Raw genomic sequence first — 115,343 nt, 5'->3', positions numbered from 1 at the left:
TTGTAAATGTTTTACAACCAGTTATAGCAGATGCAGGTGAGGATGTACTAATTTGTTTAAATGAAGTAACAACTTTAACTGCTACAGGTGGAGATGAATATATTTGGAGTACTGGTGAAACTACGCAGTCAATCGAAGTTTCACCTTCAGAAACTACAGATTATACGGTTACTGTTTTTAATGCTTTAGATTTTGCAGAAGCTTCGATACAAGTAGAAGTAGATACTAATTGTACAGATCAAGTAAATAATCCTTCTGGAATAGTTAAAGATTTTGATTTCAATGTTTATCCAAATCCAGCAACAGATATTATTAATGTGAAGTTTTCTGGAGTATTAGCTGTTTCTGATGTACATATATATGATGTAACCGGTAAGTTAATACAACGTACTCAAATATCTAATGAAAACGTAAGTACTAGCGCAACTATACAAATAGATATTAGTTTACTTCAGTCTGGTGTTTATTTTGTAAAGTTCATTGGTGAAGAAACTGATGTTACTAAAAAGATAATTGTTAACTAATAAATAGTTTTAAAATAAAAAAAGCACTAAAATCTTAAATTTTAGTGCTTTTTTTATTTTAAAACTTATTCAAAGCTTACTGACCAATCGAGGAGTATTCAAATCCAATTTTAGTCATTTCTTCTTTATTAAGTATATTTCTACCATCAAAAATAAAAGCTGGCTTTTTCATTTGATTATAGATTTTTTTCCAGTCATAAGTTTTAAATTCATCCCATTCTGTCATGATCGCCACAGCATGAGCATCATTTGTAACTTCATAAGGATCATTGAAAGACTGAACCAATTCCATGTTTTCTTCTTCAGTTCTAGTATTTAAATAATTAAGGTCAGCTTGCACTTTTTTACCATTTACTTTTGGATCGTAAACCGCAATATTTGCTTGTTCGTTTAATAAATGATCTGCAACATAAATAGCTGCTGACTCTCTTGTGTCATTAGTATCTTTCTTAAAAGCCCAACCTAACATCGCAATTTTCTTACCAGAGACCGTGTTGTATAATGTACTTATTAAATGATCAGAAAAACGTCTTTTTTGATGATCGTTTAATATGATTACTTGCTCCCAATAATCAGCTACAGCTTGAAGATTATAACTTCTAGCAATATAAACAAGATTCAATATATCTTTCTGAAAACATGAACCTCCAAAGCCAATAGATGCATTTAAGAATTTTGGTCCAATTCTAGAATCCATTCCGATAGCTTTGGCTACTTCGTTTACATTTGCTTCGGTATGTTCGCACAATTCAGAAATAGCATTAATTGAAGAAATACGTTGAGCTAAAAAAGCATTAGCAGTTAGCTTAGATAATTCTGATGACCAAACATTAGTTCTTAAAATTCTATCTTGAGAAACCCAACTACCATATACATTAGCTAAACTTTCTATTGCTTCTTCAGATTCACCTCCAATTAAAACACGATCTGGATTCAATAAATCTTGAACGGCAGTTCCTTCAGCTAAAAATTCCGGATTAGATAAAATACTAAAATTTACATCACTTCCTGTATTGTGTAAAATACTTTTGATAGCTTGTGCTGTTCTTACAGGTAATGTAGATTTTTCTACAACAATCTTATCTGTAGTGGCTACTTCAGCAATATTTCTAGCACATAATTCAACGTATTTTAAATCGGCTGCCATTCCCTTACCTTTTCCGTAAGTTTTAGTTGGTGTATTTACCGAAATAAAAATCATCTCAGATTCTTTAATAGTTTCATCTATCTCAGTAGAAAAGAATAAATTTTTCCCTCGAGTTTCTTCAACTATTTCTGCTAAGCCAGGTTCGTAAATTGGCAATTTAGATAGGTCTTTGTCATTCCATGCAGCAATACGTTCTGCATTTATATCTACAATTGTAACTTTTATGTGTGGATTCTTTTTTGCAATTACAGCCATTGTAGGTCCACCTACATAACCTGCACCAATACAACAGATTTTTGTTATTTTCATTTTTAAATTTATTTAGATTTGAGTCAAATATTATAAATGATCACAAATTTGATAGTATTAATTTTATTTAGGCAATATATTATACCAATAACCTTTTTTTACGATAAATATCAATTTAACCACAAAAATAGGAACTTTCGTTCAAAATCTATTTAATTATAATAGTTTTTAAACCAATCTATGAAAGATTTTACTCCTTGCTTTATTGAGGTATTAGGTCTATAATCATAATCTTTAATTAACTCGTCTACATCTGCCCAAGTTCGTTCTACGTCTCCTGGTTGCATTTCCATCATATTCTTAGTTGAAACCTTATCTAAGTTAACTTCTATTTCTTTTATAAAGTCTAATAGTTTTACAGAATTATTATTACCAATATTATAAACCTTATATAGGTTATTAGATTCAATTCTCTGTGTTGCTGGTTTTTCAATAATTCTAACAACACCTTCTACAATATCATCTATATAAGTAAAGTCGCGCTCCATGTTACCATGGTTAAATACTTTTATTGGTCTGTTATTTACAATAGCATCTGTAAATAGAAACATTGCCATATCTGGTCTTCCCCATGGTCCATAAACAGTAAAGAACCTTAATCCAGTAGTCGGTATTTTAAATAAATGGCTATAAGTATGTGCCATAAGTTCGTTACTCTTTTTGGTAGCAGCATATAAACTAATAGGATGATCTACATTATCATCTGTAGAAAATGGTATTTTCTTATTCATTCCATAAACACTTGAGCTACTGGCATAAACCAAATGTTTAATATCGTTGTTTCTACAGCATTCTAATATGTTTAAAAATCCAACTAAATTAGAATCTACATAAGTTTCAGGGTTCTCTAAGCTGTATCGTACACCTGCTTGGGCTGCAAGGTTACAAACTATATCAAATTTTTCTGTCTTAAATAATTCTGGAAGTGCTTGTCGATCTTCAAGATTCATTCTTATAAAAGTAAAATCTTCAGACTTACTTTTACAAAGACTATTGAACTTAGAAGCTTCAGTTTTATCAATACCCAATTCGTTAAGTCTATCAAATTTTAAATTTACATCATAGTAATCATTAATATTATCTAATCCAACCACTACATGACCTTTGGATAATAATACTTTTGAGACATAAAATCCAATAAATCCTGCTGCTCCAGTTACTAATACTTTCATAATAATTTAATTTTACTTTTTTTGAAGTGAGTTCAAATATTAAAATTTAGATTGAAACTTCTAAATTATACTCTAAACAATTTCAATATATTAGATGTTTGTATATTTAATATCGAGGAGTGTCGCTACAGATTCACAATTTTTAATCTTTAGTTCCATATCTCGCTCTTTATAGCTATTTTCTATATAATAAATTTTACATGAGTCTTTGTGTGTTTCACTTTTAGAAAAATCAACACTTCCATATTTTACCAAATTAACTATAGTACTCGAATCTATTGTGTGTTCTGAAAGAAATAATGCTGCCGCATTAGAATATTCAATAGGTTTAGAGCTGATGTTTTTAGTGGTTCTAGCATTTGGGCCATAATCACAGGAAGCATCTTTTCCATTTAAAAAAAACATAAGAAGTATTAAACCAATACCAAAACCACCTAAATAGTAGCCTAAACGTTGCGTAAATTTCATATTTATTTCCCACTAAAGCAGGAATTTATTTTTAGTTAAACTTTATTGAATAATTAGAGACTAAAACAAGTTCTGTATTAGAAAATTAACAAATTGGCATCACTATAATCTAAACCAAACCATTCGGCAACAGATTTGTTAGTTAAAATACCGTGGTAAAAATACAACCCATTTTTTAAACCTCTATCAAAACGAAGGGCATTTTCTATTCCTCCGTATTCTCCAATTTCTAATAGGTAAGGAGTAAAGATATTACTAATGGAAACTGATGCTGTTCTTGAGTAGCGTGCCGGAATATTAGGGACGCAATAATGAATAACTCCATTATATTCAAAAGTAGGCTTATCGTGCGTTGTAACTTCACTAGTTTCAAAGCAGCCACCCATATCTATACTAACATCAATGACTACAGAACCTGATTTCATATTATTTAACATGCTTTCTGTAACAACAATTGGAGCACGATAAGTTCCTCTTACCGCTCCAATAGCTACATCACATCGCTTTAGTGCTTTTAATAGATTTTTGGGTTGCATGGTAGACGTATATATAGTTCTACCTAAATTGTTTTGAAGTCTTCTTAATTTGGTGATAGAACTATCAAAAACTTTAACATTAGCTCCCAAGCCAATTGCAGAACGTGCGGCAAATTCTCCAACGGTACCTGCTCCCAAAATAACAACTTCTGTTGGTGGTACTCCGTTAATATTGCCCATCATTAGACCATTTCCACCATTGACGTTAGATAATAACTCTGATGCTATTAATATGGACGCTGTACCTGCTATTTCACTGAGAGAACTTACTGCAGGATATGCGCCATCATCATCTTTAATATACTCAAAGGCTAATGCAGTGATACGTTTTTTGGCTAAAGCTTCAAAATAAGATTTGCTTTGTGTTTTTATCTGAAGAGCAGAAATAAGAAGGGTTTGTGGATTAATAAGCTTAATCTCATCTAAAGAAGGTGGCTCAACTTTAAGAATAATAGGGCAGGAGTACACTTTTGCTGTATCCTTTGTAACTTCTGCACCAGCTTCACTATAATCTTTATCTTTAAAATTGGCTCCATTGCCAGCACCAGATTCAAATAAAACACGATGTCCATTGGCTGTTAATGCTGATACAGCATCAGGCGTAAGACAAACTCTTCGTTCTTGAAAATGAGCTTCTTTTGGAATTCCAATAAAGAGTTCCCCTTTCTGCTTTAAAATTTCTAAGGTTTCTTCTTGAGGTAATAATTGGGCTTTGGTAAATGGAGATAGAGATAGACTCATTGAAGTTATTGACTTTAGTTTACCCTTGCAATATAACGATTATGGCTATATTAATATAACTTCAATTTACTAATAAATATTAAATGTTTGAATAGAATATTAAAAATACTGCTTTATTCTTCCCCAAACACCTTTAGGTTTAATCATAAACTCTGCTTCAAGTTCTTCAAGGCTTTTATCAGAAGTATTAATTTTGTTAAACATTTTAGCTCTGATTAAATAGATTGATGGAACAATAACAACCAAAATGGGAAGTAATACAACAAATGTTCCTTCATCAATTTTTCCTGCCTCTGCATTCCAAGTAATAACAGCTTGAAACGCAAACATTATAATAGGAACTAAAATTGCGTGATACCACCAGTGTTTGCATGTGAAAAACCAAATGATTAATAATATTAAGGGAATGATTTTACTGGTATAAACCCACATAGCAAATTGTGCTTCTTCCCAAGCGCCACTTTCATAGGTAAACAAAAAAGTGTTCCACACTTTAACGGTTGGAACACTTTCATGTAAAGAATATAAAAGAGGAGTAGATACTATTATAGTGGCAATTATAGAGCCAACTATAGCGCTTCTACTTAATCTTTTATTAGCCGTTTTTGATAAGCTTTCTTTTCTTAACTTCAATTTTGTTTGTAGTTTGTCCATCTAAGTCAATAATGTTAGTAGCCTGTACAGTAAATAACATTCCTCCGAAGATAGCAATTGCTAGTACTAGATTTTTTTTGTTTTTCATAATTTAAGGGATTTAATTAATTAATTACATCAAAAGTAAGGTCATTATCAAATGCTTACAAATAAGAAGTAGTTAAAATCCGATAAATTTAGAAGATTCTATTACGGTTTTTCCGCAATACTATCATAATCTTGTAGGAATATTAATAAAATTTTTTACAAAATTTTACAGTTTCATGGCTGTATTTTTGGTTAAATGTTTGGTGTTTATAGTTAATTTGAGGGATCTTTTATTGTCTTCTAGGTCTGTAATGGTAATGGCTTGATGATTTTCGGGAATCAAGTCTTCTATCCGTTCTGGCCATTCCATAAATAACCAATGGTTGTTGTTCAGGTAATCTTCTATTCCAAAGTTGTAAGCTTCATCAATAGATTCTATTCTATAAAAATCAAAATGATACACTTTATCATTTGGTATATTATACTCATTTACAATAGAGAATGTTGGGCTTGTGGCTGTATCATCACTTTGCATGGCATTTAGTAATGCGTTAATGAAGGTTGTTTTACCTGCACCCATGCTGCCATTAAACAGAATGGTTTTAGAGACTAAATGTTCTAATACACTGGCGGCTGTAGCTTCAATATCTTTTAAATGGTATGTAAACTCTATAGTTTTCACTCTAGTTTTAGTAAATTAATGCTACAATAATATGAAATACATTTCAGATATCCTAGGAAATAACGTATTTCATCGGTTATTTTTGCATTTAAAAGAGTTTTTGATTTTTGTCTTATACGATATTTTAGATATCTAATTAAATATAAACTAACCTATAAAACGCTTATTAAAACAGTATTACAGAGATAACTACTGTTTCTGAGAACAGAATTATTTAAATGGTAGCTTTGTCTTTATAAACTATTTAGGATCCATTACCACAAAAGGAATAATCATTTCCTCCAAGGACACACCACCATGTTGATACGTATTTCTATAATAGCTCACATAATGATTGAAGTTATTTGGGTAAGCTAAAAATAGATCTCCTTTTGCAAAAATAAATGAGCTACTCATAGTCAGTGACGGTAAATGAATAGATTTAGGGTTTTTAACAGCTAATACATCTTTGTCTTGGTAAGTTAAACTTCTACCTGTTTTATAACGTAAATTTAAACTTGTATCTCTATCTCCAATTACTTTAGACGGAGCTTTTACATTTATAGTACCATGATCTGTAGTTAAGATTAATTTAAAACCTAATTGTTGAGATAATTGAATCATTTCTAACAAAGGAGAATTCTTAAACCAACTAACAGTAAGTGAGCGATAAGCCTTATCGTTAGAAGCTAATTCTTTAACGACTTCCATTTCTGTTTTAGAATGCGAGAGCATATCTACAAAATTATAAACAATAACATTGAGGTCGTTATCTTTTAATGACCTAAAGTTTTCAACGAGTTTTTTACCTGCTTTTAAATTCGTGATTTTATGATATTCATGTTTTAAATTCCCTAAGCCTAAACGTTTTAATTGTTCTCTTAAAAAATCATCTTCATGCATATTTTTTCCTCCTTCATCTGTATCATTTTTCCAATATTGAGGAAATAAACTTTCCATATCAGCAGGCATTAATCCAGAGAAAATAGCATTTCTGGCATATTGTGTAGCAGTAGGTAAGATGCTATAAAAAGCCAATTCTGAAGCTTTTTTATAATAATTGTTTACAATAGGCTCAAAAGCTTTCCATTGATCGTAACGTAAATTATCTATTACGATTAAAACTGTTGGCTGTTTATCACTCAATTCTGGAACAACTTTATCTTTAAACAATGTATGTGACATTACTGGAGCATCTGTATTAGGTTGAAACCAGTCTTCATAATTTTTCTCTATAAACTTACCAAATTGCATATTGGCTTCGGTTTTTTGAGATTCTAAAATATCCGTCATTCCTACATCTTCAATACCCTCAAGCTGTAATTCCCAATAAATCAATTTCTGGTATAATTCTACCCATTCTTCATAAGAATTAACCATAGACAAATCCATAGCTATCTTTCTGAATTCTTGTTGATAATTAGAAGTTGTTTTTTCAGAAACTAAACGCGAATGATCCAAATTCTTTTTTAAACTCAATAAAATCTGATTTGGATTTACGGGTTTTATTAAATAATCAGCAATTTTATTACCAATAGCTTCTTCCATAATATATTCCTCTTCACTTTTTGTAATCATTACCACAGGTAAGTTAGCACGTCGTTCTTTAATTTCATTTAAAGTTTCTAAACCTGTTAATCCTGGCATATTCTCATCTAAAAAGACGATATCGAAATTTGTATCATTGATAATTTCTAAAGCTTCAGTACCACTTTGACATTTAGTAACTGTGTATCCTTTTTGTTCTAAAAAGATAATATGTGGCTTTAATAAATCGATTTCATCGTCAACCCAAAGAATATTTATCATGTTATGGTATATTTGTTTATTAATTTTTGAAATTTTATATTTTGCCTACAAACAATAAGCTTAAAATATTTAACGACCCAATTTACGGATTTATTACTATTCCGAATTCTTTAATTTTTGATATTATTCAGCATAAATACTTTCAAAGATTACGTCGTATTAGTCAAATGGGATTATCCTATTTGGTTTATCCAGGTGCACATCACACACGTTTTCATCATGCCTTAGGCTGTATGCATTTAATGCAAAAAGCTATTAATGTGCTTCGTTTTAAGGGAGTTATGATTTCTGATGATGAAGAAAATGGATTATTAGTAGCCATTCTTTTGCATGATATTGGTCATGGACCGTTTTCTCATGCTATGGAGCACAGTATTGTAAATGATGTTTCTCACGAAGAAATTTCGTTGCGTTTTATGGAAGAACTCAATACAGAGTTTAACGGAAGTTTAACGTTAGCCATCTCTATTTTTAAAGGTGAGTATCCTAGACAATTTATGTGCGAGCTTATTTCTAGTCAATTAGATATGGATAGAGCCGATTATCTTAAACGAGATAGTTTTTATACAGGAGTGGCAGAGGGCAATATTAATAGTGAGCGATTAATCACAATGCTTAATGTTATAGATGACCAATTAGTTGTAGAAGAAAAAGGCATTTTAAGCGTAGAGAAATTTTTAATTGCAAGACGTTTTATGTATTGGCAAGTTTATATGCATAAAACAGGTGTGGTTGCTGAGCAATTACTTATGGGAACTTTAAGACGAGCAAAAGAATTAGTTCAGCAAGGAGTAAAGCTTAATTGTAGTGATGCCTTATTCTATTTTTTATTTTCAGAAATAAATGCTGAAAATTTTAATGTCGAAACATTAACAGTTTTTTCAAAATTAGATGATTATGATATCGTTGCTGCCTTAAAAGACTGGCAGAACCATGATGATTTTGTATTGAGTAATCTTTGTCAAATGATTTTAGACAGAAATTTATTAAAGATAAAATTAAAGAATAAACCTATAAAATCTTCAGACTTAAAAATGCATTCAGATGCATTAATTAAAAAACATAATATCACTAAGCATGAAGCGGATTATTTTGTGTTTAAAGGTGAACTAATTAACCAAGCTTATCAGAATAAAACACAGAAGATCAGTATCTTATTTAAGTCTGGAAAAATCAAAGATATCGTTAAAGCATCAGATCAATTAAATCTAAAAGCACTCATTAAACCAATCACTAAATATTATATGTGCTATCCTAAAAAGAAAATGTAATCCTTTTTTTCTATTTTTGCGGAAAGCAACATGACTTTAAAATAAAATTATTGAAATTTACAGCAGAACAAATAGCAGGTATTTTAGACGGAACAGTTGTTGGTGATCCTAACGTTGAAGTTTCTAAGCTCTCTAAAATTGAAGAGGGAACTCACGGTTCATTAACTTTTTTATCTAATCTAAAGTATACACCTTATATATACACAACTGAGGCATCCATAACGATAGTTAATGATAATTTCGAACCTGAAAAACCAATTTTAACAACACTCATTAAAGTAGAAGATGCTTATGAAGGTTTTTCTAAATTGCTAGAATATTACGATCGTATAAAGTCTAATAAATCTGGAATTGAACAACCGTCTTTTATTGCAGAAACCACTAAATTACCAGAGAATATATATGTTGGCGCCTTTGCCTACATTGGTAATAATGTACAAATTGGCGAAAACGTTAAGGTTTATCCAAGCGCTTACATTGGCGATAACGTACAAATAGGAGATAATACAACTATTTTCCCTGGAGGAAAAATTTACTCAGATTGTATAATTGGTAAAAATTGCGTAATAAACTCAGGGGTTATTATTGGAGCAGATGGTTTTGGTTTCGCACCGACCAAAGATGGTGGTTATTCTAAAATCCCTCAAATAGGAAATGTTATTTTAGAAGATTATGTAGATATTGGTGCAGGCACAACCATCGATCGCGCAACAATGGGTTCTACTGTTATAAGATCTGGTGTTAAACTAGATAATCAAATACAAATAGCTCACAATGTAGAAATCGGTAAAAATACGGTGATTGCTGCGCAAACAGGAGTAGCTGGTTCAACAAAAATTGGTGAACATTGCCAAATTGGAGGACAAGTAGGTATTGCTGGTCATTTAGTCATTGGAAATAATGTAAAAGTACAAGCCCAATCCGGAATAGGACGAAATGTTAAAGATAATGAAGTCTTGCAAGGCTCACCTTCTTTTGGATATTCTGATTGGAATAAATCTTATGTTTATTTTAAAAATTTACCTAAGCTTGCAAAAACTATTAACGAATTAGAAAAAAAAGTAGATGGCAATAATTAAAACAGAAATCAAACAAAAAACCATTGAAAAGGAAGTTACACTAACAGGCGTAGGACTTCATACTGGTGCAGATGTTAAATTAGTTTTTAAACCAGGCGCCGAGAATTCTGGATTTGTTTTTCAACGTAAAGATTTAGAAGGCTGTCCTAAAATTGAAGCCGATGCAAATTACGTTACTAGTACACAACGAGGTACATGTATGGAGAAGAATGGAGTTACCATTCAAACTTGCGAGCATGTTTTAGCAGCATTAGTTGGTTTAGATATTGATAATGCAATCATAGAATTAGATGCATCTGAGCCACCAATTATGGATGGATCATCTAAATTCTTTGTAGAAGCCATTGAAAAAGCAGGTATTATAGAACAAGAGGCTTTTAGAGAAGAATATGAAGTAACCCAAGTGGTATCTTATGCAGATGAAGAAACAGGAAGTGAGATAATCTTAATGCCATCAAGCTCATACCAAGTTACTACAATGGTAGATTTTGGTACTAAAGTTTTAGGGACACAAAATGCTACGTTAAATTCTATTTCAGATTTTAAAACGGATATCTCAGGAGCTAGAACCTTTAGTTTTCTTCATGAAATTGAAATGTTACTTGAACACGGTTTAATTAAAGGTGGAGACTTAAATAATGCAATTGTTTATGTAGATAAAGAATTGTCTCCTAAAACAATGGAGAAATTAAGGGTTGCATTTAATAAAGAAAATATAGCAGTAAAACCTAATGGTATTTTGGATAACCTTACGTTACACTATCCTAATGAAGCTGCAAGACATAAATTATTAGATGTTATTGGTGATTTAGCATTGATAGGCACTCGTATTAGAGGTAAAGTTATTGCTAATAAACCTGGACATTTTGTGAATACCCAATTCGCAAAAAAAATGTCTAAATTAATTAAGAATGAAAGACGCAATAATGTTCCTCAAATCGATTTGAATTCAGAACCATTAATGGATGTGAATCAAATAATGGACATGTTGCCACATAGACAACCTTTCTTATTAATAGATAAGGTTTATGAACTGACTGATAACCATGTTATTGGTATGAAGAATGTGACCATGAATGAAGAATTCTTTAAAGGTCATTTTCCAGGAGCACCAGTAATGCCTGGTGTTTTAATAGTTGAAGCTATGGCACAAACAGGTGGTATTTTGGTATTGAGTACTGTACCAGATCCTGAAAATTACTTAACGTTTTTCATGAAAATGGATAAAGTAAAGTTCAAACAAAAAGTAGTTCCTGGAGATACATTAATATTTAAATGTTCTTTAATTACACCAATAAGAAGAGGTATATGCCACATGCAAGGTTATGCCTATACAAATGGTAAATTATGTGCAGAAGCTGAATTAATGGCACAAATATCAAAAGTTAAGTAATATATTTGAATAGACTTCAAGCTATTTATAAAATAGTAAAGTATTCATTTTATACTTTATCAAAATAAAAACAAGAATAATGAACCAACCGTTAGCATACGTACATCCTGGTGCAAAAATTGCAAAGAATGTAGTAATAGAACCTTTCACAACTATTCATAATAATGTAAAGATTGGAGAAGGCACTTGGATTGGAAGTAATGTTACTATTATGGAAGGTGCTCGCATTGGAAAAAATTGTAATATTTTTCCAGGTGCAGTAATTTCAGCTGTACCACAAGATTTAAAATACAATGATGAAGATACCACTGTAGAAATTGGTGATAATGTTACCATTCGTGAGTGTGTTACCATTAATAGAGGTACAACGGACAGAATGAAAACTGTTGTTGGAGACAATTGTCTTATTATGGCTTACTGTCATATTGCACACGATTGTATAGTGGGAAATAATTGTATTTTTTCTAATAACAGTACACTTGCTGGTCATATTACTGTAGGTGACTACGTAATATTAGCTGGTATGACAGCTGTACATCAGTTCTGTGCAATTGGAAATCACGCTTTTGTAACCGGAGGATCTTTAGTACGTAAAGATGTACCACCTTTTGTAAAAGCAGGTAGAGAACCTTTATCTTATGTAGGAATTAATTCAGTAGGATTAAGGCGAAGAGGTTATAGTACAGAAAAAATTAGAGAGATTCAGAACATTTACAGAATGTTATATCAAAAAAATTATAACAATACTCAGGCTTCAGATTTAATTGAAGCTGAAATGGAAGCCACTCCAGAGCGTGATGAGATTCTTCAATTCATTAAGAATTCGCATCGAGGAATTATGAAAGGCTATTTCAAATCGAATTGATTTCGAGACATTAAAATAAGCTGAAGGATAAAAACTCAGCAAACAATAACTAAATAACAAAACAACAATATAACTTATGGCAAGTACTTCAGATATTAGAAACGGATTATGTATAAGGTACAATAACGACATTTATAAAATCATAGAATTTCTTCATGTAAAACCAGGCAAAGGTCCAGCTTTTGTTAGAACAAAAATGAAAAGTGTTACAAGTGGTAAGGTTTTAGATAATACGTTTTCTGCTGGTCACAAAATAGAAGATGTACGTGTGGAAACACACAAATTTCAATATTTATATAATGATGGTGAATTTTATCATTTTATGAATGAAGCAGATTATACGCAAATAAGATTGTTAGAATCTGCTATAGATAGAACAGATTTAATGAAAGAAGGAGAGGTAGTGACTATTCAAATTAACACTGAAGATAACATGCCACTTTCAGTAGATTTACCAGCTTCTGTTATATTAGAAGTTACAGCTACAGAACCAGGAATAAAAGGAAATACAGCAACTAACGCTACTAAACCAGCGACTGTGGAGTCAGGAGCAGAAGTTAATGTACCTTTATTTATAAATGAAGGTGATAAAATTAAAGTTGAAACAGATAAGGGGACTTATAAAGAACGAGTTAAAGAATAAATAAGTGCTAGTCTTAAGTTGGCGTTGCTTACTATAGACTGAAAACTGTCAACTTAAAACAATAACATGAAATTTCCTAAGCCACACACTTTAAAGCAAATTGCAACATTAATAGATTGTGAATTTAAAGGATCTGACGATTTTGAAATTCTAGGTATTAATGAAATTCATGTGGTAGAACCAGGTGATATTGTTTTTGTAGATCATCCTAAATATTACGATAAAGCATTAGAATCAGCAGCAACTATTGTTCTTATTAATAAGAATGTAGAATGCCCTGAAGGTAAAGCACTATTGATTTCAGATGATCCATTTAGGGATTTTAATAAACTCACTTCACATTTTAAGCCATTTAAGTCGGCGAGTTCTGCTATTGCAAGCGATGCTCTTATTGGAGAAGGTACAATAATACAACCAAATTGTTTTATTGGTAATAATGTTTCTATAGGTGAAAATTGTATCATTCATGCCAATGTTAGTATTTATGATGATGCTATAATAGGTGATCATGTAACTATTCATTCTGGTAGTGTATTAGGCGCAAGTGCGTTTTATTACAAAAACCGACCTGAAGGTTATGACCAATTAAAATCTGGTGGTCGTGTTATTATTAAAGACCATGTAGATATTGGTGCTCTTTGCACCATTGACAGGGGAGTTACAGGAGACACTACTATTGGTGAAGGTTCTAAATTAGATAATCACATTCAAATTGGTCATGATACTGTTTTGGGTAAAAAATGTCTAATTGCATCACATACTGCGATTGCTGGTTGTGTTGTAGTTGAAGACAATGTCACACTTTGGGGTCAGGTTGGTGTTAAAAGTGGAATTACAATAGCAAAAGGCACAGTAATATATGCACAGTCTGGATTAGGACAAACAACAGAGGAAGGCAAAACATATTTTGGTTCACCAGCGATTGAAGCAAGAGCGTTTTTCAAAGAAAGAGCCTACGCTAAAAAAATACCTGAAATACTTCAAAAATTAAAAAACTTGTAATGTCAGCAAAAGAAGTTGTAAAAGCATTTTATGAATCAGACATGGCTAATGATGCTAATGTTGTTTCTGAGTTTTTTCATAAAGATTGTGAATTACATTGGACAAGTAGTCAAGGATTTGTTTTGCTTAATTATAAAGAAATTAAAGATTTTTTTAAAGGTACACGTCAATCTTATAACAGTCTGCGTTTTGAGTTTACGCATTTAATAGAATCCAATGAATTCGTAACTACAAGACATACCTTATTTGGTAAAACCATTGAAAATCCAGAATCAGAAGTGATTTTAGCCCATTTTTCTGCCATATGGGAAGTTAAAGATGGCAAATTATATCGTGGTTTTGAAATCAGCTTGCCAGCAGATGAAAACGATTTTGAAAGTCTGGCATCTTACGCAGAAAGAAAAATATAAAAGAGGTCGCTTTTGTTTTTTAAATCTCTTATTTTTGTGCAACAAAATTATAAAACTTAAAATCAACAATATCAAATGAGCGTTTTAGTTAATAAGAATTCTAATATTATAGTTCAAGGTTTTACAGGTAGTGAAGGTACTTTTCACGCTGAGCAAATGATTGAATATGGTACTAATGTTGTAGGAGGAGTAACTCCTGGTAAAGGTGGTCAAACACATTTAAATAAGCCCGTATTTAATACAGTTTCTGAAGCTGTTGAGAAAGTAGGCGCTGATACAACCATTATTTTTGTTCCACCTGCTTTTGCTGCTGATGCTATTATGGAAGCTGCAGATGCTGGTATCAAAGTAATTATTACAATTACAGAAGGTATTCCAGTTGCAGATATGATTAAAGCTTCAAATTATATTAAAAATAAAGACTGTCGTTTAATTGGTCCTAACTGTCCTGGTGTTATAACTCCTGGTGAAGCTAAAGTTGGTATTATGCCAGGTTTTGTATTCAAAAAAGGTACTGTTGGTATCGTTTCTAAATCAGGTACATTAACATACGAAGCTGCTGACCAAGTCGTAAAACAAGGTTTAGGTATTACAACAGCAATTGGTATTGGTGGTGATCCAATTATTGGAACAACGACTAAAGAAGCTGTAGAATTATTAATTAATGACCCAGAAACAGAAGCTGTGGTTATGATTGGTGAAATTGGTGGTCAATTAGAAGCAGATGCTGCACATTGGTATAAAGAAAGTGGAAGTAAAAAACCAGTTATTGGTTTTATCGCTGGTGAAACTGCTCCTGCAGGTCGTACAATGGGACATGCTGGTGCTATTGTAGGTGGAAGTGATGATACTGCTCAAGCCAAAAAGAAAATTATGAGAGCATGTGGAATCCACGTTGTAGATTCTCCTGCTGAAATAGGAAAGAAAGTCAAAGAGGTTTTAGGCTAAATTTCTGTTAAAATATAATCAAATAACATACGTTATTAATCCATTAGCTATATTTAGCTAATGGATTTTTTTATGCATTAAACTTATCAATTAAATCAACTAAATCAAAAAATGAAGAACATCAAAACACTATTACTGCTTTTTATGATTGCAGTGGTTTTTGGTTGTAAGACTGAAAACAATGACAAAAAAATGGCTTATGCCATTGAAACAAATCAAGATGCAAATGGTTTTAATTACGAAACTGTAGCAAATGACCCAACAGGTTTACGCCTTTACACCTTAGACAATGGTCTTAAAGTCTATTTAGGCAAAAATGATGAAGAACCAAAAATACAAACACTTATAGCTGTTAGAGCGGGTTCTACTTATGATCCTGCAGATAACACAGGTTTGGCTCATTACCTAGAGCATATGGTTTTTAAAGGAACCGATAAAATTGGTACTACAAATTATGAAGAAGAGTCTAAACTCATTCAGCATATTTCAGATTTATATGAAGAACATAAAAAAGAACAAGATCCAGAAAAGAAAAAGGCTATTTATAAAAAAATAGATGAGATTTCTTTAGAAGCTTCTAAATTATCGATAGCTAATGAGTATGATAAAATGCTAAGTTCACTAGGTGCTGAAGGTACAAATGCTTTTACATCTAATGAACAAACCGTTTATGTTAACAAAATCCCATCTAATGAAGTAGATAAGTGGTTAAAAATAGAAAGCGAACGTTTTAGCAAATTGGTGTTACGTTTATTTCATACTGAATTAGAAGCCGTTTATGAGGAATTTAATAGAGGACAAGATAGTGATGGTCGTAAGCAGTATTTTGCTACACTTGAAGGATTATTTCCAACACACCCTTACGGAACGCAATCTACAATTGGTATATCTGAGCATTTAAAAAATCCATCTATGGAAGCTATTAATGCTTATTTTGATAAGTATTATGTACCTAATAATATGGCCGTAATAATGGTTGGTGATTTAGATTTCGATGCTACTATTAAAAAAGTAAATGATGCTTTTGGTAGTTATGAGAAAAAAGAGGTGACTCATCCAACTTTTCCAGAATTAGAACCAATAACAACACCAGTTAAAAAAGAAGTTTTAGGACCAACTTCAGAATCTATTTATGTTGCTTTTAGAGGTAAAGGAAAAGGTTCTGACCAAGAAGTGATGTTAAATTTAGTAGATTATATGCTTGCAAATTCTCAAGCTGGATTAATTGATTTAAATCTTAACCAAAAACAATTGGTTCAAAATGCATCATCGTTTACAAATTTTGATAACGATTATGGTTTTCATTTACTTTACGGTTCGCCAAAAGCAAATCAATCTTTAGATGAAGTAAGAGATCTTTTATTAGCACAAATAGACAAAATTAAAAAAGGTGAATTTGAAGATTGGTTATTAGATGCTGTTATTAATGATATGCGTTTATCTCAAATTAGACAATACGAAAATGGATCTGCAACAGCTTACGCTTATTTAGATGCTTTTATTGGCGAGCAAGAATGGAACAATCGTTTAAAAATGCTTGATGAAATGAAAAAAATCACTAAGCAAGAAGTTGTTGACTTTGCTAATTCTTTTTATGGTAACAACTATGTAGAGGTGCATAAACTTAAAGGAGAAGACAAATCAATTGTAAAAGTTGAGAATCCAGGAATTACTCCAATTGAATTAAATAGAGGTAAAGAATCTGGGTTTTTAAAGTCTTTAAATGAAATGACTTCACCAGATTTAAAACCACAATTTGTTGATTACAAAACGGCTATAAAGGAAACTAGCACAGATAATGGGCTAAAAGTATCTTATGTAGAGAACCCTAACAATGATATCTTTAATTTGAATATCATTTTTGATATGGGACAAGATAACGACAGAATGGTATCTCTTGCTGCGGGTTATTTAGATTATTTAGGAACTGAAAAATACACACCAGAGCAATTAAAACAAGAATTTTATAAAATAGGAATTAACTACAATGTATCATCATCAAATGATAAAACATACATTGGTATTTCTGGATTAAAAGAAAACCTAGATGCTGGTTTAACACTTTTAGAACATTTATGGAATAATGCTGAGCCAAATCAAGAAACTTACGATAAATACGTTGAAAGTATTTTAAAAGAAAGAGAAGATGGTAAAACTCAAAAAGGTAATATTTTCTGGAATGGATTAATGAATTATGGACAATATGGTGAAAATTCTAGATTGAGAAATATTTACTCAGAGGTACAATTAAAAGCCATTAGTCCTACGGAATTAGTAAACAAGATCAAAGAGATGCGTGCATATAAACAACGCGTTTTCTATTACGGAAATGCTGTTGATGAAGCAAAAGTAGCACTTAATAAGCACCATAACATTCCTGAAACTTTATTAGACTATCCTGAAAAAGTTGAATACACAAACTTAGAAACAGGAGGTAATGTTTACTTTGTAGATTACGATATGGTACAAAGTGAAATCTTATTATTAGCAAAAGGAGAAGAATTCAATCCAGAAAAAATGGCAGCGTCACAATTGTTTAATACTTATTTTGGAAGTGGATTATCTTCAATAGTTTTTCAAGAAATTAGAGAATCTAAATCTTTAGCTTATTCTGCTTTTTCAAGCTATAATAATGCAAGAGAAGCAGGTCAACCAAATTATACGATGGCTTATGTTGGTACACAAGCTAATAAGTTAGAACAAGCGGTTAGTGCTATGATGGAATTAATGACTAATATGCCACAAGCAGAAGATCAATTCAATCAAGCTAAAGAAGCGACTTTAAAGAAAATTGCTTCAGAACGTATTACAAAATCAAATATTTTTTGGACTTATGAAGGATTAAAAAAACGTGGTATTGATAATGACAACCGTAAAGAAATTTATGATGCCATTAATAACATGACCATGGAAGACCTTAAATCATTTTTTAACACTAATATAAAAGGTGAAAAGTATAATGTTATGGTTATTGGAAATAAGAAAGATATGGATTTTGAAGCTTTAAGCAAGTTAGGAGCCATTAAAGAATTAGATATAGATTATCTTTTTAATTATAATCAACCTGAAGAGTTAAAGCAATAGCACTTCAATTACTTAATAGATTAAACCTCATATTTATGTTAAAATATGAGGTTTTTTTTATTTCATACTCATAGTAATTGGTATATTTGAAACTGTTCAAAGACTCTTAAAATGTAGGTCTGGTGATTTTTAATGATTTGAAAGTTAAAAATGGAATCGGAATCGCTTTTTAGGTAAACCACAAGATGAACACTAACTTGTAAATAAACTAACCAAACATATTAAATTATGAAACTTTTAGAAGGAAAAACAGCCATAATCACAGGCGCAAGTAGAGGTATAGGAAAGGGAATTGCAGAAGTATTTGCAGACCATGGAGCAAATGTTGCATTTACTTATAGCTCATCGGTTGAGGCGGCTAATGAACTAGAAAAAGAATTAAATTCTAAAGGAATAAAAGCTAAAGGTTACCAAAGTAACGCTGCAGATTTTAATGAATCTCAAAAGCTAGCTGAAGATGTTCTAGCTGATTTTGGAGCCATAGATATTTTAGTAAACAATGCAGGTATCACAAAAGATAACCTCTTAATGAGAATGGGAGAAGAGGATTTTGATAAAGTTATTGAAGTGAATCTTAAATCTGTTTTTAACATGACTAAAGCCGTACAGCGAACTATGTTAAAACAACGTAAAGGCTCAATCATTAATATGAGCTCTGTCGTTGGTGTTAAAGGAAACGCAGGACAAACTAACTACGCAGCATCTAAAGCCGGAATAATAGGTTTTTCTAAATCAGTGGCATTAGAATTAGGTTCTCGTAATATTAGAAGCAATGTCATTGCACCAGGTTTTATTGAAACTGAAATGACAGCAAAATTAGATGAAGAAACTGTAAAAGGTTGGAGAAGTGCTATTCCTTTGAAAAGAGGTGGTACACCAGAAGATATTGCAAACGCTTGTGTATTTTTAGCAAGTGACTTAAGTGCTTATGTTACAGGGCAAACACTAAATGTTGATGGTGGAATGTTAACCTAAATTGATTATGGCAGTAAAGTCAATAATCTAATATTTATATTAAATTTTAATGAGTTCTGAAACTCTGTTATATATTATTTTAGCTGGAATAACAGCGCTTTCATTAGCGCTGTTTCAGTATTTATATAAATCGAAATTAAAAAGTAACCTAAAATACGTGCTCACAACATTGCGAGCAATTTCTATTTTTGGCATATTACTTTTACTAATAAATCCAAAATTTGAATCCTTTACTTATTTTGATGAAAAGCCAACGTTAGTTGTTGCTGTAGACAATTCTGAATCTATTTTGTATTTAAAACAAGATGAGAAGGCTAGGGAAGTGCTAAATGCTTTAGAAAGCAATGCTGAAATCAATGAACGTTTTGATATTAAAGCTTATAGTTTTGGTAAATCGGTTGGAACATTAGATAGTTTAAATTTTAATGAGCGTCAATCTAATTTAACATTGGCATTAAAACAATTTGGAGAAGTATATGCTAACCAAACTGCACCAATTGTTGTTTTAACAGATGGAAATCAAACCTACGGATCAGATTATAGTTATATAGCAAATGGCATCAAACAACCAATTTATCCTCTGGTTTTAGGAGATTCAACATTACATTCAGATTTAAGTATTAAACAATTGAATGTAAATCGTTATGTGTATCTAAAGAATAAATTTCCTGTAGAAATTATTGCTAATTATAGTGGTAAAGCCACTATAAACACTGAACTTAAAATATGGTCTGGTAATACTGTGGTATTCAAAAAAACACTGCAGTTTAGTGCTTCTAAAACTTCAGAAATTATTTCAATGGCTATAATGGCGAATAGTGTAGGAGTAAAAACCTATCGTGTTGAATTGGTCCCTTTAGAAAACGAAAAGAATACCGTTAACAATATCAAGAATTTTGGTGTAGAAGTTATAGATCAAAAAACAAATATAGCTTTGGTTTATGATCGTATGCATCCAGACTTAGGCGCATTAAAAAAGTCTATTGAAAGCAATGAGCAGCGAAGCGTTTCAATTTTAAAATCTAAGGAACTATTAAATAAAATTAATGATTTTCAATTAGTTATATTGTATCAACCAAACAATAGCTTTAATTTAATATTAAAAGAAATTAAAGATCAAAAAATAAACACTTTTATTATTGCTGGTACAACAACAGATTATGAGTTGTTATATAATACCAATCTAAATTTACTTTGGACCATAACTAATCAAACAGAAAACTTTCAGCCAGAATTAAATAAAAATTACAACACTTTCATTATTGATAATCTAGATTTTAGTAATTATCCACCATTGCAATCAGAATTTGGCGGTTTTAAATCTTCAGCTCCATCTGATATTATCTTATATAAAACTGTAAATGGAATTAATACTGGTGATGCTATGTTAGCCACGTACGAGGTTGATAATATGAAACATGCACTTTTGTTAGGTGAAGGCATTTGGAGATGGCGAGCACAAAGCTATTTAGATACTGAAAGTTTTATGGATTTTGATAGTTTTATGGGAAAATTAGTTCAATATCTAAGCTCTAATAAAAAGCGAAACCGCATTAATGTAGATTACAAATCTTTCTATAATGGCAATGATGATGTAATTATTACAGCTCAGTATTTCAATAAAAATTTTGAATTTGACAATTCGGCATCATTAAGTATTGTACTAAAAAACAAAGAAAACAAAACAATAAAAGAAGTTCCGCTATTACTTAATAATGGCAATTACACTGTAGATTTAAGTGGTATTAAAGCTGGTTTATATGATTTTACCGTAAAGCATAATTCTGAATCTGTTGCTATTTCTGGTAGCTTCCAAGTTTTAGAATATAACGTAGAACAGCAATTCTTAAATGCTGATATTTCTAAACTTAAGACATTAGCAGATAACAGTAACGGAGAACTTTATTTTGCATCAGAATCTGAGTTATTAATTAACAATTTACTCAATGATAACCGTTATAAAACCATACAAAGAAGCACTAAAAATATCGTACCTTTGATAGATTGGAAATATCTACTTGGTTTAATAGTTTTAAGTCTATTTGTTGAGTGGTTTATTAGAAAATATAACGGATTAATTTAAAAATAAAGAAATGGAGAAATTACCTAAGATTGGATTACCGATATTAATCGGAGTAGTACTATTAATTATAATTTTAGCAAAATCTGCAGTCACCTTAGATTCAGGTCATGCAGGTGTTTTATACGAAACACTTAGTGGAGGTGTAGATCCAGACAAAGCGCCATTGGGTCCTGGTTTTCATGTCATAGCACCATGGAATAGAGTAATTGATTATGAAACACGCCAACAAGAAGTTGCAGAAAAAATGGCAGTATTATCATCTAATGGTTTAGATATTAAACTTGATGCTTCTATTTTGTATCAACCAGATGTAAAAAGTTTAGGAAAATTACATAACCAAAAAGGTGAAGATTATTTAAGTCGTGTACTTCAGCCAGCTATAAGAAGTGCAGCAAGAAGTGTTGTTGGTAGATATACACCAGAACAATTATACTCTAGTAAAAGAGATGCTATACAAGAAGAGATTTTTGAAGAGACCAAAAAAATTGTAGAGCCACAGTTTATTCAATTAAATGATATTTTAATTAGAGATGTTACTTTACCTTCTACTATTAAAGAAGCCATAGAGCGTAAATTAAAGCAAGAGCAAGAGTCGTTAGAATATGAATTTAGACTTGAAAGTGCTAGAAAAGAGGCTGAAAAAGTAATTATTGAAGCAAAGGGTAAAGCTGAATCAAATAGAATTCTAAGTGCATCTTTAACAGATAAGATTTTACAAGATAAAGGTATTGAGGCGACAGTTAAATTATCTGAATCACCAAACAGTAAAACGATTATAATCGGTTCTGGAGATAGCGGATTGCCTATTATTTTAGGAAATCAGTAATTAGGAAATAATATTTATAGTTTAAATAAAAGGTCTTTTGAGAAATCAAAAGACCTTTTTTAGTTAATTCGGTTATGCTTTATTAAATAAATTATAGTCTTCCATCATTAGAATTTGAAAATTATATGAATAGCGAAATACAGATTGTATATCATAATATTTGGTGTTAATCGGTAAAAATATGTATTTTGACCAACTTAACGCCTCAAAACCGACCTTATGAAATCTGTAAAACATACGTTTTTATTGTTTTTAGCTTGTATATGCTTTACAATAACTAGCGCTCAAAACCAATGTGGTTTTGACTACAAAAGACAAAAACAATTAGAAGACCCTAACTTTATTGAATTAGAAAGACTTGCAGAGCAAAAAATTAAGAATGCAACATTAAACTCTAATTTTTCAGCTAGGGCAACAGCAGGTACTGTTTTAACAATACCAGTGGTGGTTCATGTATTGCATTTAGGGGAATCAGTTGGGACAGGAACAAATATCTCTGATGCACAAATTCAAAGTAGTATAGATAATCTTAATGATTATTATAGAGGACAAATACCAACGAGTCCTGTAGATTTTGAAATAGAGTTTACGCTTGCTAAAAGAGATCCTATTTGTAATGCAACAACTGGTATAAACAGAATGGATGCCTCAACTCTTCCAGGTTATTCCAATTATGGTGTAAATGTTAATAATACTAATGGAGCAAGTTATGAAGATATTGTAGCATTAAGTAGTTGGCCAAAAAATGATTATTTCAACATCTGGATTGTAACTGAATTAGATGGAAATAATGGAGGATATGGCTTTCAAGGGTACGCATATTTTTACAACGACAATGCCCTCAATCATGGCTCTGTAATGATGTCTACTGTTTTTGGTTACGACCCAGGTAATACCAATGGTTGGGGACTTAATTCTAATGGTGATAACAGTACTGTAGTCCATGAGGTAGGTCATTTTTTTAACCTATTTCACACGTTTCAAGGTGATGGCACAGGTAACACTTGCCCGTTAGATGAAACAGTTGGAACTGATAGTGATGGCTGTGCAGATACAGTACCCCATAAAAGAGAAACAAGTACTTGTCCTTCAACAAACGATTGTACAGGTAGTCCTTGGGTAGATAATAATACCGTTAATAATATAATGAGCTATTATTATTGTTCAGATAGATTAACTAATGATCAGAAAACTAGAGCTAGAGTGTCTATGGAAGGTACCACAATTGTTAGTTCTATTGGATCAGTACCAATTGACACAAATTTTGTAGCTCCAATGTCAGTATGCAGCACTAATACTGCTGATGCTAATAATTATGCCGGCATAATGAGTGTTGAATTGAGCGGCATTTCAAATGCTTCTTCTACTAATGGTAATGATGGTGGTAATATTGATGGCATTGCAGGTTGCTCAAACACCTATGAAATTGATACATCTATATCTAATACTTTAAATGTTGAAGTAGGGCCTAATCTTAATCAACTAGGAGTTTGGATTGATTGGAATAATGATGGTGATTTCGATGATGATTCGGAACAACAATATCTAGTAAGTGGAGGGATTTTAGAAAACAGCATAACACCCATTGTTTTGGATTACCCAACAATTATTCCTTATGATAATTATGTAAGAATCAGAATTATTAATGATTTGGATAGTGTGTACGGAGGTGTAAGTGCAATTTCTGATGCTTGCTACAATTCATTAGTCTACGGTCAGTCTGAAGACTACACTATTTACGTTATGCCTGGTGGTGCAACTACATATACTTATAATAACGGTTGGTTACCTAATAGCCCAGTTGGTGCTTCAACATCAGCCGATACCATTATAATTGATGCTGGTACTGCAAATATTTCAGCTAGTACGGATTGTAATACTATAACCGTAAATCCTGGTGCAGCTTTAACAATAGATTCTGGTGTTACGCTAACTACAACCACTATTGATTTGAATTCAACTTCACAACTTTTTTCAAGTTTAATATCTGATGGAACAATCACCGGAGTTGTAAATTATAATAGGTATACCTCGCAAATAGGAACCAATGACTTAATTTCTGCTCCTGTTTCAGGACAACAGTTTACAGCCTTTGCTGCTTTAAATGCAAACTTGGCTGCTTCTGCAATTACAATAAGAGCTTTTGCTCCTTATAATACTGCCGCAGGAGCATATCAAAATTATGATTTAATTACTAATGCTTTAACCACTATAGATTCAGGAATTGGTTATAGAGCAGCAACAACAGATGGTAGTACACTAATGTTTACTGGTACAGTTAGAACCGATGATGTACTAGATATTCCAATTTCTGATGCAGCTGCAGGTTTTGCATGGAATTTAATTGGAAATCCTTATCCATCATATTTAGATTTCGATACTTTTTTTACTACTAATGCCAATGAATTTGATTCTGGAAGTGCATACCAAGCCATTTATGGTTATGATGGTAACGCTTCTAATGGTTGGACGGTTTGGAATTTAGCAACTATTGCAGACGGAACTGTAACTGAATTAATTGCACCAGGTCAGGCCTTTTTTGTAAAAGCAAAATCGGGTGGTGGTTTAGTTGATTTTACAACAGGGATGAGAACTACAGGTACTTCTGATGATTTTATCGCAGGTAGAAATAGCACAACCAATGTCGCGTTATGTAAATTGAATTTAATTAGTACCACTAATAATGCTTCAACACAAATATATTTTATTGAGGGTACAACAAGAGGTTTGGATATCGGTTACGATGCTGGTTCTTATTTAGGTAGTGCTGCTGATTATTCAATATATTCAAATCTTGTGGAAGATAATTTAGGCTTAGATATGGCTATACAATCTTTGCCTTATGACGATTTTAATTCTATAATCGTTCCTTTAGGTATAAAAGCACAGCCAAATGAAGCATTAACTATTTCTATAGATGATTTATCTTCATTACCGTCTAATACTTATGTGTATTTAGATGATACTGTAGAAAACACCTTGACTTTACTTAATACAAATGATTACACATTTATGCCAGTTTCAGAATTAAATGGAGTAGGCCGTTTTTATCTGCGTTTTTCATCTGATGCATTATCTACCATTAAAAATGAATTGAATGACTTACAGATTTATACAAATGCAATACCAAAAGAGATCGTAATCCAAGGTTTATTAACAAACAAAACAGAAGCTCATATATACGATATTCAAGGAGGATTGGTGATGCGTCAAGATTTAGATCTAACAAACACGTCAAATCGTATTAATGTGTCAAATTTATCTACAGGGATTTATATTGTAAAAGTTTCAAGCATTAATAATTTGGAAACTAAAAAGTTAATTATTAACTAATTATAAGATCATATTACAATAAATGACAGCCTTATACCTAATTTAAGGCTGTTTTTTTATGTTTTGATTAATGAGAAAGCTGTAAATCCTAAGTAATCAGCAAGATAGCCAAGAAACAAAAAAGCACTTTGTCGATTAAATATTACCTTTGTCGGAAAAAAAGCGATTTAAACGAAAATATTATTTTTTTTATCGATTAAATTAGCGTTTCAGCGGATAATTTTCCCCTTTTCATAAGTTTGTTAAACAGAATTACTAATCAAACTAAAACCCAATCTTATGAAAAACTTTACACCTATTTTATCCTCTTTATGTATGTTGTGTTTTTTCAATATATCAAAAGCGCAACAACAACCTGAAACTCAAATTCAAAATGAATTTCAAAATCAAATTAATTTAAACGAAGAAAAACCATTTAGTTTTAAGGACATTGAAAATGCTTTTAATTTACCTCAAATCGATTCAAATGAGAGTCAATCTTCCAATGCTAGAAGAAGTGAATTAGTATCTGTTACTTACACTTATGATAATGGATGGTTGCCTAGTGATCCTTTAATTTTTGCGACTTCTATTGACGATATTATTATTGAAGATGGTATTGCCAATATTTCAGCAAACATGATCTGTAATATTTTAACGATAAAGCCAGGTGCTTCTTTAACTATAGATCTTGGTGTTACACTAACCACTGCAGCAATTAACTTAGAATCTACATCACAACAATATTCAAGTTTAATATCGGATGGTACTATAATTGGTAATGTAACCTATAGCAGATATACAGCACAGATAGGTACAAATGATTTAATTTCGGCACCAATTTCTGGTCAATTATTTGATCCTTTTGCAACATTAAACACTCCTAACTTAGCATCTAGTGGATTTATAAGAGCTTTTGCACCTTATAATGCAATCATTGGTGCTTATGAAAACTATAATATTGTAACAAATGCAACTACTACAATTGAAGCAGGACAAGGTTTTAGAGCAGCAACTATAGATGGAAGTGCATTAATTTTTGCGGGTATTGTTAGAACAGATGATGTTTTAGACATACCAATATCTAATGATGGTTTAGGTAAATCTTGGAATTTAATAGGTAATCCATATCCTTCTTATTTAGATTTTGATGCTTTCTTTTCTTTAAATAAATCACAATTAGATGGTGGTCCAAACCAAGCAATTTATGGTTATGATGGAGATATGTCAAACGGATGGACAATATGGAATCAAGCCATTATAGATTCACCAGCAGAAACAGAATTAATTGCACCAGGACAAGCCTTTTTTGTAAAAGCAAAATCAGGTGGTGGTCTTATCGATTTTACAACAAGAATGCGTACTACAGGATCTTCTGACGATTTTATTTTAGGTAGAGCATCAACATCTGCTCATTATGGTTATTTAGCGTTAAATATACATTCTGGTGATTCTGATTTTAGTACAGATTTTTATTTTAATAGTAATGCAACACAAGGCTTTGATCCTGGTTATGATGCTGCGATGTACAATGAAAATGCTCCTGACTTTTCAATTTATTCTAATTTAGTTGAAAATAATACAGGTATGCCACTTGCTGTTCAAGCTTTCAGTCCTGATGCCATGAATACAGTTGTTGTGCCTTTAGGAGTAAATGCAGATCAAGGTGAAGTATTAACTTTTAGTATTCTTAATACTGATTTATCATCTGATATTAATGTGTATTTAGAGGATACACTTAATAATTCATTTACATTATTAAATACAACAGATTATTTGTTAACTGCCAATGCTGATCTTTCAGGTACAGGCCGTTTTTATCTTAGATTTGAAGGTGAAGGTTTAAGCACACTTAAATCAACCTTATCTGATATTAACATTTTTGCAAATAATAATGCTAAAACAATAGTAATAGAAGGGCAACTGCAAAATGATAACACGGCACAATTACATGATGTTAATGGTCGTTTAATATTAACTCATGCTTTAAATAACTCAACAAATAACCAAACTATAGACGTAAGTCACTTAAGTCCTGGAATTTATATATTAGAGTTAAATAATACTTCAAACGAAAAACGAATAGAAAAATTCATAATTAGATAATATTTGAAAATAAAATACATTAATAAAGCTGCCATAGTCAATGATTATAGCAGCTTTATTTATTGGTAATTGCAAGAAAGTTTATTCACCAGAAAGAACCATAGAAGGATCTCTCAATAAAATTATAATACGATCACTATCCTCACAATGTTTTCAAATTTTTGAATTTTAAACTATAAAAGTTAGCATTGCTTTTGGAATCTTATAGAATTTAGCGTTCTTGCCATTATGTTTGATAAACGCTATTATTATCTCATTAAAATACAATATTTAGGTTATCGTTTTCATGGTTGGCAAAAACAACCTGATGTAAAAACGGTACATCTAATGATAGATCGTACATTAAAGTATATTTTTCAAGATACAAGGTTTAAGACTTTAGGCGCAGGACGAACAGATGCAATGGTGTCTGCTAATGAAGCTGCTTTAGAATTATTTATCTATAACGAGCCAATTGAAGATTTTGATGCCTTTTTAGATGTATTTAATCATAATTTACCGCAAGATATTAGGGCTTTATCTATAGAAGAAGTGGATAAAACATTTAATATTATACAAGATTCTAAGTTAAAAGAGTATCATTATGTGTTTTCTGAAGGTCAAAAAAACCATCCTTTTTGCGCACCTATTTTAACTACAATTCTCGAACCGCTTGATGTTGATTTAATGAAACAAGGGGCCAAATTATTTGAAGGTTCTCATAATTTTAAAACCTATTGTTATCGTGCTACAGACAGAGGAGAATATAATAGAACAATAGTATCTTCAGAAATAGTAGACAACGATATTTATTTAGCGAATTTTTTTCCAGAGAAAACATATGTATTTAAAGTTGTCGGTAAAGGCTTTATGCGAAACCAAATCCGGCTGATGTTTGGTTGTCTAATAAAATTGGGTAGAGGAGAGGTCACTTTAGATTATATTAAAGACACCTTAAAAAAAGAAAGTACGGAGGTTATGGATTATATTGCTCCAGCTTCTGGTCTTATATTACATTCTGTAAATTTTGAATAAAAATTCTCAAATTATAAATTATAAAAAAAGGCATTAGATTAAAATCTAATGCCTTTTTTAATTTTGGTTGGTTATTATACTAATTAGTTATTCTTCTTTCTATTTAATAATAAGTTATATTATAAAATTTAAATACGATTTTAATCATTTTTGATTGAAAAATAAAATGCATTAATTTCTAGAAGAAATCAGTAAAGTTTACATTTAATCTGCTACATGAAGCTTTGGCTCTTTGTCCACAAATTTTCCGTTAACAGATTCACCTAATATCATCACTTCTTTAGAGCGTTCATACATTTTTATAGCTCGATGCATCTGTAATTTAGTTCCGCTATAAAGTTTTACACCTGATCTTGAGCCTTTATTTCTAATCTCAATATAAAAACCGTCCTTGAGTGCTGTTGGTCTTGTTGCTGGTCTACCCATAAATATAATGTGTGTTTTAAATATAGTGCATGATAGGGAAAAATCTTAAAACTCACAAGTTTATTGCATAACATTTATTAATGAAGTTATTCACCTTTTTAAATCTTATTAATTCTCAGTGTTTTATTAAATAAAAAAACGTTTTTATGATGCATAATGACATTAATTTAACACGATTATGGTGCTCTTTATAAGTAAATAATGATTGATTATTATCTCTTAAAGTTAAAAACACGTCAATTCTTTGAAATTGAATTGAAATTTTGAAGCCTAGTATTAGAGTCAAGACTTATGGTATAAGAGCAAAACATATGGTTTTATCATCACGATATTTGTATCAGACGCTTTTCAAGTATTAAATTCTAATACTTAAGATGTCATCAAACCTTAATAAAACACATTATGAAAGAACAATTTAATACAGCCTTAGGAAATCTAGTTGATAAATTAATTGGTTGGTTTAATGCGATTATTGAAAGCATTCCCAACTTAGTTTTAGCCATTTTGGTAATGGTAACAGCCTATTTTGCTGCCAAATATGTTAGCAGACTTGTTAATAAATTGGTAGATAAACGCGTGGAACAAAAATCTATAAAAAGTGCAATTTCTAGAGTTAGTGCAGTTATAGTAGTTGCTTTAGGGCTTTTTATGGCACTTGGAGTTCTAAATTTAGGAAAAGCCTTAACGTCATTATTAGCTGGTGCAGGTGTTGTTGGTTTGGCTATTGGTTTAGCATTACAAGGTACATTAGCTAATACTTTTGCCGGTTTAATTCTTTCTTTCAGAAAAAAAATACAGATAGGTCATTGGGTTGAAACTTCTGGCTATTCTGGAGAAGTTATGGATATTAATCTAAAAGATTTTACGCTAAAAGAAGCCGATAATAACGTAGTTATAATTCCGAATAAAACCATTTTAGATAATCCATTAAAAAACTATTCTTTAACTACAAAAATGAGAGTGTTTATAGAATGTGGAGTAGGTTATGAGTCCGATTTAGAAAAAGTAGAGCAGTTAACAAAAGAGGTTATTGCTAATACTTTTGACCAAGTGAAATCTGCTGAAGATGTAGAATTTTATTATACAGAATTTGGAGATAGCTCTATTAATTATTTATGTCGTTTTTGGATTGATGCCGAAAGCATGCTAGAAAAATTAAGGTCTAAAACCAAAGCTATTATCGAAATTAAAAAAGCATACGATAAAGAAGGTATTAATATTCCTTTCCCAATTAGAACTTTACAGTTTGATAATAAATTAAATATAAAAGCGCCAAACATGAATGAAGCTTTTGCTAATAATTAAAAGAAAGAGATGATTTTCTTTATAAGTTAAAATTCAAAGGAATAGAGCTAATGTAAAACGATAATGTTAGCGATATTTACATTAAATACTAATCACTAAAACCATAAAAGATGAAAAAATTAAGTTATTTATTTATAGCCTTATTTAGTTTAAGTTTAATGACAACCAGTTGCAGAGAACAAAAAACAACTGAAGATAAAATAGAAGGAGCCGTAGACGACGTTGGTGATGCAATTGATGATGCAGCAGACGATGTAGAAGATGCCGTTGACTAAACAATCTATAATTTTTTAAATAGTACATTTAAAAAGCCATCGTTAAGATGGCTTTTTATATTTTTATAAAATAAATGTAATTATCTTAACTAATAGCACTAATACCTAATGAGTCTTTCCATACCAAAAGAAGTATTTACCTTTTTTAATAAGCTAGAAAAAAATAACGATAGAGATTGGTTCAATGAACATAAACCAGAATTTAAAGCTATTGAAGCGAAGATGAAAAAGGCTTATAATTATTTAGGAGAAATGATGAGTGCCTACGACCAAATTGAAAAAATTAAGATCTTTAGAATTTATAGAGATGTTCGATTTTCTAAAAACAAACTGCCTTATAAAACACATTTTGGTGGTTCGTTTGCTAGAAAAAAACCAGAATTAAGAGGTGGATATTATTTACATATTCAACCTAATAATGAATCTTTTATTGCCACAGGATTTTGGGATCCTAGTAAAGAAGATATTTTACGAATAAGAAAAGAGTTTGAAATGGATGATAGTGAAATGCGCGCTATTTTAAACGACAAAACCTTTAGTGCTACTTGGGGCAATTTTACAGGTGATGAACTAAAAACAGCACCAAAAGGTTTTGATAAAGAGCATCCTGCAATTGATTTAATTAGAAGAAAGCAATTTATTTTCGTCAAAAAATATACAGACAAAGAAGTCCTATCAGATCATTTTTTAGATGATGTTAATGATGCCTTTAAAAATATTAAACCCTTTTTTAATTACATGAGTGATGTGTTAACCACTAATTTAAATGGTGAGTCCATTTTATAAAACCTCTTCAACCAAATAACTTTTTTCGTTAAACTTAAATTGGTCTCCTTTTTTACGATGTTTTAATAGCTGACCTAATGGTGAAGCCAATGAAATAATGTAATATTCAGCATCTTCAATTTCAACTTTACCAATACTTAAAGCGATAAAAAAAGTCATGCTATCTGTTTTTATCAGACTTCCTAACACAGCTACGTCAGAAACTAAATTAGGACGTACTAATTTTAATTGCTCACGCATTTTGTTAGCATCATGGAGGTATGTCATGTTTTTTTCTAAATCATCTAGTAATTTAGAATTGCCAGAATCATCTTCTTCATTACTTACTTTATCATTGTTTTCAATAGATTCTTTAATTAATTCTATTTCATTTTTGTACCCTAAAACGCGTTTGTCAGCATAACGTTGGCAGAGTTCTATAAGTTGAGTTTTTATTTTCATTAAATCCAGACTATAAAGTCTGTAGGGTTTTAGGTTGAACAAAAAGTTGAATACTATGAATTAGACGTTCTTTTACAATATTCATCATGCGTTTGTTTAAAGCTGAAGAATTGTGAAGATAAAGTTCATATTCATCAACTGTAAATTGCCCAATAATTATTCCTTTTAAAGAATTTCTAAATTTTATGTCTTTTTGAATCGCATTAGTGATATAAACAATCTTTTCCTCTAAAGACAAATCGAAGAAAACATTTTTATGCTTCACTATATAATTCTTAAAAACAGCAATAAATAAATCGTGTTGTAATTTTATTACAGGCCTTAAAGTTTTATTCTGAAATGCTTCTTCAGCACTTATACCATCGTAAACTTTGGCAGATAAAATTTGAGGTCTAATAGATAATAGGTTATTAAATCGAGAAGCCATAATCACATCATTAAGGTTTAATTCTGAATTAAAATTAAGGAAATAGTTAGTGCTTCAATTTGCTAAAAAAATATGTTGTTAACGCTCTTATTAACATTATACATTTAAATATTCATAAATCTAATGCATTTGTTACCCTTAAACTTGTAGGAAGTTTTATCTTTATGTTAAGATAATCACACAACATAAAAACGTAAAAAAAACATGAGATTTCATACCAGAAAATGGGTAAAACCCGAAGACTTAAATCCAAATGGTACATTATTTGGCGGACGACTTTTAGCTTGGATAGATGAAGAAGCTGCATTATATACAACCATTCAACTCGAAAATTCTAAAGTGGTCACTAAATATATGTCTGAAATTAATTTTATGTCATCTGCTCAACAAGGAGATATTGTAGAAATAGGCATTGGAGTTAAAAAATTTGGAAAGACATCTTTAACCATTCACAGTGAGGTAAGAAATAAAATGACTAGAGAAACCATATTAACTGTAGATAATATTGTTATGGTTAATTTAGGAGAAGATGGAAAACCTACACCACACGGAAAAACTAAAATAGAATTTGTAAAAGACAGATTGAGTAATGCTTAGTAATGTTATCGTTACTAAGCTTTATTTAATTAATATTAGGTAAGCTAATTAATGCTTACCTAAGGCTAATTCGTAAATTTCTAAATCAAAGTATTTCACGGCTGCCAATACGTGGTCAAAAATATCTCCTATAATAAATTCATAATTTTCCCATTTCTGATCCTTACTAAAAGCATAGATTTCCATAGGAATACCTTGAGGAGTAGGTTCTAATTGACGAACCATTAAGGTCATATCCTTATTAATCGCAGAATGATTCTCTATATAAGTCTGTAGATATTTTCTAAAAACACCAAAATTGGTAAGATTTACACCATTAATAAGAACAGATTTATCAGCACCATGTGCTTCGTTATACTTATTAATCTCTTTTGTTTTATGTTCTATATATTTAGAAACTAATTGAATTTTTTTAAGCTTTTCAATGTCTTCAGCTTCTAAAAATTTAATAGTAGATACTTTAATAATAACGGAACGCTTAATTCTTCTACCACCAGAAGATTGCATACCTCTCCAGTTTTTAAACGAATCTGAAATTAATGCATACGTAGGAATAGTGGTTATGGTCTTATCCCAGTTCTGAACTTTAACCGTTGCCAAGTTTATTTCTATTACATCACCATCAGCACCATATTTTTCAAACGTAATCCAATCTCCTATACGCACCATATCGTTAATAGAGACCTGAATACTAGCTACAAAACCAAGAATTGTATCCTTAAAAATTAAAATAATAATTGCGGATGCAGCACCTAAAGTCGTCGCAAATTTAAAGAATGATATACCTGTTAATATGGCAATTCCTGAAAATATTCCAATCAACCAAGCAAAAATCATAAATACCTGTATATAGCTATCTATGGGTTTGTCTCTATAGTGCGTAATTGTTTTTAGATAATCCTTTATAGACTTCAGAATACTACGTATAATACTAATGGTTAGTACAATACCAATAACTTTAAGTGTTTTTGCAATAATTGATTCTGCAAATTCAAAATCCGTGAATATTTGTGGTACAAACTCAATTAATATAATAAGCGGAACAATGTGGGCCACATTTCTAGGCAACCTATTGTCTATTAAAATATTATCAAAATTTGTTTTGGTACGTTTTGCGACAGCAGAAGAGAACCTCCATAAAAATCGTTTAGTCACGTAGTCTATGGCAAACACTACAATAATAACACCTAACAATAAGGCTATCATGTTTAAAAAACTAGCTGTTTCTTCTGATAATCCTTTGTCTATAAAAAAATCGAATAAAATGTGTTTTATGTTAAGCACGACTTGTTTTGTTTAAGTATTTTTTGTCAATGTAAAATGTGCCAAAAGGAAGAATTGAAGCTATTAATACAATCCAAAGCGTACGTGTAGACCATTTCATATATGCACTTATTAGTACTGCAATGACTACATAAGCCATAAATAAAATGCCATGTGGCATTCCTAATAATTTTACATACTGAGGATCTTCATAAAAGTATTTAATTGGTGTCGCAATAAATAATAATAAGATATAAGAAACACCTTCTAACAACGCTATAATCCTAAAAACAGGCACTAATTTTGACATACTAAATATTTTCTGCGAAAGTACTATAGAATTGAATAATACGAGCAGATTTTAACAGCTTTTAAGATTCTTTAAATGATGTAAACTCAAACATCATGAGAACTTCTTATTTTAAGAATAATAAACGATTCTTTAATACAACTAGCTCAAGAAGAAAAAGAATGTTGCCTGAATTTCATTCAAGATTGAATGTTTCAGTTTTTAGATGTAAATTGCATCATATATTTATTAAATACCATCAAAAAGATGGATGAATACAATTTTATTATTCTTAGACACAAAATATTATGAAAAAATTAGTTTTAATAGCTTTACTTTTTAGTCTTTCTGCAACCACTTTTGTAACTGCACAATCCAAGCAAACACAAAAAGAAGTCTTTGCAACGACTTATCATAATACCAAAGCTTTAATTAACTCACAACAATTTTTATATGTAGGTGAGATGGTTTATAATAATGAAACTAGGGAAGTGTTAAATGATGAAATTAATACACTAATTATTAATAAGTCTGAAGTTTCTGGAAAAGTTGTTTCAATAAAATCAGATAAAAAGACAGTCAATGTTACTGGTAAAATTGAAAATTACAATGTTTCATTTAATGACCAAAAACAAGAAGTTAATATTTCTTTTAATGTAAAAACCGGAAACAAAACAGCAACATTAAACATAGAAGTTAAGCCTAATGGTAATGCTTTTTTAACCGTTACTTCTGCTGGTGTTGAAAATATTTCTTGGACAGGAAAACTAAAAAACTTGAAATAAAAACATCTTAATTTAGGTTTGTAACGTACATAAAATGTTCATTGCTATTTTATTAGCAATAACAAACCAAATCTAACCTAAATTATATTTTTATGAACCTACTTAAATCTGCACTACTCGCAGCAGTTGTGAGTATTTCACATTTCTCTTATTCACAAAAGACTTCAAACCAAGATTCTAAATTCGCCGTAGGATTTTCAACAGGCCTTAATAGAGGATTAGCGTTTAATGTCAATTTCACAGCTTTACAACCTGTTGAAACCTTACCATTACACTTTAGGTTTGGAATAGGATATACAAAATTGGACCCAGGAAATTCTGCCGACGCAAGACGTGTTTTTATTAATAATGCAACAAATGGAGTACCAGAAGAAAAAGGAAAAGCTTTTGATTATCGCTTAGATTTTATGTGGAAAACCGAGTTATTAAACTTAGAAGAGTCTTATCTAGTCTTTGGACCACGTTATTCTAGTTTTACCGCTAATTTTAATTACATCGGTGGAAATGAGGATTTTGATGTCACGTCTAAGCAATTTGGACTAGGTATTGGTGCAGAAACGCAATTTAAAATTTCTGAACAATTTAATTTAGTGGCAGCAGTAGGCTTAGACTACTTTTTTAATAATACTTTAAAAGGTCACGATACGTCTTATAGTCCTGATAATGACAATGTCAATCCAAGAAATGATAACGAAAATAATGACACTCAGTTTACATTTAGCGATGCAAACAAGGCTATAAAACAACCAAGTCTTATGCCTAGAGTACTTTTAGGTGTTGTTTATAAGCTATAAAATTTATTATGTGGTATAGAAATTGTATCTTTGTAACTAGTTTATTGAAGATATACTACACAAATAACATTATCCTTAAAGTTATTGTACTAGATTTTAATACTATTCATTGTTAAGTTGATTAACTTGTTTGCATTATAAATATTTTCAAAAGCACTCACACATATTAATTTTTAAAACTACGAATGGCTAAATCACAACAAACTTTTAGTAAAAGTGAAAAAGAAAAAAAACGATTAAAAAAACGAGAAGACAAGCGCAAGAAAATGGAAGCGCGTAAACTCAATAAAGATGAAAATGGTTCTGAAGGAATTCCTATCGCATATGTAGATCATAATGGAAATCTAACAGATACTCCTCCAGATCCAACAATGAAAGTGAAGGTTAAAGCAGAGAACATTGTTCTTGGTGTACCTACAAAAGAAGAATCAGATGAAGAACCTTTTGATCCAATTAGAACTGGAAAAGTGTCATTTTATGATAACTCTAAAGGTTTCGGTTTCATTATAGATACTGAAACTAACGAAAAGCATTTTACACACGTTAGTGGTATTATTGACGAAATTGCAGAAAACGACAAAGTTACTTTCGAATTAGAGAAAGGACAACGTGGTATGAACGCTGTGAGAGTAAAACTAGTTAAATAGTATTTACTGATAAATCATTAAAAACCATCATAATTAATAATTATGGTGGTTTTTTTATACTTTTATTTTATGTCACCACAACTCATCACAATCCAAAGGAAAAAAGTAATCGGAATGAAAAGCTCCATGCATCATAATGAATTCGGAAATATTGCTGCTTTATGGAAACGTTTTATGCCAAGACAAAAAGAAATTGGTAATAGATCGAATAACGAATTAATAGCATTGCAAATTTATGATGATTTCAATGCCATGGAAAATCCTTTTAATATTTGGGCTTGTGTAGAAGTATCTAATATTAATACTGTTCCAGACGGAATGGCTTCGTTTACAATTCTTGAAGGTGATTATGCCGTATTTCTTCATAAAGGCATGAATGCCTCTAAAACCTACCAACAAATTATGACAGAATGGTTACCTACTTCTGGTTATGAAATTGACAATAGACCACATTTTCAAGTAATGGGAGCGAAGTATATAAATGGAAGCCCTAATTCTGAAGAAGATTTTTATGTGCCGATTAGATTAATTAAAAATTAACCCTATAATCACAACCACTCTTATAATTACTACAACCAAAAGCAGCTTTCCCTTTCAATAGTTTACCAGTTTTACATTTTGGACAAGTATCTCCAGCTGAAACGGTCACTTTTTTAGCAATCTTTTTAGGTTCAAATTTCAATTTATAAGCATCATCAAAGCGCAATAACCCTTCTAAAGTTTGTCCTTCAATTTTAAAGCCTTTTAAATTTACGGTAGAGCCTTTACTTAGTAATCTAATATATTGTTTTTCTGAAATTTTCTTTTCTCCAAAACTAAAAGGTAAAGTAAAATCACAAGATTTACCGTACAGATTACAGCCATAAGCCGATTTTCCTTTTAAAAGTGAACCCGATTTGCATTTAGGGCAAGAACTGCCGATAAGAGCTTCTGACTTCGATTTTGCCTTTGTTTTCGATTTTGGTTTTCCTGCTGGTTTATTATTTACAGCCGAAATTCGATTTTCTACTTTTTCACTTCGTACCTCGTAGACTAAAGCATCAACCATACGCTTCATACCTCTAATAAACGCGCTTGCAGTATAGTCTCCTTTTTCAATATCCTTTAATTGTTTTTCCCAAGAACCCGTGAGTTCTGCGGATTTTAAAAGTTCATTTTGTATGGTATCAATGAGTTGGATACCTGTAATGGTTGGGAGAATCTGCTTTTTATTTCGTTTTATGTATTTACGTCTAAATAATGTTTCAATAATATTGGCACGTGTAGACGGACGTCCAATACCATTCTCTTTCATTAAATCTCTTAATTCATCGTCTTCAACTTGCTTACCGGCAGTTTCCATAGCACGCAAAAGTGTGGCTTCCGTAAACTGATTTGGTGGCTTAGTTTGTTTTTCTAAAAACGAAGGTTCATGTGGTCCTTTTTCGCCTTTTACGAAAGTAGGTAGTAAGGCATCTTCTTTTTTATTCGTTTTTTCCGATTCAAAAACAATTCGCCAACCTTTAGATAGAATTTCTTTTCCAGTGGTTTTAAAATTAACATCTGCTGCTTTTCCTATTACTGTGGTGTTAGATACTTTACAATCGTCATAAAAAACAGCGATAAAACGTTTTACAATAATATCGTAAACTTGTTGCTCATTGTATTGCAAATGCGTTTGCATTCCGGTTGGAATGATGGCGTGGTGATCCGTTACTTTTTTATCATTAAAAACACGTGAAGACTTCTTTATCTTTTTGTTTAAAATAGCAGTTGTAAGACTTGAATAATCAGTTAGTTTAGATAAAATACCTTTTACTTTTGGGTAAACATCATTTGGTAAAAATGTAGTATCAACTCTTGGATAAGTAACTACCTTTTTCTCATATAATTTCTGAGCAATTTTAAGCGTATCATCTGCAGAAAATCCAAACTTTGTGTTACAATATACTTGTAATCCTGTTAGGTCAAATAACTTTGGTGCGTATTCTGTTCCTTTCTTTTTAGTTGTAGATACAATTTCAAACTCGTGTTCTTTTACTTTATTGGCAAGTATTTCTCCATCTTCCATTTTAAGAAAACGGCCTTCTTCATAACTAAAAAGAGTCTCTCTATAAAGTGTTTGTAATTCCCAATAAGGTTGTGGTATAAAGTTTTCAATTTCCTTAAAACGATTTACAAGCATCGCAAGGGTAGGGGTTTGAACGCGTCCAACAGATAATACCTGTTTATATCCTCCATGCTTTACAGTATAAAGTCGTGTTGCATTTATACCCAAAAGCCAATCACCAATAGAACGTGAAAAACCAGCATAATAAAGGTTATCGTAATTTTTTGAAGGTTTTAGATTTTTAAATCCTTCTTTTATAGCCTCAGTGGTTAAAGACGATATCCATAAACGTTGTACTTCTCCTTTATAGTTCGCTTTGTTTATAACCCAACGTTGAATTAACTCTCCTTCTTGGCCAGCATCACCACAATTAATCACCACATCCGCTTTATCAAATAAACTTTTAACGATGTTGAATTGCTTTTTAATCCCATCATTATTAGCTACTTTAACTTCAAATTTTTCAGGTAGCATGGGTAAGTTGTTTAAATCCCAACTTTTCCAGTACGGTTTATAATCAACAGGTTCAAATAAAGTACAAAGATGTCCAAAAGTATACGTAACGGCATAACCATTGCCTTCGTAGTAACCATCTCGTTTTGTGGTAGCACCTAATACAGACGCAATTTCTCTGGCAACACTTGGTTTTTCGGCAATACAGACTTTCAAATTAGATTCATTTATTTAGAAGGTGCAAAGTACTGAATTTTATAAATTCTAACTTCGTTTTAAAGTTCTAAAACTAATTTTTGACCAATTTTTAAAGGAGCGTTTTGTTTAATAGCATTAGTGTGGCACAATGCAGCTACAGACATATTATTACGACGCGATATGCCATAAAGCGTATCACCTTTTTTAACCACATAAAATTTAGGTTGCTTAGTTAAACTTAATAAAGCAGCTTCATCTGCAGATTTGATCACTTGCACTTTACTCGCTAGTTTAGAATTGTGAAACCTAGCATGCGTCCATTTTTGCGTCACCCAAACTTGCTTTTCTCTAATCTCATTTTTAGGTGAAAAGTCAAACAAATATTCAGGGTGAATAGATTCACCTTTATACGTTAATTCTAAATGTAAATGGCTTCCTCTCGAGTTTCCTGTATTTCCACCTTTACCTAAATATTGTCCTTTTTTAATGCTATCATTAGCTTTTACTCCAATATGTGATAAATGTGCATAGGTAGATTCTAAACCATTGTAATGCCTAACCACCACAGCATTTCCAAAGCCGTTAGTGTATTTTGCATAGCGTACAATACCTTCTAAAACGGAAACAACAGAATCTCCTGTAACTAAATCGATATCTATGCCTTTATGTGGTCGTCCTCTTCTCCAGCCATAGCGAGACGTTACTACTTTTATATGTGGCACAGGAGAAGCATAAGTGCTATCTGTAAAAGTTAATTCTAAAGGAAATTGTTGAAAAGTATTACGGTATGGATTATAAACGGTAGTGTCCCAATGGTCAGATTTTATATCAATTGCTGGTGCAATTTCGGTTATCGAAACTAAAGGAATTTCAATAGCTTCAATTAAAACACCTTTATTAAATTTAGCCGTTGGTAAGTCAATTTTTATAGAACTTGTAAGGGAATCTTCTTGTGCGAACGTTAATAAGGTACTGCAAAGAATAGCAATACAGAAAAAAATGTATTTCATAGAGGGGAAAAATAATCTAATAAGCATTTGAAACGTAAATATATAATAATTATTGTTTAATCATTAAATACGAAATTAAGATTGGTTCTATATGTTTAACATACTTATTTCTATATGAGTTATAATTACTTATATATGAGCCAAAAGACTCATGTAAATTCAACTAATTTTGTCTCAAAGCACTATAAAATAGTATGAAAAAGAAAAAGTATAGGCGTTAAGCTTATCGTTTTGGTTAGGTTGAAAAAGCATCAATTCATTTGATGCTTTTTTTGTGGGCCAAAGTGTTGTAAATTTGCAACTTCAAAAATATAATCCGAAACAAAATTTATGTCTCAAACAAAACAAGCTGTTCAAGAAAAAAAAACCGATAAAGAATTATATGACTACCAACAAGGTGCAATAAGCCAGATTTTTGAGAAGTTCGATACTGAACGTGAAGATTATCACTTATTATATCAGTTACCAACTGGTGGTGGAAAAACGGTAATCTTCTCTGAAATGGTGCGCCAATACCTTAAAAATCACAAAAAGAAGGTGTTAATTATGACGCACAGAGTGGAACTTTGTAACCAAACGTCTAAAATGTTGGATGGTTTTGGTGTGACAAATAAAGTAGTAAACAGTAAGGCAAATCTAGACGATCAAGCAGACTACTCTTGCTTTGTAGCTATGGTAGAAACCTTAAATAATAGACTAAATGATGACATGTTAGATATTTCTGATGTTGGTTTAGTCATTATTGATGAGGCGCACTATAACTCATTTACCAAACTATTTAAGTTTTTTGAAAAATCTTTTATTCTAGGAGTAACCGCAACACCTTTAAGTTCTAATAAAGAGTTGCCAATGAAAGATAATTACGATGAACTTATTACTGGTGAAACTATTGAGAATCTTATAGAAAATGAGTTTTTGGCACGAGCAGAAACGTATGCTTACGATATGGGATTAACGTCTTTAGAAGTTGGTTCTAATGGTGATTATACGGTAAAATCATCTGAAGATTTATATTCTAGTCCTGCGATGCTTCAAAAATTAGTAGATGCATATAAAAAACATTCACTAGGGAAGAAGACCTTAATATTTAATAATGGTATTAATACGTCTATTAGTGTGTATTATGCTTTTAAGGAAGCCGATCTTCCTATTATGCACTTGGATAATACGGCAACAAAGAAACAACGTAAGCAGATTTTACAGTGGTTTCATGAAACTCCAGATGCTATTTTAACATCAGTAAGTATCTTAACCACAGGTTTTGATGAACCAACTATTGATACTATTATATTAAACAGAGCAACCAAATCGTTAACCTTATATTACCAAATGATTGGTCGTGGTTCTCGTATATTGAATAATAAATCGAAATTTACAACTATAGATTTAGGTAACAACCTTTATAGATTTGGTCCTTGGGGAGCAGATTTAGATTGGCAATTAATATTTAAGTCTCCAAATTGGTATGCAGATCGTATTAAAGATGATGAAGTTATTGAGTCTACCTTTAAACATGATTTATCTGATGAAATTAAAGAAGAATTCTCTAAGTCTGAAGAAACCTATTTTGATATCAAACAAACATACAAAGATGCTGTAGATAGTGGAGAATCTTCAAAAGTAGTTTTAGAACGTTCTATTGAACAACACGCTAAAATTTGTATAGAGAATAGCGAAGATGTTTACGATGCTTTAGCCTTAGCTAAATTATTAAAAGACGATATCAATCAACGTATTGAAACCTATGCAAAATGCATTAGCCGAAGTACTTATAACTTCTTAAAATGGTTAAAAGATGATTATCAGAAAAAACTGAACTCGTATTTAAGAACTAATTTCGATGAAAAATTTGAGGAAATTCACGGGTTTCCGCCAGAAGATTAAGGTTTTTGCAAACGAAATTATTATAACAAAATAATTACACCTTCATCTTATAAAATAGCGTAATTTCGCGCCTCAAAATAAAACACTAGTAATGAAACGCATCAACCAGTACAAAAAGTTATTTTCTATAGAAGATTCAATAGATTTAAAGACTTTAAAAAAGACTTACAGAAACTTAGTAAAAGAATGGCATCCAGATAAATTTCAAGATGGAGATGCTGGACAAGAAGAGGCGGAATTAAAAAGTGTTGAAATCATTGATGGTTATCATTTTTTAGTAAGTATTGCACCAGAAACAAAGGCTGCAAACCTTGAAGAATACACTGCAACAATCACAGATTCTAGTATTGTAGATTTTCAGCACAAAGGTTTGTTATTAGAGATTACATTTTTAGACGGTTCAACTTATGAGTATTTCGGTGTTCCTAAAGGTGTATTTATCAAGTTTTTAAATTCTGATAAACAAATGCGATTTGCAAGACGTAGTATCTTTAATTCTTACACTTATAGAAAGTCTAAGAAAGAACTTCAAGAAGCATAAAATAACTTAGAAGTAGTCCTAAATTATAGTTATGAGTAACGATAAACCAGATAATATAGAAGAAATCTCAATCAATGAGATTGAAAAATGTATTTCTATTTTAGAACAATTAGTTACTGATACAGATCAAATCTTCGAAATTCCGAAACCACAACGTACAGCTTTAATTAAAGTCTCAGGACAATTATCGCGTCCTAGTAGAGAAGAATTTTCTAGAAGAAAAAAGGATGCTAAAAAAGCAGCCAAGCGAAAACAAGCTGCTAGAGATAAAAATGCGAGAAAAGTAACAGGAATACGTAGCGCAAGAGAAGCGCATATTTTTGTGGCTCCTAAATTATTGCCTGAAGCCGATTTAAAAGCTAAAGAACAATTAGAATTAGAGTCTCCAAGAAACTGCTACGTATGTAAAACATTATTCACCAAATTGCATCATTTTTATGATACCATGTGTGAAGAATGTGGCGATTTTAATTATGCCAAACGTTTTCAAACAGCCGATGTTAAAGGGCAAGTTGCTGTAATTACAGGATCGCGTTTAAAAATCGGATATCATATAACCTTAATGTTACTACGTGGTGGCGCTACAGTTATTGCAACCACACGTTTTCCTGTAGATTCTGCCTTGCGTTTTTCTCAAGAAGAAGACTTTACAGAATGGGGACATCGCTTAAAAATTCACGGCCTAGATTTAAGACACATTCCGAGTGTAGAAATCTTCTGTAATTTTATAGAACAACGTTACGAAAAGCTAGATATTCTTATTAATAATGCAGCACAGACTGTAAGACGACCAGCAGGTTTTTACAGTCATTTAATGCCAAACGAAGAACGACCAATAGAAGAGTTACCTAAGTTTGCACGCGATTTATTAAACGACCATACAGAATGTTTAATGGAGTTAAAAGAACTAACTTCTGGAGCATCACCAAGTAAAAACATGCCAGTGACATGGCATGGTCCAGAACCAGGAATTGGTTTAAGAGCGTCTGCTAAATTATCGCAGATTCCATATAGTTTTGATAATACTTTAGTAGCTCAAGAGGTCTTTCCAGAAGGAAAATTAGATGCCGATTTACAACAAGTGGATTTAAGAAAAACCAACAGTTGGAGATTAAAATTAGGTGAGATTGAAACTACAGAAATGATTGAAGTGCAACTTGTAAACTCTGTAGCCCCTTTTGTTTTGTGTAATCGTCTATCTGAAGTAATGAAGAAAGAGAACACAGGTAAGAAGCACATTATCAATGTTTCAGCAATGGAAGGAAAGTTTCATTCCTTTTTTAAAGAAGACCGTCATCCACATACCAATATGGCAAAAGCCGCTTTAAATATGTTAACACATACAGCAGCTGGTAGTTTAGCCAAAGAAGGTATTTATATGAATGCCGTGGATACCGGTTGGGTAACTGACGAGGATCCTGCTGAATTAGCAAAACGCAAACAAGACTTACACGATTTTCAACCACCTTTAGATATTGTTGATGGTGCAGCACGTGTTATGGATCCTTTATTTGATGGTATTAACACAGGTAAACATTGGTCTGGTAAATTCTTGAAGGATTATCGCCCTATTAGTTGGTAACTAACAATAGCTTAGTTCTTATATACATCAAAGAAAATTAGATTTACTCTTTTTTAAAACTCTGTTAATCCTGTTGTTATTTCAACCATTTGGCAGTATCTTAGACTACTATGACTAAAAAAGTAATTTACAAGAGACTAAGACTACTTTGTTGTTTGAGTGTTCTTATTACGCTATGGAATTGTAAATCCAAGGATATTACTGCTAGCGAAAAGTACGCTGATAACCTTACTACACTAAAAATATTGCAGGAAAAAGAAATCTACAATATAGAAATAGATGTAGCGTATCCTTTTGTGAAAGCAGCAACACAACAAGTAGCGAATACATTATTTTTGTCAAGAACAGGTAATACTGCCAATAGAATTGATGTAAGAGGTGATGGTTATTTTATAAATATAGTAAAGGACTCCGTAAAAGGGGATTTATCATTTATGGGAGAACGGCGTTTAAGCGGAGGTACATATGGTATGAATAGAGGAATAGCTTTTGAAGGAGTTCCAAAAAATTTAGAGAAGAGCATTGATAAAAAGAATAACAAACTTGAGATTAAATTCAGTATCAATCAAAATGGGGAACCATCTGAAAAATATGATGTGCGACTTCTAATATTCCCAAATAACAAAGCTGAAGTTGAGATTACCTCTACATTCAAAACTTTTATGCGTTATTCAGGAACGCTTCAGCTTGTTGATGAATTTCAATAATAAAAATAGTGCATTACTAATACTCTGATTACCACCATTCATATTTTACAATTAATTCTATTGTTTATTGCATGTACAAATTACCTTTGCACCACAATTAAATACTATGACAACATTTTCACAATTAGGAATACATAAGAATTACATAAAGGGTTTAAAAGAACTTAACATTGTAAATCCTACAGAGATACAAGAAACAGTGATTCCTATTTTATTAAAATCTAAAACGGATTTAATAGGATTAGCACAAACCGGAACGGGTAAAACAGCAGCTTTTGGCTTGCCTGTTTTACATGCTATCGATACTAATAACTCTGATGTGCAAGCCTTAATTATTGCACCAACACGCGAATTAGTGCAACAAATACAAAAGCAACTCTTTAGATTTACGAAGTATATAGATCAAAAGATTTTCTCAGAAGGTGTTTATGGTGGTGAAAAAATAGACAGACAAATTAAAAACTTAACTAGAACAACACATATTGTTGTGGCAACACCAGGCCGTTTACTAGATTTGATAGAACGTGGTGCTGTAGATATTTCAAATGTAAAAATCTTAGTTTTAGATGAAGCGGATGAAATGTTAAGCATGGGTTTTAAAGAAGACTTAACTAAAATTTTAGCATATAACACTAAGAAACGTAATACTTGGTTATTTTCTGCAACAATGCCAGAGGAAATTAAAAACATCGTTAAAACGTATATGTCTAAAGATGCTATTAGAGTTGAAGTAAATAAAAATGCTTTGGTAAACGAAAATATTTCGCATCATTTTGTTCACACAAGTATCAAAGATAAGTTGAATATAATTATTCGCATCTTAGAAAAACGCCAAGATGAAAGAGGTATCATTTTCTGTAAAACTAAAGCAGGAACACAAGCTTTGACACATCAATTACAACAAGAAGGTTTTGCTGTTGGTGCCTTAGAAGGAGACATGCAACAAAGAGATCGTGATAAAGTAATGCGTGCTTTTAAGAATGAAAGCTTACAAGTATTGATTTCTACAGATGTTTCGGCTAGAGGTATTGATGTTAATAATTTGGCTTTTATATTGCATCACCAATTACCAGAACACTTAGAATATTACACACACCGAAGTGGAAGAACGGCTAGAGCTGGTAAAACCGGACAATCTATTGCTTTAATTATTCCAGGTGAAATGCAAAAAATCTTAGATACACAGAAAGCTTTAGGGATTACATTTAAAGAAATTTCGATTTAATAAATTATTAATCGCTATTATTCAATTATATAGTGGATTTTTGCCTTCGCAGGAATAACAATCTCTAGTTTGTAAAGACTGAAGTACTTATCGATGTCACTTTGAGTGAAATTCCTTTTTTTGGAATTTTGTATCGAGAAACAGATATATACAAGAGGTTCTCGATACGATTTTTCATGCTTAAAAATCAATAGAACTGACGTTTTCGATTATAAATAGCTATTGAGACTTATTACATTTTGTAAAAGGGATGAGGAATCATTAAAATTGATAGAATTCTTCAAACCACGACATACGTCATTTTCATTTATTAGTATTATCTTGTGTCTCTATTTAATAAACACACAATTTTATACCAATGATATCATTCACAATTGAAGAAATTAACGCCTTTGTAAATGGCGAAGTTGTAGGTACAACTACACATAAAATTACAGGATTAGAGCAAATTCAAAAAGCAACCGAAAATCAGGCCACCTTTATTGGAAACCGAAAATTTGCAGCACTTTGGAAAGATTCTAAAGCAAGTTTGGCTATTGTAAATGATAATTTAGATTTAGAACCCGGTGAAAACCGCGTATTGATTAAAGTAAAGAATGCCGATTTAACAATGGCCAAATTACTAGAGTCTTTTACACCTACAACGCCTCATTTTGAAACTGAAATTCATCCTTCGGCAATTATTGATAAAACGGCTAAAATAGGAAAAGGTAGTAGAGTAGGTGCTGGTTCTTATATTGGTAAAGATGTGGTTTTAGGTGAAAACGTAACTATTTACCCTAATGTGACTATTTTAGATGAAACGACAATTGGTGATTATACCGTAGTTTGGTCTGGTACTGTTATTAGAGAACGCTCTGTAATTGGAAACCATTGTATTTTTCATAATAATGTGAGTATTGGAGCTGATGGTTTTGGCTATCGTCCAAGTGATGATGGTAGAGGACTAGTGAAGATTCCACATATTGGTAATGTAGTTATTGGAAATGGTGTTGAAATAGGAGCCAACTCTTGTGTAGATCGTGGTAAATTTAGTTCTACGATATTAGGAGATGGTTGTAAGATTGATAACCTCGTACAAATTGCGCATAACTGTGTGTTAGGTCGTTCTTGTATTATGGCAGGAAGCTCAGGGCTTGCAGGTTCTGTAACCTTAGGTGATGGTGTGATTATTGGAGGTTCTGCATCTATAAAAGATCATACGACGATACATTCTGGAGCAACTGTTGGAGCAGGCTCTGGTGTTATGAATGATGTTGCAGCTGGAAAAACAGTATTAGGATATCCTGCTGTAGACTCTAGAGAAATGTTGAAACAATGGGTTGCGCTAAGAAAATTAGCACGCTAAACCACATAACTTTATTAAAAGTAAACAATTACGTCAGTTCGAGTAAAATTCCTTTTTGGCAAATTCACTCGAACTAACGTTATTACTTCAAATTTAAATTAGGACTCTAATATTAAGCTGATTTCTGTTCTACATTTTGCTTTAAATGTAATAAGCCAGCTACCATACCATCTAATTCGTGTTCTAAGAAGTTAGCATTTCTTTTACTAAATCCTTTGATAGTGTTGGCATAGAGTTCAATTCCAGCATGTTTAATGCAAACGCTGTAGGTGTCGTTTTCTGCATCTAATTTTACTGATGTTCTGTAGTCACTAGAAATTAATAACCAGTAGCATAAACTATTAATCTGGTTAAACAAAGAGAATTTTGTTTCCATAATATTTAGATTTAATAGACTGAGGGAAATCCTCGGCTAAGGTATTGGCAATTGGGTTTTGTTTCAAATATTCATGATGTAGTTACTTCTTTTATCGACGACTTGTTTGTAATTCACTTAAAATCCGATAATTAACATGTGTTTTCACTTTGGCATCATATTTGAATACTACTAAGTAATTATTAAAAATTAAATATAATATTATTATGAGTACAGGAACAGTAAAATTCTTCAACGATGCAAAAGGCTTCGGATTTATTACAGAAGAAGGTTCAAACAAAGAACATTTTGTTCACATTTCTGGATTGGTTGACGAAATTCGTGAAGGCGATACCGTTGAATTCGATCTTACAGAAGGTAAAAAAGGATTAAACGCAGTAAACGTAAAAGTTATCTAATATATCACTTAACCTCAGTTATGAAAGCCCATCACCATGTGATGGGCTTTTTTGGCTATAATTACTTCTTCATCGTATTTAGTTACTCCTTTTTTAATTCCTAATTACTTCATTCTTATCCTTATTTTAATTCTTTCGCATTAATAGTTTTAGCAAACGAGATAATAGATCTGGCACTGAAGCGATATCTTACACCTTTCCGATATTGGATACAACACTACTAATAACATAAACACAAACGACATGATAAAACCAAGACAAAAAACACCAAACTTATCTATAAACTTAGTTAATGGTACCGAATGGACCTTAAGTAAACAGCATCCAGAAGCCTTTACATTACTTATAGTTTATAGAGGTCTTCACTGTCCGGTGTGCAAAAAGTACTTAGAAGAATTACAAACCAAATTATCTAAGTTCAATGATTTGGGTGTTAATGTAATTGCCATAAGCAGTGATACTGAAGCCAAAGCTAAGCAAACCTATAAAGATTGGGCTATTGCAGATATTCCTCTAGGTTATGAGTTTCCTATTGAAGAAGCACGTGAATGGGGTTTATTTATTTCAAAAGGTATAAAGCAAGAACCAGACACTTTTATAGAACCTGGATTATTTGTTATAAGACCTAATAAAGAATTGTATTGTGCTTCTCTACAAACGATGCCATTTGCAAGACCTGGATTAGATGATGTAATTAATGCCATCAAATTTATATTACACAAAGATTATCCTGCTAGAGGTGAGGCTTAATTGACCTTTGTACCAATCCTATTTTTTAAGCTAATTCTAATTATGAGTGATTCCAAAAACTTTAAAATTCAACATTTGCCACAGTTATTAGTAGCTGCTGCTAAATCGTGGTTTAATGGAGAACCTTTTCAGCGCAGTGCTATTGTGGCTTATTATGCTGTATTATCGTTACCTGCCTTAGTGATTATTATACTAAAAGTAGTGGGCAGTTTTTGGGGAGAAGACATTGTACAAGGGGAATTACTCAGTGAAATTTCTAAGGCCATTGGTCCAGATGCAGCTGATGCTATTAGAACTATGATAGAAAATCGTAGTGATGAACAAACCTCTGTATTTGCTACGGTTATTGGTATTGGAACGTTATTATACGGATCAACAGGTGTGTTTTTTCAATTACAATCTGCTTTAGATACCATTTGGGAACAAGAACCATCGTATCAAAATAATGTTGTCGCTACTTTAATGAGTCGGGTAAAGAGTTTTGGTTTTATACTTATCTTAGGTTTTCTATTACTGACAAGTTTTATTTTAACGTCTTTATTGAGTACGTTTAGTAAGCAATTAAACCGTTTTTTACCAGATAATCTCTTCGATTATTTGTTTGTGGTTGATTTTATTGTTTCTGTAAGCTTCATTTATTTACTGTTTGCAACTATGTTTAAGTACTTGCCATCTGCCAAAATCACTTGGAAATCTGTACGTACAGGTGCTGCATTAACTACCGTTATGTTTTTAATTGGTAAGTATTTATTGGCATTATATTTTAATACTATGGAACCAGGATCTACGTATGGTGCTGCAGGTTCTATTATATTAATTATGCTTTGGGTATCTTATTCTAGTTTAATATTATTGTATGGTGCACACTTTACCAAAAAGTATGCAGACCAATATGTGGAAGGAGATTATATCTCTTAGACTTTCTTTTTTATTGGTGTTATGACTGTCGATTATTAATTTCGATACAATTCAACATTATATTCAATTATTAACATTAAGAAAGCCTGTAAACATTACGTTTTACAGGCTTTCTAGCTACCAACCAACAAAAGGTTTATACTCAGATTCACGTCGTTATTTGACTAAGGTTTTGAAATTTTACTTGTATCTGCGTCTATAAATTCTAATACCTTAGAAGGGTTTGTTATTAGTTTTGCTTTATCCTTGGTAAACACAATCGCGCCTTTTAAAGCCGAAGGATTTTCTCTAAGTATGGTGATGCAATCTGAATCACTGAAGCTACTGACGTCTCCAGCAATTTCTTTTTCATTAATAAGATTACACAATTGGGTCTCTAAACGTTCTGCTAGTTCTGCCCATTGTGTTCCTGTAATTTGCTCGGTAGAGATATCTAAACTTAGCACACTTTTTTCTGAAGCCGTTATATAGGCCAGTGTTTGCTTGTCTGTATTATCTTTACTATTATAAACACAGGTTATTTGTCTGTTATCGTCGCTAAATACTCCCATAATTAATGTGATTTCATCATTTCTTTACGTCTTTTTAATTGCGACGTTAAGTCTCTAACTGTTTCTGTGACTGCATCTTGAAAATTGTAACTCGATGACTCTGCAAAGAGGCGAGGACCAGGAGCGCTTAAACGGATACCACATATTTTACCTGTTTTATCTGAAGATGTGTTTTCTGTTTTAAAGAATACATCTGCACGAATTACAAAATCGAATTTTGTAAATATGGTATTTAGTTTTTCTCTTGTAAAAGTTTCTAAAGCTTCACTTGCAGAAACGTCGTGGTACTCGAAAATAATATTTGTGTTTTCCATGTTGATTTTGTTTTAAAGGGTTTGATTATCTCAAAGTTAGAGAGATTACTACATACTCATTAACTCGTATGGTAATGATATTAACTATATCCTTTTTATTGCTAAGTGTGTTTTTTCTTAGTTTCTAAAAAGTTTGTATTTTAACGTCATGAAGCTGTTTAATAAACTTAGATTTAATATGATAGAAGGGAAGCGCTTAAAGAATTATCTCATTTATGCCATTGGTGAAATAGTTTTGGTGGTGTTAGGAATTCTCATTGCGTTATACCTTAATAATTGGAGCAACCAAAATCAGATTAAAAAAGCCAATGTAGCTTTACAGCAGAAGGTTTTAGTACAATTAGACAAGGATATTAAAGACATTGATGCTTTTAGAAAGGTATTAGATACCGTAAATCAGGTGTATTTAAAGACACTTGGACGCGATTATGATCGTAATAAAGTTGATGATAGAGGACTTGTATCTACCATATTATTTGATGTTAAGGATTTGGGACTTGATCAACAGAATATGAATTGGATTGATAACGCGTTATTAGACAATTCTAAAGCTTCTGAACATTTAGTGACTCTCAGTGGTACTTATAAATTGTATTTTAAGAATATTGATGATATTGAAAACATTATCTATAAAAAGTTCGCTTCAAATCTTGAATATCTAGAAGCTACACAACCATGGTATACTAAATTATTGACAGATTTTAGATGTGAGAATGATTGTATTAATTATTTGTTGCATGATGAAGGCCATAAAGCTCGAATTTCTTCTTTACGATTTTTATACGCTAATGGTTATGGTGATTTGGTTAAAGGTTTTTATTATGATTTGAGTAGAATGCGAAAGCAATTGGTGGCATCTATTGAAGCTTATAAATAGTCATTTGAAAAGGTAATGCGTTTGTTTCTTTTAATTCTATTTTACATAATATAAATTATAGGACAAATGCTATTGTTGGTTATTTACTAAGAACATACCATTAGTCAACTATAATGATATTATGTAAAATATCCCAGAAGCTTTAGTATTAATGGTTTTAATGTGCAGTACTTGGGCATTAAACTAGAAACGGTTTGCTTCGCAGCGTTAAAAAAGCATGTGTCCTATAATTTGCCGTTATGTCAAATGTCCGCTGCCAAGCGCTCGATTGTTTTGTTATATGTGAGTAAAATAAAATTCTATGCACTTGTTATATTTAGAATTCCAAATTGGCTTTTTTTAAGTTTCTAATATCTTTTGTCTTGAAACAAAAGAAACAAAAATTCAAGGCTGCATATAATTTTGGAAACAATTAACGGCTCATTCGCTATATTTTAGGAAACTTCTGAACTGATTAAGATTGTTTTGAAATCTCATTTAAGGTTTGACTTCTTTAATATATTGTATTAGTATCTCCCTAAAATATGTACGCTCATTTCACCTATTGTTTTAACCAAAATTTTATGAGGCCGAGCTAAACATTTAAATTCTATTTTACATAATATAGTTAACTGTTTTTTCTATTCTTATGAAATGTACTTATACGACCTGTTGGTTCTATATGCACAGTATAATAGTCTCCTTGAAAATAGATGCTTTGTTCTCCATATCTGCTATATCTCTTACCAGGGTTAAGTTTAAAAAACTCTTGAACTTCGTCATTGATCTGATTTATAACCTCTTGCATTACAAACGTCACATCTTTTTCATTCCATTGAAAGTTATCTTTATGTTCAAAATGCTTGTTTACTTGCATTTCTTCAACATGACGCATATATACATGTAAGTATCTCTCCACATCCAAATATATTGGAAATGAACCCATCACATTTAATTTAATATCCTTAAAGTGTTCAACTTTTATTAATAATTCAGCAGCTTGTTCAATATTATTGGCAATTAGTTTTTTTAAACTACTACCAGATTCATTTAAATATTTATTTAGAATAATCTTTGATTCCTCTTGTTTTTTTTTGAACATCAAAGCACATTTCTTTTTTTCTTCTTGTGATAATTCTTCTCTTTGATATTTTATTTTAAATAGCTCCCACTCTACTTCTTCTTTCATTATTAAATCACCATTTGGATAAATCTCTTGAACTTCTTCTTCAGATAAATTATCTGGTTCAAAATAGAATTTCATTGCTAAATAAAAACACCTACCCATTGGAGTTAGCCCAATTCCATCAGTTACAAGTTTTTTTTGGAATCCATAAATCCAATCATAATCCCCTCCCTTAGAAGATGTTCTTATTGGGATATTTAAAGACTTAACTGTTCGTTTATCTTTAGAATGAAATGTGTTCTTTGGGTCATGAACAAAATAATCTATAGTTGAAATATCACTAGAATTGATTCCCTCTAGTTCTAATTCTTGTATTTGTTTTTTAGACAAATTTCCAGCTAAATACTTCACTTTCAAATTTCCATGTTTGGAAAAAGGACTTTTTTTAACCAATTGATCAAGCTCTTCTCTTTCCTTTTGAGTATATAAAAAAACAACTGTTACAAATTGTCCAAAACGCTTTGATGAGTCACTATTATATTTAAAAGTTATACTAGCAGTTTTGTCCTTCTTGCCTACTATTGTGTATATTTCTTCATGTGTGTAATCCTTCATGCTTAAATTTTAAAGTTCATCATCCTGCAAGAGAAAACCTTTTCTTTTTAAATATTTATTATAAATCTTCCCTAACTTATTTATTGATTTCTGCTTTGATAACCATTCTAAAGGCTCCTCTTGTTCTTCTTCAGGAATCAAAGGATATATTTTAATTGCAACAGATCTTGAAAGACCTTTAGAAATAAGTAATAGTACAACTGCATTATAGGTTCCTAATTCTAGCATTGTAGGTATTGAAAGGCTTAATTTGTATTTTTCTTTTTCTTCATCATCTAAAAAAGTTTCCAAAATATCAGCTAATAACTTTAGATATTTGACTAAAACGAAACTAATGATTGATGAGTATACTTTAATTACTTCGTTAATTTTTTTGTTAATATCGCCTCTGTCATTTTTATCAATAAGTTTTCTAATATTGGCATAAAAATTTATTTCTTGATTTATTAACTCTTTCATACTTTTATTGTCAAGCCATTGTATTGCATAATAAACCATATGTGGAACAGTTCTAGAAATATTATGCTTAAAGTATGCTTCTGCATTAAAGTCAAAAATTTCATCTAATTTGAATAATATGTTTTCTAACTGTCCAAAAAAGTTGTTTTCAGAATGAGATCTTTTATGCCTTTCGATTTTCCCCCATCTACGATTAAAATTTTCGTTATCATGAAAAACCCACTTCTTCACTCCTTTCTTCTTTATTTTTATATATAATTCATTTTGTAATTCGGGATCGATACTTGGATTTAATCTTAATAATTCTGATGGTATTTTTAATTTATCTAGTCTTGTTGATAATGAGTCTAAAATTGCAATAATACTTTCTTCATTTAAGTTCTTCTTTTTTAAATAATTTTCTAGAACTTCCTCACCTTGTAAATATTTGTGCTTTAAAAAACAGGTAGCATAATCTAGGTTTCTAACATTATCATCTAATGGTTGTCTTATTGCCTCAATAATTTCATCTATAGGATGATTCAGAAGTTTATTAATCGCGGGAACAATTTCCATTTCAGGGTTATTGCTAAATTGTTCTTCTGCCCATTTTTCTTCCTCATTTTCCAAACATAACACGGTTCCGATCAATGAATCTTTAATTCTTCCTGCTCTGCCAACTATATTGCCTAATTCGAATGGATTTAACTTTATATTATCTTTTTTTGCATGAGCAATAAATACTTTTTCCGCAGGTAAGTTTATGCCTTCCATTAAAGTAGATGTACAAACAATGTTATCTAGTTTTCCACTAGAAAATAAATGTTCTAGTTCACCTCTAATTATTTCTGGCAACTTTCCATGATGAAATGCTGTTTTAGTTTTTAAACCATCAATTAGAAAATATTCTGGATGTACTTCTTCTTTGATTAAATCTATCAAATCATTAATATCTTCATCATTTTTTATTTTATCATCATTCAGTTGTTTGCTTATAGCAGCGGCTAAATCAATTGAAAACCCTTCAGCCCAATCAGGTCTAGGGAAATAAATTATGTTTTTGCTTTCACGACCAAAAAGCATTACAATCTTAACAAGTGCTTTTTTCTTGTTTGAAATAAGCTTCTTAAAATTAAAATCTACATCTATTTCTAATTCATTTATAAGCATTCCTTGAAAAAACAGCTTTACAATTATCAGCTTATTTTTTATTTCATCTGGGCGAAGACAAGCTTTTAATTGGAAAACAGGAGAAAATATGGTTTGCAAATTTTTACTTTCTTCACTAAAGATTAGTTTAAAAAGAATATGTGGCTTATCAAGGAAAGGTCCAGCAATTATTTTTCGAGATTGAGGCCATAAATTTTCGATTTCATTTAATAAGAATTCAAATAAAAAACCCCTACTATCCTCATTTTCTATATTTTGAACTTCATCAATAAATATAAGGTCAGGGTTTATTGGGTTATTATAAGACTCTTGAATTAGCTTTAAAGTTCTCTCTGGTGTAAGAATATACAATTCTTTAGATCTAAACTGAGTTATTTCTTTATCATCATTGTCTATATAAGCAGTATTAATTGATACATCATCACCTAATACATTTTTGAAGTCTTGAGAGACCTGTGCTATTAGCGCTCTTGTTGGTACAATATATACAGCAAAAAAGCTTTCTACTTTTGTAAATGTATCTAAAATATAATTTTGAATTATGAATGATTTACCCGCAGAAGTTGGCGCAGAAATTGCAATATTCTCATTAGTATTTATTAGAGAATCCCATAATTTTTTTTGGTAATCTGAACCTATAATTGAATCACCACCTACTACATCAATTTCATTTATAGATAGTTTAGCACCAATTTCATAATCTAAAGTTGTACCAAATCTTTCATTGAATTGTAAAAAATTAGAATCTTTAGCACTTTCAAAACTAATTAGTTTAGTGAAAAATTTAGATGATATTAAGTTACCCGAACGTGAAAGTATAATGAATGCTACTTTGTTATAATCTATATCGTCATATTCTAGAAATAATAAAATACCAAAAACAGAAGAAATATATTTATCATCTTCATTATTACTTGTTGCTATTATTGTTGCTAACCAAATTGCATGTTCAATTTCTTCTTCATCTATTCCCTCTTTGTTTCTCTGTAAATTAACCTCGGAATAAAAGCGATTTGTTATTAAAGAACTTAATACTTTAATAAAAACTGGATGCTTTATAGCGGAATTTATTGTTTTATTAGACATTCTGTTCTTTAAACTTTATTTTCATGAAAGACATCATAGCATAATTTTCTAAAGTCATTCACATTATTTACAGGCATCATAAAAAACTCTAAAGTAATATCATTAGTTTTTGGTAAGGATTTAGTAATATATTTGATTCTTTTCTTTTTTAAAGACGATAAAAAAGTATTTATTTCTTTTTCAATATCTGGTAGTTTCTTAGATAACATTTCATTTATCTTATCTTCTTTATACATTAAAAAAGCAGGATAACACAAGTCATATTCATTGAATTCAGGTTGTTTTGTTCTAAAGCTTTTATAAATTAGATCTAGAGTTTCTTTATCTAAATTGTTTAAATCTCTGCTTAAATGCTTTTTAGCAACACATAATTCTCTTTCAATTGCTTCTGGAGTATTTATGTACCTTGATAGTGACTCTAAAGCATCTTTAACACACTTGTTAAAGCTATTCCTCATTTTTGATTCTCCAATTAGTAAAGTTGGCTTATCATTTATATTACCTATAAAGATTCCATCAGAACCTTTAACTTGGTCATTATCATTATAAGTTTGACTTACCTTATGTACAACTAACGGAGCCTGTAAAATAGCTTCTACAAAAAGATATAAAATTAACTCTCCATAACTGCCATCACTTATAGGATCTATATCTCCAAAATAACTTAAAGCTTTTTCTTGTGGATTATCACCATCTTCTCTAATTTCTTTGATTTCTATTTCTTCAAAGACATAACTTTCTACTTGATTATATAAGTATCTAATAAACCCTTCATAATCTGGTTTGTCATTAGTGAATTTAAGACTATAGAATTTGACAGTCAATTCATCAACTTTTTTCTCTTCTACAAGATTAAACCAGGCCTTAAATTTTATTGGATCAACTTTAAGAAGTTTTAACCAATCAATTTCATCAAGTTTTTTTGTCATAGTTTTATTAAAGTAATTATGGTCTACAAGTTATATAAGTTTCAATACCTAATTCTTTACAATTTGCAATTAAAGATGAAACAAACCATAATATTTGTGTCACCTCATTTCTTCTTGCAAAAGCCTGATTGTCAACTAATAAATCTAATCCATCTGACAACTCTTGCTTTGATATGAAATCTATTACTATGTTTACTTGCCTCTTTACATTTGGCAAAAACAATGATGTCTTATATTTATCTATAGCTTCTTCAATTGAATTATTGGGTGCAATCATTAATCTGCTAATTTCAGTTTCTACTCCGTCATTATTATAATTGTTAGACCATTTGTTATTGGCTTTAGTTTCAAGCATCCTATCTGTTGGCTCAAGATTACCAAGGTTTTTATGAGCTTGTCCAATTACATCTTGTAAAGCGCTTGCAGAAAGACTATGACCATCTTTATGCTTAGCATGATAAAATATAATATTATCGTTTTCAACAGATATCAAATCTGCCCACTCATTTCCTAAATCATCACAAAATAATGCTATTGAATCATTTGCTAATTCATCCCTAATGAATCGAAAAATTGAGCCAACCTCAAATTCTGTTTGATTTTCTGCAAAATCTCCCTTTTCACTTGTTGTCGTTGAAAGACCTGGATGTGCTATAAAGACTGACAAGAAACTATCAATATCATTCAATAACCTATGATCTCTAAACAATTTTCTATAAGTGTATATTAAATCAGTTTCGGAAAAATTAACTATAAAATCATTTCGATTATTTATATATGAATTGAGATTAAAAATTGCATCTCCTCCTTTATCAATCTTTACCTTTTTAAGTTCAGGAGAATTTATTCTAATTGATTTTGATGCTATACTTAACCTCATTTCTGGATCAATTAAATTATTAATCATATACACATCCTCTTCTTCATTGATTGCTAAAGTTGTTTTAAAATTGTCAATAAAAGGGTTCAATTCAAATCCTTCTATTTCATTGTCCTCGTCATCAACTTGATAAATTCTCTCAACACCTTCTCTTTCAATCTCATCTAATAACTTATCGAACTTTATTAAGATGCAAATTGGTTCAAGATTATCTTTATAGTCATCAAAATCAACTGGTTGAGCAAAGCTGTCTAAATAAGTATCTCTTGGTGTGAAAGCGATTATTTTTTTCGTAACCTGAACTAACCAAACAAAAAAATCCTGTAGCATTCTCTTATCTCCCAAATTATTAATTCTAGAAGTATTTAATGATAAAGATGTTCGTTCTCTATCATTGACTACTCTCATATTATGAATAACTTGTTTTGGTGCACCAATTCTTGAAATAGTGCCCTTCAAATTATTTGCTTCTAGACTTTTACTTCTTATTGCATTATCTGCAGTACTCATATTACTAACATAAAACTTTTCAAACAATGTTTTGTCTTCTACAAAAAGTCTAGAGATTATATTGTAGTCAATAGGTTCGATATATTCTTTTAGAGATTTAAGTCCAGAAATATTGCTTTTATAAACTATAATATAGTTTGAATATTCAGTCAATAATAAAAACGAATATTTTGTTTCATAGACTCCTTCAACAGGTTCGATTAGAAAGTTAGGGTTTTTAGTATATCTGAATATGCAAATTGAGTAATAAAAGCTTTCATCTCCTACAGTAGCTAAATTAAGAACTTCTTTTAAAGTATATCGATTACTCATTTTTTCACGTGATACTTCCGTAAAAATTTGATTTATTTTATTTCTTGTTAATGGCTTGATTCTTCTATAGAAATAAGCATTATTGTTTAACAGCAATTTATCTAACATATGAATATGTATAAAATGATTATCTAAAGAATTAAATATAAAAGTTATATCTATTCTTCTATTGCTATTAATTAAGGGAGAGTCTAAATATAGGGAAAATTGTAAGAATTACTTTTGAGGAAAACCGTAAACATTTGAATATTAGTTAATTTAAAACCATTCCACACACATTTTTCACCACTTCTCTGCCCTTTCTTAAAAAGAGTGTTCCATTAACTGAGTAAAGCAAGTTTTAGATTAAATTTTTCTAGAATAAGATTACTAACATGCGCTTTTAACCAAAGCCCATGTTGTACATAACGCAAGTACATTATAGGACAAATGCAATTATTGGTTATTTACTAAGAACATACCATTAGTCAACTATAATGATTTATGTAAAATATCCCAGAAGCTTTAGTACTATTGGTTTTAATGTGCAATACTTGGGCATTAAACTAGAAACGGTTTGCTTCGCAGATCTAAAAAAGCATTGTTCCTATAATTTGTCGTTATGTCAAATGTCCGCTGTCAAACGCTCGATTGTTTATATAAATCAAATTGTTATTACAATTTATTTATAACTCAATTTCCAGCCGCTTGCCAGCCGCACAATAAAAGCTACGTTTTAGTAATCATTGAAAATTTGTCGTACAAGGATATTTATACTACATATTTTTTTCTACGCGATTCTCAGAGCTTGCCATAAGAGCTTAAATTTTATGAAGGATAAAATTATAAGCACTTATTAGATTCTTACTTCCTATTAAGCTTTTTTATTAGTATTACCAATATTATGTAAAATAGAAATCTGTTGATTCAGGTATTACTTTTATAGGATGATGTCTTATTAATCAAATATTCTATAATTTCATTAAATCTATTTTCTGTAATATCATAGTATTCAATCCATTCAGTATGATTCAATAAGATAGTTTCCCAATCAATTTTTAAAAAATTAATCTTCTTAATACTTTCATTATCGTAGATTAATTGAGCCAATAAATTCCTTGCTTCCAAAGAAAAGTCATCTTTTGCTGTTATACATTTTCTTGCTTCTATAACACATAACCGAAATTTTCTGCTTTCAAAATGTCTGTACTTCATATAGTTATACTTTATAAATGTCTTTTTTCTTTGATAAAAAAAGAAACAAAAAAATCAAGACTACATATAATTTTGGAAACAATTACGGCTCGTTACACTACATTTTAGGAAACTTCCAACCCATTTAGATTGTCTTGAAGTCCTATTGAAAAATATAACTCTTAAGAATATGTAGTATTATCTCCCTAAACTATTACGCTCCACTCACCTATTGTTTTAGCCAAAATTTTATGAGGTCGGTCTCTTATTTCGGGAATTCAATTTTCAATCTATAATTATTTAAAATTGAATGAAATTTATTATCATTATATACTTTTCTATATATCGTTTCCTCATTAATAACTCTTTGAAATTCCTTATTCTTAAGTCCAAATGAAAGCGATAATTGAAGGTTTTTATAAAACTCTTGCATATTACCTTTTTCCAAATAAATCTCAGCTAAAGTTGTTGTAGAATATTCGCTTTGAGGATGAATATCAAGTGCTTTATAAATATATTCAAAAGCTCTATCTAAATCACCTAACATTCTATATGTATGAGAAACAGCATTATATGCGCTGTCAATATCAGGAAAAATATTTATTAACTTTAAGAAAAACTCTAAAGCCTTTTCATATTTCTTATTCTTTAGGTTTATATCGCCTAAAAGATGTAATGACAAATAATGCTTTGGATCTTTTTCTAATATTTCTGAGCAAGTTTTCTCTGCAATTTTATATCTATTTAATAAGAAATTACAATGAGCTTTATCAAATTGATAAACTAAAGATTCAGGTTTAATGAAAATCGCTTTATCAATTTTATCTAAAGCTTCTTTATATTGTTCTAATTCAATAAGCACGTTTGCTAACAAAATTAGTGCTTCATGGGATTCACTATTAAGAATTAAAGCTTCATTTAATTTTCTGATTTTAATTGCACTATCGTTAGTGTTTTTAGATTCATCAATTAGATATTCTACTTCTTTTAGAATTTCAAATTTCTTAATTTCTTTTTTAGTTAATTCATCTTTTGTAAGCTCACCAAATAATAGAAGATAGTCTTCCTCAATAGGCACTGTACTTCTAGTTTTTCTTTTAGAAGAAAAATTAATTTTAAATTTTTCTTCTTCTTCAAGTTCTGGGTCAGAATGAATCACAAAAACTTTCTCAATCAACTGTTCTTCTTCATTAATGATTGTTTTAGCTTTATTTATTAATCTCAACTCCTTGTACTTATCCTCTGGCTTCGGGTAATAAGGTATTCTGGTTAAAACAAAATGTATGTTAGGAAGTTTACCTATTAAATTATTTTCTTCTCTTTTTAAACTCTTAATAATTCTTGCTATTCCAGATATGTTTTCTTCATTATTTGCAGCTAAAGTCACAACAGTATCTGCTAATAGTGTCATTGCAATACTTGAAGTATCTGTAATACCTGTTCTAGAGTCTATTAAAAGAAAATCAGGCTTTAGTTCTTTTTTAATTAATTCTTTGAGATGTAATAAAAGTTCAATCCCATGACTACTATCAGAATAAAATAAATTATTCCAATTTATGGATGATAGTTTTTTCCAATAGTCATTAGAATTAATGTTTCCAGCTGGTAGCATTTCAATTGAGCCATTCAATTTGCTATTATAACTAATGTCAACAGTGTGCTCTTTTATGCTTTGAGGTATATAATTATTATTTTGAAAATCAGATATATATTCAACAATTCCTTTATTAATTGTACTTAAATCTAAATAATCTCCAAATTTTAAATGCAAACCTGGAGCTTCTAAATCAAAGTCAATAATACATACCTTTTTTCCAAAATCAGCTAGTCGCATGGCTATATTGGATAAAGTTAATGACCTACCAACTCCGCCTTTATAAGAATAAAATGTTATTGTTTTCATATTATTAAGCACATAATTGAACTATTGTACCTCTTTTAGCCACTCTTCTTTGAATATCCGTTGGATCTATCCCACGAGGTCTTAGAAATTTAAATAAATTTGACGATACTCCTTTTTCAGAAATAGTAGAATCATCTTTTTGTATTTCATATTCTGTGTTTAGAATATCTTGATTTATAGATAAAAGCTTTGATAAATTTCTAATCATCGCCTTGGATAATCCTCTCTTTTTGTTCATTACTTCAGAAACTATTCCTTTTGATGAACTTATAACACCAATTAAATCTTTTTGTTTTAAATCCATATAATTCATTTTTAATTTGATTATTTCTATAGGATTTCCTTCTTCAATATGAAATTTAGAGTTTTCATAATCACTAATTAGTTTATCTAATAATTCAAATTCATCAATTAGGTCTTTATCATCAGCAAACTTTGGATTATCACCTATTGATTCTAATCTATTAATTGCTTCTTTATAATCGTGTTCTGATTTTAATATTCTTTTTTTCATAACAAACCTTATTTTAGTGAAATAAATTTATGTCGTACTGATCTTTGTTCTTTTCAAGTTTATCGTATTCCGCATGAGTACCAATCCACTTTAAATATAGTATAGACACTTTCATGTTTTCAAGAAATTGATATTTTGCAATAATTCTAATATGATTTCCTTTCACATCAATAACTACTCTCTCTGAAGATTTTGTAGATTTTTTGGTGTCTTTTTTACCTAAAAAATCAATTGCTTTTGAACCAAATGTATCAACAATGTCCTGAGGTTTTTTCCAGTCACTCGATTCTACAACAGATAACCAAGCTTTTAATCCTTCTCGATAGTTGGAGTGTTTCTCCATAAAATCTTTTATATGTTTTTTTGCTACTACACGAGCCATTGGACATTTATAAGTTTATACAAATATATGAAAAGTTCTCAAAAAGAGAACTAAAAATATAATTTTAACATCTAAATAACATTATCATTCCACACACATTCCACTTCGCTCCTATCGTCGCTTCGTAAAAAGAGTGTTCCATTAACTGATTAGAGAAACATTAGAGAAGAAAAAAATATAGAAAAGTAATATATAACATGCGCTTTTAACCAAAGCCCATGTTGTACATAACGCAAGTACATTATAGGACAAATACAACAATTAGCATAATAGCGCTTTTGGGCGATATTTGACATAATTCTAGATCTATGACAGCTTCGGCTGTTATATATCGTTAAGAATTATGTACAAGCTCATTGTGGCATTGAAACTGAATCACGTTTACAAATATCTAACTCTTACCAGCCTCACTATTTGTATTTAAGAAAAGTTCTAGTGGAATTTTTTAGCCAAATAAACAAAGCTAGCTTTTGATTACTATTGAAAAATCGTGTAAACGACAATATTCACCTATTTTTTAACCAAAATTTTATGAGGCCGAGCTAAACATTAAAATTCTATTTTACATAAATGTTATTAATTCTAGATTAATGTCAGTAATAATTATTATTTAGAATGTTCTTCTAAAGTGGTATTAATTGATTTCTTAAAAAATAGAATACCAACTAATATTAAGATTACTACCAAAGAAATAAAGAATACACTTGTAGAAATACTTTTTATAACTGAAAACATACTAATTGTATTAACCGTAGTTTCAGTGAAATTTGGAAAACTGTTAAGCATATAGATAATTCCAATGTTTTCAATATAATCTGCAACTCCTGCGATAATAGGTAAAATACATAGATAAATAAATGGTGTATTGAGTTTGTTAATTTTCTTTAGAAAATATGCTATTACTAGTCCATATGAAATCCCAAAGAGTAATGGATATAACATATCTATAGGTATTTGTCTGGTGAGATAAGTTTCACGTCCAATGTTACCAAGAGTACTGAACAATTTATTTACATAATTAAAATCATAGCCCGTTGGCATCATATCTAATAACTTCATTCCATTGGAAAATTCCATTGTATTAGGAATGGTAACCAGTAGCATAAAAGCATAAACTAGATTAGTTAGAATGAAAAGTCCTAAAACTTTTTGTCCTGATATGTTTCTTTCTATAATTTTATTCAAAATCATCACATTTAAGATTTACAATTCGTTTATGATCTCTATTTTTTTGAACACGTTTTGACTGTTCTAATAATTGTCTTTTTAATGAAGGGAAAAAAATTGTTCGCACGATTAATCATTTTTTCACAAGGAAACATCAAGTCTTTTTTACAACTAAAATTGTTATTGGTGTTTGTATTAAATTAGCTTCACTCCTATTTATTATTGGAACTGGCGTGAAATCCATTTTAATTTTGATTATTTAGTGATTTTTTTGATTGAATCATGTGTCTTTAAGAATCCATTTTCATAAATTCCTTAATTTCAGTAATTGTTTCTTTTGCTTTTTCTTCTTGTAAAAAATGACCACAATTAAATTCTTTTACTACAGCATTTGGTAATCTATCTTTCCATTTTTGTAAGTACTCAGTTGTAATGAATTCATCTTTTGTACCCCAAAGTATTAACCAAGGTTTTGACTCCAGTTTATCTAATAAATTCCATTGTAATTGATACCAATTAGAAGATCCAACTAAGGATTTACCAATATTTAGCAATGATTGTCTAGAGGCTTTATTTGGGAAAGGGTATATGTATTGTTTATGAACTTTTTTAGACAATTTCCCCTTGTCATAAATTCCTTTTTTTAAAAGAAATTTTGGTGAAAAATTCATTGTTAAGTACAAAAAACTTCCGATTTTACTATTGACTATTTTGTCAATTTTTTGAGCATTTAAATTGTTCTTTGTTTCCCATAACCAACTATTAAAAAGAATAATTTTTTTTATTTTATTATTATTTTGAATTGCCGTTCCTAAACCTATTGGACCACCAAAGTCATGAACAACAAGTGTTATAGCAGTAAGATTCAGTTTTTCAATAAAACTGTTCAAATTATTTGAATGGGATTCTGGCCTTCCGTCAAAATTATTAGGCTTTTCAGATAATCCAAATCCAATATGGTCAATTGCTATGCATCTATATTGCTCTGACAATGAGGAAACATAATCTCTATAAAGAAATGACCAAGCTGGAGTGCCGTGAATAAATAATATAACATCCCCTTTTCCTTCATCTACATAATGCATTTTTCCTGCATCTAATTGAATATATTTATTTTCGAAAGGGTACAAAGTAGTATCTAACCATTTTTGTGAATTTGATGACAAGTTCATAGATTAACAAAATTTATGTTGTTTTTATTAGTTAGTGGTTTAAATGAAAAATTATTACTCATTAATGAGATATTTGTTAAATAGTGTTATTACGTTCTACTTTCCTTTTTTTTTAGCCAAAATTTTCTAATGCAGTCAATTCAAACTATCTATAATTAAATCCTCTATTTTTTTAAAATCCATTGAATTTGGTACGTGTTTAGAATTTTCTATCAAAATAACTTCTTCCATTGAAGGGAATATTCGTTTGGCTCTTTTAATCATTTTTTTTCCAGGAAACATGATATCTTTTTCAGCAGCAAAAATAGAGATTGGAGTTTCTATAATTTTTGCTGACAGCTTAGAAATAATTGGTAAAGGAGAAAAATCCATATTGCAATTTTGAAAAGTTGTAGCCATAAATGTTAATGCAAAGTCATCATATTCAGAAAAAAGAACATCCATTACTTTTTTAATGTATTGTTTATCATTGCTTTTTATGAATTTTTTTAATGGCATAAACATTTTAATTAAGCCTATAAAAGGGTTTCCATTAACAATATAAACTGGCGCTATTAAAAAAACATGTTTTATTAGTCTTTCATTAAACTCTAAAGTTTTTAGAGAAATAAAACCTCCAAATGAAAACCCAACTAAAGTAACCTCTTTTACTCCTAATAAAATTATAACTTCCGTTAACCATTCCCCATAATCTAGGGACTTCATATCTAATCTGTTTTCGGCACTCTTATTAGGTTGGGCAAGCACATCTATAGCATAAACACAATATTTTGAAGATAAATTAGGCAATGATTCTAAAATTAAAGGTGCGCAACCTCCTGTGCCATGAATAAGGAGTAAAGGTGGGCTTTTTGGGCTGCCTGTAATAATAACATTTGTAGCTCCAAACTTTGTTTCTACATATTCTTCGGAATATTCAATATTAAGCTCATTTAACTTTTGATTGTAAAGGGTTATGATTTTTTCTTTTCCTTCTTTTGATTTGAAAAACATATACAGTTCGTTTTTTGATTGATGATAAATTGATTGATGTTTTATAATGTATATGACGAATAATTAGTATTAATTGTTACAAATAACAACCTCTAATCTAACAATTTCTTTCTGTTAGAAAATTCCATGGTTTTGAGAATTGTAATATTATATCCTTTTAAGAATCCAATTAGAGATTTCTTTTAAAGCAATTGGCGAAAATGTTTGCTCTATTTTTCTATATTCATCCATATTCCCTATTTCGCACTCTTGAAAAAAGTGGTTTAAATTTTTTAATTCCACTATTTTATAATCTTGATTTCCACCTTTAATTAGTGCTTGCCTTATGCCCTCTTGATTTATTTTGGCATTTACTTGTGTGTCTTTACTACCATTTAATGATAATATAGGGATTTGTAATTTTTCAAATTCATCAGCTGGATTATATTGTAAAAAGTAGCGTGACCATGGCTTTAGACTTGTTTTAAGCTGACCATCTATAAATAAATTGATCTTTTCATCTGGTACATTTAATGATGTTAAAATAGGTCTTAAAAAATCATTATAATGCGTCGTCAATTCTTCTTTAATTTCTGATTCGCTTTTATTAGAGGTTACTATGGCAATAGCTTTTCTTGTATTTTTTTCATAAGCGACTTCATCTTCTATAGGAAATTGTCTTAATGTTTTAGATTGCATTACAGATAATTCTGTTCCAGATATTCCTGTAGAAGCCAGTAATACCATAAAAGCAACATCATTAGAATTGTTTGCCGCTAAAGGTGCGATAATACCGCCTTCACTATGACCAATTAAACCTATATTTTTAATATCTACATCGTTTCTGGTTTTCAAATAGTCGATTGCACTCAATACATCTTTAGAAAAATCTTCTGTTGTTGCATTTCCAAAGTCACCTGTAGATTCTCCATGACCACGATCATCAAAACGCAATACTCCAATGCCTTGTCTTGTTAAATAGTCTGATAACACTAAAAACGGTTTGTGTCCCATAAAACTTTCATCTCTATCTTGTGGACCACTTCCGCTGATTAAAATGACAACAGGGAATTTTCCATTTTTATTGGGTAATGTTAAAGTACCAGCCAACTCTATTTTTGCTTCTGTATTTTGAAAGACTACTTCTTCTTCATAATAAGGATAAGGCTTCGCAGGTTCTTGAGGTCTTCTTGAATCTGTTGTTTTTACATTTCCTCTTTTTAAGTTTAATACCAACTCTACTCCTCCTTCTTTGTAAGTGCCTTCAAATTGTTGCGTATCCTTATTAAAAACACCTTCATAACGCATTCCAACATTGGCACCGTTTATAATTAACTTTCCATCTGTAAAAGTTGTTGTTGACGGTTTTATTCCAGAAACTCTAAAAGTAGGTACACTCATAGTGGTTGAATATTTAGAATCTTCTTGTTCTATTTTAAAAACGAAGGTGATTAGTTTCTCTCCTCTTTTGGCTTCTCCGTTCCAATCTCCCAAGATATTCTGTGAATATGCACTTACTATTGATACTATAAATACGACGATTAATGTTACTACTGTTTTCATTTTTGATTGTATTTTTACTTGCCGAAAATTATTTGGCATTTAAATTTTTAAATAAATAATGTGATTTTTTTTGTTTTCTTTAGAGTAAATTTTAGGATGCTTCCGCTTGTTGTAGTGTGGTTATTAACTTATTTGTAATTCTTTTACCCTTGAACCTTTTATGAGAAGCCAAAACATAAATACTAATTCACCCAATGCGGTAAACATACTAAAGCTTGTATTGAGATCGGGATACAAAAACACTTTTAAATGGCCAACAATATAGCCTGTACCTGCAATAATTAATAACCAGCCCATTATTTTTGGAATATATTCTGCTTTTAACACCAAAAACCCTAGAAGAATTAAATAAATGCCAAATAATACCAAGCCGAAAAACCATTCGTATTTGTAGGATTTAATATAAAAAAGCATGAACTCTGAAATTTGCTGCTGAGAATTCGAAAGAAAGTAAGAAGTCCCTTTGGTTAGGGTAAATACCTTTATCAAATTAGTTACGGCAAATAGATAAACTCCTGTATATAATAATCGAAACCAAGCTGTGAGTAATGATAAGCTTTTATTTACCGGTTTTAAAAATATATAAAGTGACCAGGCTACAACAATATCTGCTACTATTGTGATAAAGATTAGAAAAATAGCCACATTAAATAAGAATAAATTATTAGTGATGTTAGACGCAGTTTCTAATGCATTATTTGGGTTTACTAAATCTGGGATTATTTTAAATTCAGCAAATGGAACCGTTAAAGTCATAATTAACAGTCCAATTCCTGCTATTGTAGCTGCTCTTGAAAATGAGATACTTTTATTCATTTTGTACTAATTTTAATAATTACATTTTGTTTTAGTGTACTTATAAGGGTTTATATTTAACTACATTTTTCTTGTTTTTGAATTGTTGTTTAGAGATTTATTCTTCCCACATTTCCCTTTCGATAGATTTATATAATTCATCAAAATTATAAGGGTAGTTTGCAAAAATGATGATGGCTCTTTTTTTGTCTGGCTCAATAATAGAAATTGTTCTTACACCAGTATCACCTCCACCATGTTCATAATATAAATTGTTATTTATTGCTTTTATAAACCAGGTATAATATCCTAAATGAGGTGTACTAACTGAGGGTATTATCATTTTTTTTGTTTCGTTATTTAAAATAAAGTTATTATCATCAGCATTTAAAAACCCTGCAATTAAAGTAGTGTAGTCTGTAATAGATGTTCTTAATTGTCCTCCAGGATAATCTGGGTATCCGTTATGACCTTTAAATATAAATTCTTTAGTTTTATTTTTAACATAGGTTTTGGCAACTAAACTAGAATCTAAATTCTTTAAAAACCAGCTTGTATTATTCATTTTCATTGGTTTGAAAATGTTTTTTTGGCAAAAATCCTCATAACTCATTCCAGATACTTGTTCAACTATATAAGCAAGTAATGCAATACCAGTGTTAGAGTATTTAAAATTCAATTTATGATTAGGTTTACTATCATAGTGGCTTTCTTTATATAAGCTTCCTCCAGAAACCAAATAATCTTTTAAATACTCTAAACTTAGTTTTGGGTCGCCTTTAGGGTTACTCCAGTGTGGTCCGTAAAACTTCACATCATCTTTAATTCCGCTTCTATGTTTAAGTAAAAGTTCTACAGTTATTTTTTCGTCAGGAAAAAATGGGTTTTCAACTTTAAAAGGTAAGTAATTATTAATATCTGCTTTTAAATCAATCTTCCCCAATTCTATCAATTTAAACACCACCATATTCGTTACTGTTTTAGAAACAGATGCGATGTGAAAAGGTGTATTTATAGTAGCCTTCTTTTTTAATTTTACATCTCTATGCCCTTTGGCACTAATATGTATAACCTTCCCAGAATCGATGACTGCAACCGCTAATGCAGGCACTTTATTTGCATTAATTTCTGCTTCAATTAGGGAGTTGATTTTTGGATGTATTTGCCCAAAACTAATAGTGGAGACAAAAAGATAGAGTAATAAAAATTTTGCTTTCATTTTTGATTGTATTTTTACTTGCCGAAAATTATTCGGCATTTAAATTTTAAAATAAATAATGTGATTTTTTTTGTTTTCTTTGATGTGAATTATAGAATGTTTCCGGCTGCTTTAGCTTGAGCATCCTTACGACGACCTATATATGCACCAATGAACATTCCTATACAAATTCCGAAAGAAATACCCAAAGACTTTTCAAAACGCTCACCCATAATCACTCCAAAAGCAACTCCAAATAGCATTCCTAAACTTACACTCAATTTTGTATAGTAACCTTCAGTCGTTAAGGAAAATGTATCTTTTAAATAGTTTTTAAATTGCGTTAGCGCTTTTTTGAAGAACTTTTTTCTGTTATCAGGATTTGATTTTAAATTTAAATTACCGAGCTCTACTTCTATAGATTGAAATTCATCAGTGGTGAACTCTCTATTTTCTAATTTTTTAAGAATATCAATGAATTGGTTATAAACCTTGATTTCCGATTTTTTAGTTGTTTTTGTTTTTAAACTTTTAAAATAGTTATAAGCTTCTTGTAGTGTCATAATAATTGGTGTTTTCTTGGTTAGTGGCTCAAGTCAAAAAATATTACACCCAAAATTTATTTATTTTAAAAAAAGCTTCATTTACAAACGTTTAACTTCTTAAACTTTCAATATCAGTTATCAATTCTTCTAGTTTTTTGAAAACTCTTCCATAAATTAGGTTTAAATCCCATTTGTAAATTCGACCTCCAAAAGATGCCAATAAAGCTAAAATGAATACGACGACAACGATGCCTATTAGTGGGATTCCAAATACTAAATAAATATCAGGAAAGCCATAAAGAATTTCCCCTACAAGTCTTTCTCCCAAAGGCATACCTTCTGCATCTTTAAACCAAAAGCCTAAAATCATTGACATAAATATAATTGGGTATAAAAATCTTGATATTTTCTTATTAATAGCTATCTGCTTTTTTATCCATTGATTAAATGCCTTTAAGTATTGATAACTACTGACACCCATATCTAATTTCTCTAAATCATTTAATAACGACTTATTAATAATAACAAGCACTGAAAGCGTAACAAAAAATATAATACCTGTTATTGGTATGCCTACAAAAAATGAGACCACTAAAAAAGCAAATGAGAATGCTACAATTGCAATCAAATTTATTTTAAACATGCGTTTAAATTTATCAATAATATGAATTGATTTTTGGTTGTATAGGTCGTTTATTTTAGGAACGACTAATGCGTCGCTCTTAAGAAAACCTTCTTTCCAAATATTTTCAATTGATCTTTCCATCTAATATTTTTTTTAATCTAATTTTAATTCTCTTAACGCGTACACCAATATTATTAGGATTTGTTCCTATAATTTCAGCAATTTCCTTTTGCGATTTTTCTTCTAAATACAGCATAATGATTGCTCTATCTATTTCAGATAGTTTTCTAATAGCATCGTATAATAGATTTAGAGATTCGTCAGAAAAAGCATAATTATCTTCGGTTTCTTCAACTGTTATTGAATCTGATACGAAGTGCTGAACATTATTTTTCTTTTTCTTAAGTAAGGTTAAACACACGTTTAACGAAATTCTGTACACCCAAGTACTCCATTGAGATTCTTCGCGAAAATTGGCTTTACTCCTCCAAATTTGCAAACATACTTCTTGGTAATAATCTTCAAAATCTTGTTGTGAGTTGGTATAAGCTCTACATAATTTAATGATTATTCCTGCAAAGGGCAATATGGATGTTTTATAAAAATCGCTACTCAAAAGTGGTGTTTTTATTAGTTAGTGGCTCAAATGAAAAATTATTACACACCAATGCGAAATTTTTGGAATAGTGTAATTATTTTTAGATGTCACCCAGTTCCTTTTTTTTAATTAAGAGGAGACTTTGAATAAATCACTGGCATCTGTCCTTTCCATTTTGACCATAAGGTATCATCTTTAATAAGACTAGCCATAAAATGACCAACATTTATACGACTCACTTTGCCTGCGTTAAATATAGCACTTCTTGTTGGCGAGGGATGTATTTCATAATCGGATACGTTTTCCTCATTAATCAATCCGTCTGGTCTTACCGCAACCCATTCTATAGCGGTATTGTTTTGACCAATTTGTGTTCTTAAATAATCTGCTGCTTTTTCATTATCTACATGCGGTGGCAATAGTAAACGAAGCAACCCAATAACACATTTTTGAGCAAATGAAATCGGTTCGTTTAAATCGCGATTACGATTTCCTGTGGTGTTCATTAAAACAAACTTTGTTGAATTTTGAAGATGATTAGATATTATAGCATTGCATAATCGACGCGTAGCATCTGTCACTAATTTTCTAGGTTGTCCATAAATGCCTTTCCAAGACATATTATGGCCAAGACAAGACGCAACTGCATTGCAATCGCTGACAATCTCGCGCATTTCGCTATCACTTAATTCTAATACACTTGCTGAGATAATTTGAATATTGTCATTATTTTTCCAGGATTCTGTTAACTTTTCTGGTGATCTTACAATGACTTTTACCTTGTGCTTTTGAACTAAAAGTTGCTCTACTAATTTACTTCCTGTTGCACCACTGGCACCTACTACTAAAACTGTCATACTGATTTTGATTGATTGATATACTCTTAAGACGATAAATTAAAACGATTGTTTCACTTCATTTTATAAATTCTTTGCTTTACGTAAGATTTTAATAACACGACTATGTGTTATTTCTAACAAATTCCATTGGTAGCCTTCAAAATCTGTGGTGTTCATAAATTGAATCACAACAGCATCTATATCTTTATGATATTCTGCCATACATTGGTAACCTGGAGCTAATCCTCCATGATTAAATTCATAAATAGACGCATAGATTTCCATTTCGTCTTTATTAAGTAATGATCCATCATTTAAAGCTCTTAAAAAGATCCCAACATCTTCTGCTGTAGCGATCATCATTCCATTATTCTCGTTTTTGAAGTCCTTTTCAGTGCCAACATAGTAACCGCTCATTACATCGTCTAGATTGACTTCGCTTAGAGAACCAAACGTATTCTTCAGTCCAAGTGGTATTAAAATTTCCTCCTTAAAGTATTGTTGACGACTATCTCCTGTAACCTTCTCTATGATTCTGGAAAGCAACAAATAATTGGTGTTTGAATACCCATAATCTTTGTTTGGCTCAAAGTCTGCCGGTAAATCAAGTGCATATTGAAGCACATCTATATTGGTATTGGGTTGGTTTTTCCAAAAGTCTGGATTGTCCGTGAAATTAGGAATACCACTTCGGTGTTGTACCATCATTCTCAACGTAATTTTATCTGCGTTTTCAATTCTTCCAACCAATTCTGGAAAGTAATCAGCTAGCGTTTTATCTAAAGACAAACGATTGTCATTCGCTAATTTGGTGATCGCAACGGCAACATATAGCTTGCTTATACTTGCGATTTTGAATAAAGCATTAGGATTAGCAGGTATTTTAAGTTCGCGGTTATGATAACCTGCTGTATAAAACGCTGGTGGTTTTCCTGCTTCATCTACATATACAATAACTCCATCAAAACCATAACTTAATGATTGTTCTACTTGTTCCTGAACCGTATCTGGCAATGGCACAATCCATGCCTTTACTAATATCCAAGGCACAAACCATAAGGAAATGATAGTCCCAACGAATAAAGCTATTCTAAGAATTTGTTTTCCTTTAGTGGTTTTTCGTTTGGCTTTCTTCATTATTCTACAATTATTTAGATTCACTTATTGACAAATGTAATTCAGGTTTTAATAAAAATAAATTGATAAATACTGAACTGTAAAATATTAAGGATGAATTGGTTTTGTATGTTTAGACTCATTATTTTGAAACACGCGATTTATACGACTTTTGGGTTTTGTATTGCTTTCTGAATTCTGGATCAGTTACAACATTATATTGGTATTTTATTAGGGCTGACCCGAATTAGATACGGCTTATATACGGCTCATATACGGATTAGACCCGAAGGAACTACGGGTGAACCTCATATTTGCTATGACAATATATTGCTATTGCACCCACGCTATTACTGGCTTTAAGCGCTGTTAGTTGGCCTGCATTCTATTTTACATAATATTATGTGGCATTGTTTTTATTTTTATGAGCTTAGATTATGGCTATACATTGCATGGCTTGTGGTGTTTGGTATACTTGGTAAGATTGATGTTGTTGTTTTAGATATGCGATGCCTAACCATACTGTAATGGCCACATCTGTTGGAATGCCACTTGGTGTTAACGTGTGCCATTGCATACTGATATTGTGGTGAGTTGTATGTAGTTCTAATGGTTGACTTTTTATGGTGCCTCCTAAAGTGTTATGTTCTAGATGTGTGGGTTTATACGTTTTTATTTTGGCATGCCATTGCCATTTAGATACACAACTGATGGCTGCTGAAAGCTGATAATGTGTGGCTTTTTTGGGAACTTTATGATGTTGGTTTGCTGTGCTTTGTGGACACTTTATTGTAATTACAGTCCGTTGTGTATTGGCTGAAACTTTCGTATTTGAGTTGTGTAATTGGTGGAACGCTAAGTCACTATTAAGTTGAAAGCCTATGAGGTCTGAAGGGCTATTGAATAGATTGGCTTCTCTTTCTCCTAAGGGACCACTACCCTTTTGAATAATTTTACGGCAACAGCCCGTTAAACGGCTCGCCATATAGTTGTGTTTGAACTGATTGGCTTTGTCTGCTAAACCTTTTCTGATGGCTTTTGAAAGTTTTGATGCCGCTGCAAATTCCTGATTATTGTGCTTAACGTTTACAAAGGCTGGATCGTTGTTGATGCGTTCTTTTGATGGCCCAACAGCTTTGCGTACAATGTATTGGCCATTGAGTTGGTAAAAGCATTTTCCATTTAAGGTGCCTACGAGTTTTAGGATGCCTTTTTGTCTGGACATTTGGTTTTTAGCTGGTTACAGCTTACAAATTAGTAAAAAAAGTTTTTTTATTGGTGTTAATTTATTTATAATTAAGGTTTTAGGTGTGTATTTGTAAAATATTTTTTTTTATCTTTTGTCTTGAAACAAAAGACATCGAAGATTCAGGAACACTTAAAACAATATTAACGCGTGAGCTAAACAAAAATTCAAGGCGGCATATAATTTTGGAGACGATTACGGCTCTTTTCGCTATATTTTAAGAAACATGGGAACTCCTTAAGATTGCTTTGAAATCCTATGAAAGACTAAAACTTTTAAGCGTATGTATTACTAGTCCCTTAAAATATGGACGCTGCACTCACCTATCGTTTTCGCCAAAATGATATGAGGCCAGGCTAAGCATTGGAAATTTACAGTGTATATGGATCATTGAGCTGGTAAAAGCATTTTCCATTTAAGGTGCCTACGAGTTTTAGGATGCCTTTTTGTCTGGATATTTGGTTTTGAGCTGGTTACGGTTTACAAATTAGTAAAAAAAGTTGGTAGTTACTATTGGATCTGTTTTCCGTTTAGATAGTAGTGGATCTTCATTTCCGTTACACTTTTTAATCCTTCGCCTGCAAAGCACAATGATAAAGATTGATTATAGAAACGTTCCAATCTTTCTTGAGATTCATCTGATTGAATTAGGATGTATGAATGAACAGTATCAATATAACGCACCATTTCTGTAGAATCTATAGCTTCTTGTCTAAAATCAATCTGGTTTTCTACACGATAATCTGTAAAATCCAAATTCATCATAGCACTCACTAAAGTTGTCTGTGACGTTAAACAAAGTGCTGTTCCGAGTGTGAAATATTCAAGTGAAGTCGGAGCTAGAGTTTTATCATTTTCATTAATAAATTCATCTGCGTAGATTTCCCATGTTTCTCCTGAAGGTGTTGAAATAGTTACTTTATTTAGATATGGTCTTTCGTTGTTATCAACTGATTCGGAAATAGCAAATATTTCAAATTCTAAATTATCCATAGTACTTAACATATTAAATATGCCTTCATTTTTTGGTGCTTTTAATTCTAAATATTTTGGTTTTGTAGGGATATGAGTCACAGATGTTAATAAGAAATCTCCATCTAGAGATATTTCTGAGTTAGATGTACCAGGTGATGCCTTATAGGTGTCAAAGTTATTTCCATTGATAATTAGGTGTGGTTCTATAACGGTTTTATTCCTTAATGCATTTCCAGCTGTCCATGTATTAAGCGCAACTTCAATAATCGTTTGAATTGTTTCTTCCTCTATATCGCTATCTATGTTAATGTTAGCCGTTGATACATCTAAGAATCCTGCACCTTTAATTGACGACATTTTATTCCAACGAAATGTATTGGATACTTCTACTGTTATATTATCTAGCGCTACACCTTTCCCATTCGCTGCTTTCACGATTTGAGTATGAAGATTTGAAGCTAAGCCTGCAGTATAATAACTCAGTGGTGAAGGTCCGAACGGATATTCTCCTTCAGCTGCACCTTCATCTGCAAGTACCTGCCAACCTGTATCATCAGCAACATCTAAAGTTTGAACCATGCCTTTTTTTAGCATCTTTGATTTTTCATTTTTTACCATTTCTGTGATTGCCACTATATAGCTATCATTATTACTCAGAATAGTATCAACCACACTAGGTATAAAAGATGTTGGTGCTAATGCTTTATCATTACGTTCAATGACTTGATATTCTTGATAGTTATCATAACTTTCTCCATGCACCATCATGAATGTGATCATATTTCTCTGCTCACTAGGCATAGAGAACCAAATTATAGCAGCTACTGAAGCTAGTATAACTACAACAGCCGTAAAAGCTATTGCTATTTTAGATTTCTTTTTCATATTTATATTTTTTTAAATGATGATTTTAAATCTCATTATAAAAATACTTGAGAATCTATTGGAACGAAATGATTCAAGTCATTAAGCCTGATTATTTATATCTTGTTTTCAGTGTAATTAAAACCACTTTTCCACCAAATTGAGACTGTAATTGATAGTTGCTATTTTGACGAATAACATTTAGAAATGTTTTAACTTCTGACATTTCTGCATTATCAACATAGATAAAGGTATTGCTATGAAAGTTAGATTCAAGCATTTGAAATAGCGGTAAGTATAAATCTTTCCAACCATCTAATAACAATAAGTCAATGGGTTCATCATGATTTTTTAAGGTTTCCATAGCGTCTCCTACTCTTACTTCAATAAGATCACTCACTCCTGCCCTTTCAAAGTTTTCTATTGCCTTTTTGGCTTTTGAGTCAATTAATTCTGTGGTAATTATATGGCCACCAGTTTCAATGACACCTTGCGCTAAAAACAGTGTTGAAATACCAAAAGAGGTTCCGAATTCGACACTATTTTTGAGTTTATTGTCTGTAATTAGTTTTATTAAACTTTCCCCTTGCTCTTTTGAAATAGACAGATATGCATCTTTAAAATCTAAAGGCTGCATGGCTCTGAACACGCTTTTTGCTGCACCTTTCATCATTTTTAGCATATCGTATTTTGAATCTTCAAAGAGTTCGCTTATGGTGGTTTTTATTTGATTTTGTTGTGAGGTTATCATATTTTCTATTCTAAAAAAGAAGGAATATCAAAATATTATTGATACTCCTTCATGCTATTAATCACTATTTAATTAAAAAACTATTCAGCTATTTCTAAATGATCAATAATTCCGCTCTTAAACACGGTTTTTAATGGTCTTTCAGGCTTGTTTTCATAACCAATTATAATAGAACTGTGTACTATCATTTTATCAAAATCGAAGACAATGGTTAAATAATCTTTAATGCCTGTTTCATGCCAATTGATTAGATAAAGATTATCATCCATTTTAGTGGAACGATATGGAATATCTTCGTTTCCGCGTCCTTTAGCTGGACCAGCAATCCATTCATATTTTGCTTTACCATTGTGAAATTCCATGTGTATGGCTTTGCCATCTTGATATTGGAAGTTTAATGTATATCCATCTAAAAGGTGTTCTGCTTCTCCAAATTGAAATTTGTTTGCTTCCGTTGTTTTGGTTTGTGAAAAACCTAAGCAAAATGTTACAAGGCTAAAAAAAGTGATTAGTTTAAGTTTCATTTCTATTGTTTTTAAAAGTTAAATTTTATGTTCATATTTTTCTATTCATCTTTTGAACAAGTCGAAGAACAAAGTTTTTTAGAACCAATCTGCTCCTGGATCTCCTGGGAAAAAGGCGTCTGGTAATGATAAATATAGTCCACCGTCTAAATAGGTTGGATATAACACTTCTAGTTCGTTTATTACTTCTTGCTGTGTTGTAGCTGTATCACCACCAGTAATGGTTTGAGTGCCTTTTATAATGCCTTGCGCATTTTGTAAATAATCAATATTTTCATTGATTACAGTGCTTACATCAGAGCGAGAACCATTATGACCTACAAAAAGATGATTGTAACTTGCAAAGTTTGCTTTCAATACATTTAGACCAGCGATCCAATTATCGATTTCATCATCTCCATTATTTGGTGTGTATTCTCTTAAATACGGATGCGATAGGTTATAAATAAGATCTCCTGCAAACAGAACTTTATGTTCTTCATTATAAATATAACCGTTTTCTCCTGTTTCGGCGTTAGATACTTTGTCAAAAACAAATGTTAAACCTCCTATTTCTTGAGCACCAGTCACTCCAATTACGCTATTAGGATAGATACTGGTAAAGTCTGCTGTATTGTTTAATTGTGCAGCAACTGTGCTTTCTGCATAAACATCTAAATCTGTGAAATTTGTAGCACCACCATAATGATCTCCATGATTATGGGTTATAATAACTGCACCTGGCTTATTAATAACATCTACATAAGCTTCTAGTTCGTTTGCGAAAAAAGGTGCAGGTCCTAAATCTACCAAAACAACATTGTTTTCTGTCTCTACAATGGTTACTGTGTAAGGTGCCGTATCAAAATTGATAGTGTGGTATCTTACGGTGTTTTCTGTAATTACATTTACAGAACCCGTAGTTATAATGGCACTTGAAGGTGCGCTTCCAAAATCAATAACTTGTTGTGTATTTGAATCATCATCATTACTACAAGAGAACACTGCGAAAGCCAACATAATAATGGCTATAAATTTTAATTTAAAATACTTCATCATTTTTATTTTTTATGTTAATTATTAATACTGCAAAGATGTAGCAATGCTTCAGTATTAAGATTATCAAAATGATGATAAAAATGGTAAAAGTGTAACCGAGTGTTATTTTAGTTCTCTAAATTTGAGTGGTGTAAATGTTGTTTTTTTCCTAAAAAACCGCACCATATTAGCAGGCTCTTCAAATCCTGTTTTATAACTTATTTCTTTAACAGATAGTGACGTTGTTACCAAATAGCGTTTAATTTCAATAGTTACAAAATCATCAATAAAAGCTTTTACCGTTTTGCCCGTTAAGGTCTTTACAATATCATTTAAAAACTTATATGAGATAAATAATTTAGAAGCATAATCTCTTGAATTTCTAGTGTTTGCATATTCCATCTCTAGCATATCTTTAAATGCTGTAAATTTTTCTAACCACTGTAAATTGACGTCTTTAACAGACTGATTTTCTTTAGCTCTCTCTGCTTTGAGTAGTAATACATGTAGTAGATTACTTAAGATCTCTGATTTGCGAAAATCATTAGCAAACGTGTATTCATTACGTAGATTATTTGCTATACTTATAAGGTTATCATTGTCCATTTCTTTTTGATGGATCACTGGTGCTTCAATATGGTAATTAAATAACCGGTTTAGATTGAGGTTACTTAACAAGTAATGCGATTTGTCTACAAATGCACTATTGAAAACAATACAATAGCCATCCGCATTTTTTAATTCTTTGGTAAAATGATGTATCTGATTTTTAGCAATAAATATAGAACTTCCTTCAACTAGCGTATAAGATTTAAAATCGACAACATGAGAATACGAGTTTTTAGTTACAATTAGAATAAGATGAAATAAGATTCTATGTGAAGAAAAGGGATCGTGCGAAGACTTACTTAACTTGTTGTAAGTTTCGGCAAAAGTCATTACTTCAATATCTAATTCAATGTTTGATTCATAGGCTATTTTAGGTAAATCATGTGTCATACTGCAAATGTATGAAATTAACATATTCACTTCCGTTCTACAGAGGCTATACTTCACTCCTATGTAGAGGGCTTTTAATGTTTTATTGTGGAATGGTTGGGATACTCCAACTGGCGATTGGTGTCTAAATGACCTTAAGGTTTAGACATCTTTAACTCCTTCGCTTTTCTCAATCGCTCCAACTCAAAAATCAAAGCTAAATGATACGCACTATCTCTAAACCCAGCAAATCTGCCAGAACCACCAGAATGGCCATTAGAAAAGTCTGTTTTTAATAGCAGTAGATTATCATCGGTTTTAGTGGCTCTTAGTTTGGCTACCATTTTAGCCGGTTCCCAATACCCTACTCTGGTATCGTTGAGTCCTGTAAAGAACAACAAATTGGGATAGTCTTGCGCTTTTACATTGTCATAAGGACTATAGGATTTGATGTATTGGTACTGCTTTTTGTTTTTAGGATTTCCCCATTCTTCAAACTCACCCACGGTTAATGGTAAGTTTTCGTCTAGCATGGTATTAATGACATCTACAAAAGGAACGTCTAGAATGACGGTATTGAATAATTCTGGGCGTTCATTAACCACAGCTCCCATTAATAAACCTCCTGCGCTTCCACCTGAGGCTACAATGCTGCCTTCTTTGGCATAATTTTCTGCGACGAGATAGTCGGCACAGGCTATAAAATCTGAAAAGGTATTTTTCTTATTAAATAGTTTCCCATCCTCGTACCATTCTTTGCCCATATCATCGCCTCCTCTAATGTGTGCAATGGCATAAACATAGCCAGAGTTGACCAAATGATGTACTGTTGGTCCGCCAGGAATGCCTTGACCAGAACCGTAAGAACCATAAGAAGTTAAATAGACTTTGTGGTTATTGCCTTTTCGTTTCGCACGCCATTTGTGGCTGATAAGAGTGAGCGGAATTAGTTTGCCATCTTTAGCCGTAACCCATTTGCGTTCTACAACATATTTGTAGAAAGGATGCTCAATAGGTTTGCTATGTTGTTTCACCAACCGTTTCTTTTTGGTGTCCATGTGATAGTTAAACGTGGTTGTTGGTGTTTCGAATGAACTGTAACTGAACTGTAAACTATCGGTGGCGAACTCTGGGTTATACCCCATACTAATATTGTAAAAGTCTTCTTTCAACTTGATAAAATGACTCTTTTGCGTGGTTTGGTTGATAATTTTAAGGCGTGCTTGTGCATTTTCCTTTTCGTTGATAACGAGGTAGTTATCGAACACTTGCAAGTCTTGAATCAACACTCCATTTTGATGTGGAATAAGATCTGTCCATTTCCCTTTAGAGACGTCTGCCACAGGTACTGTTGCAATTTTATAGTTGAGAGCGTTTTTATTGGTAACGATATAAAACTGGTCTTTGTGATGCGCTACACCATAGAGGTGATTTTTTTCGCGTGGTTGAATGATTTTGAAATCGCCTGTTGGGTTATCGGCTTTTAAGAACCATACTTCTGATGATGTGCTACTACCAGACCTTAAGAAAATATAGTCTTTGGACTTTGATTTTTGAATGCTCACCCCAAACATTGGGTCTTTTTCTTCGTAAATAACCGCATCGGTTTTAGCATTGGTGCCTAAGATATGACGCATGACTTTAGAGGCACGATAGGTGCCTTTTTCGATGTTGACGTACAAAAAGGTATTGTTATCTAACCATGTCATGCCACTAACACCAATAATAGAATCGGTTAAAAAAGTGCGGTTAGTGAGGTCTTTTATTTTTAAGGTGTACTCGTCTGTTCCTGTGGTGTTTTCATAGACCGCTATGCGTTGGTTATTTGGACTTACAGCTCCTAAACTTGCTGTATAATACGCTTTCTCTTTAGCGCGTTCATTAACATTGAGCAGCTCTTCTGGGATGGTATCGTTTGCTACTGCTTTTCGGTAATAGATAGGATATTCATCGTCTTCGCTATAAGTGGTGTAATAGAAATAGCCATTTTTTTTAACAGGCAATGAGGAGGTATTTTTTTCGACATGGCTTACTAATAGCTTGTAGATGTTCCGTTGTGCTTTTTTTAGTGGAATATTATAGTTGTCGGTGTATTCGTTTTCTTGGCGCAGATAATCCATTACTGGTTTATTGTTTTTAGGCGCTTTGGTATCCTTTAACCATGCATAATTGTCGGTATAGGTTTCACCATGAATCTTAAAGCTAGACGGTTTAATTTCAGCGATTGGTGCAGGCATGGAATCGTTTCGGATGTGCTTGTCTTTAAATTGTTTTTCTAGGGTTTTCTCGAATTCCATATCTTTTCTGATGGTGGTATCGATAGTGGCTAGTGGGTTTTTAGAGGTGTAGTTTTGCCAGAAATCCGCATCATAATCTAGTGGGAACTCATACAACTGATTGGATGATGTATTGGCGAAATTGTCGTCTCTAGCGAATTTCTTAACGTTTTGGGTGCTGATGGCTGTGGTCTTAAATTCGGAAATCGCCGAATAATAGGTTGTGGCTAAACTGATGCTATCTTTGTAGATGAACTCATCCTCGTGCCTCATATTATCCACGTAGTATTGATTGCCTTTTTTCTTAAACCGCACGTCTAGTTTGTAATCGAAATGCTTTACTTGGTTGAATTTGTAGCCACAAAAGTATTCTTTGAGTTGATTGGGTATGACACACTCATAACGTACAACAGCCAAATCCTTTTGGTCTATGTAGATTTTACCTTTTAGTAGTTTGCGTTTGTTCGCCTTTACCCATTGTTTTCTATTTCTTCCTTTAGGTGATGCTACGGCATCTAAATCTGCTTTAGTGGTTTTGGTATGAAAATCTAGGACGTATAACCAATTGCCGGTTTCGCTGTCTAGTTCTTCTGACACGGCATAGGTGAAATCGCGCGTTGCTTTTTTACCGAGAAAACTCTGTTGGTATTTTACACGGTTTCTGGCGAATAAACCTAAAGGACCACCTTCTATATTGGCTTTAAAATCGCGTTGACTTAAATTGCTACTTGAGCGTGAATTGATGATGTTGACTTGTTCGTCTTTTAAGGTTTGATGATGAAAATGAATGCGGTGTAAGGAATTATCGCTGAAGTTGAAGGTGCCACTACTCATTGAAAAATCATAAGGACTTTGGTAATCTCTCCATTTGTATTTCTTTTTGCTGTAAGGCGCTTCGTAATACTGACATGCGGCATCTGTGTATTTAATGTACACACCATTTTCTTTCATGGTTTCCCGATAATAGCCTGTGAGTAATGCAGGTGTACTGGTATAATTATCAGGTATGTTCTTAATGACTTTTCGTAATAATGATTTGGCGCTAGGCAGTTTCTTTTGTTTTTCTACAAAGACTTCATCTAGAGACACGGCTTCAGGTGTCATGTAAAAGGCATTTCCGTTTTTAGCTTTAAAATCGGTTATATTGATTTTTAAATCCTCGAACCCTAAGTAACTTATGGTGATGGTATAGGTGTCGTATTTTTTGGGAATGGTGATTTGAAATTTACCGTTACCATCCGTTACCGTTCCTAAACCTACTTTATCTATTTTTAAATAAGCATATGGCAATGGCGTATTGTCATCCTTGGCTATTACTGTGCCATTAATTGTTTCTTGAGCTGTGCTGCTAGTGGATGGGTTTGTGTTTTGAGCATTGGATAATGTTGCTATGATGAATAGCAGTAGTAAAAGCGGTTTAGATATCATGATTGGTGGTTGATTGATTTTGATTGATGGTTGTTTGTTGTTGCTGATTGATTTACAAGGTTTTGATTTTGTAATAATAGGGTCTTAAAATTAACCTTGATTTATAAATAACATTTTTTTGTGAAAAAAATTGCGTTTGAGAAGAGTTTGGAGTTTGTTTTGGGTTTTTGAAGATGGGTTCTCGATACATTTCTTAATTCTTTTTTGCACTTTGAATTAAGAAACACTCGAACTGACATTAGGGGTATGAATGTTTTTCGATGTCTCTTGTCTTGAAACAAAAGACATCGAAGATTCAGGAACACTTAAAACAATATTAACGCGTGAGCTAAACAAAAAAAATCAAGGCAACATATAATTTTGGAAACGATTACGGTTCTTTACTATTCTAGGTAAATCGTGTGTCATACTGCAAATGTATGAAATTAACATATTCACTTCCGTTCCACACACGTTATACTTCACTCCTACGTCATCTTGCTTTTACTTTTTTTATTCTTTCAATACATAAGTGTTAGTGTATTAGCACTATTTCCAGATGTCTTCTAGTTTTTCTAATGATTTTCCTTTTGTTTCAGGGACAAATTTATAGGTCACTATAATGATTACTATGATAAATCCTATGAAAATAAAGTACGGTAAAGAGCCATTCCAAAAAGCATTGTTATTGGTTTCACTACCTACTACCATTGGGAATGATTGTGATACTACAAAATTTGCTGCCCATTGTGCTGATACCGCAATTGACATGGCTACACTTCTTATTTTATTTGGAAACATTTCTGATAATAATACCCATACTACAGGTCCCATAGACAACGAAAATGACGCTATAAATATTAAGATGCCTAATAAGGATAGGATGCCTACATTTTGTTGCTGTAAAGTGACTCCTAAAAGTAAAAAACCGATAATCATTCCGGTGGAACCAATATAAATCAATGGTTTTCTTCCAAATTTATCTACTGTAAACATGGCAACGAAAGTGAATACGACATTGATAAATGCTAACAGAATTTGCTGTTGTAGCACATCTTCTTGACCAAACCCTAAGGCTTTTTCAAAAATATCAGCTCCGTAATATAGTACGGCATTAATGCCTGTAAACTGTTGTAATACTGACAAGGTGGTGCCAATTACTATGATGCCTAAAATGATTTTTGAAAAGTAATTTACCTTTGTGTCGGTATCATTTTCATTATGCAAGGATGCTTGAATTTCGTTGTAATCTACTTGTGCACTTTCTTCATCTTGAAGTTGATTTAACACCTTTATCGCTTCTTCATTCTTTCCCTTTAAACATAACCATCTTGGGCTTTTTGGCACAAAAAATAACAAGATTAAGAATAAGGCACTTGGTATTAACTCTGACCAGAACATGCGTCTCCATCCAAATTCAATATTCTCATTAAGCGTTAAGTTATTACCAATAAAATACGTGACTAAAAACACACTAAAAAAGCCTATGACTATGGCTAATTGATAGTAGGTTACCATTTTACCTCTAATAGCACTTGGTGCAATTTCTGCGATGTACATGGGCGCATTCATGGATGCGATACCAATACCTAAACCACCAATAATTCTGAATATCACCAAAGTGGTTACCGTTTCTGGAAATATACTAGGCAAACCAGACCCAAACGCTGAGATAGCAAACAGTATCGCTGAAATAATTAAGGATCTTTTTCTTCCTAATTTAACACTTAATTTCCCTGCGATTATTGCGCCAACAAAACAGCCTAAAAGTGCGCTTGCGACTACCCAACCTTTTAAGGCATCACTTAATTGAAAGTACTTGCTTAAGTAAAATTGAGCGCCATTGATAACGCCTGTATCGTAGCCAAATAAAAGACCACCTAAAGCCGAAATGATGGTGATGAGTAATAAGTATGATTTTTTATTCATGATGCATTACATTAGTAGTTTAAAAAAAAACACGTTCTAGATAAAAGCTTATACAGAACGTGTTATCCTCATTTATTTGATTTATTGCTTTAGTAAATCATAATTTTCTTAACCCATTGTTTACCTTCAGATTCTATTCTTACAAAGTAAATACCATTTGTTTGATTTTGAAAATCAATTTGAATGTCATTTATTGCCGTTATGTGCTCTTTCGTTTGAATTGATTTACCACTCATATCAAACACTTGCACTTTTGCTATTTCATTATTGTATCCTACACTAAAAATATTAGCTAATCTTTCTGATTTGTTATAGCTAATTTTGAATGTATTTTCTGTAAAATCCTCTATACTTAAAGGATACGTACATCCATTAAATACATCACCTACAGCATCTCCAGAATTATTTGCTGTTACCAACCTATTGTTATCGGGCGAAACAACAGTTGCACAAGCAGGATCTAGATTTTCCCAAGCACCATTATTTACATATTTATATTGCGTTGTCACAGCATAATTTGATGGAGTTGGTAACCTTAAGGTTCCGCTATGAATGTTACCACTTACATTTGGTAGAGCAAACACATCTGAATTCCATCCGTTATACCAACCTGCCAAACGTACATTACCTGCAGGCACGGTGCCTTCGCTAGACATATCTACATTAAAAGTCAACTCAAATCCAGTTCCAGAAGCATTACAACCATTAAAAGGTACGGCTTCTAAAACGACATTGTTACCAGAATCATTAATATACAAGTATCTATTCCCATTTGTACCTGCACATGGGTAACTTGGATTTTCAGCAAAACCCCAATCATTACCATTAACAAATTTATATTCTTGCCATCCTGGACTTACTTGTAACACCACAGAATAAATTTCAGTAGTCCCTTCTTGTACAAGCATTGTTGTACTGGGATCCCAACCTTGTATAGAACCTGCTATATGAACACCATTAGCATCTATAGTTTGCCCTGTCATGTCCACCCTAAAAGTCACATCTACTTGTGAGAATGCTTGAATAGAAACTAGCATCGCCAGCATCATTAAGCCAATAAAGTCATTTTTTTTCATAATAAAAGATTGTTTTAATTAATAAATTAGTGATTGCATTGCATGGGGCAAGATGTTGTTTACTATTTCAGCGTCCCCTACTATGACTTTGTAGGCTATAGGCTCGTCTGTTTTATTCATTACAACTGTAACTATTTCTCCGTTAGGATTTTGAAACGTTGTACTTTCTATTGTGCTTCTACTTGTCGTTGTACTGATACGTTTTGCTTTTGGTTTAATGAATTTAGAAAAATGACCGATGTAATAATACGTCGGTGTATAAATTAATTCGTTGTTTTGCGTGTCTGCATGAATGGGTGCAAAACAAAAGTTTTGCACGTGGTTAGGTCCTCCTTTTTCATTTAACAAAATGTTCCAATCCGTCCAACCTACAGTCCCACTATTAAAATCATTAATCATAGAATTGCCATAACGTTCCGCGTTAGACCAGCGTTGGTATTGTGTTGGATCGAACTTTTCTTGACAGCCTTCAGTAAATAGTAGATTTACTGATGGAAACGATTCTTTTATGTTTTTTAAGTTATCGTATTTAGGTTCTCCACCTGTCCAAGTTTCGTACCAATGAAACCCAATTCCCCATGCATATTTCATCGCCTCTTCATCTTCAAAAATAGTGTTTGCTCTATGTGATATTAAGTCTCTATTATGGTCCCAAACCACGATATTCTTATCTGCCATTCCATTTTTTTCGAATGTTGGCCCTAAGTTATTCTTTAGAAAATCTCGTTCTTCTTCGGCTGTATAAATACACGATTCCCAACGTTGTACAGCCATTGGTTCGTTTTGAATGGTGACACCCCAAACTGGTATGCCTTCAGCTTCATACGCCTGAATAAATTTTACAAAATAATCTGCCCAAGTTTGGTAATACTCAGGTAATAATTTCCCGCCTTGTAGCATGTGCTTATTGGTTTTCATAAACGCTGGTGGGCTCCAAGGGCTTGCATAGAATACTAAATCGTCTTTAATGAGTGCTTGTGCCCTTTTAATTAATGGAATACGCTTTACTTTATCCTTTTCAATAGAAAACGTTTTTAGTTCCTTGTCGCCTTCCTCTATGTACGTATGGCTTCCTAGTCCGAAATCACTGCTGTGAATACTGGTTCTGATGATATTATAATTAATACCCTCTTCAGAGAAATACGCCTTTAAAAATTCTTCTTGTTTATCCTTACTTAGCTTAGAAAACACTTCTGCAGCTGCATCCGTAATGGCACCACCTATTCCCAAAAATTCTTGAAATTGTTTTTCTGGATTCACAAAAATAGATACATCCGTTTCTAAAGGTTGTTGCGCTTTAACAAAGGTCTTGTCTGTATCTGACGAGAGTCTTTGTTCGGTACCCTCTGCAGTGGTGTATACTTTTACAGTTCTGCCTAATACACTCTTTTTTTTATTAGCATTGGTGTCAATACTCACTGCTAAATCAGTACTATTCTCCTTCTCATTCTGCTTACAAGACATAAACGTTACTGTTAGTACTATTATATAAAAACACTTTTTGATCATTTCTTACTTATTTAATTACCAAACAAAAGTGGCTACGGCGCCTGCTGGCATGGTTACGGTTATTGGTTCTTCTCCTGCATTAATGTTTAAAGCACTTTGCACATCTGAATTATTTAAAACGATGACAACGATTTTATCATCAGGTGTTTTATAGGCTACATTAGGGAACTCAGAAGAGGTATTGGATTCTATTCTTACAGCACCTGCAGGCACAAATTTTGAGGCATGCCCAATAATGTAGTATCCAGGATTTCTTTGCACTGAATTTCCATCTATAGTTATGGCACCTAAACATTCCGTACACCCACCATCTGTGTGTGGATTATTGTTTGAATCTGCCGCTAAATTCCATTGTATCACATTTTTACTCCAGTTTCTAGGTGCACCCACCATTAACTCTCTAACGTGCCATCTTAGGTCTGCATAATAATCACCAGGAGCCTGTATCCATTGCTCTGTGAAATACACGTTTTTGTCTGGGTGTGCGTTATGCACTAACGACATGTTACTGATTTGACCAGCATACAGGTGAAATGCAGAACCATCTACATAACTTTTTGCAGCCGCATCGTTCATTATTGAAATTGGATACTCTGGATGGTCTAAATTATGGTCGAATAGAATGATTTTTGTTGCCACATTTTCTGTTTGAAACTTAGGCCCTAAATGATCTCTAACAAAGGTTTTTTGTTGCTCTGCACTCATTACCATACTCGGATTATTATATGGGTTTTCTGGTTCGTTTTGAATGGTGATCGCCTCAATAGTAATCCCTTGCGCTGCCATGGCCTCTATGTATTTTACAAAATAGTCCGCGTAAGTATCATAATATTGTGGTAACAATTCTCCTCCAATAGTGGCATTATTTGTTTTCATCCAAGTTGGTGCAGACCATGGTGTTGCTAGTATCTTAATACTAGGATTGATTGCTAAAATCTCGTTTAATACAGGAATTAAATTTGCCATGTCTGGGTTTAGCGAGAAATTATCAAGATTTACATCGGTTTGTCCACTTGGTAAATCATTGTAGCTAAATGTTGTAGCATCTAAATCTGAAGCTCCAATGCTAATTCTTAAATAGCTAATTCCTATACTATTCTCACCTGATCCGAAAAGTTCTTGTATTAACGCTGATCTCGACGATGATGACATGTTATTCATTAACATAGCACTACCACCTGTTAATGCATATCCAAACCCATCCATTTCTTGATAGACTGTACTTTCTGATACATTAATGGTAAAATTAGAATTTGTTCCTAGTGGAAATATACCAGTCGTTGTTGGTGTTAAAAGATTGGCTTCATCTGGTGTTGTGAGGTAAAAGTCCACATTTACGTCTGCTACTTCTGGAGGAGCATATGTTGGAGTTTCGTCTTTATTACAAGCCTGAAGCGCTATTATTACTGCAAGGGTTATATAAAATTTCAAAGTATGTCTATTTTTAAATATCATGAGTTGATTGTGTTTTGTTATTGCGCAAATTCATAAGTTCCTGACTGGTAATCGTCCTCAAGAACTATGGTTACTGTATATGTTCCATCTGTATTGATGTTGACTAAGTTTGATCCTCCTCCATTAATAAGATTCCCTGTTAGTTCTGTTGGGTTGTCGCCTCCCATATCAAAATCCCAAGGACTAATGAATTTACTATCTGAACCTGCTATAAGATCTGTCGTTATGGTAAATGTATTTGGATGGCTATAGGTCATTGGTAACTCTACTCTGTCGTCCCAATTTTGCCAATGAAATAGTTTAAAGTTGTAATACGTCCACGTCAATTCTGGTGTACTAAAATCTATACTAAAACGTATTGCTCTATCTGATGCCAAAGTGAATGTATTGCTATTTTCTACTAACGTTAGTGCATCTGTTACCGCATCTCCATCAGGTGTAAGACTATCTGCCAAAAGTCCATTAACCGTATAGGCTGTTCCACTTCCATCAGATGCGCTGTTTAGGGTATACGTGTTACTGGCTTGCATAGGAATGAATCTATCTGAACTAAATACGTCTCCGTTTAAAGTTAACTCTTCAATCATGTTTCCATTTTCTAATAAGAATAGTTGTGTAGGTGTATCAATAGGTGCTACAACTGTATCATCTACTTCAAATGCATAGTTGTAATTTTCTGCTGATAAATTTAAGGTTACCACATAAAGGCCTGTTTGGTTGTTTGGAACATCTTCAACAGAAACTCCAAGATTACCAGCATCACTTTCCATCGCTAGACTATTTGGTGTGCCTACAATGCGCTTTAATAAATATCCCCAATCTCCATTCGCTCTAAATACAAAACCTCCCGTTTCAAGTAGGTTTATAGATGCTTTCCAAACGCCATTACCTTGGTAGTCTAAAGGTTCGTCTCCACCCCAACCACCATTGATTGGTGTACCTACCATACTCCAAAAGTCTATTTGAAGTAATTGGTATGTGTTGTTATCTAAATTTACAGTTATTCTATATACACCTGAGTTTTCTGCCACAATAGCTTCGCCGAAAGCTTCGATATTACCATCGCTACCTCCAAATTGTAATGCTGGTAATGAGCGCTCACTATAAAATTTATAGGTTTCACCAGCCACTAAACTGGTATAGACTTCATGGCTGTTTGACTGTGCACCATTACTATCTGTTAATCTTCTTAAGGCAATTGCTTGTGCTAAATCATTATTATTTTCAGTTGCTGTACCAGAGATGTACAGTGTTTGTGGCAAAGCTTCGGTTTCAAAACGTGTTACGTTTAATTCTGATGTAGTAATGCTCGTTTTACTTAGGCTCATTGCTTGTATGGCGAAAGTGATTTGTGCTTCTTGGTTTGCAGGAAATCCAGCAAAGGCCAGTGCCTCATCCATATCTTCATAACTTATTGATAATGCGGTTGCCGTACCATTATTGTTTGATTCTGACGAAAATATAGGAGTAGAAAAATCGGTTGCCGTAGCTGGTTTTATTAGTACTTGATATGTTACTGCATAACCTGCTGATGATTCTGCCGCTTCCCAATTAAAGGTTATGGTTTCGTTGGGTGTATCTTCATCTAATACAATAGCTTGATCTGCAGCTGGAGCTAAAATGATTGCTTCACTGAGTTCCCACTGCCCTTCTGGCTGTAAGTTATCTTCCTTTTCACACGACGTAAAGACGAACGCAAACATGAGTATGCATGCTCTTAAAAATAGACTTTTCATTTTCATAACTTATAAGTTTTATAGTGGATTTTGAACCAATGCAGGGTTTCTATCCAATTCTTGTTGTGGTATTGGTAATAATTTTTTAGCTGCTGTCATATTATAATTTACAGGATTACCTGTTCTTAAATCCACTTCAACTAGCGCATTCATTGTTGTGACTAAGGCATTATTTCTCGCCAAATCGTCCCAACGTTGCCCTTCTTGAAATAACTCCAAGCGACGCTCGTTTAATATGGTTTGTCTTAATACTTCTTTTGAGCTGCTTTGCGCATTGGTAAGGTCTGGCAATTGCGCTCTCATTCTTATTCTATTAACTTCATTTACAGCAGACTGTAATTGATTGGTTTCATTTAAGGCTTCTGCTTTTAGCAATACAATATCTCCATATCTAATGAGATACGTATTGTCTGCACTAGCAAAGCCACTCGCATTTTTCCATTTGTAACTAAAAGGAATTGTTGCTCCTTGGGTGTTTCCCCAAAACTCATCTACCCATTGTACCGACTCAAATAAAATACTTGCATTTTTTCTTACGGTATCACCTTCAGCATCAAAAGCATTGATAAGATCTATAGATGGTGTTACAAATTTTCTCCAAGAATCACCACTAACAGAAGGAGGTAATAGTAATTGTGGCCCAAAATTTCCTTCGTTTCCACCAAGGTATTGCACCTCAATAATGGATTCTGCATTGTTATAATTGTTACCACTGAATAATTGATCGAAAGCAATTAACACATAGTTAGCACTACTACTCTCTACGGCATCTATATGCTCTAATACTGCGTTGTAATCTGGTGTTGGTTGCTGTGCATACGCTTTAGCTGCCAATGCGTGCGCTGCACCAGCTGTTGCTCTTGCTTTGTTTACACTTGCATCATTTCCGTAAACGTCTGGTAATAGCGTTGCCGCTAATTCTAAATCTGCAGTTATTTGAGCATAAACGTCCTCTATAGATGCTCTAGGTATATTAACACTTGCTGCTTCTGTAGATGTTATGGTGTTAGTAATTAAAGGCACACCTCCCCAAAGTTTAATTAAGGTAAAATAGTGATATGATCTTAAGAAAATGGCTTCCCCTTTTATTTGGTTTCTGCGTTCTTCCGTAAGTAATGGATCGTTAATTCCATCTACACGTTCTATCACTAAGTTTGCTTTAGAAATAGCATTGTAGAGATTAGACCAATGCGTAAATAGTCTTGAATGTGTTGGTGCAATATCAATATAATCTAGTTGAAATATTTCTGGGTTATCACCACCTGCATAACAATTGTCTGAACGGACATCTTGAAATAACACATTATCCCAAACATAGTATTCTGACGATTGAAAGGACTCGTAAGCACCCACCAATGCCGCTTCTATTTGGCTTGCTGTCTCATAAGCATTACTACTTGTTTCCTCTGAAATTGGCTGAAGGTCTAAATAATCTTCACAACCTATAGTCACTGATAGAAGTAATGCTATTATTGCTGTTTTAAATATTTTCATGATTTATATATATTTAATTATTTTATGATCGCTTGCTTTTGGTTATTCATCAATGTCTTAGATGCTATCACTTAAAACATGCTCGGTTGATCGTTGTAATTTTAAAAAGTTGCGTTAATCCCAAAAATTAAATTTCTGGTTTGTGGATAGGTTCCGAAGTCGATACCTTGTACAGTGTTGCTTCCGCCAAAGGCATTGACTTCTGGGTCAAAGCCAGAATAATCTGTTATGGTAAATATGTTTTCTCCAGTCCCATAGATTTTTAAGGCTTTTATACCGAGTTTATCTGTTATACTTTGTGGTACATCATAACTTAAGGTGATGGCTTTGAATCTTAAATAAGATGCATCTTCTATAAAGCGTGTTGATACTCTAGAATTGTCACTGTTACCAAAACTAGCTCTTGGTATATCTGTAATGTCTCCTGGTTGTCTCCAACGATTTAATACTGCAGTAGATTGATTCTTAGGATCTATCATACCTTCGGTTTCAATACGTGTAACATTTAACATATCATTACCTTGCGACCCTTGTAGAAATACAAACAAGCCAAAACCTTTATAATTTAGGTTACTTGTAATGCCATAGAAGAAATCTGGATTGGCATCTCCAATAATTGTACGGTCTTCTGAGCTTGGTGTAAAGGTTGAATTTCCATCTTTATCAATATAGTATGCATCACCTGTAGCAGGATCTACACCTCCAAAAATATAGCCATATAACGTTCCTAAAGGCTCTCCTTCTCTAACCAAACTGGCTTCACCTCTACCACCTGTTATTCCACCTTGTAATAATTCTTGCCCAACCAAACTAATTACCTCATTACGGTTAAATGAGATATTAAATCCTGTACTCCATGATAAATTTTCAGTTTGAATGTTTACTGTATTTAAAGCCAACTCAATACCTTTATTTTGAATTTCACCAATATTTCTAATGGCATTATCAAAACCTGTTGCAGTTGGTAATGGTGCATTTAAAAGTAAGTCGTTTGTTTTTTTAATGTATGCATCTGCAGTAAGACTTACTTTATTATTAAACATGGTAAGATCGAAACCTACATTTGTTTGTTCAGACTCTTCCCATTTCAATTCAAGATTTTCAATGGATGCAGGATATGTACCAGGTTGCGCAGCTCCACCAAAAGGATAATTAGCACCAGATCCTACACGTCCTAAATAACTGTAAGCATCGATATTGTCGTTACCCACAATTCCCCAACCTGCTCTAACTTTTAGATCATTTATAAAAGAATCCTCTTTCATGAATTTTTCATTGGATACTCTCCAACCTACAGAGAATGATGGAAAATAACCCCATCTTTGATTTGGACCGAATACGCTAGAACCATCGGCTCTGAAGTTTGCGGTTAGTAAATACTTATCATCAAAACTATAATTTACTCTACTTAAAAAAGAAGCATTGGCTCTTTCTGATTTCCATGCTGATGCATCAAAAATTTCAGAACCACCATTTGGTGTTGTTACCGATGCGCTTGCAAAATTTCTTGTTTGAATTGAGCTATTTTCATAGGTGAACTTTTGCGCCACAGAACCTACTAATGCTTCAACCGTATGTTTTTTAAATGTTTTATTAAAGCTTAGGGTATTTTCTACAATGTAATATGCCTTTTTATCGGTATTGTTAATGCCTTGTCCACCAATAGCGACTCCAAAACCAGTTCTAAAAGGGTCTAAAAAAGAATCAAAGACACCATTACTATTATCAATTCCGTAATTGAATCTGTATTTAAAATTTTCAAGGAACTTTGCTTCTAAATAGATGTTTCCTAAAAAACGTTCGTTATTGTATTCTCTCTCTAAGCCATCTGTACTTGCCAATGGGTTTTCCCAGTTTTGAAATGGGTTACTTGTAAACATGCCATTGTCATTAAACACACCAATTATTGATGGCGTTGTTAGTGCGCCTAAAAGTACACCACCTTGGTTAACGCTATTATTATCATTAACATCTACATCTTTGTATGTTGTATATGCTATTCTGGTTCCTATTTTTAACCAATCGTTGATGTCTTGATCTAGATTGATCTTAAAATTACTTCGTGCAATTTCAGAACTTCTTACCGCACCTTCTTGTGATAAATGACCAGCAGACACAAAATAGTTAGTCCCTTCATTTTTACCAGACACTGAGCCTTGGTAATTTTGTGAGAATCCATTTTGAAAAATTTCATCTTGCCAATCTGTACGTTCTGTATAATTATCCCAATCGGTAGATAATCCCATTTCAGTCATTAAATCTCTATATTGCTCACCATTTAATACTGGTAAGGTATTCCAGACTTGTGATACACCTGTATAGATATCTATGCTCACTTTAGGTTTAGATGTTGTCCCTCTTTTTGTGGTAATTAATACAACACCATTGGCACCTTGCGCACCATAAATAGCTGCAGACGAAGCATCTTTTAACACTGTAATGGTATCGATATCGCTAGGGTTGATTGCTCTGGTATCGTTAGTTGGTACACCATCTACTACATATAGTGGTTCGCTACTAGCATTAATAGAATTGGTTCCTCTAATACGTACACTAAATCCGCCAGAAGGCTTACCAGAACCCGATATAACTTGAACACCTGCCGTTTGTCCTTGTAATAACGAACCCACCTGTGTATTAGGTCGTGATTCAAAAGCCTCACTATCTATTGTTGCTACAGAGCCTGTAATATCTTTTTTAAGTTGTGAGCCATAACCCACTAGAACCACTTCATCTAATGCACTTGCATCTTCTTGCATTTGCACATTGATTACAGATTGTCCATTTATTACAATTTCTTGGGTTTTATAGCCAATGTAACTAAACACCAAGATGGCATTATCATTTATGCCTTCTGTTAAGACATAATTACCGTCAAAATCTGTACTGATACCAATACTTGTTCCTTTAATAACTACAGAAACACCAGGTAATGGTAAGGTGCCATTTTCGGTTACCGTACCAGACACTTTATTTTGTGCCATACTTTCATTGGCACACCATAAAGACATTAAAATTGCTGTGATGAAAACTACTTTTTTATAAATCATTTGATTGTAGAGATATTAGTTTATAAACCTTATTTATTAACGATAGCAAATTACTACGATATGGCTTCAACAGCAATAGCCAGATTGCAAAAAGTGGATTTTTGGAACGCACAAATAATCACAAAATACTGTTTATCAGTATTTTGAAAATATTTAATTCTAAAGAATAAGTGGATTTTTAAGCGCTAAATTTCGACTATTACTGTTAAATCAATAATAAAGGTGTGCGGTTTTTATTAAAACCCTATATTTTTTACACCGATTTTATCATCTCTTCAAAATTTTCTTTATCAATTGCCGATTTATTAATCGCTGCTCGGTAATTGTAAATGGTATTTACAGAGTATCTTAAGATTTTTGCAATTCTTGAACTGTTATTAATGCCTAATTTTATTAATGCCAGTATTCTTAACTCTGTATTTAATTCATCATTACTTTTCAGTTCAATTTGATGCTCTGGTTTTAGCAGTTTATTAACATCGATTAGAAAGTTTGGATAAATGTGTAAAAACGAACTGTCAAAGTTGCGGTTAAAAATCTCAAGCTCTTCGTCTATAAATTGTTTTGACTTGGATAACTTTAAAAGCGCATTCATTTGGTTGGCATTAACATATTTTCTCACCAGTTTTCTGTACACATCTAATTTGTCTATATACTCGGAATACAGATTTAAAAAACTACCGATGTAATGTTCTTTTACTTTATCTACTTCAGACAGTTCAAAATACAAGCGTTTTAGATCTTCGTTAGACGTGTTTAACTTCTCATTAAACACTTTTAATTGTTCGTTTGCTGCTTTTAAATTGTTTCTGGCAATAGATACTTTTTTCACCTGTTTTACAATGAGGTACACAGCTATTAATAAAAAGGTCGCTAAGATGCTTATAAAGATGAGTGACTTTTGAAGTTTGTTTTTCTGTTTAATGCTTTTTTGCTCATACGCTTTGGTAATTAAAGGCATATTATTCGCAATATCTACAAAGCGTAATTGCGAATTATAAAACTCAGCATCATCGTAAGAAAAGTTGATGTATTGATGTGCTCTATCTATATCTCCTTCTATAAACAGAATTTTGGCTAAGGTTCCCATAGATGCATTATCCTTAACAGCGGCTTGAATATCTGAAATGGCCGAAAGCATGAGGTATTCTTTTTGCTTGGCAATTTGGTTGTTTAGTTGATACAACAAAGAGCGCTCAAAAGTAACTAGGGAAAAGCCTCTCGATCCCATTTCTACCATTTCTAACCGTTGTGTATTTACGGTAAAGGCCATTTCTAAATTCCGGCTATCTCTATATTCCTTTTCTTTAATTCTTAAGGCTTCTTCGGTATTTGGTTTTATTCTGGCATATAATGAATCTTTATATGCTGTATACAATTCGGAATAATTTAATTGACTTCGTTTCACCGCTGTATTGTAAGCCAAACCAGAGTAGCCTTCTTCGTAGGCAATGAAGTAATTGTTAATTAAAGATTCTGGAAGCGTTTTTCGGTCAATTTCGCTTAAGGCATCAATAGATTCTTTAAAGCGACCCGTATTTACTAAAAGTAATCCCATTTTTAATATGGCTTCATTTACTAATAGATCGTTGTTAAGTGTTTCTGCTATTTGTATGTTTTTCTCAATGTATTGCAGTGCATCGTTGAAACTGTAAAACTGATACTCTTCAAAAACGGCATTGGTAATTTCGTATTGCCGTTTAAGATCATTGGTTTTGTTGCTTTGCGCTAATAGTTTTTTTATGCGTTCTTCTTTTTGAAGCTCAAAGACTTTATGATTACTCATCTTGGTTTCGAGCACCTTAGTAAGGCTATCTAAATCTTGAGCCCACACGTTGTTTTGAAAAAGTACTACTGCGATGATGCCAAAAATGATCTTTAAGGTCTTCATTTTGGAACGTTAATTTTAATGCTTTGGTTAATTGTGCCTCTAAAATTAGAATAAAAAAAGTATCTAAAGGCTAATTTATTTGGTTTTTGGTGTTTGGTTTTTGGATTATTAGAGTTAAGCGTGAAACGTTTGGCGAAATGCGACAATATAATATGGTATGGCGTCAATACGAATTAGCTAATTCCCTTAATTTTAAGCATTCCATTGTGTTTGTGAAGCCTTATGATATATCAACTACGATTATATGGATTTAACCCATTCCTATTTCGTGTTTTGGGTTGATTTTTTGTAATTTATGGTATGTGATTTGTGCTTATTATTAACCTTAAAAACAACGTATTATGAACTATTATTTTAGTAAAATCTTAAAAGGTAATTTTAATGCTATCGTAGAGAAAGTTACCGCTGCACTTAAAACGGAACAGTTTGGTGTGTTAACGGAAATAGACATTAAAGACACTCTTAAAAAGAAGCTGGATGTTAATTTTAATAATTAAAAAATCTTAGGAGCTTGTAATCCTCCGTATGCTCATAAAACCTTATTAGCGGAAAATAAAATTGGGACCATGCTGCCTTGTAACGTTATTGTGCAGGAATTAGATTCTGGTGATATTGAAGTGGCTGCCGTTAATCCTATGGCTTCTATGCAAGCGGTGGAAAATGCCGATTTAAAAGGTATTGCGGAAGAAATTACTGTGAAACTAAAGGCTGTGATTGATGGGCTTTGATAGTTGGTGGTGTTTCTTTACAAGACACGGAGTTTAATAATACAATCTAAAATCCAATAATTTGCAGACGCTATAATGTTTTTGGTGCAACTCTTCTACCACAGCGAACATATCATCATCTTCTTTAAATAAATTAAAGAAGGCTTCATCAAGTTTTGTGCTCGCTATGCCATTATATGGATGACCATAGCCGGAAATCGCTTTTGCTCCAGTAATATCTAAAAAGTATTGTGCTTCTTCTTCGTCTAAATCTAGAATTTTTGCATTTGAAAAATGTAAAATTTTTCCGTTTAATTGGCCTTCAAAAAGTTCTGCAATTTCTTGTAAACTATAGTAGTAGTCATTTAAACAAATGTTATTGGCTTCTCCCCTAATCACCAAATAGATGATTTCATAATCCTTAAAGTTATGATCATCTAATACCAATGCGTTTAAGCTCTCTTCTAGGCCTTCAATGGTGTCGCAGGTTTTATAGATACTTGCTATGCCATAGTTTAGGGCCAATTGCTCTAAGTTTTTTTGTGCATCGGTTACCGTGTTGGTGTCTATATCATCTACTCCTTCTAAGCAATAAATAAAGTACTCTGTTTCTGTGATCTGTTCTTGGGATACTTGTGGTCTTTTTTCTAGCAAGCTTCTAAATTTATGCGTCGTTTGTAAAGTGCGAAATTAATAGAATGTTTTTAATGTTTTTAGTGGATTGGTATGAAATTTTATGAGTCTATATCAACAACAATATAACCTCTTATGTATTTGTTTGATACGTTGAAGGAGCTATGGTGTTTAAGAGTGGAACTTTATTTTAATTATGAGGGTTAAGAGCTTATTATTTTATTATGTCTTTTTTTCTTGATAAAAAAAGAAACAAAAAAATCAAGGCAGCATATAATTTTGGAAACGATTACGGCTCTTTACGCTATATTTTAAGAAACATGGGAACTCCTTAAGATTGCTTTGAAATTCTATTAAAGACTAGAACACTTAAGCGTATGTATTACTAGCCCCTTAAAATATGGACGCTGCACTCACCTATCGTTTTAACCAAAATAATATGAGGCCAGGCTAAACATTGAAAGCTCTATTTTTTATAATGATGATTGGATTTAAAGAGTATCTAATCTGTTCGCAATATTTTCTAGTTGCAATAACTCAATGAATTTAATCCTCTTCTTTAACGTGTAAAATATGTAATAAACGGTGTGCAATTGGCGCAAAAATTACGCCTACGGTACTTAAAAAAGCGATGCCACTAAAGAGTGCATAAAAGGATGCAAATAGTTTTGCATTATCTGTAGGCATTTCATTTACAGGTCCCATGCCTGTTAAAATTAAAGACGCGTTGTAAAAGGCATCTACCCAAGAGATATGTGCATAGTGATGATAGCCTACAGTACCAATACCTAAAGAGAATAGAATAAAAACAAATGAAAATAATAGATACTTAAGAACTCTAACTACAAACTTTTTAAACGGTAAGATTTGTTGGTTGCGATGCTCAAAAGGATGGTTTGTTGTTTTTTGTTTTTTAGGCATTTGTGTTTGTTCGGAAAAAAATGCTTATTCTATGTAATCAAAAAAATAGAGATTCTCAATATATATTATTTTTACAGTTGCAATTCTTATTTTTTAATTCTAACTATAAGATATTAAAATAAAATGACCTGACCGTCGTTATTCTCATCATACCTATCTGTACCATTATAGTTAATATCTAAACTCTCTACAAATTTACTCTCACTTGCAGCAATTAAGGAATACCTTAATCTCTTAATTTTGTCAATATCATTTTTGCAATCTAAAATGGAATTATTTATAAAATTGGCTTGATAATCAAAGTTTAAAGTTTTTCCATTTAAAATAAATGAATAATCCTTTATTTTTTTACTTCTAGTAAGAGCTCTAAATTCTGTCTCATAAGTTTGACTTTCAAATTTTGGAAAAAGTAATACGAAATCTTTATCATGCTTGGATAAGCTAAGAAAATCATCAAAATCATAATCATCAATTTCAGTTTTTTCAATCAGAGTTTTAATCATGAATAAACCAAGAGCTTTTGATCTAACGCTTCCGTAATTCATTTTACTTGGAAATTCTACAGCTTCAAAAACTTCATTATCATTTGCTTTATATATGGCTTCTAATTCCTCGCCTCTGCAGAATCTTTGGAATTTAGCAAATGCCTTTCTTTGTTTACTTAATGAATATATAGAGAAATATGATGCATATGTTGTTTGCCAAAACCATCTTTCTAATTCATTTAACTTCTCTTCAGACGGATTGTCAACTAATCGAAAAAATTCTGTTATAAAAATCAACTGTAAATTATATGGCAAAATGTTTATATTCAGAACATTAGTCCTGTGATATAAAAAATCTACAGCTTGATAAATATTTTCGAAAGTTTTTAAAGCTAGATTTTTAAAGTTTTTACTTTTGGCTAAGGTTTCAGTTTTTGTATCAATATATAATTTACCCGTAGAACTTCGAATGCATTGTAATAGTATTTCTGTTTTAATATCTTCAAAATTAAATTCTTCTAAATCGATTTTTAAATCCTCGATTTCATCACTAAATTTAAAACCGTTTTTTCCATCTTTATAGGTTAAAGCACTTAGCATCCACATTGGAGACATGTCACTTCCTTTCGAATTTATTCGTGAAAAAATTTCAACTGCATCTTGAATACTACCTCCATGTATATTTACAAATGCAACTTCATAGTCTAATAATGCAGTTGCTAGTTTTTTAGCTCTATTTATGTAGAGATTACTTATTGTTTCGTCAAATTCTTCTTGTATTTTTTTTGTAAAAGTTAAAAATTCAAATGTATCTACTAATACATATAATGGAATGTTTGAGACACTTATATTATTTTTATTTCTCGTTTTAATCAAATGAAAAAACTCTTCATCTTCTAGACTATAATAAACAATATATTCATCTAATATTGTTTGATCAACTTTATTCTTAACATACTCTAAAGGATTATTTAAAGCACTAAATAAAGTTGTTATTCTTTGATAACCATCAATTATGTATGAGTATTTTTTTGTGTTTAAATCTAATGTGTAAGGACCTATTTTTTTATTAAAGCCAAAATCGTCTTTTTCTGGATTCCAAAATAATAAACTTCCAATTGGAAACCCTTTACTAATACTATCAAATAAGTCCAATCTTTGTTTAACATTCCAAACTATATCCCTTTGGAATTTAGGCACAACAATTTTCCCCTTCTTGACATCATTTAATAGGTTTATTAACCTATCCTTATCTGGTCTAACATTAATTTCGTTGTTTTTATACATAAGTCAAAGTTATAATAAACTATCTATTTTATCAATTATATTCAATAACTCATTTGAATCTAATTGATGACTGCACTTATTATTTAAATCTTCATGAGTTATCTTATTACTTAGGAAAAGTTTTGGAACTTCTATTTTTGTTTTTATTTCTTGAGAAAGTCCGTTCTTTAAAGTATTATATTGTTCATTTGTTAAATCAGCAAATATATTATCTAGCTCATTTCTACTCTTCCCTCTGAATCCATCATCTAAATCATAGTAGTCTTGTTGAACTTTATTTAAATTAGCAATAGCTTCTACCTTCTCAGAATTTATATCTTCTATATCATTAAGCATTTCTATGGGCATATAGTTTTCCATCTCTCTTTTTTCAAGAATATGAAGAGTTATATTATTTAGATTACAGAACTCGACAAGAACATTGTTAGCTTCAATTATTTCAGTAGGATTTTTTTTATCACTATCAACTATAACAATAGCTCTTAAATATATTTTATTATCCAAATCACGTTGTTCATAGGTAGTAAGCATATTTCTAATCTGATTAATAATATCATTTTTTCCACCTGCATTTTTGAAGAGTATCCATCCTTCATTAAAAAACTTTAAGCATTTTCTTCCTTTACTTTTGAATTTATTAAATAATCCTAAAATAAAATTCCCATCATTCACTGCATTTTCTAAAAAAATACAAACAGGATTATTCAAGATAAATAATGCCTCATCAATAGTATAAACATCATCTTCGACATTATTATTATCACTAATTGTTAGATCAAATGATAGTGAGTTTTGTACAGTTCTTTCAAAGGCTTCCATCATTAATTCACCATTTTGAAGTCTTGCTTCTTTAATCCATTCAGAATCTATAATGCTTTCATCATCTAAATAAAAGTCATATCTTCTCTCGTAGAAATAGAAAAAACACCTATCTATTTTTGTAAATAACCCTTCATCAGAAAAAAGAGATGTATCAATTTTTACGACCATTCCTAAATTTGGTTGTTTTGAGCTTTTTTAAGAGCCAAGGTTTCTTCAAAACTTTCATTAAAAATATTATCTGGCCAAAACTCAACTGCGCCACTAGCTTTAATAGGAACTTTTTTCAATATACTACTTGAATCTTCATCATCATAATATACCCAATAAAGATTGATATCATCCCTATCCAATTTTCCTTCTGCAATTAATCTTCTTAATCTTAAAATAAAATTCTTTGAATGTGTTTCAATTAAATATTTGTTTTTCGTTTGCTGAATTGAATCAACTAATAATTGTGCAAGATTTCCATGTGCAGCTGGGTGCAAGTGTAATTCAGGTTGTTCCCAAATATTTAAAACTGGTTTTGTGTTAATTAAATGTGCTTTTACAATCAAAGGTAATGCTTGACTCATACCTTGTCCTACATCCACTATGTTTACTCCATTGTTACTTGAGTTCTTTCTTTTTATTCTTATTTCATAATAAGGTTCTATTTTATTAACAATTAATTCCCAACCATCAAAATTATTCTCATACCAACTACTCACCTTAGCTGTTAACTCTTCATCAATTGCTAAAACTTGATAAGCATTCTCACCTTTAATACCTATTCTTTTGTACTCGCCTTTTCCTTTTAGCAAAAAAGCTCTAGGTGGATTTAATCTAAAAGGACCTATATAATCTGTTTTTAATCTAAAAGCATTTTTTAACTCTTTTTTTCTATCATTCTTTATAAACCCTGAAAATAAATTACCATTAGCACTACCTATATCCTTACTCGTTAGCTTTTCATTTTGAGGAGGATTTTTCTCAAAACAACATTCCCAAGATGTAATAACAGGTTTCGTAACTGAGTTAATTATTTCTACATCCAAAAAATTATTATCAGAAAAAATTTTAAAATTTAATTGTTGTTGAAATTCTCGGTTGTAGAATAAATCTCTTGGTTCAGCACCTAATTCAATACGCTTGTTGATATAATTCAAAGGCTCAATAAATTTTCCAGATAAAGAGGATTCTATTAGAGTTGGCAGTTTAGCTATTGCACTTTTTCCTGAACTATTTTTACCAAAAACAATAGTTATTGGTTTTAACTCAAGTTCAGATTTATTTTTAAACGACTTGTATCCGCTAAATATAATTTTATCAATCATGTTACGAAGATAAAATAATTTTAATTCTTATGTAGAGTGTTTTATTAACTCAAAATTGATAAGACCAAATGAACTTTTTCATCAGCTAATCCAATCGATTCAATTCAAAAATAAAAGCCAACAAACCACCAAAATGCCCATTAGAAATGTCTGTTTGTTAATAAGCGTACGTTATTATAAAGACTGTACGACTTAAGGTATTGGTATTGTCGCCCAAAGTAACTATTGAAAATTTAGGATTATTATTGAAATGTTAAATGCCATAACTGAGTAGAAAAATCATTATTTTAAACCACCAAATTAGCTTTCTCATCAGCTAATCCAATTTCTACAATACTACCAGAATTGAAATTCAAAAAATCGGATTCAATACCATCACTAAAAATGATGCCTTTTGTAGGCATATTGGATTCAATTTTCAATGTGGTGGTTTTTGTTATAATGCCGTAACCGATATTAGTTTGTGATTGTTTACTTAAAAAAGGTTCTCTCACTACAAAAACAAGTTGGTTTGCATTCCACTCTAATTTGGTGCTATAATGGCTTTCATTATGAAAATACCCAGAAATATTATTGGTCATATTAAAAATAGAACTTAACCAACCTGTAGAACCTGCTCCTGTTGATACTATAATACCACTTGAGGATTGTTGTTCTTTTATGCCCTTATATTCTATGCTATATCTAGACGATACGTGTGAATCTGCACCGATGTAAAAATCATTAAAAGCCAATAATTCTTGTCCATCGTTTAAAGTGGCTTTGGCCATTGTGACTTGTTTGGTGCTGTACGTACCTTTGAGCAACTTTTTGAGTATGTCTTTTAAATCGTTGGGTGCATGTTTTAATAGAATGCCATCATAGCGCTTATAATCTGGATTTATACCTATTATTGGTAATCCGTTAACGTATTTTGCTGTATTAGCGACTAAGCCATCTTGCCCAATGACGAGTACGATATCTTTTGCTGTAAATATATAAGTGGGCAAAAAAGACCTATTGATTACTTTGTATTTGAGACTATCTATGATGGTTGTTTTAATTTTTGAAAGGGATTCATAAAACGTATGATGTTCGCGTTCAAAAAAGGTAAAGTCTCCTCCAGAACTTTCAATATAAAATTTGGCTTGAGCTTTAGAGTTGAATCTTTCGATTAACTGCTCAAGCCTTGTTTTATCTCTAATTATTATGACGTTTTCGAATTTCATATTATTTACTTTTGGTAAGAGACTCTAATAAGTCTGGAGAGATATTAAGGTTTCCAATTTTATCGGCATTTTCCGCCAATTCTCTAAAGGCTAACGCTATATTATTACTTGGATCATTACCGTTATTACTGATTGCCATTAGGGTTTTCCAGTCTAGCTCTTTGTATGGTTTTAAGTTGGCATTTAATACATACTCTTTAACATCTGCTTCTTTCTTTTCGTTGGTTACTTGGATATCGATGAGGGTTTTCTTTTGCTCTTCTAGAGAAATACTAGAGGTCATATTCATTTCTTTAAGTTTCTGCTCGTTTTCTTGCTTTACGACATCTGTTTCCATTTTCTTCTCTACAATTTGCTTTTGCTTCTCCTCTACTGCGATTTCAGTATTTAGTTCACTTTCTTTTATAATGCGCTCTTGTTCTACAGCAAAATTTCTACGTTCATAAACCGCCTGATCCGCTTCCTTTTGTAAAGACTCTCTTGTTTGTGCTTCTAAGGCTCTTGCCATTTCTGGATTTGGAGAGACGCCAAGTACGTTGACACTAAGAATTTCTAATCCAAGCATTTTAACAGCTTTAGAATCTTGTACGCTAGTGAATATTTCGTTTTCTATGCCTTCTAATTGTCGTAATGCTTCTTTAAGACTTAGTTTCTGAATAATAGAGGCACTTGCTGTTTGTGCTTCATTAATAATACGTTGTTGAATTTTTTCATAGTCGCTCTTTAGATACTGTTTTTTACTATTTACCGTAAAATCTAAGGTTTCTGCGAGTTGCTTTGGCTGCACAATTTTGTAAGTGACTTGACCTTGTATCGTAACCTCTTGGTAATCTTTAGTGGTTTCATTAAATACAAATTGAAAATCATTACTCTGCACCGGAATAGACACTATTGATGCATTTGGAGAGAAATAAAAGAATGATAATCCTCTTCCCTCTTTCTTAATTTTTCCGTTTTGATAATGAATAACGTAATTCATTGAGTCGAATTTGATATAATTTATTCCTAACATAATATTGAGTATTTAAGGTTATTTGCGTAATTATAACACAAATGTAAAAGGAAATAAATTGTCCAGCAACTTTATTATGCGTTATTTTTACGCAAACTGTTTATAATGTTGATTTAAAGGGTTTTATATTTCAAAAATAATACCTTCTTCTTTTAGTTGGAAATAGCGTTTAGGATTGAATTGGAATAAATTTGCTGGTCGACCTGAACCTTTAGATACTTTTTCATCTAGTTCATCTAACACATTTAAGCCCACCATTTTTTTACGGAAGTTCCGTCTGTCGATATCGCGACCTAGTAAAGTCGTATACAGTTTTTCTAAGTCTGAAAACGGGAATTTTTTATCTAGTAGTTCAAAGCCAATAGGCTCATATGTTATTTTACCTTGCAAGCGCTCTATTGCTGCTTTTAAGATTTCTTTATGGTCGAATGATAACTTGGGTAATTCATTAATATTAAACCACTGTACTTGTTCTGCATCAGTCGAAGCCACAATTTTATAGGCATTTGGTCGTACCAATCCAAAATAAGCTACGGACACTACTCTACCTCTTGGGTCTCTACTTGGCTTTCCGAAGGTGTATAGTTGTTCTAGATAATTAATCTTAATCCCTGTTTCTTCGTGTAGTTCTCTTTCTACAGCTTCCTCTAAGGATTCTTCATTGAGTACAAAACCACCAGGAATAGCCCATTCACCTTTAAATGGTTCGTATTTTCTTTTGATTAATAATACAGATATGTTGCCTTCTTCGTATCCGAATACAACAGCATCTACAGAAAGTTTTATGGATTGATTACTCATTATGTGTAGTTTGTACACAAAAGTATAAATTTAAACTTGTTTGTACTAACTATAGATTTGGATTATTATAAGGTTCTCGATACATCCCGACGAAAAGGTCGGGACACTCGAACTGACGCAAAGATTCTCGATACATTTCTTAATTCTTCGTTGCACTTCGCATTAAGAAACACTCGAACTGACGTTAAGGGGATTTGTTGTTATCTTGATTTGGGATTTGATGTCGCTTGTGAAGTCACTTATTGCATTAGACATTAGCTTGGTTTAATTTCCTTTTCCATACAATGAAAAGGGTATGCTCTCCCAGGGAAATTGACCTCTCCTCGACTAAAATACTCACGCTTTTTATAAAAATTAATTGCATTTATGTTCTGGCTATACACATCTAAACGTATTGCAGTATACTTGTTTTGAATTGCAACATCTTCTGCAAATTCCATTAACTGCTTAGCATAACCTTGTTGCTGATGTTTGGGATCGATTACAAGTCTGTGAATCACTACAACTTTTGAGTCGTTATATTGCCAATCAATAGACTGATATTCATCTTCTTGTTCTTCACTTATATTAATGGCTCCTATTATTTCATTTTGAAGTTGTAATGTGTAAAGCACGCCTTTATTTAGATCCTCTTGAAGTATTGATAGTGTTGGATAATTTGTTGTCCACTGATATATGCCATTCTGTTCTAAGTGGTGTTTCGCATTTAGATACATTTGGAAAATGGTGTTTAGCTTAGACGATTGTCCTTTTTCTATTTTTGATTGCTGCATTTCCACAGCTTCCAATTCGGTGTCATAGATTAAAAGGCCTTGATTCTTATGATCGAGTTGTGCCATTAGCTTGCCATTTTTATTCCAAACCGCACTCTGACCAGCACTCATGAAATTATCACAATATCCTACAGCATTAGACATTAGGATGGGTATCTTATATTCCTTTGCCATTCTGGGGAAGTATGCATTGGCCTTTTCAATGCCCTCTTTGGACTTAGCGACACTTGCTATGTATAGGTTTGCATTATCATCAATGGCTTTTAAAACGTGTTTGGGTTGTAAGGCTTCGTAGCAAATTCCGATGGCAATTTTGTTGCCTTTAATGTGTATATAGGTTTGATTATTTCCACAAACGAAATAGGGTTTTTCATCTGCATGAAGGATTTGTTTAGCATACACCATGCGCTTTTTATAAGGTTGAAAGATTAGCATGCTAATGTGAATTCCTTTAATAGACTTGGTTGGCATGCCTACGCCTATGATACTTTTATTTTGATCTGATAGTTCTTGAAACCTATTGAATATGCTATCGTCTATATGGGTTGTAAGCGCTTTAGCTAACTCGGGTTCGTAACCTGTAATTGATAGTTCTGGAAAAATGATTACGTCGGCACCTAAGTTTATAGCACGTTTAATTAGTAACAAGTGATTTTTAATATTCTTATCCACTTCACCTTTTAAAGCTGCTGTTTGTGCAATACCTATTTTCATTTGTTAGTTGTGCGTTATTTTAATCAGTGCTATTCGCAATGGTCATTGTGTTGTTTTTGATCTTTTGGTATGATATAAGCCGATTTTTGTTTTTTCCAGCCCAGTTTTTGGTAAAACCCTTCTTTGTTTGGTGCTGCGGTTAGGGTGATAAAATTATAGCCTTTTAAATGTTCTGTTAATGTGTTAACGATAATTGTTCCTACCCCTTTTTTATGATGATTAGGATGCACCACAACATCTACCAGTAAAGCATAATATTTACCGTCATCTACGGTTCTGCCAAAACCAATAATTTCATTATTCATCTTAATGATACAAACTACGGCACTTTTTTTAAAAGACTGTTTAATATCTTTTGGTCTTCTTTTGTCCCAACCTACTAATTGAAAAAGCTCAGACATGTGATTCCAGTCCTTTACATACAATTTTGGATTAATTTCTACTGTCATTATTTTAAATCGTTTAGATCCTTTAATAAAAAGCAAACGTCAATTTGAGTCATTCCAATATGTGGATAGTAATTTACAGCGTCTGGTGCAGCCAACAGAATTAATGTTGCTTTAGGAGTTTCTTGTTTTGTTAATCTAATGAGTTCTTTCCCTATGCCTTGTTTTTGATAGGCTTCATCTACTGCTAAGTCTGATAAATAGGTACAATACACAACATCTGTAACGGATCTTGAAACTCCTACTAATTGGTTGTTATGTCTTGCCGTAATGATTAAATCGGCATTTTTAACCATGTCGATTATTCTATTCATATCATCAATTGGCCTGCGCTCGCCTAATGTTGATTTGATGAGTACGTCTCTAAATTCAGTTGGAGATAGGTTGTTTTCTATTTTATAAGTTATCATGATTTTAATTTATTTGATGTGCTGCACTTGATGTTATTGAGGGTTGATTTATAACTCTTCTAAAATGGATGTTCCACTTGATCTATCTCCCGAAGTCCATTGCCAAGTTTCATGGAGTCTGATTTTACCATTTGGCATCATTTCTGGTTTTGATTGACAAGTTCCTGTCATTAATTCTCCCTTCCTATTTATTTGATGATAGCGCATATCAATAGTTCCCGTTTTATCCACTAATCCTATTAAATGCCCTTTTACTATTTGTCCGCCTTTATATTCTGAAGAAATCATATTACCGGTTTGTTTATACACAAAAAGAGTTGCCTCGGAAGTTTCACCGTTTTCGGAATTTTTGATGGGTCTAAACCTCTTGTTATTATAGTTCATAATTACAAGTTATGAAATATTCAAATATCTTATATAGAATACTTTATCTAAATCATTCTTTACATACTTTTTATGAAGATTTGTATTAAAACATTGCTCATTTATTATTTAAACTCAAGCGTTAGATGCGCTCTTTGATTTTAACTCCTAGACATCTCAAATTCTTGATGCCAGAATAAGTTCTTTTTAACATAAAAAGCTTCAATAATTATGCGAAACTTAACAACATAAGACACTAAAAATCAGTATCTTTATATAGGTTTTTATCTAAAAATCGAATCTATTTTTTTCTTATAAATATATTTAATTATGAAACAGCTATTTATGGTACTTACTGCCTTATTGCTAAGTACAACGTCTTATGCACAATTTGAGGTTTCTACCAGTGGTGGTTATGCCATTGGGAGTGCTGGAATGAAAACGGGTGAAAAACAAACAACTAACGGTACAGAAAACTACTATGGTAGTTATGGAGAAGGTTTTAATGCGCAATTACGCGGCACTTATTATTATAATGATCGCTTTGGATTTGATTTAAGTCTTGGTTATCTCCATGGCTCAGATCAAACGGTTTCTAAAGTACGTTTGCCTGGTTATGAGGTTGATGCTATTGCTAGAGCGCGAGCCTTTGGCGCCTCAGCTTCTTTAGTGTATCGATTTAACACCAATGTTTATACTCGTATTGGTGCACTTGTTAAATTAGGAGGGAAAACAGAAGCTGTTGTACATCAAAAAGCTAATTTCTCGCAAGCCGAAGCTGATGCTTTTGGCATACCATTGGGATCCTATTCTGAAACTAACTATGTGGAAGACTATCACGGCCAATTCCCTTTAGGCTTTGTTGCTGCACTAGGTTATAGACATCAATTAAATTCCACGTTCAGTGTTTTTGTAGAAGCTGAGTATTACGGCATTAGTTTAAAACGAAAAGATTCTGAGATTACAGCGTTTAACACTAACGTAGTTTTAACGGACGGCACGGTTGCTGTTAGTGGTCTTTATACTATAGATAATTTACCTGCAGGCATCAATAAAACCACACATTATGTTGACGATTTGCCTAGTGATAATACAGATTCATCAAAGGAACTGGCTGTGAAAGTACCCTATTCGTCATTCGGAATTAATATTGGAGTGATTTATAAATTTAAAGGTAAAAGCAAAGATTCTCAATAGATCTTTAGGAACTTCAATGCTATTTTGAGCGTTTTTTTAGTTCATTTTACCTTAACTCTTCCATGATTTCAGCGAATAATTCATAAGAACGAATTCTGTCGTTGATATCATATAAATGGGTTACAGCAATAAGTTCCTCTGCATTGGTTTGATCTAAAAACTCTTTTACTTGGGCTTTAACCGTCGCTTTACTTCCAATAAAACTATACTTAAGCATTTGATGGACTTGCGGATTTCTCATAATATCCTTTAAGTCCTCAGTCATGTCTGTTGGTGGTTGTACGTTAGCTCTCCTTCCTGTAAATATGCCTACAATCATTCGGATTAAAGACGTTGATAAGCGTTGTGCTTCTTCATCCGTTTCCGCAATAATGATATTGACTCCAGCCATAACATATGGTTCTTTTACATCTTCTGATGGTTGAAATTCTTCACGGTAAATTTTTATCGCCTCGAACAAATGGGTTGTGGCAAAGTGACTCGCAAAAGCATAAGGCAATCCTTTTCTTGCCGCTAAATGCGCACTATCTGTACTAGACCCTAAAATATAGATGGGAACGTTTGCACCTTCCGCTACCGTTGCACGTACCATAGCCTCGGCATTGTCTATAGAAAAATAAGTTTGTATTTTCTCTACTTCCTTAGGAAACTGTTGTGCTGCTTGCATAAAATCGGTCCGAATGGCTTGTGCTGTTTCTCTATCAGTACCAGGAGCACGACCTAGACCCAAATCAATACGATTAGGATATAAGGCTGCTAGAGTTCCAAACTGTTCTGCTATAATTAATGGAGAATGGTTAGGTAGCATAATACCACCAGCTCCTATGCGCAGCGTTTTTGTTCCTTGCGCTGCATACCCAATGAGTATAGACGTGGCACTACTTCCTATATTAGAGGCATTATGGTGTTCTGCTAACCAGTAGCGTGTATAACCAAATTTTTCTGCCTGTTGTGCTAATTGCAACACATTTGCAAAGGTTTGTTGCAATGTTTGACCTTGCGACACTAGCGCAAGATCTAAAATGGAGTATTTAGTGTGCTTTGTTTTCATAACTGTAAATGATCCTTTTGTCGTAACTGTTTATAAAAAATTACCTAAGCTTTATTACTCATCTAATAATTCTGAAACTATGTGTATATTCTCTGTTGACGCTAAATTAGTGCCACCTGTCATGGTTGTTGCAACACCACAAACCACTCCCCATTTTAAAATATCTTGAGCAGACATGCCTTTTGCTATGGCATATACCAATCCTGCGACCATACTATCACCAGCGCCAATGGTACTCTTCACTTTTACAGATGGAGTGTTTTGATAAAAGATACCGCTTTGAGATGCTAAAAACGCACCACGTGCACCTAAAGATACTACTACATATTCTGCATGTTTGTTATTGACTAATTGCATGGCAAAGGCTTCTTGTTCTGTTTTGGTTAAAAAGTCCTTACCAGCTAATTGTGCCAATTCACCTTGATTAGGTTTCATTAAAAACACTGGCTTTTTAAGACTTGCTTTTAAAGCTTCACCAGAGGTATCTACAATAATTTTTACATTTTTAGCACTTAAACTATTTATTAACTCGATGTAGAAATCTGAAGGCATTGTATCAGGAATACTACCACTCATTATAAACATTGAATTATCCGTAACCAACTTATTTATAGTGTTTTTAACCACTTCAATTTCAGTAGCGGTTAAACCATGTCCTGGCATTCCGAATCGGTATTGTAAATCGGTTTTAGTATCTACAACGGCTAAATTTTCGCGTGTCCATGCTTCAACTAAAATTGGTGTAATTTCTAATTTTTCATCTTGCAATAAACCCTTTAAAGTTTTCCCAGTATCACCTCCACAGGTAAACATACAATTGTTGTTTACACCTAAAGTATGAAGTACGCGAGAGATATTGACGCCACCTCCACCAGCTTGAAATTCAATGGCTTTGCATTTTAGTTTTTGCTCTGGTACTAAGTGATCAATTTTTGCACTTTTATCTAAGGCAGGATTTATGGTTAAGGTTACAATATTCATGACATCTATTGGTTTGTAGTTCGCTATATAAATGCCATAAAGTTATGGATAATTCTGAGGGATTTACATTAATATTTTCCCAAATTATGATATGAATGTGATCTATAAGACGATTAATAACAGCATCACTTATTTGGCTGCATTTATGTCCTCATCTTTAGAGAGTGTAAAATAAAACGTAGTTCCTACACCTTCCTCGCTTTCTACCCATATAGTACCATTGTAGTACGTGATAATTTTTTTAACAATAGACAAACCTACACCTGATGATGATCCTGTACTTTCTAATTTGGTAAATATTTTAAATATTTTATCGAAATAATTAGGATTGATACCTACTCCATTATCCTTAACGTAAAACTCATAATGCTCTGGTTTTTCAGTATAGCCAACATCAATAATACTTTGGTCTTTATCACTATACTTAATAGCGTTTTGTATCAGGTTTTGAAATACTTGCTTATACCTCCAAGCATTACCAGATATGCTTGGCAGTTGGTCTTGAACGGTAATCTTTACATGACTAGGAATTAACTGTGTTTGTAAGACCTCATCTAATATGGTATTAAAATTAATTAAAGTGACTTCAGATGCTAATTTATCTATAGTAGAATAATCTAAAATGCCTTTTATTAAATAATCCATTTTCTCTACGTTGAATAACACTTGATGCAACGGTTTCATTGCTTGGTCGTCTAAGATATCTTTATGGTCTTCCATAAACCAACCGACTAACGTATGGATATTAATGAGTGGTGCTTTTAAATCGTGAGAAACGACATGTGCATATTCGTTTAATTCTTGATTTTGTTTAGATAAGTTTTGTAATAACTCTTCTTTTTTAGCCTCTTGTGCCTTTATGCGTTCTTCATTTTCTTTTCGTTGAATGACATTTACCAACATATTGGCATATACAAAGAGAATGTCTTGCTCATTATCGTTATAGGTGTTCTTTTTTTTAACGGCATCAAAACCAACAAACCCAATTAATTCGTCGTTTTTAATTTTAGGAATAGCGATTAAACTTTTAATTCCTTGTGGTTCTAAAACGGCACGTAACCCTTGTTCTCCATCATCTGGTAACAAACTCACATCCTCTACATAAAAGGCTTTACCGTTTCGGTGTGCTTCTAGCCATTGTGGAATATAATCTATAGGAATATTTTGTAAGTTTTCAATTTCTGGCTCTATACCTTCTGCACACCATTCATAGGTGTTTGAGGTGGTATTGTTTATAAAATCATAAGAAAAAATATAACTTCTATCGACCTCAACAAACTCACCAATTTGCTTTAAAGATGTTTTAATGAGCTGGTCTACATGCGATAAATTAGCATTAATATACGTGGTAGAAATACTAATCAGTAGTTCTTGAAACCGCAATTGCTTTTGAATAATATTATCTTTTTCTATCTGATTAACATCACTTTCCATATCGTATTTACTAGTTTTTGAGTTGCGGTTATACACTGCATTTTTTTGCTTTCTAAATATACTGCTAACATTTTTACTACAAAAATAAACGCCATAAAAAGCATTATAAAAATGCTTAAAAAAAAAGAGGACCGTTATTTTACTAACCATCCTCTTTTCAACTAATCAACCAATCTAATCTAACTCTTCAATTTTTAATGTCTTTGTTTTATTCCATATCAATAATCCCTACCACTTCATAAGCTCTGGTGCCATCGACTTGTACTTTTTCATAAAGTATATTGGAGTATTCGTAATAGGTTTGTCCATCTATGGTTACTTTCTCATAATCTTCTGGAAGCTCGTATACCACAGTACCTACTTCTGGATCTACTACTTCATACTCGTTATTGATTTCCACATAAAATACCCCTTGTGCTACATAATAGTTCGCTGTATTAAATATTACTCTTCTGTAATTTGGTGGTAATACTTTTATTCTAAAACCTACCTTCGGAGCAATTACAATGTAACGCCCTCTAGACTGCATGTAATATTTGTTATTAGCATAGTAATAATTTTGACCTCTATGGGTTATCACTGTTCTTTTAGGTAAGGATCTTACGGATACGACCTTTCTTGTCGGTTTTCTGTAGGTCACTTTTGTGCTAGAAACTCTTCTCGTTTTGTTATTGTTTGCCACCGT

General features: G+C 31.9%; 102 protein-coding genes and 1 pseudogene (2 of these 103 cut by a window edge). 36 read left to right on the top strand and 67 right to left on the bottom strand.

Annotated elements, in window-relative coordinates:
• Positions 1-524, top strand: partial view of an Ig-like domain-containing protein gene (locus tag DFQ10_RS06740; RefSeq protein WP_181897601.1) — the 3' portion only. Its footprint begins 6,982 nt before the window's first position; 524 of the gene's 7,506 nt are visible here — the last part of the coding sequence; the start codon falls outside the window, past its left edge; the stop codon is at positions 522-524.
• A 76-nt stretch (positions 525-600) separates the two neighbouring features.
• On the opposite strand, the gene DFQ10_RS06735 is transcribed toward DFQ10_RS06740, so the two are convergent.
• The 7 genes from DFQ10_RS06735 to porX form a co-directional block, all read right to left on the bottom strand.
• The gene (locus DFQ10_RS06735) at positions 601-1,980 is read right to left on the bottom strand and encodes a nucleotide sugar dehydrogenase (RefSeq protein ID WP_115816641.1); all 1,380 of its coding nucleotides are present in this window, start codon (positions 1,978-1,980) and stop codon (positions 601-603) included.
• Between the two features lie 152 nt (positions 1,981-2,132).
• Positions 2,133-3,152: an NAD-dependent epimerase gene (locus DFQ10_RS06730; protein WP_115816640.1), complete on the bottom strand. Its 1,020-nt coding sequence runs from the start codon at positions 3,150-3,152 to the stop codon at positions 2,133-2,135.
• Between the two features lie 90 nt (positions 3,153-3,242).
• Positions 3,243-3,620: a hypothetical protein gene (locus DFQ10_RS06725; protein WP_115816639.1), complete on the bottom strand. Its 378-nt coding sequence runs from the start codon at positions 3,618-3,620 to the stop codon at positions 3,243-3,245.
• Between the two features lie 77 nt (positions 3,621-3,697).
• Positions 3,698-4,897: an alanine dehydrogenase gene (locus tag DFQ10_RS06720; protein ID WP_115816638.1), complete on the bottom strand. Its 1,200-nt coding sequence runs from the start codon at positions 4,895-4,897 to the stop codon at positions 3,698-3,700.
• A 99-nt stretch (positions 4,898-4,996) separates the two neighbouring features.
• Entirely contained in the window at positions 4,997-5,551 is a 555-nt protein-coding gene (locus DFQ10_RS06715) for a hypothetical protein (protein ID WP_245940639.1), read from the bottom strand.
• A gap of 253 nt (positions 5,552-5,804) precedes the next feature.
• Positions 5,805-6,260: a tRNA (adenosine(37)-N6)-threonylcarbamoyltransferase complex ATPase subunit type 1 TsaE gene (gene tsaE / locus DFQ10_RS06710; RefSeq protein ID WP_181897600.1), complete on the bottom strand. Its 456-nt coding sequence runs from the start codon at positions 6,258-6,260 to the stop codon at positions 5,805-5,807.
• Positions 6,261-6,500: 240 nt separating this feature from the next.
• The gene (porX, locus tag DFQ10_RS06705; protein ID WP_115816637.1) at positions 6,501-8,048 is read right to left on the bottom strand and encodes a T9SS response regulator signal transducer PorX; all 1,548 of its coding nucleotides are present in this window, start codon (positions 8,046-8,048) and stop codon (positions 6,501-6,503) included.
• A 41-nt stretch (positions 8,049-8,089) separates the two neighbouring features.
• Here porX and DFQ10_RS06700 point away from each other — a divergent pair, with 41 nt between their 5' ends.
• From DFQ10_RS06700 to truA, 15 genes are all read left to right on the top strand, one after another.
• Positions 8,090-9,319 (top strand): HD domain-containing protein, encoded by a 1,230-nt coding sequence (locus tag DFQ10_RS06700; protein ID WP_115816636.1) that lies wholly within the window; start codon positions 8,090-8,092, stop codon positions 9,317-9,319.
• A gap of 50 nt (positions 9,320-9,369) precedes the next feature.
• The gene (gene lpxD / locus DFQ10_RS06695; RefSeq protein ID WP_115816635.1) at positions 9,370-10,398 is read left to right on the top strand and encodes a UDP-3-O-(3-hydroxymyristoyl)glucosamine N-acyltransferase; all 1,029 of its coding nucleotides are present in this window, start codon (positions 9,370-9,372) and stop codon (positions 10,396-10,398) included.
• The gene (locus DFQ10_RS06690; RefSeq protein WP_115816634.1) at positions 10,385-11,791 is read left to right on the top strand and encodes a bifunctional UDP-3-O-[3-hydroxymyristoyl] N-acetylglucosamine deacetylase/3-hydroxyacyl-ACP dehydratase; all 1,407 of its coding nucleotides are present in this window, start codon (positions 10,385-10,387) and stop codon (positions 11,789-11,791) included. Before lpxD (DFQ10_RS06695) ends, DFQ10_RS06690 begins: the two co-directional genes overlap by 14 nt.
• A 79-nt stretch (positions 11,792-11,870) precedes the next feature.
• Complete coding sequence (lpxA, locus tag DFQ10_RS06685) at positions 11,871-12,656, top strand: acyl-ACP--UDP-N-acetylglucosamine O-acyltransferase (protein ID WP_115816633.1); 786 nt, start codon at positions 11,871-11,873, stop codon at positions 12,654-12,656.
• Between the two features lie 76 nt (positions 12,657-12,732).
• On the top strand, positions 12,733-13,299 hold the full coding sequence (efp, locus tag DFQ10_RS06680; protein WP_115816632.1) for an elongation factor P: 567 nt from the start codon (positions 12,733-12,735) through the stop codon (positions 13,297-13,299).
• A gap of 66 nt (positions 13,300-13,365) precedes the next feature.
• Positions 13,366-14,301, top strand: a complete 936-nt coding sequence (locus DFQ10_RS06675) for a UDP-3-O-(3-hydroxymyristoyl)glucosamine N-acyltransferase (protein WP_115816631.1) — start codon at positions 13,366-13,368, stop codon at positions 14,299-14,301.
• The gene (locus DFQ10_RS06670; RefSeq protein ID WP_115816630.1) at positions 14,301-14,711 is read left to right on the top strand and encodes a nuclear transport factor 2 family protein; all 411 of its coding nucleotides are present in this window, start codon (positions 14,301-14,303) and stop codon (positions 14,709-14,711) included. Before DFQ10_RS06675 ends, DFQ10_RS06670 begins: the two co-directional genes overlap by 1 nt.
• A 75-nt stretch (positions 14,712-14,786) precedes the next feature.
• Positions 14,787-15,659 (top strand): succinate--CoA ligase subunit alpha, encoded by an 873-nt coding sequence (gene sucD / locus DFQ10_RS06665; protein ID WP_115816629.1) that lies wholly within the window; start codon positions 14,787-14,789, stop codon positions 15,657-15,659.
• A 111-nt stretch (positions 15,660-15,770) separates the two neighbouring features.
• On the top strand, positions 15,771-18,743 hold the full coding sequence (locus DFQ10_RS06660) for a M16 family metallopeptidase (protein ID WP_115816628.1): 2,973 nt from the start codon (positions 15,771-15,773) through the stop codon (positions 18,741-18,743).
• A 228-nt stretch (positions 18,744-18,971) separates the two neighbouring features.
• On the top strand, positions 18,972-19,718 hold the full coding sequence (gene fabG / locus DFQ10_RS06655) for a 3-oxoacyl-[acyl-carrier-protein] reductase (RefSeq protein WP_115816627.1): 747 nt from the start codon (positions 18,972-18,974) through the stop codon (positions 19,716-19,718).
• Between the two features lie 49 nt (positions 19,719-19,767).
• Positions 19,768-21,801, top strand: coding sequence for a VWA domain-containing protein (locus DFQ10_RS06650; RefSeq protein WP_115816626.1), 2,034 nt, complete (start codon positions 19,768-19,770; stop codon positions 21,799-21,801).
• A gap of 10 nt (positions 21,802-21,811) precedes the next feature.
• Positions 21,812-22,627 (top strand): prohibitin family protein, encoded by an 816-nt coding sequence (locus tag DFQ10_RS06645; protein ID WP_115816625.1) that lies wholly within the window; start codon positions 21,812-21,814, stop codon positions 22,625-22,627.
• 219 nt (positions 22,628-22,846) lie between these two features.
• A complete protein-coding gene (locus DFQ10_RS06640) occupies positions 22,847-25,960 on the top strand; it encodes a zinc-dependent metalloprotease (RefSeq protein ID WP_115816624.1) in 3,114 nt (1,037 codons plus the stop codon).
• Between the two features lie 279 nt (positions 25,961-26,239).
• Positions 26,240-28,045, top strand: coding sequence for a T9SS type A sorting domain-containing protein (locus tag DFQ10_RS06635; RefSeq protein WP_115816623.1), 1,806 nt, complete (start codon positions 26,240-26,242; stop codon positions 28,043-28,045).
• Between the two features lie 228 nt (positions 28,046-28,273).
• Entirely contained in the window at positions 28,274-29,059 is a 786-nt protein-coding gene (gene truA / locus DFQ10_RS06630) for a tRNA pseudouridine(38-40) synthase TruA (RefSeq protein WP_115816622.1), read from the top strand.
• Between the two features lie 204 nt (positions 29,060-29,263).
• Here the strand turns inward: truA and DFQ10_RS06625 are convergent, their stop codons facing one another.
• Positions 29,264-29,485: a hypothetical protein gene (locus tag DFQ10_RS06625; protein ID WP_115816621.1), complete on the bottom strand. Its 222-nt coding sequence runs from the start codon at positions 29,483-29,485 to the stop codon at positions 29,264-29,266.
• Between the two features lie 402 nt (positions 29,486-29,887).
• Between DFQ10_RS06625 and DFQ10_RS06620 the strand changes: the two genes are divergently transcribed.
• From DFQ10_RS06620 to DFQ10_RS06615, 3 genes are all read left to right on the top strand, one after another.
• Complete coding sequence (locus tag DFQ10_RS06620) at positions 29,888-30,790, top strand: mechanosensitive ion channel family protein (protein ID WP_115816620.1); 903 nt, start codon at positions 29,888-29,890, stop codon at positions 30,788-30,790.
• A 110-nt stretch (positions 30,791-30,900) separates the two neighbouring features.
• Entirely contained in the window at positions 30,901-31,065 is a 165-nt protein-coding gene (locus tag DFQ10_RS18560; RefSeq protein WP_181897599.1) for a hypothetical protein, read from the top strand.
• 108 nt (positions 31,066-31,173) lie between these two features.
• Positions 31,174-31,851 carry a DUF2461 domain-containing protein gene (locus DFQ10_RS06615; RefSeq protein ID WP_115816619.1) on the top strand — a complete coding sequence of 226 codons (678 nt, stop codon included), beginning with the start codon at positions 31,174-31,176 and terminating at the stop codon, positions 31,849-31,851.
• Here the strand turns inward: DFQ10_RS06615 and DFQ10_RS06610 are convergent.
• Positions 31,846-32,292, bottom strand: coding sequence for a hypothetical protein (locus tag DFQ10_RS06610; RefSeq protein WP_115816618.1), 447 nt, complete (start codon positions 32,290-32,292; stop codon positions 31,846-31,848). The genes DFQ10_RS06615 and DFQ10_RS06610 overlap by 6 nt on opposite strands.
• 10 nt (positions 32,293-32,302) lie before the next feature.
• On the bottom strand, positions 32,303-32,719 hold the full coding sequence (locus DFQ10_RS06605) for a glyoxalase (protein ID WP_115816617.1): 417 nt from the start codon (positions 32,717-32,719) through the stop codon (positions 32,303-32,305).
• Positions 32,720-32,923: 204 nt separating this feature from the next.
• Between DFQ10_RS06605 and DFQ10_RS06600 the strand changes: the two genes are divergently transcribed.
• Complete coding sequence (locus DFQ10_RS06600; protein ID WP_115816616.1) at positions 32,924-33,316, top strand: acyl-CoA thioesterase; 393 nt, start codon at positions 32,924-32,926, stop codon at positions 33,314-33,316.
• 48 nt (positions 33,317-33,364) lie between these two features.
• On the opposite strand, the gene DFQ10_RS06595 is transcribed toward DFQ10_RS06600, so the two are convergent.
• Complete coding sequence (locus DFQ10_RS06595) at positions 33,365-34,600, bottom strand: mechanosensitive ion channel family protein (protein ID WP_115816615.1); 1,236 nt, start codon at positions 34,598-34,600, stop codon at positions 33,365-33,367.
• Positions 34,593-34,889 carry a DUF3817 domain-containing protein gene (locus tag DFQ10_RS06590; RefSeq protein ID WP_115816614.1) on the bottom strand — a complete coding sequence of 99 codons (297 nt, stop codon included), beginning with the start codon at positions 34,887-34,889 and terminating at the stop codon, positions 34,593-34,595. Before DFQ10_RS06590 ends, DFQ10_RS06595 begins: the two co-directional genes overlap by 8 nt.
• A gap of 287 nt (positions 34,890-35,176) precedes the next feature.
• Here DFQ10_RS06590 and DFQ10_RS06585 point away from each other — a divergent pair, with 287 nt between their 5' ends.
• The 4 genes from DFQ10_RS06585 (at position 35,177) to DFQ10_RS06570 (ending at position 37,634) form a co-directional block, all read left to right on the top strand.
• Positions 35,177-35,653 (top strand): DUF4251 domain-containing protein, encoded by a 477-nt coding sequence (locus DFQ10_RS06585; protein ID WP_115816613.1) that lies wholly within the window; start codon positions 35,177-35,179, stop codon positions 35,651-35,653.
• A gap of 92 nt (positions 35,654-35,745) precedes the next feature.
• A complete protein-coding gene (locus DFQ10_RS06580) occupies positions 35,746-36,447 on the top strand; it encodes a hypothetical protein (protein WP_115816612.1) in 702 nt (233 codons plus the stop codon).
• Between the two features lie 185 nt (positions 36,448-36,632).
• Positions 36,633-37,094 carry a cold-shock protein gene (locus DFQ10_RS06575; RefSeq protein WP_115816611.1) on the top strand — a complete coding sequence of 154 codons (462 nt, stop codon included), beginning with the start codon at positions 36,633-36,635 and terminating at the stop codon, positions 37,092-37,094.
• Positions 37,095-37,163: 69 nt separating this feature from the next.
• The gene (locus DFQ10_RS06570) at positions 37,164-37,634 is read left to right on the top strand and encodes a GyrI-like domain-containing protein (protein ID WP_181897598.1); all 471 of its coding nucleotides are present in this window, start codon (positions 37,164-37,166) and stop codon (positions 37,632-37,634) included.
• Here DFQ10_RS06570 and DFQ10_RS06565 read toward each other — a convergent pair.
• Positions 37,624-39,852, bottom strand: coding sequence for a type IA DNA topoisomerase (locus tag DFQ10_RS06565; protein WP_115816609.1), 2,229 nt, complete (start codon positions 39,850-39,852; stop codon positions 37,624-37,626). The genes DFQ10_RS06570 and DFQ10_RS06565 overlap by 11 nt on opposite strands.
• A 59-nt stretch (positions 39,853-39,911) precedes the next feature.
• Complete coding sequence (locus DFQ10_RS06560) at positions 39,912-40,844, bottom strand: M23 family metallopeptidase (protein ID WP_115816608.1); 933 nt, start codon at positions 40,842-40,844, stop codon at positions 39,912-39,914.
• Between the two features lie 330 nt (positions 40,845-41,174).
• Between DFQ10_RS06560 and DFQ10_RS06555 the strand changes: the two genes are divergently transcribed.
• The 6 genes from DFQ10_RS06555 (at position 41,175) to lpxD (DFQ10_RS06530) (ending at position 48,131) form a co-directional block, all read left to right on the top strand.
• On the top strand, positions 41,175-42,728 hold the full coding sequence (locus DFQ10_RS06555) for a DEAD/DEAH box helicase (RefSeq protein WP_115816607.1): 1,554 nt from the start codon (positions 41,175-41,177) through the stop codon (positions 42,726-42,728).
• Positions 42,729-42,819: 91 nt separating this feature from the next.
• On the top strand, positions 42,820-43,269 hold the full coding sequence (locus DFQ10_RS06550) for a KTSC domain-containing protein (protein WP_115816606.1): 450 nt from the start codon (positions 42,820-42,822) through the stop codon (positions 43,267-43,269).
• A 31-nt stretch (positions 43,270-43,300) separates the two neighbouring features.
• Positions 43,301-44,851, top strand: a complete 1,551-nt coding sequence (locus DFQ10_RS06545; protein ID WP_115816605.1) for an SDR family NAD(P)-dependent oxidoreductase — start codon at positions 43,301-43,303, stop codon at positions 44,849-44,851.
• A gap of 155 nt (positions 44,852-45,006) precedes the next feature.
• Positions 45,007-45,558 (top strand): DUF4251 domain-containing protein, encoded by a 552-nt coding sequence (locus DFQ10_RS06540; protein ID WP_181897597.1) that lies wholly within the window; start codon positions 45,007-45,009, stop codon positions 45,556-45,558.
• A 106-nt stretch (positions 45,559-45,664) separates the two neighbouring features.
• On the top strand, positions 45,665-46,783 hold the full coding sequence (locus tag DFQ10_RS06535) for a DEAD/DEAH box helicase (RefSeq protein ID WP_115816603.1): 1,119 nt from the start codon (positions 45,665-45,667) through the stop codon (positions 46,781-46,783).
• Between the two features lie 358 nt (positions 46,784-47,141).
• A complete protein-coding gene (lpxD, locus tag DFQ10_RS06530; protein WP_115816602.1) occupies positions 47,142-48,131 on the top strand; it encodes a UDP-3-O-(3-hydroxymyristoyl)glucosamine N-acyltransferase in 990 nt (329 codons plus the stop codon).
• A 112-nt stretch (positions 48,132-48,243) separates the two neighbouring features.
• Here lpxD (DFQ10_RS06530) and DFQ10_RS06525 read toward each other — a convergent pair whose 3' ends face one another.
• The gene (locus DFQ10_RS06525; protein WP_115816601.1) at positions 48,244-48,507 is read right to left on the bottom strand and encodes a hypothetical protein; all 264 of its coding nucleotides are present in this window, start codon (positions 48,505-48,507) and stop codon (positions 48,244-48,246) included.
• Between the two features lie 206 nt (positions 48,508-48,713).
• On the opposite strand from DFQ10_RS06525, the gene DFQ10_RS06520 reads away from it, so the two are divergent.
• The 3 genes from DFQ10_RS06520 (at position 48,714) to DFQ10_RS06510 (ending at position 50,573) form a co-directional block, all read left to right on the top strand.
• Positions 48,714-48,905: a cold-shock protein gene (locus DFQ10_RS06520; protein ID WP_115816600.1), complete on the top strand. Its 192-nt coding sequence runs from the start codon at positions 48,714-48,716 to the stop codon at positions 48,903-48,905.
• A gap of 243 nt (positions 48,906-49,148) precedes the next feature.
• A complete protein-coding gene (locus DFQ10_RS06515) occupies positions 49,149-49,655 on the top strand; it encodes a redoxin domain-containing protein (RefSeq protein ID WP_115816599.1) in 507 nt (168 codons plus the stop codon).
• A gap of 42 nt (positions 49,656-49,697) precedes the next feature.
• Positions 49,698-50,573 carry a YihY/virulence factor BrkB family protein gene (locus DFQ10_RS06510; RefSeq protein ID WP_115816598.1) on the top strand — a complete coding sequence of 292 codons (876 nt, stop codon included), beginning with the start codon at positions 49,698-49,700 and terminating at the stop codon, positions 50,571-50,573.
• A gap of 164 nt (positions 50,574-50,737) precedes the next feature.
• Here the strand turns inward: DFQ10_RS06510 and DFQ10_RS06505 are convergent, their stop codons facing one another.
• Positions 50,738-51,124 carry a thioredoxin domain-containing protein gene (locus tag DFQ10_RS06505; RefSeq protein ID WP_115816597.1) on the bottom strand — a complete coding sequence of 129 codons (387 nt, stop codon included), beginning with the start codon at positions 51,122-51,124 and terminating at the stop codon, positions 50,738-50,740.
• Between the two features lie 2 nt (positions 51,125-51,126).
• Positions 51,127-51,438, bottom strand: a complete 312-nt coding sequence (locus DFQ10_RS06500) for an HPF/RaiA family ribosome-associated protein (protein ID WP_115816596.1) — start codon at positions 51,436-51,438, stop codon at positions 51,127-51,129.
• A 178-nt stretch (positions 51,439-51,616) separates the two neighbouring features.
• Between DFQ10_RS06500 and DFQ10_RS06495 the strand changes: the two genes are divergently transcribed.
• A complete protein-coding gene (locus tag DFQ10_RS06495) occupies positions 51,617-52,315 on the top strand; it encodes a hypothetical protein (RefSeq protein ID WP_115816595.1) in 699 nt (232 codons plus the stop codon).
• A 607-nt stretch (positions 52,316-52,922) separates the two neighbouring features.
• Here DFQ10_RS06495 and DFQ10_RS06490 read toward each other — a convergent pair.
• The 34 genes from DFQ10_RS06490 to DFQ10_RS06325 all read right to left on the bottom strand — a co-directional run bounded on the left by DFQ10_RS06490 (position 52,923) and on the right by DFQ10_RS06325 (position 98,100).
• The gene (locus DFQ10_RS06490; protein WP_115816594.1) at positions 52,923-54,035 is read right to left on the bottom strand and encodes a hypothetical protein; all 1,113 of its coding nucleotides are present in this window, start codon (positions 54,033-54,035) and stop codon (positions 52,923-52,925) included.
• 9 nt (positions 54,036-54,044) lie between these two features.
• A complete protein-coding gene (locus tag DFQ10_RS06485; protein ID WP_115816593.1) occupies positions 54,045-56,729 on the bottom strand; it encodes a DEAD/DEAH box helicase in 2,685 nt (894 codons plus the stop codon).
• Positions 56,730-56,737: 8 nt separating this feature from the next.
• On the bottom strand, positions 56,738-57,658 hold the full coding sequence (locus DFQ10_RS06480; RefSeq protein ID WP_115816592.1) for a HamA C-terminal domain-containing protein: 921 nt from the start codon (positions 57,656-57,658) through the stop codon (positions 56,738-56,740).
• Between the two features lie 16 nt (positions 57,659-57,674).
• Positions 57,675-59,360: a hypothetical protein gene (locus tag DFQ10_RS06475; RefSeq protein ID WP_147299185.1), complete on the bottom strand. Its 1,686-nt coding sequence runs from the start codon at positions 59,358-59,360 to the stop codon at positions 57,675-57,677.
• A 906-nt stretch (positions 59,361-60,266) separates the two neighbouring features.
• Complete coding sequence (locus DFQ10_RS06470) at positions 60,267-60,554, bottom strand: hypothetical protein (protein ID WP_115816590.1); 288 nt, start codon at positions 60,552-60,554, stop codon at positions 60,267-60,269.
• A gap of 244 nt (positions 60,555-60,798) precedes the next feature.
• The gene (locus tag DFQ10_RS06465) at positions 60,799-62,436 is read right to left on the bottom strand and encodes a KGGVGR-motif variant AAA ATPase (protein ID WP_115816589.1); all 1,638 of its coding nucleotides are present in this window, start codon (positions 62,434-62,436) and stop codon (positions 60,799-60,801) included.
• Between the two features lie 4 nt (positions 62,437-62,440).
• The gene (locus DFQ10_RS06460) at positions 62,441-62,950 is read right to left on the bottom strand and encodes a helix-turn-helix domain-containing protein (RefSeq protein ID WP_115816588.1); all 510 of its coding nucleotides are present in this window, start codon (positions 62,948-62,950) and stop codon (positions 62,441-62,443) included.
• Positions 62,951-62,963: 13 nt separating this feature from the next.
• Positions 62,964-63,332 carry a type II toxin-antitoxin system HigB family toxin gene (locus tag DFQ10_RS06455; RefSeq protein ID WP_115816587.1) on the bottom strand — a complete coding sequence of 123 codons (369 nt, stop codon included), beginning with the start codon at positions 63,330-63,332 and terminating at the stop codon, positions 62,964-62,966.
• Between the two features lie 606 nt (positions 63,333-63,938).
• Positions 63,939-64,517: a hypothetical protein gene (locus DFQ10_RS06450; RefSeq protein ID WP_394347242.1), complete on the bottom strand. Its 579-nt coding sequence runs from the start codon at positions 64,515-64,517 to the stop codon at positions 63,939-63,941.
• A gap of 272 nt (positions 64,518-64,789) precedes the next feature.
• Entirely contained in the window at positions 64,790-65,671 is an 882-nt protein-coding gene (locus DFQ10_RS06445) for an alpha/beta fold hydrolase (protein ID WP_115816585.1), read from the bottom strand.
• Between the two features lie 135 nt (positions 65,672-65,806).
• Positions 65,807-66,664: an alpha/beta fold hydrolase gene (locus DFQ10_RS06440; RefSeq protein ID WP_115816584.1), complete on the bottom strand. Its 858-nt coding sequence runs from the start codon at positions 66,662-66,664 to the stop codon at positions 65,807-65,809.
• A 147-nt stretch (positions 66,665-66,811) separates the two neighbouring features.
• Positions 66,812-68,206, bottom strand: a complete 1,395-nt coding sequence (locus DFQ10_RS06435; protein WP_181897596.1) for an alpha/beta hydrolase family protein — start codon at positions 68,204-68,206, stop codon at positions 66,812-66,814.
• A gap of 123 nt (positions 68,207-68,329) precedes the next feature.
• Positions 68,330-69,022 (bottom strand): DUF4386 domain-containing protein, encoded by a 693-nt coding sequence (locus DFQ10_RS06430; protein WP_115816582.1) that lies wholly within the window; start codon positions 69,020-69,022, stop codon positions 68,330-68,332.
• A 97-nt stretch (positions 69,023-69,119) separates the two neighbouring features.
• A complete protein-coding gene (locus tag DFQ10_RS06425) occupies positions 69,120-70,220 on the bottom strand; it encodes a serine hydrolase domain-containing protein (protein ID WP_181897595.1) in 1,101 nt (366 codons plus the stop codon).
• Between the two features lie 89 nt (positions 70,221-70,309).
• A complete protein-coding gene (locus tag DFQ10_RS06420; RefSeq protein ID WP_115816580.1) occupies positions 70,310-70,762 on the bottom strand; it encodes a hypothetical protein in 453 nt (150 codons plus the stop codon).
• Positions 70,763-70,853: 91 nt separating this feature from the next.
• On the bottom strand, positions 70,854-71,510 hold the full coding sequence (locus tag DFQ10_RS06415; RefSeq protein ID WP_115816579.1) for a hypothetical protein: 657 nt from the start codon (positions 71,508-71,510) through the stop codon (positions 70,854-70,856).
• Positions 71,494-71,985 carry an RNA polymerase sigma factor gene (locus DFQ10_RS06410; protein ID WP_115816578.1) on the bottom strand — a complete coding sequence of 164 codons (492 nt, stop codon included), beginning with the start codon at positions 71,983-71,985 and terminating at the stop codon, positions 71,494-71,496. The genes DFQ10_RS06415 and DFQ10_RS06410 overlap by 17 nt, the downstream gene beginning before the upstream one ends.
• A gap of 107 nt (positions 71,986-72,092) precedes the next feature.
• Complete coding sequence (locus tag DFQ10_RS06405) at positions 72,093-72,824, bottom strand: NAD(P)-dependent oxidoreductase (RefSeq protein WP_115816577.1); 732 nt, start codon at positions 72,822-72,824, stop codon at positions 72,093-72,095.
• 63 nt (positions 72,825-72,887) lie between these two features.
• Entirely contained in the window at positions 72,888-73,943 is a 1,056-nt protein-coding gene (locus tag DFQ10_RS06400) for a serine hydrolase domain-containing protein (protein WP_115816576.1), read from the bottom strand.
• A 409-nt stretch (positions 73,944-74,352) separates the two neighbouring features.
• The gene (locus tag DFQ10_RS06395; protein WP_115816575.1) at positions 74,353-75,147 is read right to left on the bottom strand and encodes a hypothetical protein; all 795 of its coding nucleotides are present in this window, start codon (positions 75,145-75,147) and stop codon (positions 74,353-74,355) included.
• A gap of 531 nt (positions 75,148-75,678) precedes the next feature.
• Positions 75,679-77,028 (bottom strand): OsmC family protein, encoded by a 1,350-nt coding sequence (locus DFQ10_RS06390; protein ID WP_115816574.1) that lies wholly within the window; start codon positions 77,026-77,028, stop codon positions 75,679-75,681.
• A 91-nt stretch (positions 77,029-77,119) separates the two neighbouring features.
• Positions 77,120-77,758 carry an O-methyltransferase gene (locus DFQ10_RS06385; protein ID WP_115816573.1) on the bottom strand — a complete coding sequence of 213 codons (639 nt, stop codon included), beginning with the start codon at positions 77,756-77,758 and terminating at the stop codon, positions 77,120-77,122.
• A gap of 80 nt (positions 77,759-77,838) precedes the next feature.
• Complete coding sequence (locus DFQ10_RS06380; RefSeq protein WP_115816572.1) at positions 77,839-78,282, bottom strand: MoaF-related domain-containing protein; 444 nt, start codon at positions 78,280-78,282, stop codon at positions 77,839-77,841.
• A 78-nt stretch (positions 78,283-78,360) separates the two neighbouring features.
• Positions 78,361-79,320, bottom strand: coding sequence for an MBL fold metallo-hydrolase (locus tag DFQ10_RS06375; protein ID WP_115816571.1), 960 nt, complete (start codon positions 79,318-79,320; stop codon positions 78,361-78,363).
• 102 nt (positions 79,321-79,422) lie between these two features.
• The gene (locus tag DFQ10_RS06370) at positions 79,423-80,298 is read right to left on the bottom strand and encodes an AraC family transcriptional regulator (protein ID WP_115816570.1); all 876 of its coding nucleotides are present in this window, start codon (positions 80,296-80,298) and stop codon (positions 79,423-79,425) included.
• 134 nt (positions 80,299-80,432) lie between these two features.
• Complete coding sequence (locus tag DFQ10_RS06365; protein ID WP_115816569.1) at positions 80,433-83,981, bottom strand: prolyl oligopeptidase family serine peptidase; 3,549 nt, start codon at positions 83,979-83,981, stop codon at positions 80,433-80,435.
• 528 nt (positions 83,982-84,509) lie between these two features.
• Positions 84,510-85,889 carry a sugar porter family MFS transporter gene (locus DFQ10_RS06360; RefSeq protein ID WP_115816568.1) on the bottom strand — a complete coding sequence of 460 codons (1,380 nt, stop codon included), beginning with the start codon at positions 85,887-85,889 and terminating at the stop codon, positions 84,510-84,512.
• Positions 85,890-85,978: 89 nt separating this feature from the next.
• Positions 85,979-86,965 carry a T9SS type A sorting domain-containing protein gene (locus DFQ10_RS06355; protein ID WP_115816567.1) on the bottom strand — a complete coding sequence of 329 codons (987 nt, stop codon included), beginning with the start codon at positions 86,963-86,965 and terminating at the stop codon, positions 85,979-85,981.
• 18 nt (positions 86,966-86,983) lie between these two features.
• Positions 86,984-88,429, bottom strand: coding sequence for a glycoside hydrolase family 30 protein (locus DFQ10_RS06350; protein WP_245940637.1), 1,446 nt, complete (start codon positions 88,427-88,429; stop codon positions 86,984-86,986).
• A gap of 60 nt (positions 88,430-88,489) precedes the next feature.
• Entirely contained in the window at positions 88,490-89,905 is a 1,416-nt protein-coding gene (locus DFQ10_RS06345; protein WP_245940635.1) for a glycoside hydrolase family 30 protein, read from the bottom strand.
• Between the two features lie 41 nt (positions 89,906-89,946).
• Positions 89,947-91,671, bottom strand: coding sequence for a SusE domain-containing protein (locus tag DFQ10_RS06340; RefSeq protein WP_115816564.1), 1,725 nt, complete (start codon positions 91,669-91,671; stop codon positions 89,947-89,949).
• A 12-nt stretch (positions 91,672-91,683) separates the two neighbouring features.
• On the bottom strand, positions 91,684-93,159 hold the full coding sequence (locus DFQ10_RS06335) for a RagB/SusD family nutrient uptake outer membrane protein (protein WP_115816563.1): 1,476 nt from the start codon (positions 93,157-93,159) through the stop codon (positions 91,684-91,686).
• 101 nt (positions 93,160-93,260) lie between these two features.
• Positions 93,261-96,209: a SusC/RagA family TonB-linked outer membrane protein gene (locus DFQ10_RS06330; RefSeq protein ID WP_115816562.1), complete on the bottom strand. Its 2,949-nt coding sequence runs from the start codon at positions 96,207-96,209 to the stop codon at positions 93,261-93,263.
• A 253-nt stretch (positions 96,210-96,462) separates the two neighbouring features.
• Positions 96,463-98,100 carry a DUF6377 domain-containing protein gene (locus DFQ10_RS06325; protein ID WP_115816561.1) on the bottom strand — a complete coding sequence of 546 codons (1,638 nt, stop codon included), beginning with the start codon at positions 98,098-98,100 and terminating at the stop codon, positions 96,463-96,465.
• A 341-nt stretch (positions 98,101-98,441) separates the two neighbouring features.
• On the opposite strand from DFQ10_RS06325, the pseudogene DFQ10_RS06320 reads away from it, so the two are divergent.
• Positions 98,442-98,828 (top strand): annotated as a pseudogene (locus DFQ10_RS06320) (DUF302 domain-containing protein).
• Between the two features lie 33 nt (positions 98,829-98,861).
• Here the strand turns inward: DFQ10_RS06320 and DFQ10_RS06315 are convergent.
• The 12 genes from DFQ10_RS06315 to DFQ10_RS06260 form a co-directional block, all read right to left on the bottom strand.
• On the bottom strand, positions 98,862-99,461 hold the full coding sequence (locus DFQ10_RS06315; RefSeq protein WP_115816560.1) for a DUF6642 family protein: 600 nt from the start codon (positions 99,459-99,461) through the stop codon (positions 98,862-98,864).
• A gap of 525 nt (positions 99,462-99,986) precedes the next feature.
• Complete coding sequence (locus tag DFQ10_RS06310) at positions 99,987-100,361, bottom strand: hypothetical protein (protein ID WP_115816559.1); 375 nt, start codon at positions 100,359-100,361, stop codon at positions 99,987-99,989.
• Positions 100,362-100,474: 113 nt separating this feature from the next.
• Positions 100,475-102,133 carry a DUF262 domain-containing protein gene (locus DFQ10_RS06305; protein ID WP_115816558.1) on the bottom strand — a complete coding sequence of 553 codons (1,659 nt, stop codon included), beginning with the start codon at positions 102,131-102,133 and terminating at the stop codon, positions 100,475-100,477.
• A 9-nt stretch (positions 102,134-102,142) separates the two neighbouring features.
• Positions 102,143-103,123 (bottom strand): hypothetical protein, encoded by a 981-nt coding sequence (locus DFQ10_RS06300; protein WP_115816557.1) that lies wholly within the window; start codon positions 103,121-103,123, stop codon positions 102,143-102,145.
• A gap of 2 nt (positions 103,124-103,125) precedes the next feature.
• Positions 103,126-104,268, bottom strand: a complete 1,143-nt coding sequence (locus tag DFQ10_RS06295) for an AAA family ATPase (protein ID WP_115816556.1) — start codon at positions 104,266-104,268, stop codon at positions 103,126-103,128.
• 287 nt (positions 104,269-104,555) lie between these two features.
• A complete protein-coding gene (locus tag DFQ10_RS06290; RefSeq protein ID WP_115816555.1) occupies positions 104,556-105,476 on the bottom strand; it encodes a diacylglycerol kinase catalytic domain-containing protein in 921 nt (306 codons plus the stop codon).
• A gap of 1 nt (position 105,477) precedes the next feature.
• The gene (locus DFQ10_RS06285) at positions 105,478-106,455 is read right to left on the bottom strand and encodes an SPFH domain-containing protein (protein ID WP_245940633.1); all 978 of its coding nucleotides are present in this window, start codon (positions 106,453-106,455) and stop codon (positions 105,478-105,480) included.
• A gap of 156 nt (positions 106,456-106,611) precedes the next feature.
• Positions 106,612-107,289, bottom strand: a complete 678-nt coding sequence (locus DFQ10_RS06280) for an NUDIX hydrolase (protein WP_115816553.1) — start codon at positions 107,287-107,289, stop codon at positions 106,612-106,614.
• 254 nt (positions 107,290-107,543) lie between these two features.
• Positions 107,544-108,776, bottom strand: coding sequence for a GNAT family N-acetyltransferase (locus DFQ10_RS18555; protein WP_181897594.1), 1,233 nt, complete (start codon positions 108,774-108,776; stop codon positions 107,544-107,546).
• A gap of 29 nt (positions 108,777-108,805) precedes the next feature.
• Complete coding sequence (locus DFQ10_RS06270; RefSeq protein ID WP_115816552.1) at positions 108,806-109,225, bottom strand: GNAT family N-acetyltransferase; 420 nt, start codon at positions 109,223-109,225, stop codon at positions 108,806-108,808.
• Complete coding sequence (locus DFQ10_RS06265) at positions 109,225-109,632, bottom strand: GNAT family N-acetyltransferase (protein WP_181897593.1); 408 nt, start codon at positions 109,630-109,632, stop codon at positions 109,225-109,227. The genes DFQ10_RS06270 and DFQ10_RS06265 overlap by 1 nt, the downstream gene beginning before the upstream one ends.
• A gap of 48 nt (positions 109,633-109,680) precedes the next feature.
• Positions 109,681-110,016 carry a n-acetylglutamate synthase gene (locus DFQ10_RS06260; protein ID WP_317124890.1) on the bottom strand — a complete coding sequence of 112 codons (336 nt, stop codon included), beginning with the start codon at positions 110,014-110,016 and terminating at the stop codon, positions 109,681-109,683.
• Positions 110,017-110,325: 309 nt separating this feature from the next.
• Here DFQ10_RS06260 and DFQ10_RS06255 point away from each other — a divergent pair, with 309 nt between their 5' ends.
• Positions 110,326-111,192: an outer membrane beta-barrel protein gene (locus DFQ10_RS06255; protein ID WP_115816549.1), complete on the top strand. Its 867-nt coding sequence runs from the start codon at positions 110,326-110,328 to the stop codon at positions 111,190-111,192.
• Positions 111,193-111,238: 46 nt separating this feature from the next.
• On the opposite strand, the gene DFQ10_RS06250 is transcribed toward DFQ10_RS06255, so the two are convergent.
• From DFQ10_RS06250 to DFQ10_RS06235, 4 genes are all read right to left on the bottom strand, one after another.
• The gene (locus tag DFQ10_RS06250; protein ID WP_115816548.1) at positions 111,239-112,243 is read right to left on the bottom strand and encodes an LLM class flavin-dependent oxidoreductase; all 1,005 of its coding nucleotides are present in this window, start codon (positions 112,241-112,243) and stop codon (positions 111,239-111,241) included.
• Between the two features lie 54 nt (positions 112,244-112,297).
• On the bottom strand, positions 112,298-113,224 hold the full coding sequence (locus tag DFQ10_RS06245; protein ID WP_115816547.1) for a 1-phosphofructokinase family hexose kinase: 927 nt from the start codon (positions 113,222-113,224) through the stop codon (positions 112,298-112,300).
• 129 nt (positions 113,225-113,353) lie between these two features.
• Complete coding sequence (locus DFQ10_RS06240) at positions 113,354-114,658, bottom strand: sensor histidine kinase (protein WP_115816922.1); 1,305 nt, start codon at positions 114,656-114,658, stop codon at positions 113,354-113,356.
• A gap of 208 nt (positions 114,659-114,866) precedes the next feature.
• Positions 114,867-115,343: the 3' portion of a DUF6515 family protein gene (locus DFQ10_RS06235; RefSeq protein WP_115816546.1), read on the bottom strand. It continues 129 nt past the right edge of the window; the window shows 477 of its 606 coding nt (coding positions 130-606); the start codon falls outside the window, past its right edge — the gene reads right to left on this strand; it ends in the stop codon at positions 114,867-114,869.

Source organism: Winogradskyella eximia, from assembly GCF_003386165.1.
GTDB lineage: Bacteria > Bacteroidota > Bacteroidia > Flavobacteriales > Flavobacteriaceae > Winogradskyella > Winogradskyella eximia.
This window is presented reverse-complemented; position numbering and strand designations above follow the sequence as displayed.

Coding starts and splice junctions, on each gene's coding strand:
- DFQ10_RS06735 (WP_115816641.1), bottom strand. CDS start 1,980: ATGAAAATAACAAAAATCTGTTGTATTGGTGCAGGTTATGTAGGTGGA.
- DFQ10_RS06730 (WP_115816640.1), bottom strand. CDS start 3,152: ATGAAAGTATTAGTAACTGGAGCAGCAGGATTTATTGGATTTTATGTC.
- DFQ10_RS06725 (WP_115816639.1), bottom strand. CDS start 3,620: ATGAAATTTACGCAACGTTTAGGCTACTATTTAGGTGGTTTTGGTATT.
- DFQ10_RS06720 (WP_115816638.1), bottom strand. CDS start 4,897: ATGAGTCTATCTCTATCTCCATTTACCAAAGCCCAATTATTACCTCAA.
- DFQ10_RS06715 (WP_245940639.1), bottom strand. CDS start 5,551: ATGGACAAACTACAAACAAAATTGAAGTTAAGAAAAGAAAGCTTATCA.
- porX (WP_115816637.1), bottom strand. CDS start 8,048: ATGATAAATATTCTTTGGGTTGACGATGAAATCGATTTATTAAAGCCA.
- DFQ10_RS06690 (WP_115816634.1), top strand. CDS start 10,385: ATGGCAATAATTAAAACAGAAATCAAACAAAAAACCATTGAAAAGGAA.
- lpxA (WP_115816633.1), top strand. CDS start 11,871: ATGAACCAACCGTTAGCATACGTACATCCTGGTGCAAAAATTGCAAAG.
- efp (WP_115816632.1), top strand. CDS start 12,733: ATGGCAAGTACTTCAGATATTAGAAACGGATTATGTATAAGGTACAAT.
- DFQ10_RS06675 (WP_115816631.1), top strand. CDS start 13,366: ATGAAATTTCCTAAGCCACACACTTTAAAGCAAATTGCAACATTAATA.
- DFQ10_RS06670 (WP_115816630.1), top strand. CDS start 14,301: ATGTCAGCAAAAGAAGTTGTAAAAGCATTTTATGAATCAGACATGGCT.
- sucD (WP_115816629.1), top strand. CDS start 14,787: ATGAGCGTTTTAGTTAATAAGAATTCTAATATTATAGTTCAAGGTTTT.
- DFQ10_RS06660 (WP_115816628.1), top strand. CDS start 15,771: ATGAAGAACATCAAAACACTATTACTGCTTTTTATGATTGCAGTGGTT.
- fabG (WP_115816627.1), top strand. CDS start 18,972: ATGAAACTTTTAGAAGGAAAAACAGCCATAATCACAGGCGCAAGTAGA.
- DFQ10_RS06650 (WP_115816626.1), top strand. CDS start 19,768: ATGAGTTCTGAAACTCTGTTATATATTATTTTAGCTGGAATAACAGCG.
- DFQ10_RS06645 (WP_115816625.1), top strand. CDS start 21,812: ATGGAGAAATTACCTAAGATTGGATTACCGATATTAATCGGAGTAGTA.
- DFQ10_RS06640 (WP_115816624.1), top strand. CDS start 22,847: ATGAAATCTGTAAAACATACGTTTTTATTGTTTTTAGCTTGTATATGC.
- DFQ10_RS06635 (WP_115816623.1), top strand. CDS start 26,240: ATGAAAAACTTTACACCTATTTTATCCTCTTTATGTATGTTGTGTTTT.
- truA (WP_115816622.1), top strand. CDS start 28,274: ATGTTTGATAAACGCTATTATTATCTCATTAAAATACAATATTTAGGT.
- DFQ10_RS06625 (WP_115816621.1), bottom strand. CDS start 29,485: ATGGGTAGACCAGCAACAAGACCAACAGCACTCAAGGACGGTTTTTAT.
- DFQ10_RS06620 (WP_115816620.1), top strand. CDS start 29,888: ATGAAAGAACAATTTAATACAGCCTTAGGAAATCTAGTTGATAAATTA.
- DFQ10_RS18560 (WP_181897599.1), top strand. CDS start 30,901: ATGAAAAAATTAAGTTATTTATTTATAGCCTTATTTAGTTTAAGTTTA.
- DFQ10_RS06615 (WP_115816619.1), top strand. CDS start 31,174: ATGAGTCTTTCCATACCAAAAGAAGTATTTACCTTTTTTAATAAGCTA.
- DFQ10_RS06610 (WP_115816618.1), bottom strand. CDS start 32,292: ATGAAAATAAAAACTCAACTTATAGAACTCTGCCAACGTTATGCTGAC.
- DFQ10_RS06605 (WP_115816617.1), bottom strand. CDS start 32,719: ATGGCTTCTCGATTTAATAACCTATTATCTATTAGACCTCAAATTTTA.
- DFQ10_RS06600 (WP_115816616.1), top strand. CDS start 32,924: ATGAGATTTCATACCAGAAAATGGGTAAAACCCGAAGACTTAAATCCA.
- DFQ10_RS06590 (WP_115816614.1), bottom strand. CDS start 34,889: ATGTCAAAATTAGTGCCTGTTTTTAGGATTATAGCGTTGTTAGAAGGT.
- DFQ10_RS06585 (WP_115816613.1), top strand. CDS start 35,177: ATGAAAAAATTAGTTTTAATAGCTTTACTTTTTAGTCTTTCTGCAACC.
- DFQ10_RS06580 (WP_115816612.1), top strand. CDS start 35,746: ATGAACCTACTTAAATCTGCACTACTCGCAGCAGTTGTGAGTATTTCA.
- DFQ10_RS06575 (WP_115816611.1), top strand. CDS start 36,633: ATGGCTAAATCACAACAAACTTTTAGTAAAAGTGAAAAAGAAAAAAAA.
- DFQ10_RS06570 (WP_181897598.1), top strand. CDS start 37,164: ATGTCACCACAACTCATCACAATCCAAAGGAAAAAAGTAATCGGAATG.
- DFQ10_RS06560 (WP_115816608.1), bottom strand. CDS start 40,844: ATGAAATACATTTTTTTCTGTATTGCTATTCTTTGCAGTACCTTATTA.
- DFQ10_RS06555 (WP_115816607.1), top strand. CDS start 41,175: ATGTCTCAAACAAAACAAGCTGTTCAAGAAAAAAAAACCGATAAAGAA.
- DFQ10_RS06550 (WP_115816606.1), top strand. CDS start 42,820: ATGAAACGCATCAACCAGTACAAAAAGTTATTTTCTATAGAAGATTCA.
- DFQ10_RS06545 (WP_115816605.1), top strand. CDS start 43,301: ATGAGTAACGATAAACCAGATAATATAGAAGAAATCTCAATCAATGAG.
- DFQ10_RS06535 (WP_115816603.1), top strand. CDS start 45,665: ATGACAACATTTTCACAATTAGGAATACATAAGAATTACATAAAGGGT.
- lpxD (WP_115816602.1), top strand. CDS start 47,142: ATGATATCATTCACAATTGAAGAAATTAACGCCTTTGTAAATGGCGAA.
- DFQ10_RS06525 (WP_115816601.1), bottom strand. CDS start 48,507: ATGGAAACAAAATTCTCTTTGTTTAACCAGATTAATAGTTTATGCTAC.
- DFQ10_RS06520 (WP_115816600.1), top strand. CDS start 48,714: ATGAGTACAGGAACAGTAAAATTCTTCAACGATGCAAAAGGCTTCGGA.
- DFQ10_RS06515 (WP_115816599.1), top strand. CDS start 49,149: ATGATAAAACCAAGACAAAAAACACCAAACTTATCTATAAACTTAGTT.
- DFQ10_RS06510 (WP_115816598.1), top strand. CDS start 49,698: ATGAGTGATTCCAAAAACTTTAAAATTCAACATTTGCCACAGTTATTA.
- DFQ10_RS06505 (WP_115816597.1), bottom strand. CDS start 51,124: ATGGGAGTATTTAGCGACGATAACAGACAAATAACCTGTGTTTATAAT.
- DFQ10_RS06500 (WP_115816596.1), bottom strand. CDS start 51,438: ATGGAAAACACAAATATTATTTTCGAGTACCACGACGTTTCTGCAAGT.
- DFQ10_RS06495 (WP_115816595.1), top strand. CDS start 51,617: ATGATAGAAGGGAAGCGCTTAAAGAATTATCTCATTTATGCCATTGGT.
- DFQ10_RS06490 (WP_115816594.1), bottom strand. CDS start 54,035: ATGAAGGATTACACACATGAAGAAATATACACAATAGTAGGCAAGAAG.
- DFQ10_RS06485 (WP_115816593.1), bottom strand. CDS start 56,729: ATGTCTAATAAAACAATAAATTCCGCTATAAAGCATCCAGTTTTTATT.
- DFQ10_RS06480 (WP_115816592.1), bottom strand. CDS start 57,658: ATGACAAAAAAACTTGATGAAATTGATTGGTTAAAACTTCTTAAAGTT.
- DFQ10_RS06475 (WP_147299185.1), bottom strand. CDS start 59,360: ATGAGTAATCGATATACTTTAAAAGAAGTTCTTAATTTAGCTACTGTA.
- DFQ10_RS06470 (WP_115816590.1), bottom strand. CDS start 60,554: ATGAAGTACAGACATTTTGAAAGCAGAAAATTTCGGTTATGTGTTATA.
- DFQ10_RS06465 (WP_115816589.1), bottom strand. CDS start 62,436: ATGAAAACAATAACATTTTATTCTTATAAAGGCGGAGTTGGTAGGTCA.
- DFQ10_RS06460 (WP_115816588.1), bottom strand. CDS start 62,950: ATGAAAAAAAGAATATTAAAATCAGAACACGATTATAAAGAAGCAATT.
- DFQ10_RS06455 (WP_115816587.1), bottom strand. CDS start 63,332: ATGGCTCGTGTAGTAGCAAAAAAACATATAAAAGATTTTATGGAGAAA.
- DFQ10_RS06445 (WP_115816585.1), bottom strand. CDS start 65,671: ATGAACTTGTCATCAAATTCACAAAAATGGTTAGATACTACTTTGTAC.
- DFQ10_RS06440 (WP_115816584.1), bottom strand. CDS start 66,664: ATGTTTTTCAAATCAAAAGAAGGAAAAGAAAAAATCATAACCCTTTAC.
- DFQ10_RS06435 (WP_181897596.1), bottom strand. CDS start 68,206: ATGAAAACAGTAGTAACATTAATCGTCGTATTTATAGTATCAATAGTA.
- DFQ10_RS06430 (WP_115816582.1), bottom strand. CDS start 69,022: ATGAATAAAAGTATCTCATTTTCAAGAGCAGCTACAATAGCAGGAATT.
- DFQ10_RS06425 (WP_181897595.1), bottom strand. CDS start 70,220: ATGAAAGCAAAATTTTTATTACTCTATCTTTTTGTCTCCACTATTAGT.
- DFQ10_RS06420 (WP_115816580.1), bottom strand. CDS start 70,762: ATGACACTACAAGAAGCTTATAACTATTTTAAAAGTTTAAAAACAAAA.
- DFQ10_RS06415 (WP_115816579.1), bottom strand. CDS start 71,510: ATGGAAAGATCAATTGAAAATATTTGGAAAGAAGGTTTTCTTAAGAGC.
- DFQ10_RS06405 (WP_115816577.1), bottom strand. CDS start 72,824: ATGACAGTTTTAGTAGTAGGTGCCAGTGGTGCAACAGGAAGTAAATTA.
- DFQ10_RS06400 (WP_115816576.1), bottom strand. CDS start 73,943: ATGAAGAAAGCCAAACGAAAAACCACTAAAGGAAAACAAATTCTTAGA.
- DFQ10_RS06395 (WP_115816575.1), bottom strand. CDS start 75,147: ATGTCCAGACAAAAAGGCATCCTAAAACTCGTAGGCACCTTAAATGGA.
- DFQ10_RS06390 (WP_115816574.1), bottom strand. CDS start 77,028: ATGAAAAAGAAATCTAAAATAGCAATAGCTTTTACGGCTGTTGTAGTT.
- DFQ10_RS06385 (WP_115816573.1), bottom strand. CDS start 77,758: ATGATAACCTCACAACAAAATCAAATAAAAACCACCATAAGCGAACTC.
- DFQ10_RS06380 (WP_115816572.1), bottom strand. CDS start 78,282: ATGAAACTTAAACTAATCACTTTTTTTAGCCTTGTAACATTTTGCTTA.
- DFQ10_RS06375 (WP_115816571.1), bottom strand. CDS start 79,320: ATGATGAAGTATTTTAAATTAAAATTTATAGCCATTATTATGTTGGCT.
- DFQ10_RS06370 (WP_115816570.1), bottom strand. CDS start 80,298: ATGACACATGATTTACCTAAAATAGCCTATGAATCAAACATTGAATTA.
- DFQ10_RS06365 (WP_115816569.1), bottom strand. CDS start 83,981: ATGATATCTAAACCGCTTTTACTACTGCTATTCATCATAGCAACATTA.
- DFQ10_RS06360 (WP_115816568.1), bottom strand. CDS start 85,889: ATGAATAAAAAATCATACTTATTACTCATCACCATCATTTCGGCTTTA.
- DFQ10_RS06355 (WP_115816567.1), bottom strand. CDS start 86,965: ATGAAAAAAAATGACTTTATTGGCTTAATGATGCTGGCGATGCTAGTT.
- DFQ10_RS06350 (WP_245940637.1), bottom strand. CDS start 88,429: ATGTCTTGTAAGCAGAATGAGAAGGAGAATAGTACTGATTTAGCAGTG.
- DFQ10_RS06340 (WP_115816564.1), bottom strand. CDS start 91,671: ATGAAAATGAAAAGTCTATTTTTAAGAGCATGCATACTCATGTTTGCG.
- DFQ10_RS06335 (WP_115816563.1), bottom strand. CDS start 93,159: ATGAAAATATTTAAAACAGCAATAATAGCATTACTTCTATCAGTGACT.
- DFQ10_RS06330 (WP_115816562.1), bottom strand. CDS start 96,209: ATGATTTATAAAAAAGTAGTTTTCATCACAGCAATTTTAATGTCTTTA.
- DFQ10_RS06325 (WP_115816561.1), bottom strand. CDS start 98,100: ATGAAGACCTTAAAGATCATTTTTGGCATCATCGCAGTAGTACTTTTT.
- DFQ10_RS06310 (WP_115816559.1), bottom strand. CDS start 100,361: ATGCCTAAAAAACAAAAAACAACAAACCATCCTTTTGAGCATCGCAAC.
- DFQ10_RS06305 (WP_115816558.1), bottom strand. CDS start 102,133: ATGTATAAAAACAACGAAATTAATGTTAGACCAGATAAGGATAGGTTA.
- DFQ10_RS06300 (WP_115816557.1), bottom strand. CDS start 103,123: ATGGTCGTAAAAATTGATACATCTCTTTTTTCTGATGAAGGGTTATTT.
- DFQ10_RS06295 (WP_115816556.1), bottom strand. CDS start 104,268: ATGATTGATAAAATTATATTTAGCGGATACAAGTCGTTTAAAAATAAA.
- DFQ10_RS06290 (WP_115816555.1), bottom strand. CDS start 105,476: ATGAAATTCGAAAACGTCATAATAATTAGAGATAAAACAAGGCTTGAG.
- DFQ10_RS06285 (WP_245940633.1), bottom strand. CDS start 106,455: ATGAATTACGTTATTCATTATCAAAACGGAAAAATTAAGAAAGAGGGA.
- DFQ10_RS06280 (WP_115816553.1), bottom strand. CDS start 107,289: ATGAGTAATCAATCCATAAAACTTTCTGTAGATGCTGTTGTATTCGGA.
- DFQ10_RS18555 (WP_181897594.1), bottom strand. CDS start 108,776: ATGAAAATAGGTATTGCACAAACAGCAGCTTTAAAAGGTGAAGTGGAT.
- DFQ10_RS06270 (WP_115816552.1), bottom strand. CDS start 109,225: ATGACAGTAGAAATTAATCCAAAATTGTATGTAAAGGACTGGAATCAC.
- DFQ10_RS06265 (WP_181897593.1), bottom strand. CDS start 109,632: ATGATAACTTATAAAATAGAAAACAACCTATCTCCAACTGAATTTAGA.
- DFQ10_RS06260 (WP_317124890.1), bottom strand. CDS start 110,016: ATGAACTATAATAACAAGAGGTTTAGACCCATCAAAAATTCCGAAAAC.
- DFQ10_RS06255 (WP_115816549.1), top strand. CDS start 110,326: ATGAAACAGCTATTTATGGTACTTACTGCCTTATTGCTAAGTACAACG.
- DFQ10_RS06250 (WP_115816548.1), bottom strand. CDS start 112,243: ATGAAAACAAAGCACACTAAATACTCCATTTTAGATCTTGCGCTAGTG.
- DFQ10_RS06245 (WP_115816547.1), bottom strand. CDS start 113,224: ATGAATATTGTAACCTTAACCATAAATCCTGCCTTAGATAAAAGTGCA.
- DFQ10_RS06240 (WP_115816922.1), bottom strand. CDS start 114,658: ATGGAAAGTGATGTTAATCAGATAGAAAAAGATAATATTATTCAAAAG.